We start from the raw sequence: 114627 nt of genomic DNA on the forward strand, positions 1-114627 counted from the left end.
AGTAGGGCCACGTTTATCACTCCGTTCTCCCGCTCGCTGTCTTGAGCAGGATTGTGGTCTAAACATGGGTCAACTTAGGATGCAAATTTCTGGCTTAAGTGGGTCAGTTTTCGATGCAATTCAACATGGGTCAATTTGCATGCAATTGACCCTAGACAAACATCTCCTTACCGCGTCGGCACGGCACCTTCTAACCGGGCACTGGGTCAGCCAAAAAGCAATTTTTCACTATTATCCTCTTCTCAATTTGACCCAGTCACAACAGCATAAAAATGCCACCTAGACTAATCATTGCCTGGGTCTATACCTAAGACCATCAAAATCTCGTCGATTTTCTTCAAGCAGTGATCAGATGATTTTTTACCATCTCGCTTCAAATGCAATCCACGCATGCCGTATCTAGTCGGCGCTACGCAGTCTGCTTCAAGAGCATCTCCAATCATGGCTACCTCACTAGGCTGACATTTCAGTAGGGCACATACGTGTTGGTAGATCTCCTTCTGTGGCTTGACAGCCCCCACCTCAAAACTCCAGGCATAGGCATCCAATTCGAACGGCATTAGCTTTTTTACTGCATGGGCGTAAGGAGCGGCCAAGTTAGAGCAAATTCCTATCTTTAGGCCATTCGACCGGAGCGATAACAAGGTTGCTGAGACATCGGGGTATAACTGAATAGTCGAGAGCTCGGATTGCAGATCTGCTTCTAACTCGTCAATATATGACGAGGGAAGATCCCAATTAAACATTCGTAGAGCACCGGCCAGGTCAACGTCATTTGACATGACTTGAACCGCATCGTGCGGTAGCGGCACTCGTCCAGCCGCACGGAGTCGCTTCAGCAAGCGCAGATAAGGTCGATATTGCTTCCTGATCTGGACCAGCGTACCGAAAGCGTCAAATACAACCGCCTTTATTTCTCCATTAAAACTTCCAGCCTTAATTACATCCTGCATATACGCCCTCCCGCCAACTGCCTTGCACTAGCTTGGCAAATAAATTCATCATCAGCCGTGTCGAAAATACTATTCATCTCAAAATCGAATAGTTTCCTGATGTAACCATTCTTATCGCGCGCCCGGTCAATGGCAATTTGTCCAAAGCACGAATCTTTGCCCTCAGATGCGGAAGAAATCTGTATAAATCGGGAAGAGAAATATCTCGCTTACATCCTCCGTCCAACAAGCTAGCGGCTGCATCCATAACCTGTTTCGCCAATCCCGAATCACGAACATCCCAATCAATACTGCTATGGTTATTCCGTGCCGGTTTTGCCATAGATACTGAATTCTCCACCATCCATGCTCGGTCATTTCGATAAAGCCACGCATAGACTCTAGAGCCCACAGCTCGCAGTTTTTTCGCTCCATAATCCGAATACATCCTCTGTAAATTAAGCCATTCGCTACGTGCGGTTGCACGCTCCTTATCAAAGCGGATCGAAAGCCAATCGTTATATAACCCGACCTCCGTTTTCAACGTCTTCATAACGGTAGATTCTGAAATCACATATTTTCTTGCAGCCGTTACTTTATCCATTCCAGACTTCAGGTCGGCGACTAACTTCTGCCTTATATCTTCCTTCAATTTTTTTGGCCGACGTTTGCTAGATATGCCTTCTTCTGCGAGCCATGCCATTGCCGTTGCTACGTCAACGCCGGCATTGGCCGCCGCGCGGCGGGCAGAAAGATTGTTCTCTTTAACTTCCGCAATTACAGCTTGGCGACGATCGATATCCTCATTCAGATATCCCTGATCCGAGTTTCCCTCCCTTTCAATCTCAAGTGCTTCTTGATTTAGATTCGCCCGAAGGTAGGCATCCCAGAAGCCACTCCATGTATCGAACAGCCAGCAAATTAGTAAGATATGCCGCAATGGATGTGTCCCAGAGCGTGGATTCCGCAACAGGCGGAGCACTAGCGCACCAGACGTGTTTTGATTTTCCGCAGCATTTGAGAAATCGGGGATATAAGATAAATGCCTGGCGAACCTCGAATATTCCGCGCCGATTTCCGCATTATTTAGCTTCCCGCTATTTCTTAAGAGCCCCTGTTTAGAAAGGGCAGAATGATAGGTTTTGACGAGAACCCTGGAATCAAAATGAAAACCTCGCGGCAATGATAGAAGCTGCTCAGCAACTTGAGAAATCCTAATAGCAGCCTCTAACTCACGGAAATGAAGTCGCCCATTATTAATCGGAGTCATAACCCGTTGATCTGGAAGAAGCCAAAGAAATCTTCCGATGCCATTCGATTTCTCACTAGCCACCATCAACGGCTGCTTATGCGCTAAGCAAATCCATACCCCTGGAAGTTGATGACTTAAATGCCAGTACGCCGTGCCGAAATTCTTCTGATCATCCTGCATGCATTCAGCGCAGGCTTTCAAGGGATGATTTGCACCAAACCGACTAGTGAGTATTCCCAATTGAAACTTCATCGATCCGATTCCATTCCCAGCCATAGACAAAAACGCGGCGCGCTCATCCTCTGCTGAGCGGAATGGAAGATAAAAGGGCAAGAGCGTTCGCTCTCGAATAATATCGTTCGTGGTGCCCAGAAGCCCGCGAGTATTCTGGACGAACACATCTACTCTGCTTGGAAGATCGTGCGCAGTTCCTTTCTGCCCATGACCGAATAGCTGTTTGCATGTCGTTGATGCGAGTATGTTCCCACTGAGCTTGTGGTACCGGCTACACATGCTGAACATGGTCTCGCTCGGGAGCCAGTCTGCAATTCCAGATGTTGGAAATAGATCTATCTGTGAGCGGTCAAAAGACATGGCATATGAATGGGCTGGAAAGACCATCACGGCGGCACGACTACGCACACCACCTAGGCCTCTGCAAAACTTCTCGCGCTGCTATGGGATTCTCCTCCAATCCCTTATCAGACTATAGGCAATGCAGGACGTTTATGCCCAATAAATTCCCCGTTATAATTGCGCTGATCGCAATCGGAATGGGTTGTCTCAGACTATATGAAGCTACGAATCTTGCGGCGGCCATATTGGCCCATTTGTCTCAGACTTTAACTTGTGAATTGGAGTGGGAAATGTCGGAAATACCGACATATTTGTCTCAGACTTTAATATTGCGGAACAAGTTTGTTGCAACGGAATGAAAGCTTTTCTCGGCAACGTTAAAAGCTTTTCTCGCTCTGGGTTAGACTCCTCGCAAGGTCAGGCCCAGAGCGACCGGAAAGCCTATTTTTCCACGAGGTCTTCCTCGCACATTTTCTGAGTCAAGCACCCCCTTCCCACTCAAGAAATTTCCCGTATAGTTCCCGGACTCACTTCTTGGTCATCACCTTCACGATAGAGGCATTAGCCTCTGTCAGCTGGCGCGGCTCTACCGTATAGCCATGCAGCATTCCCAGCGCGACAACTATCGCAGCCGAACGGGAATAGCCACCTTCGCAATGAACCACAATTGATGCAATTTCTGCGGGGAGCCTTTCGATGAACTCTGTCACCCTGCCCGCTTGCTCGGGAGTGAAAGCATATTTGAGCTTATCTTTCGCCCGGGAAGAAATGTTTCCATCAAGAAAATCAACATCAGCGAAAGAAAGCCGGAGAACGTGCTCGTGTCCCTCCAAATTCGCGAGGGGACGTCCCGGCTCAGTTATAGAAATGACGGCCATAGTGGCCAAATGCGGCAGCCTTTCGGCGTCCACCCTTGAAAGCGCAAATGCTTGGCGCTGGCCATCCTTAGGCGCCTTATAAAGGCGTGCGACGACATCCTTGAGTCTCATGGGCACCTCTCCACAATGTTATGGCAAATAATTTGCCAATTTCAATGTAGACAAGCCAAACGCGACTCACAAGGCCGGAATCTTAGCGGCTGGGACCCTCTGTGATTTGGCACAAGCCGCCATATCCTCAAAGTCGAGGTAAAGCTCCAGGCTCTCACTCCCCAGAACCACCAAGCACTGAAGAAATGAGGCGAGAGAAATTGTCCCAGAGGATATATGCGCCATGAGCGTATGCTCAGTCGGACCAGCATCAAGCTCAACAACCCGGCGAAGCATTTCAGCCATAGAAACCAGGGGCCGGCGGGCTAACTCAGCCTCAACAACTTTTACAGCTCGACACTCCCACGACTCATCACCACCATAAGCCGAAGCCCACTGCGGAGGCACCTTTGCACCACTGACCTTAAGAATTTGCAGAAACAGAGGCAAACTTATTCGGCCGCGCGACAACCTAGATGCAAGACCGCTCTTGGTCTCATGCACACCCAAATCAGCCAGCCGGAACGCAAGCAAATCGTAGGCGACATCCTTCCGAGCCATCACAACACGGACGATGCGGGACGCCAGGGCTGCCCATTTAGCATCAGCTGCCACAAATCTCCTTGCAATTGGAACCAAGTGAGCTAAGGTAAACGGCATATGATTTGCCGTTTTGTGCGGGGCGCATTGCGCAGCTCCGCAGGAGCACCCATTGTAGACCCCCATTCTATTTCAATAGGAGCGCGATATGCACTGGAGTCCCACAACCATCGAGAGAGAAGAAAACCACCGGCCCGAGAAGTATACCGACAGCACAAAACTAGGGTATTATCCGCCCCCAGTTTTCGTTTTTTAAATATTTTTAGCGAATTTACCGCATCATGATTTTTAGTATACCGTTAAATATCGAGTTTGCCAAGTTGGTTACGCCTGCTTTTTCGGAGGATTCCACTAGGGATTTTTCTTGATAGAAGGATTCGCTCAAAGGCACTCGAAAGAAAACAGGTTTTAGGCACATAAGAAATGAACAACAACGTCCCAGCTCTCGATACTCCGAGCGCACACGCAACGGAGGCCAGCGAATCTCGCGATTCGAAGAACCATAACGTGCCCACTACTTCTCGCTTCATCCAAGCGGAGGAGATGGCGTTCTTCAGAGTACCGCTTTTGGCCACTGAGCTGCCGGCGTTGCTGACCCATCGCGCCATACCTGCTGCCATCACTTCGGAGCTACTGAGTGCGTCGCTGGAAGAGCGTATCGATGCGATTGTGAAAAACTACGCCGTTGCGTATCGCCCCGTTGAAGAAGAAATTGATTTCGTACAGATACTGACGGCCAACATGCGTCTCAGCATGTCAGAGCGCGACTTCAGCAACCCGATATTCAAGCAGCATTGGTATAACCACGAGTACATAAAAAAAGGCGGTCACCTCAACCCGATACCAAATTGCGTTCAAGGCATGGGACGCAGCATGATTTTGCTTGGCCCCTCTCAGAATGGCACATCATCACTACTGAAGAGAATCAAAGCTTTGGCTGGCGAGACAATTCGGATACCTGGCGGGAAGTATGAACCGCCCATCGTGCACGTCGTTCCTCTTCTTATTCTCAACTATCCAGCATGCGGAACCGTTCGAGGCTTGTTGACTGAGATGCGCGAAAAGCTTCGGCTTGAGATTGCGAGTGCAGATAGTTCTCATCGAGCACTAGAGCAATTATCTGTATCTGATATCAACGTCGCCACGAACGCTGCGATTGGTTTCTGCATCCGCGCAATGGTCGGCGCTATTGTCATTGACGGCGCTTCATCGAAGTTCATCAATAAAGGAACAGGAGCAATACTCTCTTTCCTCGCTCGACTGAAGCAAGCCACTGGTATTCCGCTCGTATTGGCTGGAACCTGCGCCTTCATGCACATCACCGGCTTGGACGGCAGCACCAGTTCTAATCTTTTGGATGGAGACACTACATTTCTTCCTCCATTTGAAAAGCCTAAGCTGGATGCGAATAAGCGCATCGTGACCGGCGGATTGTGGTACCAGGCCAATGACTGGCATTGGTCATTGGGCGTGCTTCCGAAATCAGTGTCCATGCCACCCATGTTGCCATTCTGGACCCACGTCCATGCGCAGGGGCGGCGTGGCTGGCTGAAGGCAGGTTTCAAGAAACTACACCTTCATCTAGCGAGAAATCCAGATGTGGCAATAAACGGCTTGGTGACGAAGGAACTGGTGAAAGACTTGTTTGACAAGGCCTTGCTGCTACAAAAAACTGCACGCGACGCTGTCTTCCATTCGTCAACGAAAATGGGGGTAACGGAAGTGGACTTCGTCAGCCACATGGACCACTTCTTGCCGTCATTCTTTCATCTGCCCAAATACAAAGCGCTCATGCCGTCGTTGACACGAAGGGCCATCCAGTGAGTATCCATCCAGACATTCACGTTGTACTTGGCTTGCCGGACGGCGAGATTATTCCTGCATTTATCTGGCGGACGATGAACTATGGCGCGCACTATTCTCTGGATAACGCGTACAAGTCTCTCCTCAAGCAGAAGCGCGGACCGGACGGGATGCCTAGCGGCCTTAATACGTTCCAAGCAATCATCGGCCATATGTACAAGTCGATGGATGCCTGGATTCACGAGCATACGGAATACAACTTCTTCTGCTGCGGTCTTCCTCTTCCTAAGTTTGCAGAGCAATACAAGCGCTTGCAATTTAAATGCATGGGCCCCGTGAGGCTGTGCCGCTTACAGCCAATTTTTGGCGTCCTCGAAGGACGCTATCGAAAATGCCCTGAATGCGAAAAGCAACAATTGATTGACGAAGGATTTTCGTTTATCCACAGGCGGATGGGAGCTCCATTTGTCCAGTATTGCTCCAAACATCGCCTCTTGCTGACGGCAATCAATTCGCAGTTACTGCTCTTTGACAGTCGCTGCGAACGGGCGGCTACTCCAACGCAGATTGACCATGATGTTGAGCTAGGTAGACGTATATATCACTGTATTTGCATCACTGCGGAGCAGTCTGGATATCACAAGAGCCATGTCGTCGAGCTGCTTAGCGCGGCTGGCTGGTTTACCGAAACCGGCCGAATGCATCTAGCTGAGTTCATACAGCGCTTCTGCAACAGATTCCGTGGAGCGTTTGCGGACGCGCGCCTTGACTACCTCGTGCAGTCAGAGAAGTACATAAATGACGCAATTCGTTCACTCCTCCGTGCAGACCGGGGCATTCACCCTATCTGGTGCATATTGTTTGCATGGTTCACAGAGACCGAGCAACGGACTATTTCCACCTCGCAAAAGAAGATGGACCGAGTCACAGCGTCCCCATCACGGGCAGAGATTGCTGCGCAGATGGAACAGCACCGCACGTTGACCGCCACATCGAAGGCCATGGACATAGACATGGCCAAGCTGACTGGTCTATGCAAAAGCTACCAAATCCCATTTAGTGCTCGGCCAAAAAAATACGACGATGCGCTAGTGGCATCCATCAATGAGGCCTATGACAAAGGTCTCCGGCCGTTCGAGGTAGTTATTAAATTCCGAATTAGCCAGACGATGGCGTATCGCATTCTTCGTTGGCGCTCCGATGGCCTCAATCCTGAGAGCAAAGTAATAGCCCTGAGGACTGAGGATGCGAAATCCCAATGGCTGGCCGCGCTAGATAAACACCCCAGTATCACCTACACAGCTCTTCGCAAGTTAAAAACAGGGGTGTGGATGCAACTCTATCGCAAGGCTCCAGAATGGCTCAGCTGTCATCGACCGCAGAAAAGCATATCTGCTCGAAACGCTCGTCGCGAACCACCAAAAGAAATCTTGGCTCTCTTTAAGTCGGCAATTAAAGACGCCGCATCAGCATGTGGGGGGCGTGGAAAAAAGCCGGTACACAAGTCGCTTTATCGCATACGAGAACTCACTGGTACCCATGTATGACCCGCGTGGATACCCCAGTGTTGTCAACACGTCTGAATTTAAGTCATGGAATAAGGCGACGGAGAGCGTGTTCGGTATTCCAGGGAATAGCTTCAGTTTGAAGAGTGGCGGCTTCCTGGTCCCATGCCAGTCTTCACTTGAACGCAGATTCCTTCGCTTCGCAAATATGGAACCGAGCATAGTGGAGATTCGTGGGCAATACCCAATTTGGGACCGGGCTACTTATGCAAAAGATAAAGAGCTCAATTTGAATATGCTTGGCTCCGCCATCAAAGCAATCGACTTCTGCGTCACTCTGAAGAAACACTGTTCGGAGGAACTTCAATATATGGGCGTCTCATGCAAATACGAAAGCGACCTGGATACCCTTAAGGCGACTAGGCGTCACGAAGAAGAAATTCGCTTACTGAGAATTCCAAACTTCAAGCACATCATCTTCACGGAGAAATCCGTCAGCAGGCTACAGGACGATAACAATCTGAGACTGCAATCATATATGCACAAGGTGGAGAAGATTGAGCCCGTATATGTGGCAGCAGCACGTGAGCTGGCTCGACGCCTGCACGCCACTAAGGCGACAGGTTCACTCGACAGAGTGCTTGGCATCATCTGTACAAAGATGGATTTGAATCGCGATACCACGGGCTACAGACTTTTCTCTCTCGCACATTACTTGGGATTTTTACGTTGGGACCACCGTTTCCCACTAGACCCAATTTTGGAAATGAAGCTTGAGGACCCAGATATAGTTTTACGCAGAAAAAATAGCACTAGCAAGGAGCGGTGATGGAATACGTACCAGACCCAAACTTCAAGATTCCTCTGAACCGAGCATGGATTTGGTCCCTAAGTACGAGCGAACGAGAGCCAACCAAATACTATCGGGTGCTTGCCGAAGACAAGCGCTGGGTTCATGTTATCGAAATTGGCGAGTTTGTCGATGGCAATTACAAAATGCACCCCGCTCCTACAGACAAGAAGTTGCGCCGCGTTTGGCCTGCCGTGGATGCCTTACGCTGGGGCCGCACGGGTAAACTGAAAAGTAGAGACGTCGATACTTGGGCAATCCCGGAGGGGCTGAAAAATCCCAAGCCCAGAACTGAAAAGCTTGAATATTATTTCAGGCTAAAAAAGGTACTCGTCAAAAAACTTAAGCGGAAATTCGGCGAAGGGCTAGTGACCTGTAAAAAGACATTCTCTGACGCAGTTTCTTGGGCCACATCCAAGGTTCCGCTCAGCCGTCCCACGGTCCGCTCCGCCATTGAAGCGGACCTCTTTTATGGGAATCACAAGAACGCCCAAGTTAACCAAGACTGGGTGAAAGGTGCAAAGGGTGTCGAGCGTCGTGGAAGGAGGCGAGCGGATGGAACCCTCATTTCGTCCGGTCGCAGAACTGACGCTCAGCGGATTAATCCGAAGACAAAGGTTCCGAGAAAGCCCGTTTCTAAGCGATTTCTGACGCTCTTACGAGCAGAGATAGTGAAACGCCTCAAGGGCGGCGAAGAATCAGCGGCTGTCATCTATCGAGAATTTGTAGATAACTTTGTAGGCATTAATGGAAAAACAGACGCAGACAAATTCCCCGTACATCCGAAGCATTTGCCTAACGAAGACTATGGACTTGAACTAGCGCGCAAGATTGTCCGTGAAGAAAAGAACATTCTCCACCGCAAGCTTGACTATGTCCCACTAGACACAAGGGCACCCACAGGTGGTAGCGCTCGAGATATCGTTTACCAAGAGCTTTCGGTGTATGACATTGATGGCACCATAGCGGACAACTTCTTGCTCTATAAGGGTGAGAAGATTTCTATTGATGGAATTGGGCGGCCAACGGTATTGCTCGCGGTTGACCGTGCCAGCGCCGCTATTGTCGGCTGGTACGTTACGTTCGGGTTCGAAGATAGCGATTCATATCTTTCGTGTGTCTTCAGCTCATATATGCCAAAAGACAAAGAACTGGAACGATGGGGAGTCCCTAATCTAAAAGGCATGGTATTTGGCTGCGCAAGTGCAATCTTCATCGACCGCGGTCCAGGCGTATCCCTGAAAGTCCAGAAAGCAATCGTCGAACGCTTGAAAGCATGTACTCTAATTGCGGCTCCAAGAAATGCCAAGGGTAAAGGCCACGCAGAACAAGCCATGGGCTGGTTCCAGAAAGCACTATCCAAACTCCCTGGTTCTATCCATGGAACCGGAAATCCAGCAAAGGATAGGCAGCGACGCAAGAATATCAAGAAGGGAGATGCTGTCTCTTTGGAAGAGTTCATGGCGGCCTTACTCACAGCTATTAGTGAGAGGAACTTGCGCCCCGTCTCAAGAAGGAGGCTAAGCATACCCATGCTTCTCCGACGAGTTCCACCGACTCCCTATCATATCTTCGAATTTAATAAAGCGAACCGCAAGGGAGATTTCAGCTGGGATTGGCCAGAAGAGACCATCTACAAAAAGCTATGTGAGCCACACACGCGCGCAGTTCAGTCCGGAGGAATTGTTCGAGTCAACAGCATTTCCTATAGGAGCGATGTTCTGGAGCTTGATGCGGCGGACTATGCGCGGGAGCATCGCGGCAGGAAGTTAAAGGTCACCGCGCATTCCATCCCGAACGCACCCTTTGAACTTTGGTGGGAACGCACGCCGGGGACTGCAATTAGCCTGTATGCGACAGAGCACGTTAAGGTCGACTACGACGACCGTGCAGACTTTCTCAATAACTACCTGAATAAGTTAGAAAAGGCATCTAAGTCTCTTTATAAGTACAACCAGGCAGTATCGCGCTACAAGACGAACAAGCTTGGGCGCTTGTCGGAAGCCAAGCAAGAGACTATCGACGAAACTGAAGAACGCTCCTCTTCTGCCGCCAGCGCTCCAGAACCACAAGGAGAGGTCGAATCGAGTGCCGCCCGCAGAATGATGAAAAAAGATAAGCAGAAAAGTGACCATGCAGCTGTAAAGAAACAACTCGGTATGCCCCCCTCTCCTCCGGACGAGCCAACTTCACATGAAGCCACGGTGTCCATTGAGAGTTCTATTCTGAATGACGCACAGGTTCTCTATAAGGACTATTGATTGGCGTGGTTCGAAATTGTGCAGATAACGGCTCGGCCCGACCGTGGAACTGCCACTCCGTCATGAAAATTGCGTAAGATAACTGAAATTACCTTACACAATTTCCACTTCTAAACCAATGATTTTATTGAACTTTTTTATCGCCGACGCCCCTCCGCCAGCATGGCGCGTAAACTTAACTCCATAGCAAACTGTACCGGGAAGCTAACTAAGTAACCCCCAGTTCCTTCTTAAAGTCGATGGTTGGCTCTCTTGAGCCAAGGTCGAAACCGAATTCCAAGGGGTTGCCCCAAATCTGTTCAAGTGCAGAAAGTCCCGTTTGGATTATTTCTCTAAATTCGGTTCTGTAATCAGGCAAGTTGAACGGATTCGGGTAGTCCTCTCCGTTTCGATGCGCAATAAACTGATTTCGGTATTTCGTCTTAAAACCGTTTATTTGGGCCCTGTACTTTTTCAGAATGTCTGAACAATCTCTTGCGCGTTCAGCGAATTGCTTCGTCTTTCCCAAATCCTTAGTCATCGCTCGCATGGACCATGCACTACTGTCATCGTCCAGATTACAGATATGCAGAATCATCCCATTAGACAAATGACGTAACGCCGTAGCCTCCTCGAGTAGGAATTCTCGTGACTCGCTCTTCAAGCGTTCGCTTAGGTGCTCAACCTTTCTTTTGTAGCAGTAGGCAGAAAGAAGCAACTGGTACATCTCATCTTTTACGGGAGAAAATTTTCGTTTCAGTTGTTCATCCATACTTTGACGTCTAAACGAGTTCAATTTATTTTGAAACGCTGAGCCTGAAAAGATTTTGGCCCGGCGCCGGCGTTCACTGATGCATCAACCTTCTATAGCCACAGCGATTTCACTCGGTGCAGCAACGACAGCTTTCGGCAGCGCTTTAGAGAGCCGCTGCCCATCTCGAGTGAAGCCAACTGCCTCGTAAAAGCGGTGCGCACCTTCTCTCTGGTCGCCGCTCGTAACCTCGACCTTCACACAGCCGTTGGCCATAAACCATTCTTCCGCGGCGCCCATGAGCACCTTGCCTATGCCTATGCCTTGGCAACCGGCGTCAACCACCATACTGGTAATGCGACCAACGAAACCATCTGCGTGAAACATCGGCATGACGTGAAGACTGACGCATCCAACCAGGTGCTCGGCACTGGTAGCGACCAGAACCAGGTCTGTCGAACTTCCCTGCAATGCGGATAGGCGTCTTCCGACCTGTTCAGGCGTTGATTCATACCCCAGCTGCTGCATCAAGCCGGCGATTTCGACTGCGTCTTCATGGCAAGCATTACGGATATGTGGCGGCAAATCACTCATGGATTTCATCTCTGGCAAAACTGCTTCTGAATGCTGAAAGGTTTTGATTATACTGTGTTTTTGTACAGCATTATTTTGGCTATTCCCATGGCAACAACCGCTCTCTCCACGCCCTACACTCTCGGGTGCCAGCAGCTCCCAGTGCCGGCAGCCACGTTTTATGAGCAGTCGTTCGCCACGCACATCTAGCAGAAAATCTCGGCGGGATTTCCTATCCGGCCGAATTGATGAAGGCCTGGCCGGCGCCAAAGCCGAAAGCGGCCCCGAGGAACAAGCCGGCGGCGAAGAGAAAAGCAGACGCGAAAGCTGAAGAGAACTACCCGGAGACGGGGTCGCTGTTTTGAATTAAAGCACCTGAGTATTCAAGACGGCCGGAGGATAGACACCGGTAGGCCGCCAACCCGCCCTTAGATGAGAAGAACACCCGGATGCAGCACTGATTCAACATTGGAGTCCTTAGTCACTACAATAATGGAAAATTACGTAACCAAAGCTTGAGTACGACGCACACTCCAACAAAGAGAAGAAGATATGGCCAGCGATGTGAGAAGTGACAATCAGGGGGCACCAGCTTCAAATGCCGGCGACCGATTTCATGAGCTATGGGCGCTTAGGAAGGCACTCTCCCTGGTCAGCCCTGAACCACAATACCAGGCGATGACTGTAGAAGGTGTTCCGTTCGCAGACGCTATCGCAAAAGACGGAAGCTGGGATGCGGTGGACGTCTGCCTTCTGAGCGGAGGTGAAACCTTGACGGAAGCAGTTTCCGTCGTATTTTCTCAGTTGAAGTATTCCACCACAGCGCCAAACGACAACTGGACCGTTTCCAGACTATGCAAAAACGACTCCAAAAAAGGAAATAACTCTCCATTTCGAAAGCTGGCGGATTCATTCAGAGCGGCTGAAAAGGCCAAAAAAGACGGCAATACCAGTCTGCAATACAAAATTCAATTGGTAAGCAACCAGCCAATTAGTAAAGAGGTGCTGCTACTGTGCGGGAAAACTCCTCCCGCAGACTCTGTAGACGCCGCCGATACGGAAACAGAATCCGAAACGGAAGCGCAGAAAAAGCAAACGCTCCGGACAGCCACGGGCTTAACGAAAGCCGAATTTGCGAAGTTTTGTGAGCTCCTCGATTTCTCCGAATGTGGCTCTGCGCCTCTATTGGTGCAAGAAACCCAAGCCATTTTTGCCCTTGAGAAGCTCATTGCCGGCAATAGCGAATTTCCATACCTCAAGCTGCTGCACTACATCAGCAACGAGATGATGCCGGAGCGCTCAAGAAATCCCATCACCGAAACAACAATCTTGTCACGGTTGGGTATCTCATCCAAAGATGCAATTTATCCATGCCCTGCACGCATCACAGACACAACGTCTGCGGTTCAGCGTCAATCGGTGAAAGATACTGCACAAAAGCTTGCCGCTGGCACACAGTACCTTCTCGTGCATGGCGGCGCGGGGTGCGGAAAGACCACAACAGTGAGCCTGTTGGGAAGGTACCTTCCCTCTGGAAGTATCAGTATCGTCTACGACTGTTATGGTGGCGGCAGCTATCTCGATGCTAGCAATCCAAGGCATCGCCCCCAGGAGGCATTCACTCAGCTATCGAATGAAATTGCATCGCGAATCGGTGTGCCTCGCCTCTTGCGAGTGCTCGAAGAAGAAAATGCGATTAAGGCATTCCGTCAACGTCTTGTCGATGCTGCCGACATCCTTCATAAAAGTAACCCGGCAGCATTTCTGATGATTGTCGTTGATGCGGCCGACAACGCTGTCGCTGCAGCCAAGCGAAATGGCGAGCAGTGTTTCGTACACAGTTTCGTTACGCTGCAAGATTTACCAAACAACGTCCGAATCGTCGTCAGCGCTCGCACCGCAAGACGAGACCAATTGAAGTTGCCGCCAGACTTCGTTCAATCAGAAATATTGCCGTTCTCCCAACCCGAGACCAAAGAATATCTACGATTAAAAGGTATCAACGAAGAAGAAGCCTGGATAGATGAATTTCATAGGCTTACCGGCGGCGTTCCACGTATTCTCTCCTACGCCATTGAACTTCCAGGGGGACCGGCCTCGGCAATAAGCTATCTGCTACCGGAAGGAAAAAACCTCAGCCAGATTTTCGAGCTCACGGTAAGAAAAGCTTGGGAGCAAGGGGGGGGTGACGCTAACTCAATATCAGCGATGTGCGCAGCACTGATTGCACTTCCACGCCCTGTTCCCATGGAAGAGTTGGCCTACGCCATAGAGCTTTCTATAGGGCTGACGCAAGACTTATGCGCCGACTTGTCACCCACCCTGCGTGTAGATTCACAGCTTGTTTCGTTTGCCGACGAAGACTTTGAAGATTACGTAATCGCTCGTGGAGAAGAGAAACTATCCCAGGTTCGGACCAGGATAGCTACCAGGATGTTGGCCAACGCAGAGACCGACCCATATGCAGCGCGGCATGTAGTTTCTCTGCTTATTGACGCTCGCATGGAGAACGAAGCGCTCCAGGAGGCAATGAAAGAACCAAGCGACGTACTCTTCCCTGACCCAGTCGTGCGTCGTCTATGCCAATTGGAACGCATGCATAGTTCATTGCGATTATGCAGTCGGACAGGCAATGGTAGTGAGGCCCTCTCTATCTTACTGATAGGAGCGGAAGGACTTCGCACCAGTGAGGCAATTACCAGCATGTTGACCAAGAATTTGCTACTCGCGACCAGATTTTCCAGAAGCGCAGTAGAAAAGCTTGTTCTGTGGGACCCAAAAAATTTCTCTTCCCAGGGGCCTGCCTTATGTCACTACATGGCAGAAGACGCACGAACCGGACAGATTTCTCGTGTCACAGCATCTAGGAAAGCATTCTCTGCATGGCAAGATGATATGCGCGAGGGCCGCAACCACGGAGACACGTCGAATCAACTAACAGTTGCCGATGTAGCTGCGTATTGCTACGCGCAATTGAAAACTGGCGGCAATAGTGCGCTAGACAAAGTTCTCACAAAGCTCAAAGATAACCGCCACAAGGTATTCATCGCACTTGTTGACCATCTTCTCGACGAGCGCGCGCCCTCTCTACTGACCGAACTGCTTTCCCTCAACACCATCCGCATCGAGGAGAGGGTATGCGTCATTTCTCGCCTACTTAGACTTGGGAATGAAACCGACGTTAACACTGTTAGGTCACTTCTCCTGAACCTATCCTCAACGGGGCTACTTAGCATCCCCAAGGCAGAGGTAAGCTCCGAGTCAGGGGAGCTACAAAGTGACGCACTAGAGCTTTGTGAATATTTACTTCATCTTGGTTCATCAACGAACGACCTTTCGTCGCTGTTGAAGGCATGGGCCGAGTCATCTTCCCGGCAAGAGGAAAGTCAGAGCTATTACCAACGCCCTCACCCGCTCTCATTGAGGCTCGCGTGTCTATTAGCTGCGCTCCAAGGCAAAGAAATAAAGGCCCACGAGTTTCTTGGGCTCGAATCGCCGCCGGCGAGTCATTGGACAAATGAATCCAAAATATCCAAGGAAGAGCATTCACGCCAAGCGGAGTCACATAGCTATTATTCAGCCGTAATTCCCTTCTATATTTCTCGGGCGAAGTTCATTGCCACTGGAAATCTTGACGACTTTCTTGGCGAAGGAAGCTCTAGTTGGCAACAGAAATTGCGCTCCTATGTTCAAAACGAACGCAAACCTGAACTACGCGGAATCGCTGTAGATGTCGTTCGCGCGGCAGCTTCAACGGCTGCAATATCGGAGGACAAGGCGGCTCATGTATTCGACCATGTTCGAGCACTCTTAGACTCCAAACTCTACCCATTTTCAGCCGAAAATATCTGTTCCATACTTCAGCCCTTCACTTGGAAGACGCCAAGCCACGGGCCATTAACTGCATACGCAAACGGTTGGCTAGAGAAAATCAACGCCGAGAGGAATTCGTCTTCTTCCAAGGCTAGTTCTTACCTAGCGTTTGCGCAATTGCTAATGACAGTTTCGCCTCAAACGTCGGCATCTTTCTTTTCCAAAGCCTTTGTGGTGCTAGAGGAGATTGACTACCACGAGATGTTTTTGCTCAGCATTTTTGACAGACTAAGCAGCGTCGTCGAAAACACTATCACCGATGTAGAAGCTCGCTCTGCAGCATATGCGCTCGCCTCCTTTGGCTCCGACGTTGCAGTAAAGTTGGAGGGATACGACCACTTCCCCTGGGAAAAACTGTCTCGCGCGATTGCACGGTTAAACGTGCCCATAGGTTTTGCACTTGCATCGCGATGGGAAGACGAAGGTCGGGGCATTGACACGGAGACCCTTCAGGTGATGCTTAGCGAAGGCATCCGAAATTCTAAAATTCCGGCGACCTATGCGACAGCTGCGAGATACCTCTCTGAAATGGCCAACGATGATTTAGTTTCGGCAGTTGTCGCTGCGGCTCGAGAGGAAGAACCGGGGAATCAGGTCTTAATCCGCGAAATGTTGGCCGAATGCGAGGCGCAATTAATTACATCGGCCCCGCAACTTAAACGAGATGAAGCTCTGATAGCGATGTCGCCGACGGCGCCCCTGCAGCGCTGGACTCGCTACATCAAAGAGCGAGCAGAGTTTCTTTGCCACTTGCCTGACCCACTTCACGAAGACTCTTCCACAAGCGAATATGGTCGCGATAGGGAACGTCAACGACAAGACTTTATTGAAAGTCTGAGCTGGGGCACCTATGTTTTCGACTCTGCCAAAGCAATACTAAACTTCGTCAACGAAGCAACTGCAAAAAGTCGCGAAAAACAAATCTCTTTCTACTTCGACACGGAGATATATCTACGGATTCGAGGTCTAGTCGCGGCTAATCATCAAACGGAATTTCTGGATTATCTTGCGCAGGAAATTCTGGAATCTGACTCAAACCTCATTTTCGCTGAAATACTCGCTAACTCGGTAACCGAATGGCTAGGGTCGTCACCAATAGTTCAAGACTGGTGCCTCTCTAACATTCCGAATATTCTGTCCAAGAAACTGGCCATATTCGCGATAAGAATTTCAGGAAACACGCCCGTAGAAAAGCTAATTGATAGCGCGTGCGTGACAGACGAGAAATTTTACAAAGCACTTTTGGCGGGCCTCGCTGAAATCGAAAACCTCGACGCCCGACTTGCGTACGAGCTTATTCAAACAATCGCGAGAGTCATTCCACCAAACGAGGTTAACACTTCACTCAATAGCTATCTAGCACGTCTTCTTGCTAGAACGGAACCAAGCGACAGGCTCGAGTTAGACGACCTTCCCAAGGAAGTTCCAGATGCCTTCGCACGGCTGCTATATGCCAATCTTGGCGATGCTTTCTTGGCAGCGCGCTGGCGGGCAGCCCACGCAGTACGTGCATTGTTTGCACTGGAATGTGCGGACGTCGTTGACCAGCTCGTGGTTCGCTATGCGCAACATGACGAGGTGTCATTCCGAATTAAAGGCGCCGCCTTCTATTGGTCCGCCGCACGACTTTGGTTGCTTATCGCCATCTCCCGCGCTTGCGACGACAATCCTGCGTTTGCAGCTCGCTATAAAGACTTTCTTTTGTCGGTTCTGGCCGATGAAAATTACCCCCACCTGCTTGTGCGCAGATTCGCTCAAAAGGGACTTGAACGACTCTCCGCTGCAAGCGTTATCGAGCTCTCAGCGGCCCAATCCCTGAAGGTTCGTAACTCGTTTAAGTCTCCCTTTAAGAAGCAAAAGCGTAGCAAAAGGTCTGCACGTAGCGATATTAGAGAAAATGCCGGCGCTAAAGAACGGCATTTCCACTTTAACTCAATGGATACCATCAAAAACTGGTATGCCCCCCGCGCCGACCTCTTTGCCGACGTATCGACTGCTGAATTTACAGACGAAGCAGAAAAATGGATTGTCGAGAAATGGGGAATCATCAATGCTCCATGGCAGTGGCTCGATGAGCCGCGACGGCACAAGCTTGAACGACACGGGGGCCGTACCTACCATAGCCAAGGAGTGATTCCCTCTGCTGAGCGGTATTCAACACACCTTGAGTGGCACGCTATGTGGTGCGCTGTTGGGTCTTTAATGTCCACGCATCCACTAAACAAGGGGGATTGGGAAGAGGACCCACTTGAGGAGGAGCTCCTTAGCTCAACCGTTACCTGCACGCCAAATGTATGGCTTTCCGACTTGCGCTGCCCAAAGCCGCTTGAAGCGCGATTTTGGACATATCCAAAGCTTGATACGCCATGGCTACGAGGACCCACGTCTAGCGAAGTGCTCTCGATACTAGGCTTGAACAAAGAGACCGGGTGGATTTTGGCGAGCGGCAGCTATTATTGCTATTGGAAGACGTACGAAGAACGCATCGAAGTCTCCTCATGCCTGGTGAGCACAGATACATCCCGAGCGCTTCTTCGCGCCCTACAGACCTCAAATGATAGCCATGCTCACTATCTTCCAACCGGGGAAGGAAGAGATATTGACGAACCACCGTTCATCCTAGAGAGCTGGCTCGCAACGTCCAAAGGACACGAGGGGCTGGATGAATATGATAATGTCGGCGAACCCCTTTCTGCCCGGGCATCTCGCCCCAACGAAGCTGTCGTGAAACTTTTGGGCTTATCGCCCAGCCCCCTTTACGCTGCTGGCTGGCAGGTATCGTTATCCGCAGAATTGGCGTTCTACTCTGAAAAATGGACAGAGAAAATTCCAGAGCAAAGGGCGTACAGAACCTGGGATTGGACGCGCTCTGTTGGAGAACGCTTGCACTGCAAGCGCAATATCCTTGATACGGTGCTCAACACTTCACAGCGCAATCTTCTCGTAAAAATCAACACTCACAGGAAGCAAGATGAAGACCGATTCGAGAAAAGGGATGAAGAAAGCCAGTATTTCGACAACTATCTCCTCCTCACGCACGACGGAGTTATCGAATCTATTGAAGGACCCATTGGAACTTGGAAAGCTATTGGTTCGGGAAACAATGGTGGACAACTATGAGAACACGCTCGCTGTCTGGATGGCTCATTACTTGGCAGAACTCATAGCCAAAGCCGAACTCGAGGGCGATTCACATGTTGGTCAGCTGGCCAGGAGCGAAGCGTGCTCGCTGGTTTTCAAATTATGGGCAAATCGTGCTGAGCTCTCTGGCCGAGCCAATCCAATGGCTAAACTCGAAGACGCAGTAAATCAGCTCAGTGCTATGGACGCTGATGGGAACTTTTTGCGAGGAAGGCAGAAGGGAACACATTCTCCCCTGGCAGAATTTCAGGAATCAGCGAGCAAGCTCTTTGCTTCGATGTTTTTACTCACCCTCCCCTCGAAGATAGCAACCGGAGATATCGCCGAACAGAACCTCAATTCGGTAGAGCAGAAGCTAATCCAAAAGCTCGACGCTGAACGGCACCTTCGATTTATCATCCGATTCACTTCTGACGAAAAAATTGACCCGAAGGAAGAAAGGAAGAAGGAACTACGCGAAGAAATCGCCCGTGTGCGTGAGGCGCTAGTGAAACTTGAGGGAGAAGTCGACGCGATGGTAGAGGCATTTAACGACGACGATGACGTCCAGCATCAAACGGCCATCGTGAGAGTTTTGCGCGATGCGGTTTAAGCAGACATGTAGCGTTACCATTCGAGAAATGCAACGGAGCAGCCGGCCTGCACCTCCCCCCTCAAAACGTGGCCAGGAGCAACTCATGAAGAGAGACTGGGATTTAATCCGCCAGCAACTGACCGATATTGAAGAAGACCGCGACATCTTCGCTGGTATTCCACAGTCCCCCCGATGGTTGGATGATGAAACTGAGGAGCAGTACAAAAAGAAGATTGGCGAATACTTCGACACATCGAATCGGATATGCGGGCACGTAGAACTTTTGACCGAGGCCGGCTATGTCGAAGGCATCAAGATAATTCGGGACTCAACAGGGGAATGCCACTGGGCAGTTATGACGCCGAGGCTGACCATGGCCGGCCACGACCTGCTCGACACCATGCGCTCCAACACGGTATGGACTACAGTCAAGGATATGGCTAAGAAGAAAGGTATCGACCTCACGTTCGAGGTCATCAAGCAGCTAACTGGTGTAGCTCTAAAGCAGGTTCTGGGCGGCTGATTTTTAGGTCCGCCCTTTCTGCTCAATCAGCGACGTTGGTCGACCTATTTGCTGGAGCAGGTTGCCTTCTTCGCAAAGGTGCAAGCCACCAACGACAACCAGGGTCTTCCGCGAGGATTTGCAGAGCTCATTTACGCTGCTTGCCCAAGACGCATTGCGGCCGGTCAGCACTGCGTGAAGGAGGGATGGGATAGTTACGATGGCCTTCTTCTGAATGCGCCGGAACATCGTAGCGAGGTCGCGCTTAGCCCAATCAGCGTACAGCCCTTTGAAAGACTTGTCGTTCTCAGGGAAGTTTGCAATGGCTTCTCTTAGCGCGCGCTCGATGTCTACAGGCGGTATGGCCTTCATCATCGAGTCGAATTGTGTAGCCGTCTCCAGGAAGTGAAGCGGCTTCCCATCCCGCTCGGCGAAGGCCCGGATATGCAAGTCGAGACCGGCCTGCAGCTTCACACCAATTTGTGCGACCTGGGTGATGACGAACCAAGCCGGCTTACGCCCCAACTCACCATATGCAGGCGGCCAATGTGCCTCCAACCAAGTCCAGACATCGGCCGGCACCTGGTTATCGAGTGACTCCCCTTCGGGCAAGCTGAACAAATCACCGACATTGCTCCAATCAACCTCCAGGGCAATTTCCTCTGCCCAGTCGTACGCTTCAAGCGCCCACCGAGGCACCCCTGGCACATTCTCTGGGAAGAAGTGAATCGAGCCAAGCACGCGAACATTGGTGTTATCGATTTGAAAGTACATGACTACCCTCCTGGCACGCCAGTATGGCACGGCGAATTGGGTAAGCCCTCCCTCGCCGCACAGCTGCTCCAGTCGCCAAACGAGACGCCCCATATCGTCTCAAATTTATTTTCATATTATTTCTACAAGGAAAACATATCCATGCGGCAATTCGCTATTATTCTCTGGCCTGTTGCGCGTCGCCAGTATTTAAGAACTCCAAAGGACTCCCCCAGGCCGAGTCGTTTTCCTGTTCACAATTAAATATCAGAAGAGAAATATGGCTGAACCCGCACATTCATTAATATCCCTCGTCACCAGTCTGATTCGCTTAGTTGCAGCATTGATTGGCTTGAAGAAGAAGGAGGCCCCTCCCGAGCGGCTCCTAACGTCACGCATCGTCGAATCAGGCATCGTGGCGGAATTCCCCAAGCACTACCCCTTAAAAATCGTGGATAAGGATGGGAAGCAACACTCCGGCATCTACATCATGCGGCTCCTGATTTGGAATCGTGGGACGAAGACGATTTCGCCAACCGATTTCATGGATGGCGCCCCTTTGCGCATCGTCCTGAGTAAGGATGCTGAAATCGTCGATGCCACGGCAGTGTCGGATTCGAAGGAGCTCGAGTACGAAGTTTTGAAGCGCGGCGAGCGCTCTATCTACTTCGATTTTGATGGAATTGGGCCATCGGACTACCTTTCGATAGCTATCGTCTACAGCGGCAATCCGATGGCGCGGGTGCAAATCCGCGGACGGGTGCGTGACCAAGCATCGAGCCTGGACCACGAGGCCGAGGATTCGAAGGCGGGAATTGGCGAACGATTGAGCAACGGCTTCATTCTCTTCCTAATTCTCAACATGATTTTTGGCACGCCCATCTCAGCTGGAATCATCCACTATACGTACGGCTGGCAGGCGATGCTAAAGCAACATCCAGACATCCCCATCGGCCTCGTCATGTCGTTCTCGTTTGGCGTCATGCTCTTGATGATGACCATCATGACCAAAGTGATGGCATATTTCGAGCGACGCAAGTACCCGCCTGGCTTTCCGCTGCATCTGGATTTCGAACCCCCATTCTGGCAAGGCATCAAGTACATGTGCAGCGCATTCTTCTTGGGTGAAAAACATCGCTTCTCGACGTCGCTATTTGCGTGGGCCAAACCAGTTCACGGGCGTCTTATCAAGATGAAGCGCACTACAAAGGAGGACTGGGACGATTGAATTGAGAACTGCTCAATTCCAACATTAAGAAATGCAGAAGCCCCGACTAGCGGGGCTTCTGGTCCATCGGGTCCGATTCCTCTTACCTAGCGGTTGCTAGGCCAAGCAGAACTTGGCGGGCGACCTCTCGAGTCGGCTGAAGAGGTCCTTTAATACAGGTTACCAAGCTGGCGTTCTTACCGCAAACCTTAATGCAAATCGGGGGCAATACCGTCTACATGTTCCAACAGGTATCGGAGCGCAACCTCATTGGCGGCGCGGAGACTCAACCCTGAGTAGTTCTCGGCGAGGCGGAAGGAAGCTCCTACATGCAGGTCGACCAGATAGTTGCCGTTCAGCTGGCAACCAGGGCGAAAAGCCAAGTCCCTACGAATACGCACATGCACCGATTCGCCCAGGTGGATATCGGAAGGAACTGCGAACTCCTCGATTAACTGGTGAGTTCCTGGCATATCGTAAATCTGCTATTTGGACTCTAGTCCGACCGAGGGCATGTCATCCCAGCCGTCGACACGCGGCAGTCCATGCGGCATTTCTGCCAGCAGGTCGGCCAGCTTCTTCTTGAGGATTGCATCGGCGTTCTCTCCGCCCTGCTCAAGCTCTACCGAGTACAGCTCCGCGGTCGGTATGGCGGTCTTCACATCCGCAATAGCGCTGCGAATTGCCTGCTCCAACGAAGCAGCGCTGCGGGAGAAATCCAGAGCTATCCTCCCTGCAGCCCCTATACCCACCAAAGCGTCTAAGCAGCCAGCCTCCCCGAGCCGCTCAAGGATATCGTTCACATCGCCGACAGCATCGGCCGGGCCCAGCATAAATCGAAGGGTAAATTCGTGTTCCATATCACTTCCTCGTGGAGTGGATGGAATCAGTTTAGGCCGCCCCGCAACCGAAACAAGCTGCGCAGAAAGAAAGGCATCTCATGTCCGAAACAGGTGCCGATTTGTCTTGGCTTGTCCGAAAACCACTACGATTTATGGTGTTTTTGTCCGAAAAGTACGTAGATTTTCAGAATCGTGTCCGAAAAGACAGGTGATTTCAGCTCACATGTTCAAATAGTGTGCGATTCGGGATGCTGGTTGAATGAGACCCTCGGCGCCAAAACCAGAAGAACCCACCCCGCCTCACTCCCTGGTACGCCGCCAGTAGCCGTCACCCAAGTCCGTTCTCATGACAAAACCAACGACCGTCCTACGGAAGACCGGAGCCAGGTCGAAGTCTCGCGCGAAAGCGTACCTACGCGCTCGAGACAGATGAAATGCGTTGAGCTGCGCGACTCCTCTGAAATTTAGAGTGAGGCTCCTTTTCTCAGCCATCAGCCAAATCGATGGAGAAACCGGTATGCACATGTTCTCGCTGAAGTTATCCGGCACAATGAACTCTCCGCCTTGCGCACGCCAGATACCCCACAGCGGCACCTCTATCCGCCTACGGAACACGCGCCGGCCCATCATATGTATCCCTGCAATCGCTCGCCCCGACACCGTGCCCTCGGGACCAACGAAAAAGATGCCTTTGCTTTCCAGCACCTCCTGCTCGTCAACAGTTAGTTTGTTCGCAGAAACACCTGGGAACGCCTCATCCTCGTATGGGGTTATATGGGCCTTATACCGTTCGTCCATAAGGTCGTAGAAGTCTGCTGCAATCAGATTCATTGCCGCATCCAGCTCTCGTACCTCACCCGAAATTATTTTTTCTGCCAGCTCTGCAAAGCCCACCTCAATATCCCGGCTGTGCAATACCTCGCTTCTTTGGTCCCACGCACGATTTGCACAGAACAGCTTGTCGCCAGTTCTACAGGAGATTGGCTCCTGCTTTCCAATGAGCCTCACCCGAACGAAATCCTCCATAGCGAACCTTTGCAATCCCTTCCGAGGATAGATGTGCTGATTCACAATCAATTTGTGGGGGTTGTACTTCTGTACCGGCGCCGGCTTCTTGCGAACAGGAGTAGTCATGGTGTCGACGATAGTCATGGCAATCCCACCATTGAAACAGATTTCATCTCACGTCCGCGTTTTCGGTCAGAACCGGTGTCTGTCCTTAGACCGTTATCTACATTTATCCACGATGGGGATAATTATCCGATTCCGGTATAACGCGGTATAACGACGCTCCCAACTGGCTTTCACCGGCACGTCTCCTAAAATAATATTGAAAAAAGTGGGATGGTAGTTGAGCCTCGTGGCCTTTATTCCCACTTACGAGACTCAATTGCCCCAGCGCCGTCGAGCAGCGTCATTAATCACCAAAGGTGGGAATTATGGGAAGGACGATAAGGACTGTGGAAGAGGAAGTCCATCCGCACGCATCAAGCATGGAGGCGTTGGGCCGGATACTACGGCACCGTCGGACTAGCGGCGGCATCAAGCTGATGGACGCTGCGGACCAGCTAAACATCTCAAAGAGCGCGCTCTCACGGCTGGAGAACGGGAAGTCGACGAACATCGAATTGCTGTTCACCGTGCTCGCCGGTATGGGGCTGAATCTCCTCGTGACCGACAAGGCAGAAACCAGGGAAGCGCTCGAGGCCGTCGACAACTACCGCAGCATGCGAGAGGATGAAAGGCTTGCCTTCGAACACGGCAAAACATGGCCATCAAAGTAGGATATTTCGATTAAATCCTACTTTGCTGCGCATCCAGAATGAAGATTCAAGAGGCATCAATGCGAAATTTAGGAGACATCGCGACACTAATGCGCGACGCGATGAAGAAGCAGAAAGTAACGCAGCAGGACCTACGCGAGCGCGCCGGCATTGCCAGGCGGACGCTGACCGCGGTACTTAGCGGGGAGTCGGATTACAAGGTCACCACTCTGATGGCGGTGCTCGACCGATTGGGCTACGAAATGGTCATGGTGCCCAAAGCGGCCGTGCGTGCTTTCCCGGCGGAGTGGGAGGTTACCGAGCCGGCGGTGAAGACCAAGGTGCAGATTGCGCTTGAGAAGTTCGGCGAATAGCTAGTCTTTAAAGGTGTAGCCGCAGGCCTTCATTTCCTTACGAACTTCCTGTTTCCAAGCGCCAGGGCCATCCATTTGGACGTACACAACTCCGCTGATGTCGTTCGGTACTTCAATATCACCCTTTACCAGCGGGCAGACATTTTTTCGACCGAGCTTGGCCATTAAATAGCCGTGCTCAAACACGACATTCTGACGGGCACGCTGACGGGGATGCATATTTGATTCATGAAAACCCCGACCTTGGTCACAAGGCGTGTAGAGAACAAGTGCGAAATCCGCATCACTGGTGTAGTGCTCAATCTTCTCGATAATTGTCATTCCAGAGCTCGCCTGCTCATGCAGAATGATTGGCTCAAGACCCAAGTCGGAAACATAGCGTGCCACTTCCTGCTTAGCCTCATTGTCACGGCCGTGCACTATGAATACCTTGCGTTTATTACGTGCGTTCGCAGGTGTTTCAGCACTCTCACCAAAAAATGATGCGCTTGTCGGCCCAGATGCCGGCGTTGAAATCAACGGCTGCTGTTCCGCGGCCGCTGGCGGCCAAGAAGCGGTAGTCGCCGCACGAGCTGTGACCTTAGGCTGTTCGCCGAACTCTAAATAGTCCAGCAGCGGTGTGAATTCCCGAGCGATGAAGTCTCGACGCTCTTGGTAGGACTTGAATTTCGGCTGGATGAAATGCCAGAAAGAAACCAAATCACGATTGACGCGGACAAATGCCGGCACGTGGGCCTGAGCATCCGGCATCGACAACAAATCCTGTCTCAGAACACTATATTCGTTTCCATTAACCTTGCCGCCTGTCGCATGCGATGTGAGCAAATTCGAGAGGTAGTGAGCCCTTTCGAAAGGCGTACGGAGGAAGTCTAAGCTCATGTCTGTTTGCCTGATGGTTTATTCGAATTATTGCCAGTGTACTACCATCAAGTCTCACCAAATCCGCTTAACCGCTCCCATGTTCCACGGCTGGCCAGGGAAGGCGCTCGCGCAAGCATGGGCTTCCCATGTTCATAACGAGGCGGCTCCAAGTGACGAACCAACCACTGCACCAGACTGAAAAAATCCAATCACAAAAAATGAAAGTATAGTTATACGTAAACCACTTTAACGTATACATCTATATATGCCTCCGCGTCCCCGCGCCATCTGGCAGCTCCCTCCATCGACGCAAACCGCCCTCGAAAAACTTGGCGCAGACCTCGCCGTCGCACGCCTGCGCCGTAAAGAGTCCCTCAAGGTCTGGGCGGGTCGCATGGGCGTCTCTATCCCCACCCTCCAGCGCCTCGAGGCCGGCGACCCAACCGTAAGCGTCGGCATTCTCGCCACCGCACTGTGGCTCCTCCGGCGGGACCATGAACTGGCGCAATTGGCGGACCCTGAACAGGACCTGGACGCCATTGACCGGGACGTCCGTAAAGCGATGGAGTTGGGTAGGAAGAGGTCGAAAGCCTCGGCCGAAGCACGTCTTGGGCGACGGCAGAACGGAGAAACAGACGAAACTGGGGCCGACTAAGGGAAATAAGGCTGGGCAGGACTTGACGCACATCCGCTCCGGCGAAAATAGATTCGCTTCATGGTCAAAGATGGTGCCCCAAAGCTGTACCGTCGGCCTGCATAAGGCCGGCGGATATGTATGCCATCATGTCCCTCTGACGCGGTAAAGGTCAATACAGGCGGGGAGGTGAGTGGCTATTGGCCATTCACCTCCCACTGCTTCCATTTGGCGATGGGCAAGATATACATCATCAAATCTAGTGACTTAACGAAGTTCTGCTCCTGTCCTTGAAGGTTCTTAGTCCATTTCATCCCGTGGAAAAGATTGTTACGGTAGCGGAGAATCACCAGTAAGCACGCAGCCAGCTGTAACTCGTCGCTAGCCTCGTCATCTCGGAGAACTTGATGCACCAGCTCCTCGTATCTCCTTTCACGGTTACGGAAACGAAGGTCTCTGAATTCCGCATCCTGCTGTTCGCCACCGGTATAGCGATGTTTGAAATAGGCCAGCGTATTCTTCGTGAGGTCAGGCTTGTATTCGTCGTTTTCAATTACATATTGCGCGACCACCATCATCCGGGCTGGGCTCGCGGATGAGCCACACACCTGCCCCTCGAAAAAACCCCAGTAGATAGAGAAACTCCTGGCTGCTTCCTTCTCACTCTCCTGCAGCGGAAAATCTCCTCGCGACTGCTCGTAAATGGCGTCAAATATGTCCACCTGTTTCTCCATGTGAAGCACGGCCGCTCTAGCCGGTACCCCAGATTCGCAGTACCCGGAATATGTGCGTTGCCAACGTCGGCTCAACCAGTGCCAATATCACGCATATTGCGACGGACCTGACATCCCGGGATATCAGCGCGCACAGTCGATGTCGGTCGTCCTTAAACGCGCAATATGCGCTATCTCTGCTAACTTTCTTCAACGCATCTGAATTCATGCGGCACCTCCCTTGACGGCGAATCGAAGGAACAACGCATGACCATATGCCCAGGGTGACATGTTCACGCCTGGTACATCAACCACTATGCCCTTTGTCGCTGTCAGGTGAGGCATCACGGCCGCGTACATCACCAACCCGAGTGCCTCAACTGCATGCCACAGCTCTTCAGCTTCTGCGGCCCAGACTAAATGAGGCAGTTCGTCCTCCGGTGTGGCGGCTTTTCCTGCAGTCATTAGCTGCGCGTACAATCCATGCGCAAAGTCCTCCATGACCTCTTTCAGCTTCACTGAATCAACATCGTCCATCCCTTGCGGCTGTACATAACGAAGGTGCTGAATACGGGGGCGTATTGCGCGAATCCAAGCACTCTCCTCCACCAACTGCATCTCGGAAAGACTCAGCAACGAAAATATATCGTTCGGCCGCTCAAGTTTCAGGTTTTCAATCAACTGGTACACGAACCCTGTGGGTAACCTGGCGACCATAGGCGTCGGCTCAAGTCCGAATTTCTCTAAGTAGCTATCCCAGTTCAAGCCGAGCTTGTCCAATCGAAGAAGTACAAAATGCAGGTTGACGCGGCAATACTCCGATGGGCCGCCATCATATGCCATCTCCTTTGGGTAATCCCTGTGCATATACAGGTCTCCGCGAATCTTACGCGCCCCTTCATATCTCTTTCGCAACCGCTTGCAGTCATCAATTCCGATGTATCGAACTATCCGCCCCGGAACAATCTCGTTGGGCTTCAACGTCTCAAGAACCCATACATACCGCATCCCGTTGATAAGCCACGCGCCGCTTCCCTCTTCGTTAATGTCGATAGTCAGCGGCGTCTGGATGGCGGCGGTGGATTTACGGAGGGACAATTCCAGCTGGTGCCAGCAGTACAACTCATTTCCCCGCGCTATTTCATATGAACTGCTCGGGTCGTCTTCGTCCTGCTCAACTTGCAGTACAAGCTCAGTGTTAACGGCATCCGTCATTGATACAGACGTCGGGTGGCCGGGGACGGCATAGGGGTCATCGCAGAGTCGAAGAACAGCATATCCGTCAAGGACCGCGTGACCGTTCGACTCCAAATGCCTGCGTAATTTCTCCAAGGCGGCGGGTGCGCCGTCCAACCAAGGAGTGCCAGGAGAGACCGGTGACACGATTCCCAGCGGCCAAACAGCAGTGGCACCAGTCACACCCGCCTCCGTACGCACCATAGTTGTGAAGCTGAGAGCATGCGGACTCAGCGAAATCGACAAGACATCCAACGGCAGCTGTCCTCGGGTCCGCAATGAATCAACCCATTCGCGCAATTCCTTCGCCAGTTCGTCCCAAGAGGCGTAATCCGTCTCAATCGGAATATTCCGGTCTAGTCCCGTGAACGTCAGCAAAGCAACTTCTTTATGGGGGTGTGAATGCCAAGCATCCCATCCTTGCAACTTGGATGCTGCCTTCAGGGTATTGGAGTGAGAAGTTTTGATGCCGTGTACCGCAAGTTCAATTTTGAGTTGCTTGGCGAGCAGTTTAGGGTCGCCTTCAAGAAATCCCGCAAGTCGCGAAACAACTTGGCGAGCACCCGCAATCGTAAAACGTGGCGCCGATAGGCACACAAATTCCCACAAGGCTTCAGCCCGGGATTCAAAGGAGATGGGGGCGCTATTCGGCCGACGGCCGGTATCAGAGGCGTGCATTAATTGAGCTCCAGTGCGGAAAGCGACGACGAACGGCACGCGTTGTTCGGCTTTCCAGGAGTTCAATAAGAGCCGTGGGATGGGGTATTGCGAAGCTGGTTTTGCCAGGCCGGACAAGTCCGGTGCGTGCACTGACGGGAGCAACTCACCCGCGGTTCGGCGAACCGTGAATAAATAGTAAAGACAATCAGCTCATCGTGTCAAGCAAGTTGCAGACACCCCTTTTTGAACCCGGCGGCCCCGGGCGGGCGCCCGGGGTTCGGTCTCTATAGCAAGCCTCAACCCCCATCAAAACGGTACTCGGCGAATACTGTTTTGGCGGGGGTTCCGGGATTCGAGCCCCAATTATATGATTGGTCTTTTCAAAACTCAACAGGTAGGCAATGACATCAGTTATCGCGTGGATTGCTCAGGTGGACAAACGCCGCCCGGAGGACGACGAGCGCCCCAGCACTCGAGGTAGTGGCCTCTATTTCGCCACTGATAGCCGCCGAACTGTAGAGCAGACATTGCCAGGCGGGCAAATCAAGGAGGTTCTCACTGATGACTGCGTGAAGGCATTTGCTCCCGCCGGGACGCGGGACATCTTCGCTTTCGCCGGCGATGCCACCTTTCCACCAGCAGCTCTGGGAAAAATCGAGACCTTACTGTCAGGCGACACCGAACGGTTCAACGCAATGGACGCTTACGAAAGAAGCGCCGAAATCTTCAACATCCTTAAGACCGATTTCGACGCACTTCTCACGAAGCCAACATACGAATTCTGGATTCTGCATGGAACCAGAACCGGCGCCATGTCCGGTGCAGAGTTCCACCTCTTTCAATATTCGTACACGTTCGAGAATCCGCAACTTACATACGGCATCGTGCAATGCGATACCGAGCACTCCGTCGCCCTAGAACGTCTCGGCACAGGCAAAGCGGTCGTACTGTCCTCGGTAGAGGCAACAGTCAAGAAATCGGGGACGGTGAGCTCCTCGCAATTCTCCGCATTCTGCGATGCGGTCCAGGGAAGGACTGCAACCCAGGACAAATACTCCGGCGGCCCAATTCAGCTGGTCGGCTTGCTGAACATCAATGACGCGATTCACATGGGCGTAGTCACACCCATCGGAACATATTTCAGAGGCAGCACCTCCCCCCCATCCAATCCTAAAGAGTTCTATTGGCGGAACACCACATTCGAGAACGTCGATATCGACGGTTCCCCAAGGAAAAATCTCAAGTAGCTCAAAATGCCATCTAGTTCATCGTGAATGTCGGCTTGGCTTCCTCCTCTGAGAATATCTTTGGCATGATTGCGCAGTTCATAGAAAAGGCGTTATGGAGCATGTCAGCATGCGTCGGGGGCTCCGGAAGATTTCGCACAAATCCGCAAAGAATGCAGACAACTCGATTTTCTAGGAACGTCCTAGATATTTCATGACAAAGAAAACCAAGCGAACATGACCGTAACGGACGATATCTTGAACGAGCTTCGATATCGGAGCGAAAGCGTAGACCTGGACTTCAAGCAAGCCCAATATAGATTTATTGGTGCCGGCGAACAGGAGAAATCGGAGCTTCTTAAGGATATCCTTGCCATCGCCAACTCTTGGAGGGAAGGCACTGGATACATCCTTATCGGTTTCAAGGACTGCACGCCAAACCCAGCCGACGTTACTGGCATCAGTACGGACGACCACATTGACGATGCCCAACTGCAGCAATTCGTGAATGGGAAAGTCGAACCTCCCTTGCACTTTAAGTACGAAGAGAGAGTGTTCGAGGAAAAAATTGTCGCTATCATCTCCATCCCGAAGCAGCAGCGCCCGTTCTCTGTTTATGCAGGGTACGGCAAGGTCCGCTCCAACGTCGTGTATGTGCGCCGCGGAAGTGCTACCGTGGAAGCGTCGCCGGCCGAGATAATCAAGATGAGTCGCGCTGAAGGAAGACCCGCAGATAGCCAGATTTCGATTGAATTGCTCAATCACCAGAATGAATCATTGAGTCTGACGCAGAATCTACGATTCCTCCACTTCGATGAATTGCCGGAATTCTCTGTGCCATATACCGGTCGTGACATCACTTCGATTCTAGGGACCGACAGCACCACAAACTTCAACTATTACCGCGACCTTGCGAGCTATGCAGCTTTGGTCCTCAGCAGCATCCAGCTTCGCTTCAAAATCCGCAACCAATCGAACGTTTCCCTGCGAGACCTAAAGCTCGAACTCCACGTCACCACCCCAGATGTAAAGTACAAGTTCATCGAAAAGACTCGATTCCCTGACAGGCCATCCATGAAGAGAGAGCTTGGTCGACACTTCCGCACGCCACCGCCAGTTAACCCCCGTGCCTTCCACATAGAAAACCGAGGCAAGCACCAAGTATGCTTTGCGCGAGCCGAGAGCGTGCTGGCCGGTGAAGACTTCATTTCGGAGCCGGTATTGCTGCGCCTTCAGGCACAGTGTGAAGTGACGCTGGAGGTACGCATCTTGGCCGAACAGCTGCCCGCTCCAATCATCCAGACCTTTACGTTTACGGTCACAGGCGACCAAGAAAAACATGACACAGACACGCTACTCAAACTGGTCCAAAGAGGAGGCAGGTGACGGTTATTTCTGCAATTGAGGGAAACACACGATGTGAAAAGGGAAAAGCTAGGCAGAACGCAAACCCTTTTCAAGTAGGAACAGAAAAGCTTATTCACCCTGATATGAAAAAAAATATTCTATCGGGCCTCATGGGGTGAATTTCAACTTTTAGATGCTTTTCTAAAGTACGCTAAGTTCAATAAAATCAAATACCTAGCGTGCATGAAAAATTTCAGAGAAAAGCTTTTATTCCAGTTCATCAAGTTGTTGTCACTCAACAATAGAAGCACTTATTTGACGTAAAAATGGTGACCTGCGTTGGTAATTTGTAAGCAGTTAGGCAGTGAGCCAGTTGTCGGTCATATTCGATTCCGGCCAGGCGTGACGGACCGTAGCTGAAGGCTGGTAGGTATGTACGCTATGCGGTCTGCGCTCGCTGTAGAACTGACGCCATCTTTCGATCAGCACTTTTGCTTTCGGCCCGACTGCGGAACCACTCCCGGTTAAGCAGCTCGTCGCGCAGTTTGCCATTGAAGATTTCCACGAATCCGATCTGCCATGGACTGCCTGGCGCGATGAAGGCGGGACCAACGGAGGCATCTCGCAGCCATTGCATGACCTTGACCGCTATGAACTCCGCTCAGTTGTCCGACCTCACATAGGCTGGCTTCCCACGTAATCGCATCAATCGCGAGAGCGTCAGGATGACATTCTAGGAGCACAAACTGGCGGCAACTTCGATGTTCAGGGCGTTTCTAGGTGTGTTCATCAATCACGCACGGCATCTCCAACGAGCGCCCATCTACCATCTGGTCACGAACAAAGTCGTAGCTCCAGACCGAATTAGGCTTGGTTGCTTCAGGTTGCCGAATATCATTGCCGCATCGACGCCTCCGAAGCCGCTTTCGCGGAATGCCAAGTTTGAGCGCGCTCCAGAGCCGTCGCACTCGGGACTCGCTCAAGGCCAGCCAGGCAGGCATACGCTGATAGCGGAAGCAAGGGAGCTCTTGCGATGCCGCGAAGAACTGCTGCATCAGGCTCCGATCCTTTTCAGGTTGTAGCAACTGATAACCCGTTACCCGCCGGCTTAGTTGCAGATAACGACATGCCTTGCGTTGCGACAGCCCCCCCGAACGAGTAAGGGCTTCCAGCGCCTCATGCCAGCCCGCGGAGGTCATCACTTTTTCGGCTTAACCTATGCCGGTGCACGATTCATTCTGTCGACGCAACTTCTCCGACAAACATAGTTATTCACCAATAATTAATTTCTACGTTGTAGCTCAACGTAAGTCACAAAAAGAAACTGTTATCATAAGATCACGCATCACCTAAAAATTTGCACGCTGCGTCGGGGGGCCGACGTAAATCATTCACGCAATTAAAATTACAACGATGACAGCAATACCGTCAGAGCATCGACGTAGATCTATGCGGTCTGGGAGAGGGGAATATGAGGTTATTGAATATATCGGATATTCATTTTCGCGCACCGGAATGTCTAACTCCGGCATTGGATCCCGATGCTGCGTTCAGAAGTTGCTTGGAAGAGGACGTAGAAGCACTTTGTGTCGCCAGCGGCGCTGTTGACGCAATCTTGGTATGCGGTGATATAGCCTTCAAAGGTGATCCACAAGAATATGAAGTTGCAGAGCGTTGGTTGCTCCGACTTGCCGAGAAATGTGGATGCTCTCCAGATGAAATATATGTAGTGCCAGGAAATCATGATATTGATCGCGGTATCAGCGGCCGCATGCAATCAATTGGCAACGCACAACAAGCCATCGCTAGCGCCACAGAAAATCAGCGTGACTCGGTATTTCGCCGCCAATTGCAGGATCAGCAAACACGAAAAGACCTATTTCGGCCATTGGAGGCGTATAACGATTTCGCCGAGAAATTTGCATGCAATGTATATCCGGACCAACCATTCTGGACACATTGCCTGCAACTTGAACCAAACATAACTCTCAAGCTGTTTGGACTCACGTCGACATTTATCTCTGGCCTGGGTGACCGAGATATAGAGCCAGGTCGACTGTATTTAAGTTCAATTCAGACTGTATTTTCCCGTGAGCGGAACGTGTTGAATTTGGTGCTTTGCCACCATCCTCCATCGTGGTTTCTCGACGAACGAACTGTAGATGACAACATCAACAATCGCGTACAAATCCAATTTTTTGGTCACGAACATCGGCAGCGATGCATTCCGACAAATCAGTACATTCGCTTTTTAGCTGGCGCTGTGAATCCCGCGCGTGACGAGCCTGACTGGAAGCCTGGGTATAACCTCATCGATCTGTCGATCCAAGGAGAAGGTTCAAACCGATCAATCAAGATCGATGCACACGTTCGCGGCTTCCAAAATGCACCGGAAATGTTTACTGCTGTCCACACTCATCTCCGCGAAGAAGTATGGACCCATCATATAAGGTATCCAGAAACGCCAAGAGTTCTTCCGCGGACAGCAATAGCAACCCTTTCTCAAAATACACCTTCCAGCATTGCGACGCCTTTGAAAGCCCCCCCTTCAGCCTCCCATGATCTAACTACGGATGTACCTGAACAGGAGAGTATCGTGAGTACGCCAAGTACCAAAGGGCTCATGTATCGTTTCGGGAAGCTAACCTGGAGTCAGAAAAGGGGAATTGCTTTCAAGCTTGGACTCATCACTGACGAAGACATGAAAATTGACGGTCCAGAGCGTTATGCCCGTGCACTAAAGAGGGCTGTTGAAGAAAAAAAGCTAGAGGCTCTAATTCGAGAAATTGAGCTGATCGAAGATCAACAGTAAATCGCGGTTTAATGGAGGAGGGGAAAAATGGATTTTGCAAAGTGGTACGAAGCTGTTTCGATAAAACCAAATCCTCAAGCAATCGCTTTGAGGAATAGGAATATACAAACTATCGCTGGCAACTTAAACCGGCCCACAATCGAAGCATTGATTAGGCTTACGTTCCAGTCTAGCCAAAACGCCTCAGCTAGCGAGTTAGCAAACCTAAGAGCTACCTATGCACTGGATGGTGATGCGGTTGGAGATGCCGAGCTGTCGCTTCTGGCTGCAGCTACGCTTTTTCAAGCTCTAGGAAAAGAGAATGCAACGGCCGGACTCGCTGCAATGCTTGTACTAACAACCTCGTTTGGTGGACTTCGCTCGCTGGAGCAACCGATGGATATTGTCGGCATGGCAAAGAACACCGTTAAAACATTGTCGGACTCAAGCCGCCGACGCCCGGCATTTACAAATAACAAGCCAACAATATCAGTCGATGCTGCTGACGCAATAAGCAAGCTGCAGGCAATTGACACCGCTCAGATTAGTGCAGCATTTACTGCGTTAGCGACTGCCACAAGTAATGCAGTTGCCAATTTGTGGAGGCGGCAACTCCAGTTCGAAACTAGCGTTCAGAAGTATGTCCGAATGCAGGATGAGGAACTAGATATGTTGTGGTGGTTACAGGGCGGACGGAGCAATTACCAGAATCTGCTATTTTCTGAGATTCCCGAAAATCAACGACCACTTATTTTGGCCAATGAACTGGCACAAGTTACATCTACTCTCCCAGGCCCGCTTGCTGTCGAAGCTCTTCTCTCCAGAGCAAATATTAGCAATGACGTTTCGCTGACCATCAGTGCGGTTCTGCAAGACATACCTCTTGATTGGATCAAATCGATTTACGATGAGGGCCTTGCCACGCATATATCCTCTGTTACCACACCAATTCACGAAGCGTTTAAGCGAAGGCTCGAAGTCGATGGGAAATCAGCGTGGATTCCGGTATGGGCTGCAGTTTGCGGCCTTCAAGAGACTGCTACTTTGGGATCTTTGGATCTCTCCATGTTGCTCTATAGAGAAATCTTGGTCCTTCGAGGCGAGTGATGGCCGAATACGCAAATGAACTACTCAAGTGCGCCAATCCTGAATGTCGGATTTCCTCAGGCGGGCGATGCATAGAAGGTTTTGATGAAGCTTCAATTTGTCCGCAATTTGGAAGAACCCCCGCGAATTCTGAAGTACCACTGCAACAAGCTGCCTCCCCCAAAAAAACCACTATCGAACTCTCATCTGCGAAGGCACTTACGATTTTCGGGGCACAGAAAATTCTGTCAGATCGAATTTCTCGTGTGATTGCAATCATTGGTCCCCATGATGCGGGGAAGACGAGTCTGATCGCGGGGCTCTACGATCAATTTCAAGCAGGTGATGTAGACGGAATTGAATTTTCTCGTTCTCAAACCTTACATTCTTTTGAGCAGGTCTGTCACGATGCGCGAGCCGAATCTCAACGAGAACATCCTCATACGGAAAGAACTGCTCGAGGAGATGTACTCTTCTTCCACCTTGATGTAATCAATACGAATAACAAGCTCAAAGCGGCCGTTTTACTTGGAGATCGTGCTGGAGAAGAATATATCGAGACAAGAAATGATCCAGATGCAGCCAAGAAATTCTTCGAACTGAGCCGAGCAGACGTGATTGTTATGCTCGTGGATGGATCTAAGTTATTGGATAACGGGCTCAGACATAACATAAAAACAGATGTACGACTGATGCTCCAAGCGTTCCTAGAGGCTGAGGTCTTACGTAAGTGGCAGAGGCTTGCTGTTGTTCTCACGAAGATGGATGAAATCCGAGCTGGAGGCGATCTTGGTAATAGAGCACTTTCAGAATTTTCATCATTGGTCGAACGCTTAAAAGAAAACTACGCTGAATATTTTTCTCAGATAGAGGGGTTCCAAATTGCAGCCTCTCCGAAAACCGGCAGTGAAAAGCGCGGCGAAGGATTGAGCCATCTTTTAGCTTTCTGGATGAACTCGGCCTTACGCTACGATGCTCAAAAGTTGCCAGCTATAACTGTTACTCCAGAAAGATATTTTTCTCGAATCAGATCGATCAGTTAAGGGTGCCCTATATGGCTGAAAAATCAGTAGTCGTTATTGGCCTTCCTGAATCGGGAAAGACAACTTATCTCGCGGCATTCTGGCATGTACTCTTAGAAGCCGATATCAATAGCAAGTTGAAATTCTCTGTACTACGCTCCGGCAATACCGAACACTTAAATCAGATAGCCGATTTATGGCGTCAAGCTCACAAGCAAGAACGCACCTCGGTGTCCGGTGACCGAGTGGTTAATGTCATGGTTCGCGATGACGATGGGAACATAGATTCTGTTTCTTTTCCTGATGTCGCGGGGGAAGCGTTTAGACAAATGTGGGAAGAGCGGGAGTGCGATCAGGAAATTTCCAGAATGATTCTCAGCAATGGTGTGATGTTCTTTATCCATGCTGACACGATCAAAGCGCCTGGCTGGATTGTTGATGACCGCGTTCAAAGCGAAAATGCCGGAATCGCATATGAAACCGAGAATAACGGCATTCCTTTAGCATGGACACCAAGGATGGCTCCAACACAAGTCCAAGTTATTGACCTGCTGCAATCCTTACAGAATCCCCCATTCGATGTGGGGCCACGGAAGCTTGCCTTAGTGCTTTCTGCTTGGGACACCGTAGAAGCGGAAAAGCTATCCCCGAAAGATTATTTAGCAAAGCGAATGCCATTACTGCGTCAATATCTGACCAACGGACTTAACGATGGATGGACATTCCGAATTTACGGAATTAGTGCTCAAGGTGGTGATTATGACAAAAAGTCACAGCCTACTGTTGCTGCCGACAATCTGCGGGAACTGTCCTCACCTACGGAAAGAATTAAGGTCGAATATGATGGGAACATATCTCACGATCTTACTGAACCGTTACATTGGCTGTTAAGGTAGGACCGTGATTACAATTGTTCAACAAACGCTTCATGGATATTCGGACGGACATCGCCTACTGAATTCGTCAACTAGCTTCTCTTCGCCCGAAGCAAAGCTTGTTCTTGTTATGAGCGACGTTTCAGGACCTGGCGTCGCCTCTGAGGGCATCGCTTACCTTACGGGATATCCGTTAAGTGATGCTGGCGTATATGCGCTTGCAAAGACATGGCCTGCTCCCGAGATGAGTAGGCCGGGTTGCGTGTGGACTCACACACTCTATATTGATTTCGCAGATCTTGGCCGCATCACTTGCCCCTCTCAAATCGCCGAACACTTTATCCGTCCCGATGCTCATAACTTCCGTCAGTACTCCCAAACCTTGTCTGTTGAGTTAGATGACTTTTCTACTCCATTTGGGATGGAGGCCTCGCAGAAGGCATGGCTGAGCGAAGTATTGGCGGGTTTATACGAAAAACCGTTGGATAAGGTCTTGATTCGGCGAGAAAGCAATGTCGACGTTGACGCTTCCGTTTTGCGAGTGTGGGATCAGCAATGGCCAAGGCTTCGCCGCTCATTTAGATTCTGTACGCTTACAAGTAGAGATCGTTCAAACGAATACGGAGAGTTTGATCTGCAAGTTTTGCAAGCTCATTCCACCAATAGTAGAACCAATACATATTTGCCTCCCGTGCAAACGGAATGGCTATCCACTCTCGTCCGAGACATTGCTCAACCAAGTAACACTGGCTTGAGACAGACACTGCGTGTTTTAGGTGCAGAGACGCAAGGTGGAAGAGAAGCAATGGCCACGCTATGCAACTTTCATGCATTGCTTGAGAATGACGAGAAGCATCTAAGCATTGATGCAACCGTCGCATCACTTGAAAGTATTTCGCTACTGAATCAGTCGAAATATGCGCGTGCAGAAGTTGCAAAACTGGCGCTGCATAACATTGCAAATGCAAACAAAAACTCACTGACATTTGTCATAGATAACCTGAGCAGCCTAGAACCTTCATTAGTACAAGAGAAGTGTCAATCTCTAGCCAATATCTTATGGCGCCATTTCCCCGAAAAGTTATGGGAGCTCATTTCCAGTAATGAGTCAGTCTCCAAGATAATGCTATCTGCAGTTAAAGAAATACCTGTCGAATCAATTCTCTCTGGGTTCAGAGAGATGGAACTTTCCTATAGCCAGCTTCTTAAAATCAGACCTGATCTTCTATCGTCGGAAGCATTTTGGAAGCTAGCTCAAATTGATCCAGCACTGATCATCTCTGAAGACAGTGAAATCGATATGGAGGTAGTGATCGTAGCCATGCTACGGGGACTAAAACAGGAAAATCCAATCGCGTCCGCGGTCCGGCTTTTCGGATCTACTAAGATACTGTTCTGCATGTTAATGGCTAAGCATAGTCATGTTCGCATTGCACGCGAATCCTATTGGCTCCGGTTCTCATGCCTCAACACGAGTGCAGTAGCATCGTTTTTAACCGATGCGCATATCCATGATGAGAGGATGCTGGAGGCATTGTCGTTTGAGTTGTCTCCAGAATCGATACCAAATGAATATGGTCATGATCCGTGGTTCATCGCGCTCTCTAACTTAAAAAACAACACCGGAACTCTTTCAATACGGCTTGTCGCATACGCGTTTAGGCGTGCTTTGGGCTGGCGATCGCGCAGCGTAGGGGAGCTATTAAGCCTCTCCTTTGAATCATTGCACGCATCTCTTGAGAGGTCGGAACTAGATGACGAGAACTGGAATTTGATTGAGGACCGGTTGCCGTGGGTTCCATCTTATCGGAGATGGGACCGGTGTCTTCGTATTCGGCAAATCGTTGTAGAAACGTTTGTATCTAAGGATCTGCACATACAAACATTTTTAGATATCACTATAGACCAAGATTTATTTTTGAAGATGTTGGAAACAACTCTTGACACACTAGGTGGCTACCGTTATTTGAAGAAAATTGAGGCGTTTGTAGATCAAGATAATTTCATAGACGGAAATGTGCAAAAAATACTTCGCAACTTCATGAAGAAAAATCGCCGGATATGGTGATGCAGCCGCACATGCTGAAATGATAAACGCTAGATTTCCTTTAGCCGGCAGCCGATCGGTCCATCGATTTTCATTCAAAATTCCAAAGAATAATTTATGCCTCCACTACTGCTATTAAACGAAATCGCCAGGCGGCGCTACCTTTGCGAAGACACCCTGGACGGCTAAAAGCTGACCAGTGTAGTTTCAGGCGGAAGAGCTACTGAAATTGTTGGCTCTTGGATACAAGGTAAGGTTTCCTATTCAAGTTATCTGAGACGAATTTTATAGCCACTGTATACGTGAATTCTTTATAACCCACGTATGGCCAAGCCAGAATCAGTACCGGAGAAAACTACCCTTCAAACGGAAGCGGCCCGTCTCCATGGCACACCTGAAAAACATTCAACGTCATGGCGACCAACGCGTAGTAACCCAGCAGCCCAACAAGATTCACCAACACCTCGACACCAAAGTACTGCTCTGCCTCTTTGTAGAGCGGCTCTGAAACTCGCTTCGTTTCATAGAGTTCCTCCACCAGCTCCCAAATCAACTGTTCTTCACGAAGCGTGAATTCCGGCTCCTTGCCCAGGCGAACCAGTTCGATATTCCGTTCATCCAGTCCGGCATCGATGCCAATAGGATAGTGAATCTGCCACTCTGCCTGAGCTCGCCACTTCGAAGCCGTACAAAGGATCGCCAGCTCAGACAGCCGTAACGACAACTTCGTGTGATAGCGGCAGAATGCGCCAAGCTTCTGTGCATGCTGTGCCAGCTCAGGGCTGTGAATCCACGAGAGGAACGGACCGGCCAGGTTACCGCGCGGCCCGTTCAGGATGTCATCCAGGACGCGCTTCTGTTCTGGCGAGGCTGTTGCAACATCGACGACTGGCAGCCGAGGTTCGCCTGCGTTTTGTTCCATAGACTTCCTTGTCAAATACTCGAATGATGGGGATGTGCTTGAGCTTGCCCGACACGACCGCAAAGGTGGAGCATTACGAGCAGCAATGCGCACACTAAGGTGGCGGCTGAAAAGGCCAGTAGACCAGAGCGATAACTTCCGGAGGCTTGGCGCATGATGGGAAGAAATGCGGCGCCGGCACCAGCGCCGAACTGGAATACAGCGAAAATCACGCCATAGAGCTTGCCGAACGAGCGCATACCGAAATAGCGCTTCAAAAGGTAGCTGAGCACATCGAACTCTGCCCCCAGCACCATTCCCAGCAATGCGGCACATAGGAAAACAACGTCACCGGTGACGCCATACGCGTACAGCACACAGGCAATCGTGCCTCCCAGTACGAGGACACACATGACCAACGCGGCAGAGATGTAGTCAATAAGCAGGCCGGTAAGCAGGCGTCCCACAATGACGAAGATGCCGAAGGTCGCCTGTACCACCGCAGCGCGCTGTGGGGTCACGCCTGCATCAATCAACATTGGAATCTGGTGAACAATCAATGCGGTATTGATGACACCCAGCAGCATGAAGATGCCGACCAGCAGTTTGAATTGCTTACTACGTACGGCCACCTTGAAATCAACACCAGGAACGCTCTCCGCTTTCCCTTTTTTGGGCTCGGTACCGGGCTTTTCTCGGACGAAGAAGAACGCAATGGGAAGCGTCAGCGCGACCAACACGGCCAACTCCACGAATCCAGCACGCCAGCCCTGTTGAACAATCACCGTTCCGATAACGAGCGGAATCACGGCGCCACCGATGCCGATACCAGCGTTGGCGATGCCGATAGCCAGGCCCAGGCGCTTATCAAACCAGGAACTGACTACTCGGAGATACGAGAGCGGGAAGATACCAATCCCGATAGCTGGCAGAGCAACCCATGCGGCGTAGTAGATCCACGGCACTGGCGGCATGAAGTACATCAGCGCTACGGCGACGCAGAACAAGGGAATGCAAGGGACGATGACAGCCCGCGCGCCAAAGCGGTCAGTCAGGTAGCCCTGAATCGGGGAAATGAACATCACCGTATAAGACACGATAGAGCTGGCGAGCGCGATCTGGGTACGACTCCAGCCAAAATCGGCTTCGAGGGGCTTGATGAAAAGCCCCAGACTGAGGACCGCCACGGTACTGGGCCCGAACATCAATGCAATCATCGACGCCAAGACCACCACCCATCCGCGATACCGCCAGGACTCTTCTCCAACCACTGCGGCAGCAGTCCCACTGGACAACATATTCATACTATCTCCGTTCTGTTCTTTTAATTCAGGGCTTACGCTGCTCAGAAGCGGGTTGCCATGCCGATCCGGAAGATGGCTTGGCTACCTGTGCTGGAAGCAGACCCCGGGCCGTACAGGCCGTTGATCCAGGCCTGGGTAGTGGCGTTGTCGCCGCCTGCCTTCTGATACACGGTCTGCAGGTAGATATCGGTCCGCTTCGAGAGCCAATACTGCAGCGTCGCATTTCCCTGATGGGCGTAATTGTGCGCCAATTGCGCGTTCCCCTTCATGTACTCATAGGAGACGCCCAGGTTCCAGGCAACATCCATCTGCCAGTTGACGCCGGCTTGATAGACGTTCACCTCGCCCTTGGTCAGGGTATTGCGGGTGTTGGTGTAGAGCAGATTGAGCTTGTAGTCGCCGATCCGGTATCGCGCACCCAAACCCCAGTTGCGGATACCGTCGTGGCCGTTGCTCATGGTGGAATAGCGCGCATCGGTATATGCGGCTGCCAGGCCGAATGCACCACTGGCATAGTTGGTGCCGAGGCTGATGGTGCGCGATGCAGAGGTGTCTCCCGCTACCTCGCCGAGGCCATACATCCCACCGAACGTCACACCATTGAAATCCGGACTCAGATACTTGACGGAATTGGCGACGCGAGCCAGGCCGGCCAGGCGGTCGAAGTCCGAGGCGCCGGTTGGGTTGTTCGGCACCGCCAGGGCATTGAACGGTCCCTGGCGGAATGTGTAGTACCCGCCATAGGTCAGCGCGGAATCAAAGCCGCCGAATAACAGCGAGTCGTGCATGAATTCGTACTGGTTACCGGCGGTGAGTGTGCCCCATTTGTTATCCCTCAGACCAACCAGCGATTGGCGGCCGAAGATGAGATTGTTTCCGGGCAAGGATGCGCCGGTGCTGAGATTGAACTGGCTCTCAAGCTGGAAGATGGCCGCAGTGCCTCCACCCAGGTCTTCTTGTCCCTTGATGAACAGGATGTTCGGGACGCCGATGCCGTTATCGGCCCGCAGATTGCTTTTCCCGGATTGATTGCTGACGTATGAAACCCCTGCATCCATGATGCCCGAGATGGTGACACTGCTTTGAGCCCAGGAGGCGACGGGCAGCGTAGCAAGGGCAGCAATTGCACCGAATTTCCATTTGTTGTTTTGCATGTCTCTCTTTCCTCTTTCAGAAGGACGCACGACGCCCTATCGGCCAAGTGCGACATTCCATTTCGTTGTTATGGTTGTAGCTCGCCGTCAAAGACGACGATGCATCTGGCGCTGAGCGCCGCGTGGTGAAGTGGGCAAGGTCTCCGATGAACTGCGTTTAGGAGCTGCATTAATGAGCTACATTTATGAGCAGCTTTTTGTGTTGATGCGAGCAAACTATTTCTGTCTCCCATTTCCCGGTGGGAGTAGCGTTAATCTATTCCTTTACGATTCCCCATCTTGCTTCAGTCCGCGCTAGAATTTGACTAATAAGGCGACATCAGCGGCGGACTCATTTCGCCCACCAGCTGAAAACAAAAACAGCGCCGCGACGACCAAGGAGACAGCCATTTTTATCCGCACCTTCTCTACCGCTGAGAGTCCGTCCCGTGAGGGAGCTCGACTGTTCGAAAGGCAGATGGCCAGCCTTTTTTCGATCGGCCTGTCACTAGACTCCGGAAAAGACGAGCCCTTGAGCACCCAGATGCAAGCCTATTGCGGCAGAAGCCTGCAATTTGCGTCCATCCGCTTTTCTCCCCATGAGACGTCCGCACCGGCGACACATAAAGACACCCGCCGGTGGCTGGTGACTGTCCAGAAGGAAGGCGAGGCGCATGTTTCCCAAGGCGGGCGCAGCGCCCGTGTACGGCCTGGAGACATGGTGCTTATCGACCTGGCATCCCCCTTCCACATCGAAACCGGGCATATGGTGACGCACTCGACCTATGTGGATTCGGAGCTGTTGCGCAGGGTGGTTCCCGATGCGCATCTACGCACGGCCAGGCGAATCGAGACGGCCGGTGGCCCGGGGGCAATCTTCCGGGCAATGAATGACGAGATGTTCGGCATGGCATCGGATCTCGATGAAAATACGGCCGCTCGTATTGCGCAAGCCCTTCCGTACACACTTGCGGTTGCGCTTTCCCTCTGCGACAAGGAAATGACGGCCCTACCCTCCAAGCTGCACGTTTTTCACCTTGAGCGCATCCGTGCGTTTGTTCGTGACAACCTGCACGATTCGTCGCTGGATGCGGAGATGATTTCGCAGGCGGTCAACCTGTCGACGCGGCACATCTATCAGCTCTTTACCGCGGAACAGACATCGCTGATGAAGTGGGTGTGGTCCGAGCGTCTCGAGCGATGCCGTGAAGACCTGGTATCGCGCCAACTCTCGAACCGGCCCATCGGGGAGGTGGCTTATGGGTGGGGCTTCAGCGATGTTGCCCACTTCAGCCGTGCCTTCAAGGAGAAGTTCGACATGACTCCTCGGGAGTACAGGAAGGTGCACGGCTAAGCCCTGCATGGATGCGGCAGGGCCATGTGGCGAGGCCCCAATCCGCAGCCAACGGATTGGGGCCTCGGCCGTCAGGAGCTGCCTGACTCTTGACTCCTGATTCAGCTCAGCAGGAATTGCCCGACAACTTCCGTGAATTCGGCAGCGGCTTCAACATTGCTGATATGACCCGCCGGCAGCGCCACAAATCTGGCGCCCGCAATGCCTTCGGCGACCTTTGCACAAATCTCCGGCTTCACGGCGGCATCCCTCTCACCGGCCACGACCAGCGTGGGTACTGATATCTCCTGCAGTCTCGCTACGTGGTTCATTCCCTTGATGGCATCGACTGCCTCAAAGTACCCCGCCTGAGTGGTACCTCGTACAAGGGATTCAATCCACTTCACGGTCAGCGGCGCACGGGCGCGATAGTCATCATCGAACCAGCGCTCTATCGTCGAACGTACATGCTGCTCGGCGCCGACCTCGCGGTAACTCCTTTGACGCTCATTCCATAGCGCCACCAGGGGTTCAGGAGTGACCGCGCCGGCGTTGGCAAGGACGAGCTTTCGGATTCGCTCCGGAAATTCCAGTGCAAAAGCCTGTGCAAGCATTGCGCCAAGCGACACGCCGACCAGTGAGACCTGGTCAACACCCGCCCTCGTCAGAGTGACAGCCAGTTGCCGCGCGAAGTCCGTGAGTGTTGGCGCCCCCCCGAGTGGCTTACTGAAGCCGTGTCCAGGCAGGTCAACCAGAACCAGCCGGAACGACTTTGACCAGACTGGCACTTGCAGGCGCCAGATATCGCGATTCGCACAAATGGGATGCAGCAAGACGACCGCGTGACGTTCATCCTTGCCGAGTGACTCGGCTGCAAGTGGGACAATTTCAGCGTTCATCTCAGCCTTTCACTTTCCACTGGGCCAGACCAATCCCTGTGTACCATTTTGAGACTGCCTTGTAGTAGAGCGACTCGAACTGGGCGCCGGCTGCCGCACCATGGCCAATCAACCAGTTGCGGATTTCTTCCGCACCATTTCCTGCAGCAGCGACATGGCTTGTCGCGTGCTCAACAATCGTATCCGTATTACCGCTGCCCAGGTTGGCCAGGAACTGACGGTCAAATTCCTCGTTGACCATGCCCATTCGCGGCGTGGCGATATCGTGGCTGATGCCACCGGTTGCAAGAATCGCGATGCGCTTGCTGGCGTCAAAGCGGGTGATCGCCTTGCGAAGGAACTTGCCCCAGTCGACGCATCGGCGCATCGTGGGTAAGGGTGGCTGGACACAGTTCACCAGTAAGGGAACGATTTGCACATGAGGTACCAAACCGGCCAACAGCAGCGGGGTCAGCGCGCCGTGGTCAAGCACCAGCTCGATCGAGAAGGACGGGTCAAATCCGTTTTGTAGCGCTTCACCCAGGAGGTGCGCGCCCAACGCCGCATTCCCCGGCAGGACTTGCTTCTCGGCCTTCAGCCAGTGTTCCACAGGCGTCTGGTAGCTTTCGGCGGCACCGATGCAAAACGCAGGGAAGTTGTTGAAAAAGAAGTTGTGGACATGGTCATCGGAGATGACGATGACTGTATCGGGCCGCGACTCGGCGATACGCCGCCCCATATCCTTGAACGCCGCGAAAATCGCGTCCCGGTCTTCACCGGGGATGGCATCCGGAAAATTCAGCATGACGGGCGTGTGGCTCGCCGCATAGATTCCTACGAGTTCAGCCATTCTTTTGCCCTCCAGCGACGGCCTTCAGTGAGGCAAGGAATTCCTGTTCTGAAATGCGCAATCCCAGGCAGTGCGCCCTTAACAGATAGGGATTGGCTCCAGCCAGATACATGCTGCCAATATCATTGTCTCGAACTGCTACCCGAAGATTTTCCGGCATGGGAACCGTCGACAGATACTCGTTCGGAGATGCCAGATAGCGCTTGAGCTGCCCATCGTTGTGATGGACCTCGAACAGCACCTTGTTCAACCAGTAGGCAGATTGCGATGGGATCTGCTGGACCCAGTTTCCGCTCATGCGGCCCCCACCTGGTTTTTGACGTGGGTGGACAGCCACTGGACGATCGTTGGCAGCGTCTGCGGCGTATTTCCCATGTGTCCGCCCGGGAACAGGCGAACGGCCTTGGGAGTGCCACGCTCGATCAGGAGATGCAGGTCAGCGATGGGACACTGCTTGTCTTCTTTGCCGTTCACCAGCAGCATCGGCGCGCTGGGTTGGTCGAGCAGCCCCTGGTCGACCAGAGAAAGGCGCTTGAAGCCGTCAATGTATTCCTGGTCGGTAGACACGCCCAGCATGCGCTGACGCGTTTCGACAAGCTCCATCAGGTAGCTGTCGGGGTAACGGGAGGATTCGACCCACTCTGGCTGGAACATATAGTGGGCACCACCGCCCCAGTTCACAGCGGCCGCAATGCGTTCCGGGTGCACGTGTGCCAGTTTAGTGGCCCAGTAGCCGCCGAACGAGCGCCCCAGGATACCGACCTTTGCGCCGTCCAGGTCACTCTGACGACTGGCCCACTCGAATACGGGCAGGAACTGGCGCTCTGCATCCTGAACACCCTTCACTGGTGACTCGCCAGTGCCTGCATTGTCCATGGCGATGGTCGCCACGCCAGCAGCCAGGAAGGCATTGCATGCGGCGGTCATCTGTTCTTTCCACGCATCCACCCCGCCCCACATGACAACGACAGGCGGGCGCTCCACACCTTTGGGACGACGGATCAGGAACACAATTTCCTTGCCTTCACCGCTGCGGCCTTCGAAGGGAATGGTGACGCGCTGCACCGGATTATCCCAATACGAACCCGCCAGGACATAGGTCTCGCGCTCTGCGCGTGCACAACGCTCCTTGTCAGGATGATTCGGGCAAGGGAATCGACCCATGAAATAGAAGCCGCTTGCCTTCATGTAGAGCGCGGCGGCTTCGGCGTCGTTGGCGCTTTCACGGGCGCGGTCCGCCAGAGCGCGTGTTTCGTCACCGGCCTTGCCCCAGACTGCCGCCCACGATGCGCCATCCAGACCCTGAAGGGAGTCAATGAGACGCTCACCGTCTTCCTTCGACACCAGATTCATCGGGTGCACCTTGGCGGCCAGCTTACCCAGCATCCATTGCCTGGCTTCGGCCAGGGTCTTGGGGCGGCCCTGCACGGCGCCGGCATTCTCTACGTTCTCGCTCAATTCGTCACCTTTGTCAGTTGCAAGCCCTTATCGGTGTGGGCCCGGGACTGATATCGTAGGCGCGCGCAAGCCCGCCACTTTGCCCCCTGTGCTGCGCCTTTTGACCCTCAGCGCAGCATCGCTATCTGCCTCCTTCGCTCCGAGACAAATTGCACGGCCAGTTCAGGCAAATTTCATCCATGCATACCGCTACGCTGCCAGGGTGGATAACATTCTGGCCTTTCGTATCGACTGCGGTCGTGCTGGGTCCGGTAACTGGAGACTCGTGTAGATGCAACAGAAGAAGATTCTTATCGTGGGTGGCGGGGTTGGCGGGATGTCTGCCGCCATATCACTGGCCAGGTTCGGTCACCAAGTGGAGCTCATTGATCTTGACCCGGAATGGCGTGTCTACGGCGCCGGCATCACGATTACCGGCCCTACACTGCGGGCATTCAAAGCGCTAGGCGTGCTACCCGACATTGAAGCGCAGGCCTACACCGGCACCGGCATTCAGGTGTGCTCTACCGACGGTGCGCGTCTGGCAGTATTGCCCACCCCCGTACGACCAGAAGATGGCATTCCCGGCTGTGGCGGCATCATGCGGCCGGTACTGCACAAGATTCTGTCGGCCAGAGTCCTGGCGGCTGGCGTGAATGTGCGTCTTGGCCTGTCGGTTGAGAAGTTCGACCAAGGCCCAGACCAGGTCGATGTAGAACTGACCGACGGCACCAGGTCTGGCTATGACCTGGTGATCGGCGCGGACGGACTTTTCTCACGTGTCCGGAGCCTGCTCTTCCTCGACTCGCCCACTCCTGAGTACACCGGTCAAAGCGCCTGGCGCGCCCAACTGCCGCGCCCTCCTGAAATTGACCGGCGCCATTTCTTCCTGGGCGGCCCGTATAAGGTCGGTTTGACCCCCGTATCCAACGAGCGGATGTACATGTTTCTCCTGGAAAACGCCAAGGAAAAACGTCGGCTCCCGGAAGAGTCCCTTCCTGAAGAACTGGAACGTCTGACTCGCTCCTATGGCGGCATCATCCGCGAAATCGGCAAATCTCTGAGCGCGGAGAACACCATCGTCCATCGGCCGTTGGAAGCCTTTTTACTGCCGGGCCCATGGTTCAAGGGGCGAGTTCTTCTCATCGGCGATGCCGCCCATCCGACGACGCCTCAATTGGCGTCCGGTGCGGGTCTGGCGGCGGAAGATGCCTTGGTACTGGCTGAAGAATTTGGCGACGGCCAGGATATCGACCGCGCGTTGATGCGCTACATGTCCCGGCGCTATGAGCGCTGCCTGCTGGTGGTGCAGAACTCACTGGAGATTGGGCGACGCGAACAGGCCGGTCGGCCGATCGCCGAGCAAACCGTGCTTGTCGAACAATCCCTGAAGGTCCTGGCAGAGCCGATCTGACGCCGCCTCTTGGAGCAGCATAGCGTTTCCGTGCACGGCAAAATCGGGCAAGTCCTGCTTCGCATAGAGACAAAATCTTGCAGGCAAGAAGACTAATATCGGAATTTGCACCTAGCAATTACTACAAAGTGGAGACCAGCATGACACAGCCATCTCACGACATCATCCGCGGCGCACAAGTCGCCATGAGCCGCCTCGCCGACCGCAACACCCCGTTCATCTTCAACGAATGGTATGTCGCAGCCTTCAGCGATGAAGTAGGTCGTTTTCTGCTCAAACGCACCCTGCTCGGCAAACGCGTGATCCTGTACCGCACCGAAGCTGGCAATCCGGTCGTCATGGACGACCGTTGCGTGCACCGTTCCTATCCTCTGTCAGCGGGCCAGTTGGACGGTGATACCGTCGTCTGCGGCTACCATGGCCTGCGCTATGACCCATCCGGTGACTGCATCGAAGCCCCTGCAGTTGCAAAATGCCCGAAGAACATCGGCGTGCGTACCTATCCGCTTGCGGAGCGTGGCCCGGTCATCTGGATCTGGATGGGTGACCCTGCTCTGGCTGATGAATCCAAGGTTCCGGCGCTGCCCTGGATGGTGGATAGTGAATGGGCAGGCGCCAAGGGCTACTACGACCTGAAGTCCAGTTACGTCTATTTGCACGAGAATCTGCTGGATACCTCGCACCTGAGCTACATGCATGCGAACACCATCGGTTCACCCGACTATGTGAAAGCACCGACCACATCCGAGATGGGTGAAGGCAGGTTTTCCTTGGTACGCACGGTGTCGCCGACCAAACTGCCACCGGTCTGGGGAAAGCCGACAGGACTGGACGGCGTTCCAACCGCATCGCGCATCGTTCGCAATGAATTCCTGACGCCTGCGCTCTACGAGGTGACAACACGCTTGTACGATTCGGCACTTGCGGAAGGAGAACGTCCGGAATTCCTCATCAAGGTCGCTCACATGGCCACACCTGCCACGCACAACACCACCCACTACTTCATCTATTTGGGCCGTGACTTTGCCCAGACCGATGAGGCAGCGACGCAATTCATGGCCACGAATTTCTTCAAGGCATTCGATGAAGACGTGGTCGGCCTGAGCTTGCTCGAAGAAGTGATCGCAGAACAGGGGGACGACCTCTACGAGATTTCCATCGCCAGCGATGCGCTCGGCGTGGCCATGCGGCGCTATCTCAAAGGACGTGCCGACCAGGAAGCCAAGGATAAGGAAAACGCTCCGCCATCGACCGGTTCCGGCTTCCCCCAGACGGTGATGATGCAGCAGTCCTGAATCCAGAAGTCAGCAGGAATGAGAATATGAAGCTCGATGTAGGCAGTAACTTGTGGATGACCATGACCGTATCGGCCAAGGTCCTGGAAGCTGATGGAATCTATTCGTTCAAGTTCAGAGTGGCCAGTGGTGAGGCGTTGCCCCGCTTCACTGCCGGTTCGCACATTGATGTCGAAGTCGCTCCCAACCTGATCCGCCAATATTCGCTGTGTAACGTGGCAGGACAAGAGAGCGAGTACGAAATTGCCGTGCTTCTGACAGAACCGTCCCGTGGCGGCTCCAGGGGCATGCATGCGATTGAAGTCGGCCAATCGATCCGTATCAGTGCGCCCCGAAACAACTTCAACCTGGTACCCAGCACCGGTCGGTCGATTTTGGTGGCCGGTGGCGTGGGCATCACGCCCATATTGTCCATGGCAGAGGAGTTACACGCCCAATCCAGAGCATTCGAACTTCATTTCAGCGCCCGGTCACCCACTCGCGCAGCGTTTCGCCAGCGTCTTGCCGAACGCTCCTTTGCCAAAGACGTGCGGTTCTACTTCGATAACGAAGGTCAGAAGCTCGACCTGGCTGACATCGCCAGGTCTCGTCAACCCGATGACCACCTTTACGTGTGCGGGCCGACCGGGTTCATGGATTTCGTCTTGGGCGAATCGGAACGGCTGGGCTGGAAAAAAGAACAGCTCCACAAGGAGTATTTTTCCCCACCGTCGGTCGAGGAAAAGAGCGGCGCTAGCTTTGACGTCAAGATTGCAAGCACCGGCGATGTCTTCCACATCCCTGAAGACAAGTCAGTCGTTCAGGTATTGGCAGAAAATGGCATCGAAATTCCTACTTCCTGCGAGCAAGGGATATGCGGGACATGCATCACCCGCGTCCTGAGCGGCAGCATCGACCACCGCGATTTCATTCTCAGCGACGAAGAAAAGCGCCGCATGGACCAATTCACGCCATGCTGTTCCAGAGCGGCTTGCCAGGTGATTGAACTGGATTTGTAGTTACCCGTCATGGGCGCCGTGGCCTGCCACGGTTGCTGATGGGGGAATGCAATCAGCCCCTTCTCTCCGGCTCGGCAGCATGAATGAACACGTTGTAGGTATCGGCCGGACGATGACCACCTGCCAGATCAAGAGCGTGACCCATTGCCCCTCGATGGTAGGTTCCATGATTGATGAGGTGGAATAGGGCTTCTTCGCGGCTGAGTCTTCCCCGCTTCCCATCGACAAACGTGAAAGAAATGCTCTCCTTCCAACTGCTGGACGTCAGGCTCCTGGCATAGGCCAACGACCATTGGTTTGCCGCCGTCAGCCTGGAATCCAGCTCGGCCAATTCCGGCAGATGCTCGGTATTGGTGGAGTCATGGGGGTCATCAACTCCTCGCAATCTGGCTTGAAATAACTCCTCAACACGAACCATGTGGTTCAGCTGTTGCCGAGCGAAATCCAGCGCAGGCTTGTGTTCCGCTTGAGTGAGTTGCGCTACCGCATCAAGAATGCGCCGGTCCGACCAATTCTTGTATTCCAGGATTTTAATAAAGTCCATTTTAAAACTCCTCCTTGGCGCTGAACGATACCTCAGGTAGAGGCCGTGCGGGCGAGGCCAGTCATTTTGGAGGTGGCATTTCCGAACAGAGAAACGAGATGATCAACTGGCAATGGCACGCGCAGCAGACATCACCAGATCGGCGTGCCGGCGCTCGTCGGCGTCACCGCCCCAACGTGCAGTGACAATGGCCAGGTTGACTGCCCCGACCGGGCGGCCACGACGGTTATCCATCACCACCGCCGCCGTCGAGATATCGCCCAGGAAATATTCTTCGCGACTGTGCGCATAGCCCTGCTCGCGGAAACGGATCAGACGCTGCTTGATCGCATCCTTGTCGGCCACGGTATAGGGGGTGTACATGCGCAAGTCGCTGCGCGCGAGAATGTCGTCGACCTCATGTGGATCGAGCGCCGCCATCATGGCAAGACCGCTGGCGGTGCAAAATGCCGGTAAGCGCGTGCCGGTCACCACCGTCGGATTGAGCACATTGCTGCTGACGATACGCTGGACGAAAACAATCTCGCTGCCATCGAGGATGGTGAGATTGGTGGTCTCCTCGGTTTCCCGGCTCAGTTGTTGCAAGTAGGGCGTCGCGCGCAGCACAAGGTCGCTCGATGACAGATAGTGGTAGGCGAAGTTGAGTACCTGTGGCGCCAGCTCGTACTTGCGCACGGCCTCATCCTTGCTCAGGTAACCCAGCGTCATCAGCGTGTAGGTGAAACGTTGCGTCGTACTGAGATCGAAGCCGGTGAGGGCGGCGATCTGCGTCAGCGACAACTGCCGCTGCTGGCCGTCGAAGGCCATGAGTACCTTCATCGCCTTCTCGACCGAGTTCACGTACAGCGGTGAGTCTGCGCCCGTCAGTTCGTTGCCTGTGCGGGCGGTGTCTTTTTTTGTGGCCATGCGTTCGCTCATTGGCCCCGCATTGCGGCGGGGCATCTGTCAAAAAACACTATTATCGCCGCTTCCCACGTCACTTCAGCACATTGCTGACACGATCCCAGGCCAACGACAGATCACGGCTCAGCAAATGCTTGCGGATGCGTTCTGACAGCGTGGTTTCGAATCCTTGCGCCTGCTGGTAGTAACGCGGCAGCTGATAACTCGCCAGGCGCGAGCTGGCCCAGGCAGCCAATTCATCAAATGGGAGCTTCATCTCTTCCTTGAATTGCACGAACAGCATGATTTCCTGTTCGCCGACATCGCTGGCCACGCCGATGGCAGCGACGGCGGCGATGGCCGGGTGCATGACGAAGATGCGTTCGATTTCCCAGGCCGACACATTTTCTCCACGTACCCGCATACTGTCCGTCTTGCGGCCGACGAAGAACAGATCGCCTTCGTCATCCGAGCGTGCCATGTCACCGGTGTAGAGCTTGCCGTGGCGGCGCGCTTCGCTGGTGGCCTTCGGATTGTCCAGATAGGTGGGCAGGAAGCATCCCTCGACATCGGTGGACACCACAATCTGGCCGAGCTCGCCGGTGGGTACGGGTTGGTCGTTCTCATCGAGCAGCTCGACACGCAGCCAGGGCAAGGCGCGGCCGATCGATCCTGGTTTGCCGCTGTAGTTCACGGTGGTGAAACTCGACACCTCGGTCATGCCATAACATTCACGCAAGGCAATCCCCAGGCGTTGCACGATGCTGTCCCACGATTTGGCCGATACGCCAGCGCCCCAGGCGACCTGCAGCGTGTGCTGCGCTGGCTGGGTCTCGGGTGGCAACTGGCAGACGATATCGAGAATGCCGCCCAGGTAATGCAAATGGGTCGAGCGGGCCTGATCCACCTGCTGCCAAAAGCGACTGGCCGAGAAACGTTCGACCACCTGCAGGCTGACATCGGCCAGGAAGGGAACCAGCAGCAGCTGTGCACCACCGATGTGGCACAACGGCTCCCAGACGAACATGCGGGCGCCCGGCTTCACACCGGATACCAACACCGTGCCCTCGCTGGCGATGCGCATCATACGATGGGTAAATACGACGCCCTTGGGTGCTCCGGTGGTGCCGGAGGTGTAGATCAGGCACAGCGTGTCGTCCGATGCGATGGAGATGGGCGGCAGCGCTTCAGCAGCCGGCAGTTCCAGCTCATTGAGCCAGACCAGTTTTTTGGGTTCCTGTTCCAGGCCGGCGAGAGCCTGGGCAAAGCTGGGTTGCGTAATGAAGAGATCGGGCTTGCAGTGGCCGAGCAGATAGTCGATACCGGGCGCTTTGAGGCGCGTATTGACTGGCACCCAGACTGCCCCGCTCAGCATCAGCGCATAGATCAACGCCATGTGTTCGAGGCCATTTTCAAGCATCAAGGCAACCCGGTCGCCGTGGCCGATACCTTGGTGCGTCAGCCAGGTTCGCATGCGCGCGACACGCTGTGCCATCTCGCCATAGGAGGTGGGTACACCGTTGAACTCGATGAGCGTCTTTTCCGCACGCTCTGCATGGGCGGCAAAGCCGGATTGCAGTAGCGGCACAACATCGAGGTTATCAGCGGCGTCGCGAACGGGAAAGTAATGTGGATAGACGTGCATGTCGATTCTTATTCAAAAGGGGTGGAGTCAGGTACGGGCCATGCGTAATCTCTTGACCAGCGATGGGAGGGCGACCAGCAGTGCAATGATCACCACCATCACCAGCGATACGGCTGCCAGCGTCGGGTTCACTTGCAGGATCATGTCGTCCCACATCTGCTTGGGCAGCGTGTTCTTGAGGCCACCACTGACGAAGATTGCGATGGTCAGTTCGTCAAACGAAATGATGAATGCCATCTGTAACGCCGCTGCGATGCTGCCGATCATGATCGGCAAGTGGATGGTGCGCAGTCGCGTCATGGCCGACGCGCCGAGGATGCGCGCGGCGTCGTCCAGGCGCCAGTCGAAGCGCTTGAGTGCCGCCGCCATCGTCACCACGACATAGGGGATGGCCAGTACGGTGTGACCGATGACCAGGCCGATATCGGTGCCGACCAGGCTCAACCGGGAAAAAAGATAGAACAGACCGACCGCCACTACGATGCGTGGCACGATGAGGGGTGCCAGCAAGAAGGCAAAGAACGGCTTGGTCAGGCGCGAAGGCAAGCGGGTCAGCGCCAACGCTGCGCCGATGCCAAATGCGGTAGAGGCCAGCGCGGTGACCGTGGCGACGCCGAATGAACGCAGGAACGACGTCTGCCAGACTTCCGAGAACAGGAAACTGTTGAACCAGCGCAAGCTGAGTCCCTTGGGAGGGAAGCTCAGGAAGGCCGAATCGGTGAACGCAATGGGCAGCACCACGATGATCGGCAGGGACAGCAATGCCACAATGCCGAAGCCATAGACCTTCATCATCGGACGACGCCCATCGGTGGCACGGCGGAGCCCACTGAACAGGCGCCCGATGGCGATCAGCAGGGTATTGCTCCAGGTACCGCCACTGGACGACCGGGACCGCGTTTCGCCACTTAACGATGATAGACCGACCAGCTTGTCGTACAGCATGAAAATCAGGATGGCCGCCACCAGCAGTACCGCCGAAAGGGCCGCAGCGTAGGGCAGGTTGAATAGTTCGTTGATGGCCTGGATCACCAGTTGCGCCACCATGGTCTCGCTGGGCGCGCCGAGTAGGGCCGGCAGGATGAAGAAGCCGAGGCTGGTGATGAAGACCAGCAAGCCGGCAGCTGCCACGCCCGGCCCCGCCATAGGGAGGAAGATCGAGAAGAATGACACCGAAGGGCTGGCCCCCAGCGTTTCGGCCGCATGCATCAATTGCATGTTGACGCTGCGCATGATGGGCAGCATGTTGATGACGGCCAGCGGCAGCATGGCGTGCACCATGCCGATCATGACACCGAACATGGACGGCACCAGAGCACGCGCGTCGTCGACCATGCCCAGCGCGTGCGCCAGGGAAAGCAGTACCCCGGTCTTGGACAGCACCAGGATCCAGGCAAAGGTCTTGACCAGATAGCTCGTCCAGAATGGGATCATGATCCACATGATCCAGCGCTCGCGTATCCGATCGTCCAGCTGGCTAAGGAAATAGGCGACCGGAAAACCAAGCAAGACGGAGAACAGTGCGGTCATCCCGGAGATCGAGAAGGTCGTCCACAGCACCTTGAAGAACACGAAGTCACTACCCAGGCGCGCATATTGCGCGGTGGTGAAATGGCCATCGGCATCCAGCACGCTGGTTTGCAAGATCTCCACCACCGGCAGACAGAAAAAGATCGCCAGGAACAACAGACAAGGTACGGCTGGCAGCAGTGCGCGCAGGGTCTTCACGAATGAGGCAGGCATGATGTGCTCCGCTTATAGATTGACCACTGCAGCGTGGGCCGGGTTCCAGCGCAGGCCGATGTTGGCGCCGACCTCCGGCGCATCACGACGACTGCAGCGCAAGAGGAAAGGCTCGTCACCGCCCACGTCGACCAGCACGCGATAATCCGATCCGGCAAACACCACTTCAGTGACCTGGCCGTTGAGCAGCGCTTCAGTCGCACCGCACGGCGTGGCCTGCTCGGGTCGCACCACCAATGCTTGCGCCCTGCCTTCGCGCGCGGCCGCCGCGTCGAGGGGAAGTATGTGGCGGCCGTGATGCAATACGCTGACGCCGCCGGCGCCGCGTTGTGCCGTTCCCCGCAACAGGTTGGAATAACCAATGAACTGCGCCGAGAAGGCGGTGGCCGGGCGATCATAGAGATCTTCTGGCGTACCCAGTTGCTCGATCTTTGAATTGTTCATCAGGCAGATACGGTCGGAGAGGTTGAGTGCTTCTTCCTGATCGTGTGTGACATAGATGAAGGTGGCACCGAGCTCCTTGTGCAGCTTGCGGATCTCGGCCTGCATGTGTTCGCGCAGTTTTTTGTCCAGCGCACCCAACGGCTCGTCGAGCAGGATCACCGAAGGTTTGTAGACGAAACAGCGCGCCAGCGCGATGCGCTGTTGCTGTCCGCCCGATAGCTCGCGCGGCAGGCGGTGCACATAGGCCCCCATTTGCACCATATCCAGCGCATCCTGGACGGCGGCAGTGATCGCGGCCTTGTCCATCTTGCGCATGCGCAGCGGATAGGCGATGTTCTCCCACACTGACAAATGCGGAAACAGGGCATAACTCTGAAACACCATGCCAATGCCGCGTTCACCGGCCGGCTTGTGAGTGGCTTCCTTGCCGCTGATAATAAGTTGGCCTGCGCTGGGCTCGACCAGACCAGCGATGATCTGAAGCAGTGTCGTCTTGCCCGAGCCAGAGGGGCCGAGCAAGGTGAGGAACTCGCCATCTTGCACCGTCAGGTCGGTCGGCGAAAGCGCGGTCACGCTGTCGTAGTGTTTGCAGATACCCAGTGTTTGCAATCGTGCAGTCATGATGTGTCATTCAGTTCATGCACCCGCGCGGCGCATTTGACAAGCGCGTGGATGACGGTGCGAAAGAGGCAGGGATGGCTGCGCCGCATGACGCCCTGTGGCGTTGGCGCTGCGGCGCGGCTGTGCGGCTGTGCGGTCTTAGCTGAGCAGCCAGGCGTTGAAGCGGTCCGACACGGCGAGACGGTTCTTGTGCCACCAGGGGCCGTTTGGCGGGCGCATCTGACCGATGTTTTCCGGTGAGGTCGGCAGGATCGCCGCACGCTTGGGTGGGATGTCCTTGTACGCCTCCAGCGCCGTCGGACCATAGGCCAAGGTATCGGTGAATGCGCTTTGCAGCTTGGCGTCGGCACAGAACTTGACGAAGTCCCTGGCGATGGCAGCCTTCGGCGTACCCTTCGGTACGCCCCAGCCTTCCACCGAATACAAGCCCTGGTTCCAGTTGATGGCCACCGGTGCGCCGCCTTCGATGGCGGTTTGAGCGCGCGCATTCCAGATCGAGATCATGTCAACCTCACCGGATTGGATCAGCTGCATCGATTGCGCACCGCTGGTCCACCACACCGAGATGTGTTTCTTGATACGGTCCAGACTCTTGAAGGCGCGGTCAAGATCCAGCGGATAGAGTTTGTCGGGGCTGACGCCGTCAGCCATCAGGGCTTGTTCCAGGGTATCGATGGCATTGCGGCGCAACGCGCGGCGGCCAGGGAATTTCTCGACGTTCCAGAAATCGGCCCAGGTCTTGGGGGTATTGTTGGCGTACTTGTCGGTGCGGTAGGCCAGGATGGTGGCGTAGACATCTACCCCCAGGAAATTGGAAGTGACGGTACCGGCCAGCATGTTCTTGAAGTCGGTTGGCACCAGGCCCAGCGGTTCCAGCAGTCCGCCTTCTTCAAGGATGGGAATATCTTGTTGCAGGGTGAGCGTTGTGACGTCCCAGACAAAGTTCTTGGCCTTCACCATCGCGGTAAACTGGGCCACCGGTTGTGACTCGCGCGCGACGTTGACGATCTTGACGCCGGTTTCCTTCTCGAACGGATCGTAGAACGCCTTCCGATACGCTGTCGTATAAGGGCCGCCCGGATCGGACACCACCAGTGTCTTGTTCTGTGCGATAACCATCGGTGCTGCGACTGCCAATGCCGTGCCGCCTGCTGCCTTGAGCACTCCACGACGCTTGTTATTGACGGGCTGTTTCATACCATGCTCCCTCTGTAGAGTAGTTGATCCAAAACCTGCATTCCCTGCTGCTGTTACCGACGATGTAGCGCTTTACTTCGCGATGCTGTGGCCTCGCTTCTTGAAGAACTCTTCCATCATGCGTGCCGGCTCTCCAGTGGCGTAGGCTTCCATCTGGATACGACGCCCTGCAGCGATGGTCTTGACGAAGCCTTCTTCGGACACTTCGCAAAAGCGCTGCTTGTTCAGGCGCATTGCCACCGACGGTTTGGCGGCCAGTTCGCGTGCGATTTCCAGCGCCTTGGGCAGCACCTGTGCTGGCTCCACCAGATGGTGAATCAGGCCCAGGGCATGCGCTTCAGCGGCTTCCATCATGCGGCCGGTCAGCGTCAGTTCGATCGTGCGGGAAATGCCCAGCATCTGTTTCATGATCCAGGGACCGGTGACGCTAGGGATACCCGAATTGATCTCTGGTTGCCCCATCCGTGAGCCGGCGTGGCCAACACGAATGTCTGCCAACAGCGCCACCTGGAAGGCCGAGCCGGCCGCCGTTCCGTTGAGCGCGATGATCAATGGCTTTTGCAGCGTACGGATGGTGCGGTAGTAGTTTTCCCACTCGCTCATCCATTCATCGACGCGCGCCTGGTCGAAACCATGGGCTTCTTCCAGATCCTGGCCCGCGCAGAAGGCCCGGTCACCAGCACCGGTCATGACGATGGCGCCGATCGCCGTATCGGCATTGAAAGCGGCAAGTGCGGCGATGATCTCGTTGCGCATGGCGGTGTGCCACGCATTGAGTTTCTCGGGCCGGTTCAGCGTGATGATGGCGACATTGCCGTCCCGTGAAGTCTTGATGTATTTTTCCATAACTATTCCTATGTAATAACTAATGTTTTAATGTGCCATAAAATGATATAGCAACAAATGTGCCTGTCTATATGCAATGCAATAAGCGCCAAATGCACCATTAACTATCTTTGGGAGCGAGGCGAATCCCTGAAATTTGGCGCTACGCACAATGAATGAGCGAAGGTGCAGGGTTGGCCTGAGGGAAGAGAATGGTGGGAACGCGGCTGGCAGTCGGCTTGGTGGCCAGTGCTGTGTGCGTAGTTTGCTGCGCAACGGAGGGGGCGTGTTTCAGTGAGGGTGGACACCTGGTCCGGCGACGCGGGCGTTTCCAGGTGGATTTACTGGCGTACCGGATGGCTGCCTGAAACGGTAGGACGGCCGAGCGCTACGGCGTTGATACCGCGAGAAATCCGGGGCCTTTCAGCGCCAGCCGGATACCCTCAGCATAGGAAGTCTTTTCTATCGGCCCGATCAACTGCTGCAGCGCCGAATCGTCCATGATCACCGGCTGCGTCTGCAGATAATGCATCTCCACCAGTTCGCGCATGAACGGATTGAACATTCCGATGATGCGCAGCATGGTCTTGCCCGCCACGCGGATCTTCAATTTACGCCCGGTCTGGCGCTCCATTTCCGCAACCAGCGCTTTTTGCGTGGTCACGCCCGCGCCCGCCAGATGCCAGATCTTGCCGAATGCCGCAGGTGTGCCGACCAGCTTGGCCACGACCGGACCGACGTCAGGCACGAACACGAACTCGTGTGGCCGATCCAGCGGGCCGATCATGTCCGCCCTGCCGCCTTGCGCCGCTGCCTTGATCGCACCGTGCAACAAGCTGGCTTCGACGCCGGGGCCGTAGAAGTCCGGCAGGCGCAGTACCGCCGCCTGGACGCGCCCTTCGGCATGCGCCTGCATCAACAGATCTTCCTGCGCCTTGCGCATGCGCCCCTTGAAGGTATGCGGCTGGCGCGGATGGTCTTCACGCACCGGTGTGGTCTGCGGGACACCATACGGGTACACCGTGCCGATCAGGAGAATACGCTTGACCCCGGCGCGGATGGCGCCGGCCAGGGTCTTGCGCATCAGTTCTGGATGCAGCTCGAACTGCGTGTAGTTGACGCCGACCAGGTAGATCAGAGTATCGATGCCATGCGCGGCCGATTCCACCGATGCCGGTGAATCGGGGTTCCAGCTGACGATCTCGGCGAGCGGATCTGATCCGAAGGTCTTGCGCAGGCTTGCCTCGCTGCGGCCGACAACGCGGTAATTCTGGCCTTGGGCGCTGATGGCGGACGCGATGCTGCGACCGATGGCGCCGGCAGCACCAAACAGGGCAATCTTGGACATGGACTTCTCCTTGGGTAGCGTGTGATGGAAGAAGCTCCAGTATGCAAAATTGACGCATCAATGAAAATTGCATAAATTAGCCTAGCGTCTATACATAAATTAATATCATGGCCGACATCGAACCCAATTGGGAGTGGTACCGAACCTTCCTCAAGGTCTTGGAGACGGGCTCGCTGTCAGCGGCCGGACGCGAGATGGGCCTGACGCAGCCGACCGTGGGCCGCCATATCGACCAGCTGGAATCGACGCTGGGACTGAAACTCTTCGTTCGCTCCTTCGACGGCTTTTCGCCCACTGACGCAGCGCTGGAACTGAAACCCTATGCAGCCGGGATTGCCGCCACCTCCGCTGCATTGCGCCGGGTCGCCAGCAGCCAGGGCAGGGAAGTGCGCGGAACCGTCAGGCTGACCGCCAGCGAAATCATCAGCGTGGAAGTGCTGCCGCCCATCCTGACCGAACTCAGACGTCAGCATCCGGAGTTGCGCGTCGAACTGGTCATGTCAAACAAGCCCGATGACTTGCTGCAGCGAGAGGCGGATATCGCCGTGCGCATGTTCAAGCCGTCGCAGGATGCACTGATTGCCAAACGGCTGGGCAGCATCGAATTGGGGCTACATGCCCACCAGCGCTATCTTGCGGCCCACGGCACCCCTCGCTCGCTCGATGCGCTGGCCGATCATGCGCTCATCGGCTTCGACCAGGAAAGCGCCTATGTGCGCAAGGTATTGAAAGAGCTTCCCTGGCTTTCGCGTGCCATCCTGGCGTTCCGCACCGATAGCGACCTCGCACAACTGGCCGCCATCCGCGCTGGCTTCGGCATCGGCATCTGCCAGGTGGCGCTGGCCGCGAGGGACGATGCACTGGTGCGTCTGCTGCCCAGGCAATTCTCGCTCAAGATGGAAACATGGGTCGCCATGCATGAGGACTTGCGAGCAAGTCCGCGCTGCGCTGTGACATTTGCCGCCCTGGCAAAGGGCCTGAGCGCCTATATACGTAATTGACGTCCGCGTCGGGCGTTCAGGCAGCTTCTGCCGATTCTTCTCGAACGCCGAGTTTTTCCCTCCCTCTGTCCAGACAGCGATCAATTGCGCATTCGCAATTGATCAACAACCACAAGGTCCGTTGTTTCTTTCTCCCCATCGCAACGAAAGTTGTTGACCACTTAGAATGATCGTTCTACTATACATAGAACGATCATTCTCACCTGGTTCACATGGATACTACTGACGACTCCCCTCTCACCGCCCGGCTGCTGGCCGCGACCGAGAAACTCATCTATTCGGGGGGCATTCACGCCACCGGCATGGATGCCATCGTGAAGGCGTCCGGTGTGGCGCGGCGCAGTATCTACCAGCTTTATTCAAACAAGGAAGCCCTGGTCGCGGCCGCGCTGCTGGCGAGAGACCAACGGTGGATGGCGTGGTTTATCGATGCGACTTCGCAAACCAGTGCTCCGCTTGAGCGACTTGCGTCGATCTTTCCTGCGCTGCGCCAATGGTTTGAAACCGAGGATTTCCACGGCTGCGCATTTATCAATGCCGCCGGTGAGCTTGGAGGGGTCAATCCCGAGATTGGCGCGGTAGCAGCGCTGCACAAGCAACGCTTGCTCTCCTATCTCCGTGAGCTGACCAATGCGTCAGGCTTGAACAATCCGGACGAAATCGCGAACTATTTTCTGATTCTTATCGACGGCGCAACTGCAGTGGCCATGGTCACTGGCGATACAGGTGCCGCCGATAGCGCTGGTAGAGCGGCCGCTCTGCTTTTATCCACCCTGCAGCAGCAGGCGGGGTCCGTTTCACCTAAACATTCACGTCACCATTGAGGTCATATCATGTCATCCAATACTGAAGTTCGTCCGCCCCTTCCGCCGTTCACCCACGAGTCCGCCATTCAGAAGGTGCGCCTGGCCGAAGATGGGTGGAACACCCGCGATGCAGCAAAAGTCTCTCTTGCCTACAGCCTGGATACGCGCTGGCGTAATCGTGCCGAGTTCGCCAACGGCCGGGACGAAGCACGCGCCTTCCTCGAGCGCAAGTGGGCCAAGGAGTTGGAATATCGCCTCATCAAGGAACTGTGGGCATTCAACGGAAACCGCATTGGCGTGCGCTATGCCTATGAATGGCGCGACGATTCCGGCAACTGGTTCCGCTCCTACGGCAACGAGAACTGGGAATTCAATGAAGACGGGCTGATGCAGAACCGTTACGCCTGCATCAACGACCGGCCCATCACTGAAAGCGAAAGGCTGTTCCGCTGGCCGCTCGGACGTCGCCCCGACGATCACCCCGGCCTGTCCGACCTGGGACTCTGAGCTGGTCTCGCCGTCGCGCCTACTTCGGCCCGGCCGTACGCAAGTCCGGCGCGACGACACCTCTGTCTTCCTTGATGCGGATGAACACGGTCATCAGGAATGCGATGAGCAGCAGACCTGAGAGGAACATCAGCCCGGTGCCTGCCGAGTGACCTTGCGCCTTTACATAGCCAATCAGCGATGGGCCCATGCTGTCCTATCGCTCCATGCGACAGCGCGACCGCTACCCGGAGCATTGCCGGCAACATCTGCATGTACTCGACCTGCTGGTCAAGGAGCGCAATGATGAAGCCTCGGAGTTCATGAAAGAGCAGCTGCAATACACCCTGTCGTCGATTTCGAAGATCGGGGACATTCTGAAACCCTAGCCGACCACTGACACCATGAATCCGACTCCCGCCGTCCGCTCCGCATTGACCCCGACTGGCAAGCTGCTTGCCTCCATCAACCTGGGTAACCCCATCCTCGCAGGACGTGATGCGGAAGGCCATCCCTGCGGTGTATCGGTCGACCTGGCGGGAGCGCTGGCACGTGCGCTGGACGCAGAACTGGAATTGGTCGTGTTTGATGCTGCCGGCAAGTCGGTTGAAGCGGTCGCGGCAGAACAGGCCGATTTCGGCTTCTTCGCCATCGACCCTGTGCGGGGTCAGCAAATCGCCTTCACGGCGCCCTATGTGCTGATTGAAGGCTACTACCTGGTCAAGAATGAATCGCCGCTGAAGACCAACGACGAAGTCGACCGTGCCGAACATCGCGTCGTCGTCGGCAAAGGCAGTGCCTATGACCTTTACCTGACGCGCGAACTGAAGAACGCCACCATTCTGCGCTCGCCGACCTCCCCCACTGTGGTCCAGCATTTCCTCCAGGAAGCTGCCGAAGTGGCTGCCGGCGTGAAGCAACAACTGGAGCATGACGCCGCTCGAATCGGCGGACTGCGCCTGCTCAACGAACGCTTCATGGTGATTCAGCAGGCCATGGGTACACCGAAGAGCCGCGGCACGGAAGCAGCTGACTTCCTGGCCGCGTTTGTGGAGAAGATGAAGGCCTCAGGCTTTGTCGCCGAGGCCTTGAATCGTCACAACATCAACGGTGCATCCGTTGCTCCCGCAGCATAGCTCATTCCCCAGGGTCACCAGCGGCGCCGGTGACCGTAAGGCCGCGACTGTCGTTCGCCAGCTTCGGGCAGCACTCACCTTCCTATACACAGCCCCTATTGCGCTGGTCAGTAGCACGTGTACTCACCGCTCGGCATCTGCAATCACGACAACCACTGCGACTTTATCTGATGAGCTGAGAAGGCAACCATAAGGCAATTTGCGGAAAGACCATCACCAGCGCCAGCATGAACAACATCAAAAAAGCGTACGGGATGGCGCCCCTTGTAATCTCGCTCAAGGACGCGGATGTAATGCTCTTGATCGTGAACAGGTTCATCCCCATTGGCGGCATGATCAGCGCCAGTTCCAGCTTGATGACCAACAACACGCCGTACCAGATCGGATCGATATGCAAGTACTGCAACACAGGCAGAACCACCGGGGTCGTCACCAGGATGAGCGCTACGCTTTCCAGAAAGACCCCGAGGAGAAAGAGAACCACCATCAACAGGATCAGGAAACCATAGACGCCAATATCCATCCGCGTAATCCAATCTACCAATTGCTGTGGAATATGCAGCTTGGTCAGCACGTAAGCAAAAATGGCTGCACCACCCACTACCATGAACAGCATTCCCGAGGTCTTGGCGGCATCAGCAGCTGATTCGAAAATGGTTTTCAGACTCACGTTACGGTAGACCACGATGCCCACCAACGTGGCCAACATTGCGCCTATCGCAGCGGCTTCGGTCGCCGTAAAGACACCACAATACATGCCTATCAAGACCACCATCGGAAGAGCAAAGGCCCATGCCGCCTTCCTCAGCGCAGCAAGCGTTTCCGATACACTGGCCCTGGGCTCCCGGCGCACCGGCGTTGCGCCGCGAACATTGCTCCACATGCTCCACCCGATGAACACAAGACCCATCAGCAGTCCCGGGATAATTCCCGCCATGAAAAGGCCTGCGATCGAGGTGTTGGTGATGACGCCGAAAAGCACCATCGGGCCTGACGGAGGAATCAGGATACCCAGGGTCCCGCCAGCGGCCACCAATCCATAGGCCAGTCTTGGTGCATAGCCGAAACGGATCATCTGTGGAATCGCCACCGCACCGACCGTCAGTGCGGTAGCCACGCTGGAACCCGAAATGGCAGCAAACAAGGTACAGGCACCCACGGTGGCAATGGCCAGCCCCCCTGGCAGATGCCTGGTGAGCACGTACGCCGTCTCATATAGATCGTCCACGATGCGGGAACGGATCATGATGTGCGCCATGTAGGCAAACAGGGGAATGGTGACGAGCACGTACCGACTGATGTCGTGAAAAACGAATTCGCTTACCGGACCCAGTTCTCCTTGCAAATACAGGAGCGCGCTACCGCCTACCAAAGCCAGACATGCGAAAACGGGAATTCCGAGAAACAGCAGCAGCAGTAGCGAAATACCTATCATGGATGCGATCATGATTTCTCTCCTGCTGCCGAAAAATGGCCGCCCAGATCCGGGAGTCCGCAGAGCAGGCGCAGTATGGCTTCCACGGATACCAGCAACATCAACGACGCACCCAAGGGAATCAGAAGCTGCACCTGGTAGAGAGGTATCTGGACGTTTCCGCTGGTATAGATACCGAGCATTCTCGAAAACTCTGCCGTCTCCCAGCCGTTGATCATCAGACCAATGGACACGACCCCGACCATGAAGAAGCCGAGCAGGCTGAGTTTCTTTCTCGTTGCGTCATTCACCTTTGCACTCAGGGTATCGGCCGAAATATGCTTGTCTTCTCGCAAGGTCGCGCCTGTTGCAAGCATCACGATTGCCGCCAGCAGAAAACCCGCGACGTCATCGACCCACGTCGGCGCTGCGTTCAGGCAGTAACGCATGAAGACCGCGTAGCATACGAGCGCCATGGAAAGTATCACTCCCAAGGCAGCCAATCCCAGCGCCGCATTGACGATGACGGAAACGATACGCTCCATCCTCAGCAGCCATGTTGCAGCCGCCCGCGCCGACAGCGGTGGAGCCGCGGGTAGCGCTTTTTCTTGCTTGATAGGCATTTTTTGTCAGTCCATTGAGCCGTCACAACTGGTTGATCAATTCGATTATTTTTTCGCCATCGCTGGCAGACGCCTTGAATGCCTTGACCACGGCAGGCTGCATGACATCTGACAAGGCCTTTTGCTGGGCCGGGTCGAGAACCGTGATTTGCATGCCCTTTTCTCTCAGTTCGGAAATGAGTGCTGGCGAAATCTGATCATTCTTTGGAAGCAGTCTGACCTCTGCGGTGCGTGCCGCTGTCTCGATGGATTTCCGGATATCCTCAGGCAGGGAGGACCACCAGCGCGGATTCACGACGAGATTGGCATAGACGGTCGTGATCGGAGCTACCGTGCCGAATTTCTGCGCTTCGTAGTAGCGGCGCGAATAGGCTGCGGCGACACCGGTGTAACCGGCGTCGATCACTCCCGCAAGCAATGCCTGATAGACCTCCGACCCTGGCATGGAAGAAGGCGACGCACCCATCGCGATCAGGCCTTCATCTGTCAACTTGCTCTGTCCGCGTATCTTGATCCCCCTGAAGTCGGCAGGTTGAATCAAAGGCTTCTTCGCCGAAGTGAAGATCGCCCAGTTATCATCCAGCAGCCATCCAATATTCACGACCCCTTTTGATTTCAGCTTGGTATTCAGGTACTGCGCTGCGGACGATTGCGGAAATCTCTGCAACTGCTGCGCGCGCGACAACATGAATGGAATGCTGGTAACCGCCATCTCCGGAATGGTCGCGCCCCAGGAGATACTGAGAATAACGGCGGCCTCTATATCGCCTTTGGCTACAGCGGCGTGATTCTGAGTCGCCTTGAAGAGTTGTTCCGCACCGAATAACTGCACGTCGACGCGGCCTGCGCTGGCAGCCCTGACGTCCTGGGCGAATTGGTCCAGTGCCTTTGCCACCTGGTGCTGCGGCGGATATTGATGACTAAGTCGCATCGTATAGGGCGCGGCAAAGGACAGGGAGGCGATGATGGACAGCAAACTGCCGGCTGCCAGGTTTCGGATTAGCGCATACATAGTCGTTTCACCTTTGAAGTACCTGATTTTTCGGTTGATGGTCATGTGTAACTTAGTGGCCTGGGATACCGTTCAAGGTGTTCAGAATCTCCTCCGAATGTTCTCCGACAGATGGAATCGGTCGTTGCACACCCAGGCGACGCCCTTTCATCATCAAGGGAAGCAGAACTGCCTTGGACACGGAGCCATCCTCGACCTGCATATCGACCAGTCCGCCACTTTCGATCAGGTGCGGATCGTCCAGGAGCTGATCCGGCCGTTGGATCGGTGCATAGGGAAGTTCCGCTTTATCCAGTTTTCGAATCAACACGTCGTAGTCCTGCTCTCGCAGGATCGCCCCCAGTCGCTCCAATAACTGCGGACGGCAGCCCACACGCTGAGCGTTGGTACGCAATCCCGGGTCATCCCGCAAGTCCGGACGCTCCAATAGTTCACAGAGCGTCAGCCACTGCTTGTCGCTCACCGCAGCAACAAACAATTGCCTGCCTCCGGCCAGCGTGAAGACGTCATACACGCCCCAAGCCGAAGCGCGCGAGGGCATCGGGTCAAGTGGTACGCCGCTCATCTGGAATTGCTGCATATGTTGAGAACTCAGCAATGCACAGTTCTCGTAGAGCGCGCTCTGGATTTCCTGGCCCCGCCCGGTACGCGCCCGTTCGTGCAGCGCAGCGAGCACGCCCATGGCACCGAACATTCCACCCATGATGTCGTTCACGGATGCACCGGCGCGCAAGGGCCGGCCAGGCAATCCCGTCATATACGCCAGCCCTCCCATCATCTGGACCACCTCATCCAGTGCCAGACGATGTTCGTAGGGACCGTTCAAGAAGCCTTTATGCGCGGCGTAGATCAAGCGCGGATTTTCTTCGTTCAGGGATTCATAACCCAGACCCATCCTTGCCATCTGCCCAGGGCGGAAATTTTCCAGCATCACATCCGCGGTGGAGATCAGCTTCCTGGCAGCAGCCAGATCGGACTCCTTGCCCAAGTCGAGTACCAGGCTTTTCTTGTTTCGATTGAAGGTCCGGAAAAAGCCCATCCCCAGTCCTGGAAGGCGCCGTGTCTTGTCGCCGCCCGGCGGTTCGACCTTGATGACCTCGGCGCCAAGATCAGCCAGGATCATCCCGCACGTCGGCCCCATCACCATGTGACTGAATTCGATGACGCGGATACCCGCGAGCGGGAGAGTGTCGGTCGAGTTCATTGCAGGCGCCCTCCCTGATTGCTGCCATTCCCATCCGACCAGCGCGGCAGGCCGGCCTGCGCCACGAACCCGAATAGTTTTTCCTCTGGAAGAATGCGGGCCAGCAGCTCCCTGAGCTTGAGGAGACTGGCGATATCAATGGAGGTAGCGTAGTGCATGCTATCGAGCATGAAGACCAGATCCTCAATGACGATATTGCCGGATGCCCCGGGTGCATAGGGGCAGCCACCCAAGCCGGCCAGGGAGGCATCGTGTCTCCCAAGGCCTCGCTTGAGCGCGACCAGGGCATTGGCCAGCCCCAGGCCCCGGGTATTGTGCAGATGTGCGCCGATCAGGCGCTCGCCGATCACGGCTTGCAGACGACCGATCAACTGATCCACCTGGTCCGGACTGGCGTATCCCACGGTATCCCCCACACTGCAGGCATCCGCGCCTGCCTCGATGGCGCGGGATGCAATCTGGCAAACCAGATCGGGCTCAACGCTACCTTGCAAGGTACAACCGAATGCCGTCGTCAGTCCGATGAGTATCTTTGCCGGCGATGCCATCTCCAGGCGCAATTCATGGATGGCGAAAATGGTGTCCACCATTTCCTCCGGACTCTTGTTGACGTTTGCCTTGCTGTGCAACCGGCTCGCGGAGATCGGCATGACGATCTCGCTCACCCCCGCTTCAAAGGCCAGTCTGGCGCCTTTCAGGTTGGGAATGACCGCGCTCACGTTGAGATCGAGGTAGCGCCGTGCGTGACGTACGACCTCGGCCGTATCCGCCATGGCGGGTACCAGTTTCGGATTGACGAAGGAGCCCGCCTCGATGCTGCGGATTCCGGCGCCATACATCGCGTCGAGAAGCTCCAGCTTGTCCTTGGTAGGAACCACTTGTGCAATGGATTGCAGGCCGTCACGCAGCGTGACGTCGTGAACTTGTATCTGTCGAGGGAGGCTCATATGTGTTTTGCGTTTAAGAATGCTGACACATATTCAACGACCGCCTCACCTCCTACAAGCAACGCTTTGCAATGACTGGCATCGCGAAAAAAGATGGATGGATCGACTGCTACGGTTGATACGCTTTCGAAGCAAAGAAAGCGATTTTCAGGACAAAAAATACCACCGCCCCAGATTGATGCACCCAACCACGCGCGCGCACCAAAAATAGTGCATCAGGATGGTACGTGAAAGTCAGGCTGGCTTGTCCATCGGCGCAGAGCGATCCTGATCACCTTGCTCATTGAGAAGATGATGCAAGAGCGCTTTGGCGCCATGGGACATGTTGTCGCGATTTTTTACGCAGATCACCATATTGCGCTGCGCCCACGAATCGGAGAGCGGGATGACGGACAATCCCAATGCGTCGACATCGCCATTGATCGCCTCAACCGGCAGGATGCCGACGCCAACGTTTTGCTGGATGGCCCCGCGCGCTGCATCAAAATGGGGAACCTGCAATCTGAAATTCAGCTTTTTCCCATCGCTGGCTGCCATCAACTCCAGAAAGCGATTCAGAGAACCATTGCGCACCAATCCAACTTGCGGGAGATTAATCGTCTGACGAAAGCTTATTTCCTTGAGCCCGGCAAGGAAATGTGACTTCGAAACAACAAGCGCGAGGTGATCTTTGCGAAACGGGATCATCTCGAGATCGCCACCATCGACCAAGTCCCGACAGACGCCAAAGTCGGCGGTCGAATCATTGACAGCCCGGACGATTTCTTCGGACAGTCGCTCCTCGATCTTGATCTGCATGGATGGATGATCTTTCAGAAACGAAACAACCGCCCCCGGCAGGAACTCGTGAATCGACGACACATTGGCGTAGATCGTCACCTGCGCACGGCTTCCGTCGCCATAGCGGCTCAGCTCCGCGTACAAGGATTCCCAGCCGTCGATCAATATCTTGGCGTGCCGCAACAGCACAGTCCCCGCCTCCGTGGTTTCTACGCCGCGTGGCAGCCGCTTGATCAGGGCTGTCCCGACCAGTTGCTCGATCTCGGCCAGGCGCTTGCTGATGGCGGAGGCGGCAATGAATTCACGGCGGGCAGCCTTGGCAATACTTCCCTCCTCGCACACCGCAATAAACAGGCGAAGTGACACCGGATCAATCTGCCATTTGTGCGACACCTTGTCCTTCAGCGTCGATTTTCCGCGATTCAAGAGATTCAATTCATTCATCGTCCGTCCCTTTCCTTCCATCAAACCTGTCGATCCTGGCGATCTTTCAGAATCGAGGCTTCATGCAATTTGTGTACCGGCCCGGAACGACGGTCAAGACAATGGACGACTCTGGTCAGCATGGCGCAATACGGAAACACAGAAGCGATCCGCCCCCTGGCCGAGCAAAAGGCACGCGGTCGCTAGGGCCATGTCTGCGTGCAGGTTAGCGGACGACGATATATCCCAGCCGCGCCACGGTGACCCCGGGCCCGAGCTGGCGCAGGGACGGCATAACGATGACGCAGTTGTCATAGGGCGTGACGAATTCCCGCTCACCTTCGCGGGCGATGACGGTCCCGGCCCTGGCGATGATCTCCATGCCACGATAGTCTTCGGTAAATTCCAGGTCATAGGACGTGGCCACCACCGGCTCGGTCACCTTGATAACACGCTGCGCTACCGTTTCGCCGGCTGACATGAAGGCCATCAGAGCGGCCTTCTCCATCACGCCGGTCGCGATCAGGAAGCGGCAGGCCGAGTCCATCGCGACATCCCGGCTGCGCGCGGAGAAGTGCTGGCCGGTCTCGATGAGCAGCGCATTCTTCGCGCTGGCAGGATCGCCGAAGCCGCCGTAGTCGCGCATGCGCACACCATTCGGGTGCCCGACGTCGACGATCACATGTTCCGGCGCTCCGACCTCCGCGGCGAAGCGGATGCCCTTGTCCAGGGGACCACTCACAATCAGCGGCACCGCCTCTTCATGCATGGAATGCAGATCGAGCATGTAGTCGACCGGGTCGATGACGGGGCGCAGCTGGCGTGCACGACGCAATTCCACGCTGTCGTCGGCGCCATCCAGGCGCGCAGGCGACCAGACCCGGTTCATGTCTTCATCGATGTAGCGCGTCGCATCCGGGTCGCGGGCGTCGAAGCGGCGATAGGCGTCGACGTTGGCAAAGCCCAATGTGATACGTCCCTTTACCGGCTTCAGGCCGGCTTGCAGCAAGCGGTCGACGGTGATCGCGCCGCTGACCTCGTTGCCATGCATCAGCGCCAGGATCATCACGTGCGGGCCGGCGACGCCGCTGTCGATGCTGTGCACGTAGTCGACACCGGTGTTGCCGTGCTGCCACTTGGTGATGTCGGGAAAGGCCACTTCGACCGGATATTGCTTCAGTGCGGCGCGTACTTGTTCCAGGGTTTTCATTCAACAGGTTCCAGCTTGATTGATCGGGTGCGTTCGGTCCGGCGACCCAGCACGATGACTGCCGTGAGGCTGATCAGTGCGGTCGCCATGACGTAGAAGCTCGGTGCCATGTTGTTGGCGCTGGCCGCGATCATCCAGGTCACGATGAGCGGGGAGAAGCCGCCGAACAGGGTCACGGAAAAGTTGTAGCTCAACGCAAGACCCGTGCCACGGGTCTGGGTCGGGAAGATATCCGACAGCAGGGCCGGGATCGGACCCAGGCAGGCCGCGATCAACACGCCGACGATGCCCTGTACCGCAATCAGCGTGGAAATGGTCGGCCAGGTGTTGAGCAACATGAACAAGGGATAGGAACTCAGCCCGATCGCCGCCATGGCGATGGTCAGCACGCGGAAGCGCCCATAGCGGTCCGACAGGGTGCCGAACACGGGTGCCGTCAGCATCAGTACCAGTCCGGTGATGAGGGCACCGATGAAGGAGGAGGTCGCAGGAATGTGCAGTTGCTTCAATGCATAGGTCGGCATGTAGAGCTTGTGCACGTAGTTGAACGCAGTGGCACCGGCGACCACGCCAATGGCCAGCAGCAGCTTGGCGCGATCACGTACCAGCACTAGTACCAGCGGTGATTTTTCGGCCTGGGTCGCTGCTGCCGCGACCTTCTTGAATTCCGGTGTTTCATCGATCTGGCTGCGGATATAGAGACCCACCGGACCGACCAGCAGACCGAAGCAGAACGCGACGCGCCAGCCCCATTCATTGAGTTGCGTCTCGGTGAGCAGATAGCTGAGCAGCGCACTGACGCCGGCGGCCAGTACCGTGGCCAAGCCTTGCGTAGACAATTGCCAGCTGGCGAAGAAGCCGCGTCGTTTGGCGTCGGCATGCTCGACCATGAAGGCCGTTGCCGCACCGAATTCACCGCCGGTGGAGAAACCCTGCAGCAGGCGCGCCACGATGATGATCAGCGGCGATGCGATGCCGATCTGTGCATAGGTCGGCGCGAAGGCGATCATCGCCGTGCCGACCATCATGATCAGGATCGATGCCGTAAGAGAGGCCTTGCGACCGGCGCGGTCGGCGTAGGAACCAAGCACGATGGCACCGAGCGGACGGATGACGAATGAAATCCCGAAGGTGCCCACGCTGAGAAGCAAGGAGGTCGTGTCATCCTGGGCCGGAAAGAACAGCTTGCCGATCACCACCGCAAAGTAGCCGTAGATCAGTAGATCGTAGAACTCCAATGCGTTGCCGATGCTGGCGGCACAGATTTCCTTCCACGGATTCCTGCGTTTGGCTGCGTGCGGTGCGGTGGGGCTGGTGACACTGGTGACACTGGTGGCGGATGATTCCAGTTCGGCTGACATGCGATGGCTCCCTTTTTTATCTCGGAGCGGCGCATCGCTGCTGCACTGGCAATCGTGGCTGCGCCGCTGGTTCTATTTGCCTCGCACGCCTGATCTGTCTGGAGCAGAGCACGCAAATAGTGCGTATCGCACACTGTTTGCGCACACTTTCCAGACACATCGGAAGGCATGCCGAGAACGTCGAGGGAGTATAGGGAGCCGCTTTTTCTGCTGATTGCCGTTTCGGCACAAGCCTGTGCTTTTTGCTACAGGATGCGTCGGCGGCGAACCGAAATCACTCACGCCTGGTCGATGGCGTCGGAGGAAACACCCTCCCAGATGGCATTGACCAGTGCATTGTCGTTGCCACGCATGCGATAGAGGGAAATGTCGAAGTTCACGCGCATGTCCGGCTCGCCGATGATCTTCAGGCGGTGCTCGCTGAGGTCTTCCTGTACCAGCCGTTGGGGCAGCCAGGCCACGCCGGCGCCGCGACGCGCCATCTCGTGGATGGATTCGTAGGAGTCGGCTTCATACACCTTCCGCAAGGGAATCTTCCTGGACAGGCCCGCCAGATGCTTGGCCAGTACACCGCGTAAGGTCAGCGACTGCGAGAAGCCCAGCCAGGGAATCGGCGCCAACGTACCGGCAGCAGGCAGCTTGAAGCGTGCACGCCCCTTGGCATCGACGGCGGCCACGGGCAACAGGATCTCGCGTGCCAGTGTCAAGGACTCGTAGCGCATCGGATCAATCAGCAGACGCGTCGTCGGACTGGAATAGATCACCAGCAGATCGGCATCCCCTGTACCCAGCCGCAGGATCACTTCCTGTGCGCCACCGGTGCTGAGCGACACCGGAAAAGGCCCGAAGCGCTGGTTGATGCTCTCGTACCAATCCGGGAAAAAAGTCCGGGCCAGGGTGCGCCCGGTGGCCACGCGCAAGGTCTTTTCCACTGGACTGGAGGCGTCCTGCAACTGTGCCCTGGCAGCATGGAGCACGTCGGTCGAATGCGTGGCCGCATCCAGGAACAGCCTGCCCGCTGCGGTCAACGACACCGGATGCGTGCGCGCCACCAGCTCGGCGCCGACCCATTGCTCCAATGCCTTGATGCGACGACCGAAGGCGGGGTGCGTAACGAAGCGATTCTCGGCGGCACGCGAAAAACTGCGCGTGCGTGCCAGCTCGATGAAGTCTTCCAGCCATATCAAATGCACATTGCCACCTCTGGAATTTGGCGTTGACGATACTCGACCATCCTGCTTTTCCGGCGCCCTTCCCTCTCAGGGAATGACCTTGGCCCGGCCCTTGGCCGCCAGCAGTTGCACCAGCAACTGATCGCGCTCGGCGGCGATGGCGGCCGAGGTCTTGCCTGCCATCTGCTCTTCCACGCCGGCGCGGATCTGGGCCTTGAGGGCATCGGTGATGGCGGGTGTGCCGAGATCGGCCCACCAGCTCTCGATGGGGGGCCCCAGGTGGTCCAGCATGTGCTGGATACCGCCCTCGCCGCCTGACATGTGCAGGTTCAGATAGGGCCCCATCAAGGCCCAGCGTAGGCCGGGACCGTAGGCGATGGCCGTGTCGATGTCCTCGGTGCTGGCCACACCCTGCTCGACCAGGTGGAAAGCCTCGCGCCACAGGGCCGCCTGGAGCCGGTTGGCGATATGCCCCTTGACCTCCTTGCGCACATGGATGGACTTCTTGCCGATGGCGGTGTAGAAGTCCAGCGCGGCCTGCACCGCCTCGGGCGAACTCAGTTCACCGCCGATCACTTCCACCAGCGGGATCAGATGCGGCGGATTGAACGGGTGACCCAGCACCACCCGGCCGGGATGATGGCAGGCCGCCTGCACCTTGCTCATCAACAGGCCCGAGGAACTGGACGCCAGCACCACGTCCGCCGGCAGCAGCGCATCCATGTGACGGAACAGGTCGATCTTGAGGTCCTCGCGCTCGGGGCCGTTCTCCTGGACGAAATCGACATCGGCCAGCGCCTCTTCCAACTGTACCGAAAACTGCAGTCGCTCCTGCGAGGCGCCGGGTGCCAGGCCCAGCATTTCCAGGCTGGGCCAGTGGCGCGCTACCGCCTGACGCAGCTTCTCTTCGGCACCTGGCATGGGATCGGTGGCCGATACGTCCAGACCTTGCGCCAGGAAATAGGCCACCCAGCTGGCACCGATGACGCCGGTGCCTACCACGGCAACGCGCCGCACGCCGTGCTTGCCACGGATGGCACCGGATGTTGATTCTTGCATGTGTGTATCTCCTCTTCTTGCCCTGATGGGAAGCAACGTTAACTCTAATAAAGTAATGAATTCTCGATTTTATTCGAGGGATTTTAGCGAGATTCTTTCTGGCCTTCAGCTACGATGCCGTACAAACCATACAAAACAATAAATCGGACACGAATCCGAACCAACCCCAGGCGCTTTCATGTTCTTGTACATCCCCTTCCTGCTGGCATTTCTGACCGTCCTGGTGATCGCACTGGGTTGGAGGTCTTTAAGCAATAAGCTATGGTTGGCAAGCGTGGGCGTTACCCTGTGGTGGTTCAGCCAGCATACGCAAGGCAACCTGGGCCTCGTGCTCTGAGCACAGGCGACCACCATGGACCGTTCCATCGTCTTCAAGCCACGTGAGCCGGTCATGCCGGGAGGCGTCTTCCTCAACTGTTTGTGCCTGCTGGCCGTCAGCGGCTGCCTGGGCCTGCTACTGTACTTCCAATGGGTGCGGCAGGAACCGCCCTGTCCACTCTGCCTGCTGCAACGCACGGGCATCATCCTGACCGGCATCGGCTTCATGCGCAACCTGCGCTTCGGCGTCAAGAGTTCACACTATGGGATGTCGCTGATCGGCGCCCTGCTGACCGGCGTCAGCGCCCTGCTGCAACTGGCACTGGAGGGTATGCCGGGCGGGCATGCGCACGGCGCGATGCTCCTGGGACTGCATTTCTATACCCTGTCGGCGCTGTTCTCGCTGGCGGCGCTGGTCACTATCGCGGGCCTGCTCGGATTCAAGAGTGCTGAGTACCCTGGCACGCTGCTGCTATTGCAAACGGTGGAAAAACCGTACGAGCAGCGTCGCATTCCCTGGTGGCGCATCACAATGTGCGCAGCCTTCATCGTGCTGGTCGGCGCGCATCTGGCGTCCAGCATGGCCGACTGCGACCCCAACATCTGCGATGAAAACCTGATCGATCGCCTGCAGTTGCAGACCATCGGGTCCACGATCATGCAGTAAAAAAAACGGCGCAGCCCGCTGACAAGCAGGATGCGCCGCTCAAAGAACGACTCAAGACTATCCGGGCCAGCGGCTTTCGCAACCGGCCCTTGCCACACGTTTCAATGCATCAGAAGCGGTGCTGCATGCCCAGCGACATGCCGAACTGGCTATTGGCGAAACCGACGTCGTCACGCGAAAGTCCGACCAGCTGGTTGTTCTTGGCCTTGGCGTAGGCCGTGCTCAGGTACAGGTCGGTGCGCTTGGACATCGCGTACTTCAGGCGCAGCGAGTACATGATCGGATCGGCATCGTTGGCCACGTTCTTGATGTTCTGGTAATAGATGGCACCGATCACGCTCATGGCCGGGGTGAACTTGTAGGTCACGCCACCCCAGATGAAATCACTGCGCAGGTCGGTGGCACCGGTGGCCAGGCTCTTCTTGTAGTAGCGGTAGCCCAGGTTGAACTTCCAGGCATCCGACAACTGGTAGCCGGCCGCCAGGTGGGCGCTGGTGGCGCGGTCATAGGCGACGCTGCTGGCGGTGGTGCTGTTGACGCGGTCGTAGGTCGCGGCCAGGCTGAACGGACCCGAACCCCAGCCCAGGCCGACACCATACTTGGCACCGTTGCTGGTGTCGCCGGCCACTTCGCCGAAGCCATACATGGCACCGACCTTCACGCCCGAGAATTCACCCTGGTACTTGACCAGGTTGGACACACCGGTAGGCATGCCATCCTTGCGGCCACCGGTGGCGCCGGCCGAGGTCACCCACGAATAGTTGGCCGAATAGCCCATCGGGTCGAAGGGCAGGATGAAGTCATAGGTGGTCGAGAAGGAGCGGCCCATGACCACGCGACCGAAGCCGCCTTCCAGGCCCACGGTGGACTGGCGATTGAAGAGCTGGTTGGTGTCGCCGTCGAAGCTGCCGGTGTCGAGCTTGAAGCCGTTTTCCAGCTGGAATACGGCCTTGAGGCCACCGCCCAGGTCTTCCGTGCCACGGAAGCCGATGCGGGAGGTGTTCATCATGCCCGAGCTCAGGCGCACGACGTTGTTGCCGGCGGCGTTGGCGTGGTTGACGAATTCCACGCCCGAATCGATCAGGCCATAGACGGTGACCGACGATTGCGCCTGGGCGCCGGTCGTGGCCATGGTGGCGAGGGTGGCGAATGCAGCCAGCATGCTGGCGGCGAGGTGATTCCTTTGCACTGAGGTCTCCTTGGTTGAAAGCTTGGATGGTTTGCGTCGGCGCGGACAGGCCGTGCGACGTCTTCTGGTATTGCGCCCGGCCGTGCCGACGAGCCGGCCGGACGAGCGGAAGCAACGGCGGGTAGCCGTCCACTCCCTTGCTTCATCGATGGGATGAACCGTTGATAGCCTGGGTGAGCTGCCGCTGCATCAGCGCGTCAGAACGCCCACAGCGCCTGTTCCGGCAACGACAGCCAGTACTCGCCCTGCTCCAGACGTTGCGGCGCGTACGCGCGTAGTCCGACCGCACCGGCTGGACCGCCTTCGACCTTGAACAGGCATTCCCAGCGGTCGCCGAGATACATGCAGGTCGACAGCGGCAGGCGGATGGCATTGCCGGTCTGCTCGCCGGCGATGCGTACCTGTTCGACGCGGATGATGCCGGTCAGCTGCTGTCCCGGCTGGGCATCGTTGCGTCCGCGCAGGGTCGCGACGGCGGTGCCGCCATCGAGCTTGAGGGTCACGCGCTCGCCATCCCGGCTGACCACCTCGGCGGCCAGCTTGTTGTTGCTGCCCATGAATTCAGCGGTGAACAGGGTATCGGGGGTCTGGTACATGCTCTGCGGCGTACCCTGCTGTTCGATGCGGCCATTGTTGAGCAGCAGGATGCGGTCGGAGATCGCCATGGCCTCGCCCTGGTCGTGGGTCACCATCAGGGCCGACAGGCCCAGGCGCACGATCAGTTCGCGCAGGAAGGCGCGGGCTTCCTCGCGCAGCTTGGCGTCGAGGTTGGAGAGCGGTTCGTCCAGCAGGATCACCTGCGGGTTGTAGACCAGGGCACGGGCAATGGCCACGCGCTGCTGCTGACCACCGGAGAGCTGGTGCGGATAGCGTTCGCCCAGATGGCCCAGGCCCAGTTGCGAGAGCACCGCCTTGACGCGGGTGGCGATCTCGGCCGAGGGCGTCTTGCGCAGCTTCAGGCCATAGGCCACGTTGTCGGCCACGGTCTTGTGCGGCCACAGCGCATAGGACTGGAACACCAGCCCCAGGTTGCGCTCTTCGGCCGGCATCTCGAAGTTGCGTGCACCATCGAAGACGCGGCGGGTGCCGATGTCGATGCTGCCGGCCTTGGGCGATTCCAGCCCGGCCACGGCGCGCAGCAGCGTGGTCTTGCCGCTGCCGGAGGGGCCCAGCAGGGCCACCACTTCACCGCGTTGCAGTTCCATGGAGACGCCCTTGAGAATGGGGTTGGCGTGTGCGCCGCTACCGTAGTCCAGGTGCAGGTCGTTGACGGAAAGTTCGGTCATGATGATTCCTTTGGAGACGCTTGCTTAAGGGGCGTCGGGCAACCAGGCGCCCGACGCGTGCAATGGGTTGATTCGGCCAGCGGGATCAGTCGTGCAGCTTGACGCCGAAGCGCAGCGCAATGCCCAGGCCCACGGCGACCAGCGTGATGTTGATGAAGGACAGCGCCGCCACCAGTTCCACTGCACCGGCTGCCCACATGGAGACGATCATGGAACCGATCACCTCGGTGCCGGGCGAGAGCAGGTAGACGCCGGTCGAGTATTCGCGCTCGAAGATCAGGAACACCATCAGCCAGGCGCCGATCAGGCCATAGCGCACCAGCGGGAGGGTGACGTCACGCGTGACCCGGGAGCGTGAGGCGCCGACCGCGCGGGCCGCCTCTTCCAGTTCCGGCCCGACCTGCAGCAGGGCGGTGTTGATCAGACGCAGACCATAGGCCATCCACACCACCGAGTACGCCAGCCAGACCGAGAAGATGGTCGAGCGCAGGCCGCGCAGCGCCGGGATGAAGCTGTCCACCAGCCACAGGGCGATGGGGTTGTCGATGCCCTTCAGGGCCGAATCCAGCAGCGAAGGCACGAACAGGAACACCCACAGGAAGGACAGGCCGGCCAGCAGGCCCGGCACCGCACGCGGCACCAGCACGCTGTAGTCGAGGAAACGGGTGATGCCATCCTGCTTGCGGTGCATGGCCAGGGCAATGGCGGTGTAGCAGGCTACGGCCAGGGCGCCGCCGATGACACCGATGAGCACCGTGTTGATGATGCCGCGCACCAGCGAGGGCTGGTCCCAGACGTTGAGGAGGTTGTCCAGGGTCAGCACTTCCAGCAGGTTCACGCCGTCACCCCAGTGCGAGACGAAGGTCCGCAGGGCGATGCCTGACAGCGGGATCACCACGGTGAAGAGCAGCCAGCCGGCGATCAGCGCGAACGCCACCCAGCGCCACTTGCCCAGCGGCAGGGCCTTCTGGCGCGCGCCCTTGCCCTTGATGGCGACATACTTGTTGGCCGAACGCAGCAGCCAGCGCTGCATCATCACCAGCGGCATGGTCACTGCCACCAGGCACACGGCCACCGCCGCCATCAGGTGATAGGAAGGCGTCCCCAGCTTGTTGGTGAGCTTGTAGAGATAGGTCGGCAGGACCAGGTGGCCTTCCGGATCGCCCAGCACCAGCACCAGGCCGAACACCTCGAAACCGAGGAAGAACACCAGCACGCCCGAATAGGCCAGGGCCGGGGTGATCATCGGCAGCGACACGTTCAGCGCCACCTGCAGCGGCGAGGCGCCGGCCACGCGGGCCGCCTCTTCCACGTCCGAGCCCAGGCTCTTGAGCGCGGACGATGCATACAGGTAGACGTGCGGTACGTGGGTCAGGCCGGCGATGATGACGATGCTGGTGAAGGAATAGATATTCCAGGGATCGCCCTCGAAACCGAATACCGACAGCAGGTTCTTGACCCACACGGTATAGAAGCCGACCGGCCCCATCGAGACCACGTAGCCGAAACCGATCACCATGGGCGAGACGAAGATCGGCACCATCAGCGCCGGGGCGATCAGGCCGCGACCGGGCAGATCGGTACGTACCATCAGGAAGGCCAGCATGCCGCCCAGCGGCACGGCGATCACCGTCAGCCCGGCGGCCAGGGTGAAGCCATTGATGAAGGCCTGGCGGAAGTCCGGATCATCGAAGATGAAACGGTAGGAATCGAAGGTCAGGGTCTTCACCGGCGCAAAGAACGGCGCCGACAGGAAGCTCTGGTAGAAGATCAGCAGCAGCGGCACGAAGATGGCCAGGGCTGCCACCAGCACGACCAGGCCGCGTGGCCAGTTCAGCCGGAAACGGCGGGCTGGCAGGGCTTGCTCGCTGCGCGGTAGCGTTGTGGAGGTTTGCATGGTGCGCCTCATGAATAGGCAAATCGGGACAAAAGGATCAGGGCCGGCAAAACGACGGCAACACCGCCCCACGGAGCCACGCAAAGGCGCTCCGGGAGAGCAATGATTCAGACGGATGGAACCTGGCTGCTTCGATGGCCCCGTCCGGACCTCCCCGGACCGGACGGGACAGTTGACTTACTTCTTGGTGGCTTCCTTCCACTGCTTCAGGAAGTCCAGGCGCTTCTTCTGATCCAGGTATTCCAGCAGTTCGGTGGAAACCGGCATGGGCTTCAGGGCCGCGCCCAGTTGCTTGGTCAGTTCGGCCGAGGTGGTGGCGCCGGTCACGTCGCCACGGATGGCGAACAACTGCGCGTCATTGGCGATAATGGTCTGGCCGCGCTTGGAGAGGATGTAGTCCACCCACAGCTTGGCGGCATTGGTGTTCTTGCCGGCCTTGTTGACGAAGATCACCCGCGAGAGCACCAGGTTGTAATCCTTGGTGAAGGCCACGCCGATGGACGGGTCCTTCTTGGCGCGCACCAGGGCGTAGGGGCCGAGGATGTTGTAGCCGATCAGGTTTTCACCGGAAGAGATGCGCTCGAGCATGGTACCGGTGGAGGATTGCACGCGTGCCGCCACGCCGCCCATGGCGCGGGCGAAGTCCCAGAACTGCGGATTGTGCTTGAGGTCGTAGGTCATCAGGCTGAAGCCGACACCGGACTTCTCGATATCGTAGGTGGTGACCTTGTTCTTGAACTTGTCCTGCCTGGTGGTCAGCAGCTTGGTGAACTCGGCGTGGGTGGTCGGCACTTCGGCCTCGGTCACCAGACGCTTGTTGTAGACGATGGCCGTCGGCTCGAAGGTGGTGCCGTAGGCAGTGTCCTTCCAGTTGGCCCAGGCGGGGACGGCGGCGGCCTCCGGCGACTTGTAGGGCAATGCATAGCCTTCGGCGGCCAGCTTGACCTGCAGGTCCATCGAGGACGACCACATCACGTCGGCGGTGGCACCACCGGCGGCGGCCTCGGAGATGAAGCGGTTGTAGGCTTCGGTGGAATTCATGTCGTTGTACTCGACCTTGACGGCCGGATAGAGCGCGCTGAAATCCTTGATCAGCGATTCGGCGGCCTTGGAATCGGTGGTGCTGTAGATCACGACCTTGCCTTCCTTCTTGGCGCCTTCGATGATCTTGGCGTAGTCGGCCGGATAGCCGGCAGGGGTATCGGCGTGAGCGATTCCACTCAAGGCGACGGGCAAAGCGAGGGCCAGGCCGAGCGCGATGCTCAGGCGACGTTTGTGCAACATGGATTCTCCTTGATGATGAAAATGGCCCGCGCCGGCAAGTCAGCAGAGAGCGCCTGACGGCGCCTGCCCACCCGCACTGTCAACGCACCAGGCCTAACTCCTGGGACAGCTTGCGATATCGCGCCACGGTCTGCGCGATGTAATCCGAAAGCGGCTTGCCGGTCATGGCAAAGGGCTGCAAGCCGCCGATGCTGCGCTGGCGATCGAATGCAGGATCGGCCATCGCCTTGTCGAAATAGCGCACCCAGCGCTGGTAATCGTCCTCGCTGGCATACGGGCTCATGTAGAAGCCGCGAATGATGGGCCACACCACGTCGTAACCTTGTTCGCGTGCGGTCGGCACCTCCTGCAGCGGCCCCGGCAGGCGCTGCTCGGACAGTACCGCCAGGATGCGCACCTTGCCTTCGGCGATGAAATGGGCGGCCTCCGAGGCGTCGCCGGAAATCACCTGCACATGACCGGCCTGCAAGGCCGCGAACGAGTCGCCACCCCCTTCCAGCGCCACGAAATGGAACTGGCGCGCTGCCATGCCGGCACGCTGGACCAGCATGGCCACCTTCAGCCAGTCCTGGCTGCCGGCCGTGCCGGACAGGCCGATGGTGGTGGCCGAGGGGTCCTTGCGGATGGCCTCCAGCAACTGCTTCAGGCTGTGCCAGGGCGCATCGCTGCGAACTGCAATCATGCCGTGGTCGATACCGACTCCAGCCACCCAGCGTACATCGCCGGCATCGGCGCGACCGTACTTGCCTTGCGCCAGTCCCAGCAGGGAACCCCCTGAAAATGCCACCAGCGAATCCGCGCCACCACGACGGTGCGACACCACCGAACCCCAGGCCACAGCACCGATGCCGCCGGGCAGGTAGGCGACCTTCACATTACCCTTGTCACCCTGTCCATCCGGACCGCCCTGCGCCTGCATCACCCGGCGCAACAGCTTGCACGAGGCATCCATGCCCCCGCCGGGCTTGGCCGGTACGATGCATTCCACTGCCAGGGCGCACGGCGCCGCGCACGCCAGCAGGCATGCGGCCAGGAAGCGGTGCCAGCCGATCGCCTTCATGGCGCTCAGCAGCTCGCGGGATGCAATACGGGACGGACGGTGTCGGCAAGGCCGACGGACGGGGCAGTCATGATGTGTCTCCTGCATGATCTTTTTTGATATGGGCGCATCGTACAAGAAAAGCCTTTCAGCCGGCTTTCAGTAAAGCTTGCAATGCGGCTTTCTCTCCACAATGGTGGCTACGCGTTTTCCGCAATTGCTGCGGCGGGCATTTCAAAGGGCGATGCCCTTCTGTTAGCATCCGCGCTGGAGACAAGCCGCACCCGACCTACATCAATAAAAAGGCAGCATCATGCGCATCCTGCTGGTCGAAGACCATATCGAACTTTCCCGCTGGCTGGCCAAGGCCATGCGCGACGCCCACCTGACCGTGGAATGCGCCCATAACGGCGCCGATGCCGACAGCCTGCTGTTGACGCAAGACTACGCGCTGGTGATCCTGGACCTGACCCTGCCGCGCATGGACGGGCTGGAAGTCCTGAAGCGCATGCGCGCCCGTGGCAGTCGCACGCCGGTGCTGATCCTGACCGCGCGCGGCGGCCTGGCCGACCGCGTCAGCGGCCTCAACATGGGCGCCGACGACTACCTGGCCAAACCCTTCGAACTGGAAGAACTGGAAGCGCGCGTGAAGGCCCTGCTGCGCCGCTCGCAGAGCCACGAAGCGGTCACCGTCACCTGTGGCGCGCTCAGCTTCGACACGGTCTCGCGCACCTTTACCTATGGCGGCGAACTGCTGGCGCTCACGCCGCGTGAGCATGCCGTGCTGGAAGCGCTGATCGTGCGCCATGGGCATACCGTCCCCAAGGAAAAACTGTTCCAGCAGGTGTTTTCGCTGGACGACAATGCCAGCGTGGATGCCATCGAGATCTATATCCACCGCCTGCGCAAGAAGCTCGAACGCGATGGCGCCGGCAAGGTCGGCATCACCACCCTGCGCGGCCTGGGCTATCTGTTGCAGGCAGTGTGATGTCAACCGCGATCCGGCGCCTGGGCAACCTGCGCAGCCAGCTGGTGCGCTGGCTGCTGATCCCGTTGACGCTGCTGGTGGCGGTGGATGCGGTCTCGGTCTACTACAACGCGCTGGAAGTGGCCGACCTGGCCTACGACCGCTCGCTGCTGGCCTCGACCCGGGCACTGGCCGAGCGGGTCTCCATCGTCGACGGCCACGTCACGGCCGATGTGCCCTATGTGGCACTGGACAGTTTCGAGACCGACAACCTGGGACGCATCTACTACAAGGTCACCGGGCTCAAGGGCGAGCTGGTGTCGGGCTACGACGACCTGCCGCCGGTACCGGCCAACGTCAAGCGCTCGGAAGTCTATCCGGCCCTGGTGCGCTTCTACCAGGCGGACTATCACGAGCAACCGATCCGCATCGCCGCCCTGCTGCAACCGGTGTATGACGACAGCATGCGCGGCATCGCCCTGATCCAGGTCGGCGAGACCATGGAGGGGCGCAACGGCATGACGCGCAAGATCCTGTTCGACACGCTCTGGCGGCAAGGCACGCTGGTGACGGTGGCTGCGCTGCTGGTGTGGTTCGCGGTGCGCTTCGTGCTGCGGCCGGTGATGCAGTTGAAGGGCGAGGTGGAGTCGCGCGCGCCGACCGACCTGTCCGGTTTCGACCCGGCGCTGGTGCACAAGGAAATGCGTCCGCTGGTGCAGGCCATGAATGGCTACATGGGCCGGCTGCAGGCGCTCATCAGCGCGCAACGGCGCTTCATCGCCGATGCCTCGCATCAGCTGCGCACGCCCTTGACGGTCTTGAAGACGCAATCCGAACTGACCCTGCGCGAACTGCGTCGTGACCGCCTCGATGCCGGCGAACTGCGCGACCTGGTCGAGGGTATGGCGCGTACCACCGATTCGGCCGTGCATCTGGCCAATCGCCTGCTGACCCTGGCGCGTGCCGAACACGGCGCGGCCGAAGGTGGCACCATGCGCGTCTCGCTCACCGATGCGGCGCGCCAGGTAGCGCTGGAACTGTCGCAGCAGGCGGTGCTGCGCGACATTGCGCTGGCCTTCGAGGAAGAGGGGGACATCGGCATCGAGGCCAATGCCTTGCTGTTGCATGAACTGATGGTGAACCTGCTGGACAATGCGATCCGCTATACCCCGCCTGGCGGTCACGTCATCCTGCGGGTACGCGCGGCCAGTGCGCCGGGGCAGGCCACCGGCGCGCTGCTGGAAGTGGAAGACGACGGCCCGGGTATTGCCGAGGCCGAGCGCGAGCGCGTGTTCGAGCCCTTCTACCGCGCCGGTACGACACAGCATGTCAATCCCGGCGGTACCGGACTGGGACTGTCCATCGTGCGCGAGATCGCCGCCATGCACCGTGCCAGCGTAACGCTGGACAGTCCGCTGCGAGGCAACGGACTGGTGGTGCGGATTGCGTTTCCGGGCGTGGTGGAATTGCGGACCTGAGACGCGGCTCCTGGCCACACAGGCGCAGGAGCCGTTGGCATAGCGATGCCTCTCAGAACTGTTCCCAATCCCCGTCGCCGGCTGTCATGGCCTTGCTGCCGGTCTTGGCACTGGCCTTGGTGCTGGCCACCGGCAAGGCAGGGGGTGCCGCAGTTGCCGCGGCTGGCGATGTCGCAGCCGGTGCTGCTGCCTGCCCTGTTTTGGCCGCCGGGCGGGTGGTCGTCGCAGGCCGCGGGGCAAGCGGCTTGCGTGTGGCTTGCGCACGCGGCGCCTCGTTGCTGCTGAGCTTGAAGACACTCACCGTCTCACTCAAGCGGACCGATTGCTCCTGCAAGGATTGCGCGGCGGCGGCGGCCTGTTCCACCAGGGCCGCGTTCTGCTGGGTCACTTCATCCATCTGCACGATGGCCAGGTTGATCTGCTCGATACCGTCACTCTGCTCATGGCTGGCCGCCGAGATCTCGGCCACCACATCGGTCACGCGCCTGACGCTGGCCACCACCTCGCTCATGGTACTGCCGGCCTGTTCCACCAGCCGGCTGCCGTTGTCCACGCGGGCCACCGAGTCGTCGATGAGGGCTTTGATCTCCTTGGCCGCCGACGCGCTGCGCTGCGCCAGCGTGCGCACTTCAGAAGCCACCACCGCAAAGCCGCGCCCCTGCTCGCCGGCACGGGCCGCTTCCACGGCCGCGTTCAAGGCCAGGATATTGGTCTGGAAGGCGATGCCATCGATCACGCTGATGATGTCCACGATCTTGCGCGAGGCATCGTTGATTTCGCCCATGGTCTGCACCACCTGGCCGACCACGCTGCCGCCCTGCACCGCGACCTCCGAGGCCGTCGCGGCCAGTTGGTTGGCCTGGCGCGCATTGTCGGCGTTCTGCTTGACGGTGGAGGTCAGCTCTTCCATGGCCGAGGCGGTCTCTTCCAGCGCACCGGCCTGTTCTTCGGTACGCGAGGACAGATCCAGGTTGCCGGTGGCGATCTCGGAAGAGGCGGTATTGATGGTATCGGTGCCGGTGCGAACTTCGCTGACGATGCGATGCAGGTTCTGGTTCATGGTCTTGAGCGAGGCCAGCAGCATCCCGGTTTCATCCTTGCTGGTATCGGCAATCTGCACGGTCAGGTCGCCCTGGGCCACGGCACTGGCGACGCTGACCGCCTCGTTGAGGGGCCGGGTGATCGAACGCGTCACCAGCCAGGCGGCAATCACGCACAGGATGATGGCGGCGCCGGACAGCTCCAGCATCAGGGCGATGGCAGCATTGGTGGTGTTCTGGCCTTCCGTGACACTGTCGTCCATCAAGCTTTTCTGGAACACGACAAAATCGTTGAGCACCTGGAAATAGCGGTCCTGGGCCGGAATCACTTCCTTGAAGAGAACCTCGGTCGCCTCGTCCCTCTTCTGCTGGCGAATCAGCTCGCGCAGCTTGTCGCGCGGAGTGTTGTAGGCGGCGCGGGCGGCCTGGATGGCCTTCATCAACTCGATGCCGCGCGGTGTACTGATCAACTTCTCGACCTGGGCCAGCGCCTCGGTGGTCTTGGCGCTATTGGCCGCGCCGCGATCGAGGTAGCCGGTGGCTTCCTCGATATTGCGCGCCAGCAAGGCATTACGCAGGTTGCGGGCGGCCGAATTGACGTTCTCGCGAATTTCCATCACCAGCGAAATCTTCACGTAGCGGTCCTCCACCACCATCTTGGACGCCTTGCTGATGCTGTTCAGGCTTTGCATGCCCACGCCGGTGATCAGGCACATGACGCCGATCAGTACGGCAAAGCATGCGGCCAGGCGCACGCTGATCTTGATATTCTTGAAGTTCATTGGTCGACCCCCATTCGTCGCATTGAAGAGATGCAAGAGAAGCCCGGACCATGCTGCTGTCCGGACCAGCGTCTGCAGTCGCGGTCCTGTGGATGTCGCCTTCGAGCAACCGGCTGGGGTCGCGGGCAATCTGTTACCTGAGGACAATCGATCGCCCGCCATTGGCGAGAGCGGAGACCGGTCATGTGCGATGCAATCGGTATAAATTGCGGCGTGTTGCTTGTCAACGGCAGTTTCTCCTGCAACTTGAGCGTTGCTCACCTGCCCCGGCCGCCGGCCTCCAGCCGGCTGGCGCTTTGGGTTAGAATGAGCGCTGCCGTCAGCCTTCTCCGCCCTACCAGGCCGGGTCCGCCAGCCACTCCTCCCTGTGCCGCGCCTGACCAGTCCTGACCATCGATGAATCCAGTCACTCCTCACCCTGTACCGCTCTCGGTGCGCCTGAAGTCCGAGACCGCCGACCTGCACCAGCAGATGCACGCGCTCATGGAAAGGGCACAGCCATTTTCCGATCGCCTGCGCTACAGCCGCTTCGTAGCGGCGCAATATCATTTCCAGCGCGACGTCGAGCACCTCTTCGATGATGCCGAACTGCAGGCCGCCCTGCCAGACCTGCAGGTGCGCGGCCGCGAGGCGGCGACGCTGGCCGACCTGGCCGATCTGCAGGCCGTACCGGGGGAAGTGGCCATCGCCACCGCCTCGGTACGGCTGCCGGAAGCCTGGGGCTGGCTCTACGTGTCGGAAGGGTCGACCCTGGGAGCGGCCTTCCTGTTGAAGGAAGTCCAGGACAAGCTGGGCCTGTCCGAACGATTCGGTGCCCGGCACCTGGCGGCCTATCCGGAAGGCCGGGCGCTGGCCTGGCGTCGCTTCGTGGGCTTTCTCGATGCCAGCGACCTGACAGCGGCGGAGCAGGATGCGGTGGTGGCCGGCGCGACGGTGGCCTTCGAGCGCTTCGGCCTGTTGCTCAGGCGCCATTTCGCGCTGGATTGAGGCAACGTGGACCATCCGGCTCCGGATCCGCGGCAGGACGCCGCGCCTGAAGAACGCTCCCCCACCGCCAGCCCGCTGGCGCCACCTCGCACGCGCTGGCTATGGCTGCTGCTGGCCTATGCCAGCCTGGGTATCGGGATCATCGCCATCTTCATCCCGGGCATCCCCACCACCGAGTTCGTGCTGCTCTCGGCCTGGGCCGCCGGCCGTGGTTCGCCGCGCCTGCAGCGCTGGCTGGAGCGGCACCGCCTGTTCGGCCCGATGATCCACAACTGGCGCCATGGCCGCGTGGTGGCGCGGCGCGCCAAGATCAGTGCCTCGCTGATGATGAGCCTGTGCCTGGTGATCATGCTCTTTACGGTCAAGCGCCACTGGGTGATTGTGCTGGCCACGCTGGGCATGGCCCTGGGCGCAGCCTGGATGTGGTCGCGCCCGGAACGCACAGAAGACGCCGAGCCCGGCGAGCGCTCATGAAAAAAGCCTGTGCCGTGATGACGGCACAGGCTTCCTGGACCATACCCTTGCAGGCCGGGCTCAGGTAATGGACGACGACACCTTCCACAGATCGACATCGCCATCGGTGGCATGACTGTCGATGCGGGCCAGTTCATCGGCGCTGAAATCCAGCTTCTTCACGGCATCCAGCGAATCATCCAGTTGCTCCACGGTGCGCGCACCGATCAGCGCCGAGGTCACGCGGGCATCGCGCAGCACCCATGCGATGGCCATCTGCGCCAGGGTCTGGCCGCGCTGGCTGGCGATCTCGTTCAAGGCACGGATGCGCGCCAGGTTGTCTTGCGACAGCATGCGCTGCGGCAGCGAAGGCGCACGCGTGACGCGCGCCCCTTCCGGCACGCCGGCCAGGTACTTGGAGGTCAACAGACCCTGGGCCAGCGGCGAGAAACCAATGCAACCCACGCCCAGTTCCTCCAGCGCTGGCAACAGCCCCTGTTCAATGCTGCGATTGAGCATGGAATAGTTGGGCTGGTGAATCAGCAGCGGCACGCCCTCGCTCTTGAGGATGGCGGCAGCCTTGCGGGTCAGCTCGGGCGAATAGGACGAGATGCCCACATACAGTGCCTTGCCCTGGCGATGCAGGTGGGCCAGCGCGCCCATGGTCTCTTCCAGCGGCGTATCGGCATCGACCCGGTGCGAATAGAAGATGTCCACGTACTCCAGGCCCATGCGCTTGAGGCTCTGTTCGCAACTGGCGATCAGGTGCTTGCGCGCGCCGCTGGGGCCCCCATACGGGCCGGGCCACATCTGCCAGCCGGCCTTGCTGGAGATGACCAGCTCGTCGCGATAGGGGACGAAATCCTTGGCCATGTAGCGGCCGAAGTTCTCTTCGGCGGAACCGGCCGGCGGGCCGTAGTTGTTGGCCAGGTCGAAGTGGGTGACGCCGCGGTCGAAGGCGCGACGCAATACGGCGCGGCCGGTCTCGAAGTTGTCGACGCCACCGAAGTTCTGCCACAGGCCCAGCGACACGGCGGGCAGCAGCAGGCCGCTGCGGCCGGTGCGGCGATAGGGCATGCGGCCATCGTAGCGGGAGGATTCGGCGATATAGCTCATGAGTCTCCTTGGGGAAGTTCTGCTTTAAGGATGGAGGGGGTGACCACTTCCTGGGTGGTGTTGCGACTGCAGTCTACGCTGCTGACGCTTATTCATTAAATGCAATATTTCGATGCCATTGATCTGTCTGACTGATCAATCGGCCGGGCCGCTCCTGTTGACCCGCGGTCCCTGATCAACGATCAGCGGGTCGGCAGGATGATGGTGGCGCTCAGGCCACCCTCCGGGTGGTTGCGCAGCAGCAGCTCACCGCCATGCGCCTGCACGATGTTGCGCGAGATGCCCAGCCCCAGTCCCATGCCACCGCTGTTCTGGGCGCGTCCGTGCTCCAGTCGCACATAGGGCTGGAACAGGGTGCGCATGGCGTCTTCCGGCACGCCGGGACCGTGGTCGCGGATCTCGATTTCCACCAGATCGCCGTCGGCACCGGCCGAGGGACGAATGCTGATCTCGACCTTCTGGCCGTAGTACAAGGCATTGTCGAACAGGTTGCCGATGGCGCGCTTCAAGGCCAGCGGCTTGGCCATGACATTGATGCCGGAGGGCGTGAAGGCGATCTCGTGGCCGGCCAGGCGGGCGTCGCGGATCATGCGCAGCACCAGCGCATCGAGGCGGACTTCGGTGCGGTTCTCGTGGATGTCGCTGTCCTTCACCGATTGCAGGGCGCCCTTGACCATCATGTCCAGCTCATCGAGGTCATCATGGAAATCGGTGCGCATGGCGTCGTCGTCCATGAGCTCGGTGCGCAGTTTCAGTCGCGTGATGGGGGTGCGCAGGTCATGCGAGATGGAGACGAACAGGCGCTCGCGATCTTCGAGATAGCGCTTGATGCGTTCGCGCATGCCGGAGAAGGCACGCGCGGTCTTGACGTATTCGCGGCTGCCGGTGCCGGGCAGGCTGGGCACGGTCTCGCCCTTGCCGAAGGCTTCGGCGGCGTCGGCCAGCGCCGCCAGCGGGCGCGTGGTCCAGCGCACCACCAGGATGGTCAGCAGCAGGATCGCCGCCAGCGACATGCCCTGCAGCACCAGCCGGTCCAGCCAGAGCGGATTGTCGCTGTCGAGGAAGTAGGGGTTGGGCATCAGCGCGGCCAGGTAGATCCAGCGCCCGCTTTCCACCTGCATCTGGATCACCAGCACCGGCGCCGAGTTGGGCTTGGTCAGCAGGATGTGCTGCACCCAGTTGTCGGGCAGGTCATTGACGGTGAGGCCATCGCTGGCCACCGGCAGGCCGTCCGGCCAGGCAAAGGCCAGCCGGGCTTCGGGCAGGAAGGGCAGGTCTTCGCGCAGGGTCTGCGCAGTGACCTCGAGAGCCAGGCTCGCCAGGCGGCTCTCGCCGATGGGCTTGACCGGCACCGCGCTGCTATTGGCATTGATGAAGAAGCGGGTGCCGCCCATTTCGCGCAATTGCTGGATCATCAGCGGGCGATAGTTGGGCGGCAGCGTCATGAAGTAGCGGATCGCCGAGGCTGCGCTATGGGCCAGGTGCTGCGCGGCCACGCGGGTTTCCGCCTCGGACTTGCTGCGCAGCTGGATGTCCCAGATCAGGCCGCCGGCCACCTGCGTGACCAGCACACCGAAGATCATCACCACCGACAGCCGGCCCAGCAGGGAATCCGGCAGCATCCAGTCCAGCAGCGCGGCCAGGCGACCGCGCAGGCTGGGCGAGCGGGTCTCCTCTGCTGCATCCGGAGGCGTCAGCGCCGTCTCCGGCGCCGCGCTCTCAGGCGGCTGCGGCACTGACGTCGGCCGAGAAGACATAGCCGGCACCGCGCACGGTCTTGATCAGGTGCGGCTGGCGGCCACCATCGTTCAGGCGCAGGCGCAGCTTGCTGATCTGCACGTCCAGCGAACGGTCCAGCGGGCCGGCATCGCGTCCGCGCGTTTCTTCGCACAGCACATTGCGGTCCAGCACGTCCCCGGGATGTTCGACGAAATACTTCAGCAACTGGTAGTCCATGCCGGTCAGGGCCACGATGGCGCCGGCACTGTCGGTGAGGGTGCGCTCCACCGTGTCGAGCGTGAAGCCCGAGAAGCGGTAGTAGCGCGGCGCGGCACTGCTGTCGATGCCGATGCGGCGGTGGATGGCCTTGATGCGCGCCAGCAGCTCGCGTGGACTGTAGGGCTTGGCGATGTAGTCATCAGCGCCCAGTTCCAGTCCGACCACGCGGTCGGTCTCGTCCGAACTGGCGGTGAGCATGATGACCGGCACATTGGACTTGCGACGCACCGCCTTGCACAGGGCAAAGCCGTCGGTATCCGGCAGCATCACATCCAGGATCACCAGCGAGAGCTCGTCGGCGAAGCGCTGGAATTCGGTCATGAAGGCGGCACCGTCATGGGCCAGGCGGACCTCGTACTGGTTCTTTTCCAGATAGGCCTTCAAGAGGGTGCGGGTCTTCTGGTCATCGTCGACGATCAATATCTTGCGCGTCATGTTGCTGCTCCATCTCCGTGTTTCCTGGAACTCATTTCACATCCGTGGATGCATTGAGCCTAATCATTGCGATTGCGCGACAGGGTGCGCGCAATCGCTGCAAGTCGTTTCTGTGTCTGCTCTTCGCTGATGCTGCGGTCCAGGAAGAAGCGCTGCACCTCGGCCACGATGGCATCCTTGGTGGTGTCGTCGGTGGCCATGCGGTGCACCAGGCTGGGTGCCTGCCAGGCCGGGCCTTTGCTGAAGGCGCGCCAGGAATCGCGGGCGCAGCGGTCCATGTGCGGATCGGCCGCGCGCAGCACGGGGATCGAACCCTTGATCCTATTGTATTCGGACTGCACCGCCGGCGACATGGTCAGCCGCGCCAGGGTCTCCTGCATGGACTGGTGGGCATAGTTGCCGGCGAACATGGCCAGGGTATCGGTACTGTAGAGGTGGAACTCACCCGTGCCGGGGACCGGCGCACAGCCGAACTGCTGGTCCACTTCCATGCCCCAGGCGTTGAGCTCGCCCTTGGCCCAGTCACCCATGATGAGCATGGCCGCCTCGCCGCTGACCATGCTGCGGGCGACCTCGGTCCAGGGTCGCTCGCGCACCGGCTGTGCCATCGCCGCCGACAGTCCGCGCAGGCGCTTGAGGATATGCAGCATGCGCGCATCCAGATAGGCCGCCGGGTTCATCTCCACGAACAGCCGCCGGTAGTAGACCGGGCCGCTCTCGGCCAGCGCCAGGTTCTCGAACAGGGTGGCCAGCTGCCAGGCCTCGGCGCTCTGCGCCAGCGGGGTGATGCCGCTGCCCTGCAGCTTCCTGACGATCTGGTCGAAGTCGTCCCAGGTCTTGGGCGGGCTCAGGTTGAAGCGCTTGAAGATGGCAGTGTTGTAGAACAGCGAATTGATGCGGTGGATACCGAGCGGCGCCGCCACCACATGCCCGTGGTTGTTGAGCAGTGACCAGACGGTGGGGAACATCTGCCGTTCCCAGTTGCCCTGCACGGCCACATTGTCCAGCTCCAGCAGCAGACCGAGGTCGGCCCATTCGCCGAAGACCACGCCATTGAGTTGCGTCACTTCAGGGGCGCGGTTGGCCAGCACCATGCTCTTCAGGACCTTGGCCGCGCCCATGCCGGCGCCACCGGGAATGGCGACGTCGCGCCACTGGATATCCTGTTTCGCCAGCTGGTTGACCACGACGTTGATGGCCTGGCGCTCGCTGGCCGAGGTCCACCAGTGCAGCACCTGCAGCGAGCCGCCGCCGGAGGACGGCGGGACCGGCGAAGATGAGGATGACGATGCACCGGAAGCCGGCCCGGAGCTCGACATTGGCAACGACTGTGCATGCGCCCCGCCCCACCCCCAGCTCAGCCACAGCGCGAGCAGACACAGCAGGGCCGGCCAGCAGTTGGCCGGGCCGATGCGTGCATTCGCGGGCCGTTTCGTTTTTATCATGGGGGTACGTGTCTCCAAACCGGAAGAGACTATAGCCGGGTGCATGCCAATGCGCAATTTGCATGCTCCCGCGTGCGAGGCCCGGGCCTGTCTTGCGAAGCATGAACCCGGTTTATCTCTTGTTAAGAAACGTAAGACTTGCTCTGCTTATCTTATCCACAGGGCAGCGCCAATGCTGCGCATCACCGTCCCTTGCGCCGACGTCCAGACCGCCTGCAGATGCTGCAGGCCATGTAAGGATATGTAATGGCAGGAAGCCCATCCATAATTAATTTATCTTTTTAAATCAACAACTTGCAAACATCCTGCGGGTCCTGGCACCGTTGCTGGCATCACATGATCGGCGCTGCTACTGTCACGGCGTTTCGTCGCGGCTGGCGTGCGGCGATCCCCACAACACCAAGGAGACCCAAGATGCAGACCGAAAAAAAGCCTGGTCGTTTTTCCCTCATCCCGCGCCGTCCACTGCTGGCCGCCTGCGCCCTCGCCATGGGCCTGGCCGGCGGCCTCGGTGCCGCGCACACCCAGGCCGGCACGCTGACCATCGAAAGCTGGCGCGTGGACGACCTGCCGCTGTGGCAGGAAGTGCTGATCCCCGCCTTCCAGCGCAGCAATCCCGGCATCACCGTGAAGTTCTCACCCACCGCCCCGACCGAATACGATTCCAGCCTGGCCGCGCGTCTGGCCGGCGGCACGGCCGGCGACCTGGTGGCCTGCCGCCCCTTCGATGTCTCGCTCTCGCTCTACAACAAGGGCCACCTGGAAAAGCTGGACGGCAAACCCGGCATGGAATACTTCGCACCGGCCGCCAAGGCGGCGTGGCAGACCGATGACGGCCGCGATACCTTCTGCATGCCGATGGCCTCGGTGATCCACGGCTTCTTCTACAACACCAAGATCTTCAAGGAACTGAACCTGGAACCGCCCAAGACCGAGGCCGAGTTCTTCAAGCTGCTCGATACCGTCAAGGCCAACGGCAAGTACGCGCCGCTGGTGATGGGCACGGCCGAACAGTGGGAATCGCACCAGGTGCTGTTCACCGGCATCGGCCCCAACTACTGGAAGGGCGAGGAAGGTCGCAAGGCGCTCATCGCCGGCCGTGCCAAGTTCACCGATCCGCAGTTCGTGGCCGCCTGGGAGTATGAAGCCAAGCTCGGCAAGTACCTGCCCAAGGGGGCCTCGGCCCAGACCTACAGCGACAGCCAGAACATGTTCGCGCTCGGCAAGGGCGCGGTGTATCCGGCCGGCTCCTGGGATATCGCCTACTTCAACGGCAAGATGGACTTCGCCGCCTTCCCGCCACCGGTGCCCAAGAACGGCGATGCCTGCTACATCTCCGACCACAACGACATCGGCATGGGCATCAACAGGAAGTCCAAGAACAAGGAAGACGCCTACAAGTTCCTGGCCTGGCTGGGTTCGCAGGAATTCGCCGACCTCTATACCAACAAGGTCACCGGCTTCTTCTCGCTGTCGAACCACCTGATCTCGGTGAAGGACCCGATTGCCAAGCAGATGATGGGCTGGCGCAAGAACTGCGCGTCCACCATCCGGGTCAATTCGCAGATCCTCAACCGTGGCACGCCGAGCATGGAAAACGAGATGTGGAACGTCAACGCCCAGGTGCTCAACGGCAAGCTCGCGCCGCAGGATGCGGCCGCCAAGATCCAGGCCGGCTTTGCCAAGTGGTACAAGCCGCAGCAGTGATGCTGGTGACATGACGCCGTAAGACTGCAACACAGAGCGAAGGGCACGCCAAGATGTCCGCTCTCCCCCTTCAGGAGACCTCGTGAAAACCATCCGCGCCTGGCAACTGGCGGTACTGCTCGCACCAGCCGTGCTGATCTACGCGCTCTTCAGCGCCCTGCCCCTGCTGGACACCCTGCGCCTGGGCTTCTATACCGCCAATGATGCGGGCGTGCACAGCTTCGTGGGGCTGGACAACTACCGCACCATCCTGTTCGACCCCGACTGGTCGGCCGCCTTCTGGAATGCCATGGGGAACAACGTCAAGTTCTTCTGCCTGCACATGCTGCTGCAGAACCCCATCGGCCTGCTGCTGGCCACGCTGTTCAGTCTCAAGGGCCTGCGCGGGGCACGCACCTATCGCACGCTGATCTTCCTGCCCACGCTGCTGTCGGTGGTCATCATCGGCTTCATCTGGCAATTGATCCTCTCGCCGCTGTGGGGCGTGGGCGAAAAGCTGCTCGGCCTGGTCGGTCTGGCCGACTGGTTCGCCCCCTGGCTGGGACAGGAATCCACCGCCCTGGTGACCCTGTCGCTGATCTCGGTATGGCAGTACGTGGGCATTCCCATGATGCTGATCTACGCCGCCCTGCTGGCGGTGCCCGAAGAAGTGCTGGAAGCCGCCCACGCCGAGGGCGCCAGCGCCATGCGCATCTTCTGGCAGATCAAGCTGCCGCTGATCTATCCGACCCTCGGGCTGGTGACCATCCTCACCTTCGTGGCCAACTTCAACGCCTTCGACCTGATCTACTCGGTCAAGGGCGCATTGGCCGGCCCCAACTACGCCTCCGACCTGCTGGGGACCTACTTCTATCGCACCTTCTTCGGCTACCAGGCGCAGATCGGCAGCCCGACCATGGGCGCGGCGGTGGCTACGCTGATGTTCCTGGTGATCCTGGCCGGCGTGGGCGCGTATTTCGTGATGGTGCAGCGGCGCCTGACGCGCTATGCGATGTGACGGGATGGATGACGACATGCTGGCTTCTTCCTCACCTACCCCACTTTCCACCTCTCCCGACACCATGCGCAAACCCTCGCTGATCCAACGCAGCTTCGGCACCGCCGGTCATCTCTGGGTACATGCGGTGCTGTGCCTGTATGCGGTGATCGCGCTGTTTCCGATCGCGCTGATCCTGATCAACTCGGTCAAGACCCGCAACGCCATCTTCGAAGGCCCGATGACCTTGCCCACGGCCGAGACGCTGACCTTCGCGGGCTTCCAGAAGGTGCTGGCTGGCACCCACTTCCTGCTCTACTTCGGCAACAGCCTGGTGGTGACGATAGCGGCGCTGGTGCTGATCGTGCTGTTCGGCGCAATGGCAGCCTGGGCACTGACCGAGTACCGTTTCTTCGGCAACCGTGCGCTGAACTTCTTCATCGCCGTCGGCATCATGATCCCGATCCGGCTGGGTACGGTCTCCATCCTGCAACTGGTGGTGGCACTGGACCTGATCAACACCCGGACCGCCCTGGTGCTGGTCTATACCGCGCAGGGATTGCCGCTGGCGGTGATGATCCTGTCCGAGTTCATGCGCCAGATTCCGGGCGAGCTCAAGGATGCGGCGCGCTGCGATGGCGTGGGCGAACTGGGCATCTTCTTCGGCGTGATCCTGCCGCTGCTGCGCCCGGCCATTGCGACCGTGGCGGTGTTCACCATGATCCCGGCCTGGAACGACCTCTGGTTCCCGCTCATCCTCGCCCCCGGGGAAGACACCCGCACCGTCACGCTGGGGGTGCAACAGTTCATCGGGCAATACGCCACCGACTGGAATTCGGTACTGGCCGCGCTGTCGATGGCGGTCATCCCGGTACTGTTGCTGTACATGGCCTTCTCGCGCCAGCTGATCCGTGGCCTGACCTCGGGCGCCGTCAAATAATCCAAAGGAGACCTCATGGCACACGTCAACATCAAGCAGTTGCGCAAGACCTATGACGGCCGCGCCGATGTGCTGGCCGGGCTGAACCTCGATATCCGCGATGGTGAATTCTGCGTACTGGTCGGCCCGTCCGGCTGCGGCAAATCGACCCTGCTGCGCATGCTGTGCGGGCTGGAAGAGATCAGCGGCGGCGAACTGGCCATCGGCGGCCAGGTGGTCAATCACCTGCCACCGGCCGAGCGCGGCATCGCCATGGTATTCCAGAGCTATGCGCTGTATCCGCACATGAACGTCTACAAGAACATGGCCTTCGGCCTGAAGGTGGCCGGCAGCAGCAAGAGCGAGATCGACCGCCGCATCCGCCATGCGGCCTCGATACTGAAGATCGACCACCTGCTGCAGCGTCTGCCGCGCGAACTCTCGGGCGGGCAGCGCCAGCGCGTGGCCATCGGCCGCGCCATCGTGCGCCAGCCGCGCCTGTTCCTGTTCGACGAGCCGCTGTCAAACCTGGACGCGGCCCTGCGGGTGCAGACCCGGCTGGAAATCACCAAGCTGCACCGCCAACTGGCGGCCACCATCGTCTACGTGACCCACGACCAGGTGGAAGCCATGACCCTGGGCGACAAGATCGTGGTCATGCACGAGGGCCGCATCCAGCAGGCCGGCACGCCGCTGGAGCTGTACCAGCAGCCGCAGAACCTGTTCGTGGCCGGCTTCATCGGTTCACCGAAGATGAACTTCTTCCCGGGCGTGGTCACTCGCTGCGACGATAGCGGCGTACAGGTGGAAATCGCTGGCGGACTGCGACTGCTGGCCGATGTCGACCCCACCGGCGTACAGCTCGGCGCGGCGGTCACGCTGGGCCTGCGCGCCGAACAGATCCGCGAGGGCCTGGGCGACGGCCAGCCCTTGCACGGCGTGGTCAATCTGGTGGAACACCTGGGCGAAGCCAACTTCCTCTACGTCAGCCTGGACGGCGGCCATGACATCGTGGTGCGCGGCGACGGCAACCGCAGCGTGCGCATCGGCGAGCAGGTGGCGCTGTCGGTCCAGAGCCAGGCCTTCCATCTCTTCGATGCCCAGGGCCAGGCCCTGCGGCGGCGCCAGCCGGGCAACCTGCAATCGGCGCGTAGCCTGGACGAGGCCTGAACCATGGACGGCATTGCCTACCTGATCGGGGTGGATGGCGGCGGCAGCAAGACCCTGGTGCGGCTGGCCACGGCCGAGGGCCGCGTGCTGCAGGAAGCCAGCGGCGCCGGCTCGGCGCTGCGCAACGGCGCGGCCAAGGCATGGCAGGTGATCGGCCAGACCATCGAACGCGTCTTTGTGCAAGCCGCCCTGGCGCGCCCGGACGATGCGGCGCTGGCGGTCGGCATCGGCATCGCCGGCGAGAACGTGGCACAGTGGTCGGCCGACTTTCGCGCCATGGCGCCGGCCTTCGGCGCGCTGGAGATCGTCAATGATGGCGTGGCCACACTGCTGGGTGCGCATGGCGGAGCGCCTGGCGCCATCGTCGCGGTCGGCACCGGTACCATCGGTCTGGCATTGGACACCGACGGCAGTCGCCGCATCGTCGATGGCTGGGGATTTCCCAGTGGCGATGACGGCAGTGGCGCCTGGATGGGCTTGCGCGCCCTGCATCATGCCCAGCTCGCACTGGATGGCCGCGCTGCCCGTGGCCCCCTGGCCGAGGCGGTACTGGCACTGTGTCGCGCCGAACTCCCCGCCGCCACGGCCAACGAGGAACGCGCCACCTTGCTGGACTGGCTGGCCCAGGCCGATCAGGCGGCCTTTGCCCGCGCCGCCCGGCCGGCGGTCCTGCATGCTGCGCAGGACGCTGCCGCCCGCGACATCCTGCAAACGGCAGCGGCCGAGATCGGCCTGATGATCGCCACCCTGGACCCGGCACAGCGCCTGCCACTGGCCCTGTGCGGCGGACTGGCGGCGGCCTTGCAACCCTACCTCGATCAACGCCTGCAGGCGCGCATCGTCCCGGCGCAAGCCGATGCCGCCGGCGGCGCGCTGTTGCTGGCACAGCGCGCCCGGCAACAACAGGAAACCCCCGAGGAAAACCCAAAGGAAACCCCGGCATGAACGCACCGACCCAACTGCACGGCAACGTGCTGACCCCGCAGGGCTGGATCCAGGGCAACATGGTCTTCGACCAGCGCATCCGCGCCATCGACGGCCGGCCGCTGCGCCGCGAACCACGCGTCATCGACGAGGGCGACTACATCCTGCCCGGCTTCATCGACCTGCACGTGCACGGTGGTGGCGGGCGTGACGTGATGGAAGGCGGCGATGCCGTGCAGGTGCTGTCGCGCCTGCATGCGCGGCACGGCACCACCAGCCTGCTGGCCACCACCATGACGGCGCCGCTGGAAGAACTGGAAGTGGCCCTGCGCGCCATCGCCGACGCCTGCGGCAGCCGCCAGCCGGGGCGGGCGCGGGTGCTGGGGGTGCATCTGGAAGGGCCGTACATCAATCCCGGCAAGCTGGGCGCGCAGCCCGACTTTGCCATCGAGGCCTCGCTGGAACAGGTCGATTACCTCAACAGCCTGGCGCCGCTCAAGCTCATCACCATCGCCCCCGAAGTGGATGGCCACCTGAAGCTGGTCTGCAAGCTGGCCCATCGCGGCATGAAGGTACAGATCGGCCATACCGCCGGCAGCTATGACGATGGCGTGGCCGCACTGGCGCACGGTGCCTCGGGCTTCACCCACCTGTTCAATGCCATGAGCGGCTTCCATCACCGCGCTCCCGGCATGGTGGGCGCGGCGCTGGCACATGCCACCTATGCCGAACTGATCCCCGATCTGCTGCACGTCCACCCGGGTGCCATCCGCGCCGCCCTGCGTGCCATCCCGCGCCTGTTCTGCGTGACCGATTCCACGGCCGCCGCCGGCATGCCCGATGGCGACTATGCGCTGGGCCGGCAGGTGGTGCACAAGTGCGCCGGTGGTGTGCGGCTGGACGACGGCACCCTGGCCGGCAGCGTGCTGACCATGGACCAGGCACTGCGCAACCTGATCACGCTGGGCATGGACGTGGCCGAAGCCTCGCTACGCACCTCGACCTATGCCGCCGATTATCTGGGTCTGTCCGACCGCGGCCGCCTGGCCACCGGTTGCCATGCCGACGTGGTGGTGCTGGACCGGCATTTCGCCATCAAGGCCGTCTATGTGGAAGGAGAAGAGATTGACCTCGCTGATGCTTGAAGAAGCCCGCTCGGCCGCCCGCTACGTCGCGGTGCAACTGACCCACGACCAGCAGCGCTATGCCGAACTGGGCGCCCGCCTGCGGGCCAGGCCGCCCACCAATGTGGTCACGGTGGCGCGTGGCAGCTCGGACCACGCGGCCGCCTATTGCGCCTATCTCATCATGGCGCGCCTGGGCCACATCGTGGCCTCGCTGCCGATGTCGCTGGTGACCCTGAACCAGGCGCCACTGCAGGTGCGCGACGCGCTGGCCATCGCTGTTTCGCAATCGGGACAGAGCCCGGATGTGGTGGAACCGCTGCGCTATTTCCGCGCCCATGGCGCCACCACGGTGGCGCTGGTCAACCATGCCGATTCGCCGCTGGCGACGGCGGCCGAGTGGAGCTTGCCACTGCATGCCGGCGTGGAGTCGAGCGTGGCCGCCACCAAGAGCTTCATCGCCAGCCTGGTGGCGGGCGCCCTGCTGACGGCGCACTGGCAGGACGATGCCGCGCTGCTGGACGCCCTGGGGCAGTTGCCACAAGCCCTGGAGACGGCCACCCGATGCGACTGGTCAGAAGCGATCGAGGCGCTGACGCCGGCCAGCAGGATCATGGTGGTCGGCCGTGGCACCGGCTTCCCGCTGGCGCTGGAGGCCGCGCTCAAGTGTAAGGAGACCTGCGCCATCCAGGCCGAAGCCTTCAGCGGCGCCGAGATCAAGCACGGGCCGATGGCGCTCATCGAGGAGGGGTATCCGCTGCTGATGTTCGCCCCTCGTGGTCCGGCCCAGGCCGGCATGCTGGCGCTGGCGGCCGAGATGCGCGTGCGCGGTGCCAGGGTGCTGCTGGCCGCGCCGCAGGACGTGGTGGAGCGTGACCTCACCCTGCCGGTGGCGGCCACGCCGGACCTGGACCCGATCGTCGCCATCCAGGCCTTCTACGTGATGGCGGCGCAATTGTCGGCAGCACGGGGCATGGATGCGGACCGGCCGCGCCACCTCAACAAGGTGACCCGGACCAGCTGAGGTCGCTGTCAGGCCTGTGCCTGGCGCGCTTCTTCGATGAAGGCGCGCAGGTAGTCGATGTCGACGTCGCTCTCGCGCGCGCCCAGGTAGATGTGCTTGGCGATGCCCTGCTTGCCCAGGCGCACCGGCACCACCGCCATCTGCTCGGCATACTCCAGCACCAGCCAGCGCGGCAGAGCCGCCACGCCGCGCCCGCTGGCCACCATCTGCAGCATGATGTCGGTGGTCTCGATGGTCTTGTGCCGGCGCGGCACGATTCCGGCCGGCGCCAGGAAGTGGGTATAGATATCGAGCCGGTCCACCGGCACCGGGTAGGTCACCAGCACTTCATTGCTCAACTGACGGGGCTTGACGTAGTCGGCGTCGGCGAGGGGATGGTCGGCCGCCACCACCAGCACCTGCTCGTAGTCGAACACCGGCTCGAACACCAGACCCGGCTTGTCCAGCGGATCGGGCGTGACCAGCAGGTCGATCTCGTAGCCGAACAGGGCGCCGATGCCACCGAACTGGAATTTCTGCTTGACGTCCACATCCACGTCCGGCCAGGCCGCCAGATAGGGTGAAACCACCTTCAACAGCCATTGGTAACAGGGATGGCATTCCATGCCGATACGCAAGGCGCCACGCTCGCCCTGGGCGAACTGGCGCAGCCTTTCCTCGGCCAGGCTCAATTGCGGCAGTACGCGGTTGGCGACCGCCAGCAGGTACTGGCCCGCCTGGGTCAGGCGCAGATGACGCCCTTCGCGTAGCCAGATGTCGGTACCGAGCTGCTGCTCCAGCTTCTTCATGCTGTGGCTCAGGGCCGACTGGGTCACGTGCAGGACCCCGGCCGCTGCGGTGAGCGAGCCCTGGCGTTCGACTTCCTGGACGATGGAGAGGTGGATGCGATCCAGCATGATGATGAATGAAACTCATGGATGATTTGGATAGACGGATTTTACTTCATGTATCCGGCACACCATCATTGCACGGACCGGCAGCTGGGCAACACGACTTCAGGCACTGACATTTCAATTGAAATATTGGAGGCCGCTACTGACATCCTGGGTCAACCGGGCGCACGCAGACTACGTCCATGCCAGCCCAACGCCAGACAGGCAAGGGGCAAGCAGACCAAGTCCCCCACCCTGACCGAGGAAACCATCATGCGCCCATCCTTCCGTACCCTGTCCACGCTGTGCAGCATCGCCGCCATCGGCACCCTGGCCGTGTTCGCCTCGGCCTTCAGCAACACCGCCTACGCCGCCTCCGACAGCGCGCTGGAGCAGGCACTGTCGCCGCACCGCGCCATGGTGCGCACGGCACTGCAATCGACCAGTGGCAACGGGATGGGCGCGGCCAGTGGCAACGGTGGTGGCGCCATGATGCAAGTCACCGCCAGCAGCGAATCCTCGTCCTGTCGCACCCTGCGCATGCAAGCCGAGCGCGCCCGCACCAATGAGCCGAGCAGTGTGCAACGCGACCCCACCCCCGGCACCCTGCGCGATGGCCGCTTCACCATGACCGGTCCCGGTTCCATCGAATATGGCGAACGCGCCCGGCTGGAATCGCGCTACATGACCGAGTGCCGGTGAGAGTGGATTCCAGGAATTTTTCCAGCTCCTGAAACTAAGTTTTTTATCTCCTTGTAGTGCTTCCAGGCAGGCCGAACCGGTCTGCCTTTTTTTATTTATCTGACAAAGCACTGACATCACCATTTTCCTGTAACCCAATACCAGCGGGCATATGGCGTCAGCACTTTGTAAGGCTTTTGCGCAATTCTCACCAATGATCGTCTTTGATTCTTGCACGAACCTTTCTTTGCAACGGCTCTCAAAACTTAACAATCAACGACATCTTGCGCCGTTACATCCCATCACAATTTCATCGTCAACTGCGTGGTACGGCGTGTCGTTATCCACATCATTCACCCGCCGTTTCCATCATCCGTACCGGATCGAGGACAAGAACATGACAACAAGAAACAGCCATCGCGCCATCATCGTTTCCGCTTCGCTCCTGAGTGCCATCCTGGCACTCTCGGCCTGCGAGAAAAAGGACAATACCGACACCCCGCCGCCCAATGCGGCAGCGTCGGCCACGCCCACCGCCACGAGCGCACCGGCCTACGTGCCGCCGACGGCGGCACAGCTGTCGCAGATGGTGGCACCCATTGCACTGTTTCCGGACAAGCTGGTGGCACAGGTACTGGCCAGCGCCACCTATCCCGACCAGATCGTCTCGGCCAACCAGTGGCTGGGCCAGAACACTGCGCTCAAGGGCGACATCCTGCAGGCTGCTGAAGACCGGGAGCCTTGGGATGTCAGCGTGAAGTCGCTGACGATGTTCCCGGCAGTGCTGTCGCAGATGGCCGCCAACCCCGACTGGACGCGGGCGCTGGGGGATGCCTTCGTCAATGATCCGAACGACGTCATGAACGCCATCCAGGCCTTGCGACTGCGCGCCCAGCAGGCCGGCAACCTGAAGAATTCCTCGCAGCTGCGGGTCTCCACCACGGTGCGCAGCAGCCAGGGTCAGTCGCTCCCGCAAGCTGCGGAGCCGGTTCCTGTCTATGCCGGAGCGCCGGTGATCGCACCGCCGCCACAGACCATCGTGATCGAATCCAGTCAGCCCGATACCGTCTACGTGCCTGCCTACAACCCGACGGTGGTCTACGGCCCGCCGGTTCCGACCTATCCGGGTTACGTCTATCGTCCGCCCAGCCATGTGGAAAACGACGTGGTGATCGGCGCGCTGTCATTCGGGGTCGGTGTCTTCGTCGGCGAAGCCATCAACCATCACGCCGACTGGGGCTGGCATGACTGGGGCATGCACTGGGGCGGTGCGCCCGGCGGCGGGCAGGCTGGCCCGGGTTGGCAGCGTCCGGCGGTGGTGTACAAGAATACGACTTATGTGTCGCACTCGACCACGGTCATCAACCGCGTGACCAACAATAACGTGACCATCAACAACAACCGGGTGGTGAACAACAATATCGATAACGTCCATAACGTTAGCAATGTCAGCAACGTCAACAATGTCAGGAACCTGAACAATGTGAGTAATGTGGACGAGCGCAACATCACCCGTAACGAGACGCGCATCGACCATCGTCCAGAAGCTGCCGCAACCAAGCCGGCCGCCATGAGCATGCCGCACTTCGCCGCCAGCGATGCGCGCGTCGGCGCCATGCCGGCGAGCCACCCGCAAACGCAACAGGCACAGCAACAGACACAGCAACATCCGCGGCAGGCACCGGAGACCGCCAACAACCAGCACCAGGAAGCAGTGGAAAAGCAGGCCGCCCAGGCCAATGCCGCACGTCAGCACGAGGAGATGGAGCAGCAGGCCAACCGCGAACGCCAGCAGGCACAGCAGAATGCGGCCCAGCAAGCCCGGCAACAGGCCGAGCAACACCAATCAGCGGCCCAGAGGCAGGAAGCCGCCCATGAACCAGCCCGGCCGGCCGAACGCAGGGAAGTGGCGACCGCGCCTCAGCCTGCGCATCCCGCAGCGGCCGCCCGACCGGAACCCCGCCAGGAAGGCCGGCCGGTTCATACCCAGCAGCTACCGGCAGAAAAGCATGAGAGCGCCACGCGCGAACATGCTTCTGAGCAGCATGCCGCCCAGAAGCACGAGCCGGCCAAACATGAGGAAGAAAAACGCGGCGATGAGCGGCGCGAAGCCGAGAAGCACAGCGGCTGAACGCTGATCGTCCCGGCGCTGCGCTAGACAACAGGGCCGCTCTTGGGCGGCCCTGGTTTGGGATGCTTCGTTGCCGCGCCGCGTGGACGCTCAGCCGGTGATGCGATCAGGATCGCTGCGCTGGTCCAGCGTCAGCTGCAGTAGCGCCAGGTCCAGCCACTTGCCGAACTTGGTGCCGACCTGGGGTAGATGACCGACCTGCTCGAAGCCCAGCTTCTTGTGCAGGGCGATGGAGCCGACATTGCTGGCGTCGATGGCGGCCACCATTACATGCTTGCCCACGGCGCGTGCGCGCGGAATGAGCGCTTGCATCAGCGCCACGCCCAGCCCTGCGCCACGATGCTCCTTGTGGACGTAGACCGAGTGTTCCACCGAATGGCGGAAGCCGTCGAACGGGCGCCAGTCACCGAAGCTGGCATAGCCCAGCACCTTGTCGCCATCTACCGCCACCAGCACCGGATAGCCGAGCTGACGACGTGCGGCCAGCCAGTCATGGCGGTTCTTTTCATCGACCTGGGTATCGCTCCAGATGGCGGTGGTATTGACCACGGCGTCATTGAAGATCAGGGTGATGGCGGGGATATCGGCGGAGGTGGCGTCGCGGATCTGCATGATGTGGGCGGCTGGCTTGCCGTAATGAGAAATGGGGAATGGGGAATGGATGAGCCCATAGTGTAGCCCAAGACGGGCAGTGCTTCGGCAGCCGCCCGGCGGGCGGGGCGACAGCGACCGGGCAAAGGGCTTATAGTCCTGTCTTGGCCACTCATCAGCGCCCTTTCGACATCCTCAACCATGAATCAACCCTACGGCGCCACCTATCGCGGCAAGCACATCAGCGTGGAGAGCACGCAGCAAAGGAACGGTGACGTGATCTGTTCGGTCCGCATCGACGGCGAACCGGCACCCGGCCTGCGCGGCAATCCCTTCGCTTCGCTGGCGGCAGCGCAGGTAGCCGGGGTCGCCTATGCGCGGGCGCTGATCGATACCCAGCTCGACAACGATGTGGCCGAACATCATGGCTACTTCATCCGCGTGAACAGCACCGAGCAGATCGACGGCAGCTGGGTCGGCAACTATCAGCTGCATCGCAATGACAATCCGGTCGCCTTCCGCCGCGTGACGTGCGACGACTTCCGTGGCAATACCATGGTGGAGGCGGAGCTGCACGCCATGGCCAGCGCCTTTCGGGCGGTGGATGCCGATATTGCGGCGGGTCGGCTGTAGCGAGCTAGGGCCTGTTCACATTTAATCTACGAGTGCAGATTAAATGTGAACAGGCCCTAGGCCGCCTTGCGGCGGCGCGCCGGCAGCTTGTCGGATTGCGCCAGGATGGCACTGAGCAGGCCGGGGAAACGCTGTTCGATATCGGCGCTGCGCAGGGTGTTGATGTGGGTGGTGCCGTTGCTTTCGGTACGCACCAGCCCGGCCTCGCGCAAGACCTTGAAGTGATGCGAGACGGTGGACTTGGGGCGCCCGCCATCGAGTTCGCCGCAGGTCGCGCATTCCACGCGGTCGAGATGGCGCACGATCTCCAGGCGGATCGAATCGCTCAGCGCGTAGAGCACGCGTTCCAGCACGAACTCGGCAATCTCGGGATGTTTGTAGGGACGCATCTGCAGGATGATACACCGTGGGTTATACTCCTTCCATAGTTCGAATATTTTCGAACCAACGAAACAGGCAACCGCAGTCGCGACGCCTGGCGCCCCATCATTCAACCCTGACAAGAAAATACTCCATGTCCGCCCTCTTTACCCCCTTCAAGCTCAAGGACCTGAGCCTGCGCAACCGCATCGCCGTCCCGCCCATGTGCCAGTACATGGCGGTGGACGGCAAGGCCAACGAATGGCACCTGTCGCACTACGCCGGCATCGCCCGCGGTGGTGCCGGCCTGGTGATCGTGGAAGCCACCGCCGTGGCCCCCGAGGGTCGCATCACCCCGGGTTGCACCGGCATCTGGTCGGACGAACTGGCGCAGGCCTTCGTGCCGGTGGTGCAAGCCATCAAGGCCGCCGGTGCGGTCCCCGGCATCCAGATCGCCCATGCCGGCCGCAAGGCCAGCGCCAACCGTCCATGGGAAGGTGACGACCACATCGCCGCCGACGACGCCCGTGGCTGGGACACCCTGGCCCCGTCCGCCATCGCCTATGGCAAGGGCTTGCCCAAGGTCCCCAAGGCCATGAGCCTGGACGACATCGCACGGGTGCGCCAGAACTTCGTGGACGCGGCCATCCGCGCCCGCGATGCCGGCTTCGAATGGCTGGAACTGCACTTTGCCCACGGTTACCTGGCGCAGAGTTTCTTCTCGGCACATTCCAACCAGCGTGACGACATCTATGGCGGCAGCGTCGAGAATCGCGCCCGTTTCCTGCTGGAAACCCTGCGTGCGGTGCGCGAGGTATGGCCGGAAAAGCTGGCCCTGACCGTGCGTTTCGGCGTGCTGGAATACGACGGCCGGGATGAACAGACGCTGCTGGAATCGATCGCCCTGGTACGTCAATTCAAGGCCAGCGGCATGGACATGATCAGCGTAACCATGGGCTTTACCATCCCCGAGGTCCAGATCCCCTGGGGTCCGGCCTTCCTCGGCCCGATCGCCAAGCGCGTGCGCGAAGAAGCCGGCGTGCCGGTCTCGTCGGCCTGGGGCTTCGGCACGCCCGAGCTGGCCGAACGTGCGGTCAAGGAAGAGCAGCTGGACCTGGTGATGGTCGGCCGTTCGCACCTGGTCAATCCGCACTGGCCCTACCAGGCGGCGCGGGAACTGGGCGTGGATCGTCCCTCGTGGACGCTGCCAGCGCCCTATGCGCACTGGCTGGAACGTTATTGAGGTGCCTGCCGCTCGGGATTTCCCTGAGCGGTCTGGTGGTTTTCTAGGGAAAATCACTAAAGCCAACGGACGGGGGATTTCCTAAGATGACATCGTCTTGAGGAGATCACCATGTTCACCACCTACCTGCTGACCGCCGTTCTTTCCGCATTGGCGACCGTCGCCTTTTCGTCCCTGGGCATCTATCTGTTTGCCGAGGCGAAATGGCAGCATCACCCGCTGGCGCGCAATATCCGCCTGCCGGGACAGCGTCTGCCGGTCTGACGTCGGTTTGCAATCAGGTGGAAGTGGATCTGGTGTTGCCCCTTGGTCTTTGACCAAGGGGCGTTTTTTTTGGTGAGGATGAAAAGCTGCGGGTCAGGAACTGTGTTCAGTAGAACAACAGACTCAGCAGCGGCACGCTGGCCAGCAGCAGGCAGCCCAGGAAGGCGGCGAGGAAGAGCAGTTTTTTCTTTCGGGTGGCCATGGTGGTCCTGCAAAGGGCAATGGGGGACGCGGTAAAAAAGCGCAAGGCCGCAGTGTACCGCGCCCGCCGCCTTCAGGCCATGCCGTTGCGGCCGTAGAGACGGAAGCCAGGGCGCTCGGTCAGACGCTCGAAATAGGCCGCCACAGCCGGTAGCGGCGCATGCTCGAAGGGCGTGCCGAACCAGCGGTTCACCGACAGGCCGACTGCAATGTCGGCCAGGGAGAAGTCCGGCCCGGCGACGTAGCCGCCGCTGTGCTGCAGCTGCTGTTCCAGCACCTGCATGAAACGGGTCCAGCCGGCGATGGAGGCCGCCACCTGTTGTGCGTCGCCATGGTCGGGCGACTTGCGGGCCAGGGCCATGAAGGCGTAGCTCCAGCTGCGGTTGAGGTCGCTGGCCTGCCAGTCCAGCCATTGGTCCACGCGGGCGCGCTCGCGTGGCGTACCCGGATAGAGTGCACTGCCGCCGTGTTGCGCGGCGAGGTAGCGCAGGATGCTATTGGATTCCCACAGCACGAAGCCATCATCGTCGATCACCGGCACCATGGCATTGGGATTCATGGCCACGAAGCCGGCTTCGCTGGTGGGGCGAAAGCCGGCGCCCCAGTCCTCCCGCTCGAAGGCAATGCCCAGTTCGGCACAGACCCACAGCACCTTGCGTACGTTGATGGAATTGTCGCGTCCGTAGATCCTCAGCATTGCTACTCTCCCTGTTGTCAATCTGTCCAAGCTTATCAGCATGGTGCGCGGGGCGACATGTACAGTTGCCCGGCCGTATCGCGGGCCACTGTTGCGGCATGCCAAGTGGCACGGTGCAAAGCACGCAACTGTACCGGGACGGACAAGGGCCGCTGGCCGTACAATCATCGTCCGACCGGTCCTTCATGGCGCTGCTCTCGCGGCGCAATGCCTTATTTCCATGTCCTCCTCCAATATCGCCAAATTGCTGTTGCTGGCCGCCATCTGGGGCACCAGCTTCATGCTCATGCGCATTGCCGCGCCCGTCTTCGGCCCCATGCTCACCACCTTTGGCCGCGCTTCGCTGGCCACGCTGTCGCTGCTGGCCTTTGCCCGCGTGCGCGGCGTGCCGCTGCAGTGGCGCCAGAACTGGCTGCCCTACCTGGTAATCGGCGTCTTCAATACCGCCCTGCCCTTCGCGCTGTTTGCCTGGTCGGCACTGCACATTCCCTCCTCCTACATGGCGACGATGAATTCGCTGGCGCCGGTGTTTACGGCCATGTTCGGTTTCCTGCTGATGGGTGAGCGACTGAGCCTGGTACGCAGCGCCGCCTTCGTGCTGGGCCTGGTGGGCGTGGCGGTGCTGGTGGGTATCGGTCCGGCGCCGGCCGATTTCCTGGTCATCGCCGGGGTGCTGGCGGCCATGGGTGCGGCGGTCAGCTATGGTTTCGCCGCCACCTTCACGCGCATGCGCGCCGGTGGCATCTCTCCCATCGCCATGGCGACCGGCAGCCAGTTCGCCGCCGCCCTGTGCCTGCTGCCGCTGGCCGCACCGTCGGTGCCGCATGCGCTGGAGGCCGGCACCGTGCCGGCGCTGCTGGCTGTACTGGTGCTGGGCGTGGTCTGTACCGGGATTGCCTATGCGCTGTTCTTCCAGCTGATCGCCGCCGAGGGCGCGACCAAGGCCATCACCGTCACCTTCCTGGTGCCGATGACGGCGTCGCTGTGGGCCTGGCTGCTGCTGGATGAACCCGTGACGCTGGGCACCGTGGCAGGGATCGCCATCGTGCTGGTGGCAACCGCCACGGCGCTGCGCGCCAAGCCGGCGGCCAGCGTCAAGCCGCCGCAGGCCAAGGCCACCGTCTGAGGACAGGCCGACGGCTGTGGACAAGACAAAGGCGCTGCAGATTCTGCAGCGCCTTTTTTCTGGTGCTTATTTTGCAAAAGTTAGTTTTCGGCAGTCGCCTGCCAGCCCCGGCTTACCAGCCGTAGCGGGCGCAGGCCTTGCGATAGGCCAGGCCGGCCAGGGCCACGTCTTCCAGGCCGATGCCAATGGCCTTGTAGATGACGATGTCCTCGGGCTTGCGCTGATAGGCCATGCTGCCGTCGACCGCCTGCGCCAGTTCCATCACCTCGGCCCAGTCGAACACGCCCGGCGCGCATTGCACCAGGTCGCCGGCTTCCTGCTGGGCCTGTGGTTTCCATTCGACGAACAGGGCGGCGGCGCGGCCGATGGCCACGTCATCCAGTTCACGTACATTGGCCTTGGAGGCACCCACCGCCGCCACAAAGGTGCCGGGGCGCAACAGCTGGCCGTCGAACAGGGGCGTGGCGGCGCGGGTCACCGTCACCAGCACGTCCGTCTGGGCGGCAGCCTCGTCGATGCCGACCGCACGCGCCGGCACGCCCAGGGTGCGGGTGACTTCCTCGGCCAGTTCCTGCTGGCCCGACTGGCCAGCGATCAGGACTTCCTTGAATGGACGGACCTGCAGCAGCGCCGGGATGTGCGAGCGCGCCTGCACGCCGGTGCCGATGACGGCCAGCACCTGGGCATCCGGCCGCGCCAGTGCATCACAGGCCACGGCGGTAGCCGCAGCGGTACGCAGGCCGGTCATGGTGTCACCCTCGATGGTGCACAACGGTGCCCCGGTCTCGGTGGAGAACAGCTGGATGACGAACTTGAACTGGCCCTTGATGGTGGTGTACACCTTGGCACCGGCGATGCCGGCCGCCGGAATGACGGCGCCCATCATCGACAGCATCACACCGTTGGAGGCGCTGGTGCGCACGCGCCCCTGGTGGGCGCCCTCGGCGGCATGGGCGAAGGCTTCGCGCATGGAGGCGATGGCGTCTTCGGTGGTCAGCAGTTCGCTGATCTGCTGGTTGGTGAGAAATTTCATCGGTAGATCCTTGTGATGTTCAGGCGTGGGAGGTTCGGGCAGGGCAGGCTCACTGCCCGCCGTGCTCGGACTTGAGGTAATTCCAGATGCGGTCGATGTCGGGGTTGGCGCCATCCAGGCGGCGGTAGGCGCGGATATCCATCTCTTCACACCACAGCCCCTGTTCCAGCGCCTCGCTGTCATTGGGCGCGATGGCCAGGGTCAGTTTGCCCTCGGCGATCTCGCGGGCCACTGCGCTGGCCGGCAGCCAGGCGATGCCGTGGCCTTCCACGGCCATGCTCTTCAAACCCTCGGCCAGGTCGGTCTCGAAGCGGCGGAACAGATGCACGCGGCGCGGGCTGGAATGCAGGGCCTTCTCGACGATGCGCGACAGCGACGAATACGGCGAATAGCTGAGGAAGGGTTGTGGATCATTGGGCGTGCCAGGCAGGACATATTTGGGCAGGCCGCTGGGCAGGGTTTTCACATAGGGGCGCAGTGGCTCCTTGCCCAGCGAGAGCACGGCGTAGCGCTCGGTATCGAGGGCGATGCCCTGCTGCCGGTGGTCGTAGCAGATCAGCAGGTCGCAGTTGCGCTCCACCAGCGCCATCACGGCGTCGTGGACGTTGCCGGCCATTACGGTAGTGGAGATGGCGCCGATCTTCTTTTCGATCTCGGAGAGCAGCTTGGGGAAGACCGTCAGCAGCAGCGTATGCGGCATGGCGAAACGCACCGCCGATTGCGCACCGGCCAACTGGCCGCGCAGCACCAGCCTGGCCTGCATGGACTGGTTCAGCATTTCCTTGGCGATGGGCACGAAGGACTCGCCTGCCGGGGTCAGGGTACAGGGGTAGGAAGAACGATCGAACAGTTCGGCGCCCAGCCAGGTTTCCAGCGAGCGGATGCGGCGTCCGAAGGCCGGTTGCGTGACATTGCGCAACTTGGCCGAACGGCTGAAGTTGAGCGTGTCGACCACCGACAGAAAGTCTTCCACCCATTTGATTTCCATGCTTGCCACCCCGTTGGCATGCCGCGCCGGATGGGCGGCATGGTGTTTGCGCGCGCGTGGCGCGGTGTGCGCCGCAAGCCATCGGCATTGCAAGCACCCTCTCCCTGGCGGCAACTATACCGAAACGGCACCATCGACGTCCCATGCCATTTTGGCATAAGTCGCGCCGGGCGTTCAGTTGCGGCCGATTGCAATCGATTGAGATCGATTGCGGTCGACTACGGAAGACGAGTCGCAGGCATGGACGGCGATTGCCGCTCAGGCGTTGGCTTGCAGTTCGGACAAGACCTGCTCGGCGCGGGCCAGACGTACGCCGGCCGTAGACATGGCCTGCAGGAATTGCTGGTAGTGCGCCTCGAAGCCGGTCACGGGACTCATGCAATCGGTGACCAGCACCAGGCGCATGCGAGCGGCCTCATCGAGCTGGGCCACGATGTGTTCGGTGGTGGCGCGCACGCAATGGCTGCCGGCCTCGCCGGTGATGTAGACGCGGTCAGCCTCGGCCAGGCGGGCGATGAAGCCATGGTTGAGCTGGGTGGCGGGATCGTCGGCATCGGGGACTTCGGCCATCACCGCCGAATAATGCTCGGTCCAGGGATTGCTGCCCTTGCCCAGCTTGGTGACCTGGCCCAGGTGCGCATCTTCCCAGCGGTTGTAGGCGGCCCGCACATCGGCATGCACGGCGGCGCCCCAACTGCCGATCTCGCAGTGGACCGGCCATATCATGAGACGGTAGCGGCCGGCTGCTTCCAGCGTATCCAGGTAGGCCAGGCTGCGTGCCAGTGCCTGCGGGTCGCGCGGTCGGTAGAGGCCGGCGCGCACCTGGGTCGCCTCGATCTGGGTGAAGGGTGCGACCGGCGCGCCGTCGCCGCTCTGCCAGAATGTGGGGTGGGCGATGTCGAGGCGGTGATGAGCGTCGAGGGTGATGCTGATGGCAGAGAGCCCGGCCCCGCCTTGGTCGATCAGCCCGGCCACGCGCTGCAGGTCGGCATGGCTGCCGGCCACGGGCAGCGCCGGACGTAGCACGTCGCCGTTGACCGGGTCAGCCGGCAGGTAGCTGGCGGGGAGATCGCAGAAATCGTTTTGCGGATCGATGACAAGCAGGTGGAAGTTGCGCTTCATGGGGGCTCCGGAGGGCGGCGGGCGGTTATTGTCCCCAGAGTGTAGAACACTGCGCGCCAGGCGGCAGCAGCAACGAAAACGGCGCGCCGTTTGAAGGCGCGCCGCTTTCGTCAATGGCGGGGTTGTGTGGGCCCCTCAGGCACAACAGTTACCGTCGATATGTTCACAGCGCTCCTGGCGCCGGGCTTCACGACGGTGGCGCACGCGTTGCGAGACGCGGTACACGGCGCGCTGGGTCAACATCATGGAGAGCGTGCTCAGGCTGAACTCTGCTGCAATCAGCAAACCGACCAGAGCGGCAAACTGCAGATAGATCCGTGGATAGAAGGACAGGCCACGCGAGAACACTTGCTGCAACATGATGATTTCCTCTTTGTTGTTGTACTTGCTCTAACTTGCTTTGGCGTCTTGCTTCAATCAGCCTGGCAGGCCAGCGAGGCGGGATGCACGGTCATCGGATGAATCAGGATGACCTTGCATCCGCATGCCCTGCATCAGGCACCAGCGTAGGTCGAAGCAGTGGCACGACCGGCGGTCTGCACTTCGCTCTTGGCGGGACCGTTGCTGATCACCGGGAAGACCGAGTCAGGCTGGTTGGCCAGGCCTTGTTGCTGGGCACGTGCCAGGTCGGCCTTGACTTCGGCACGGGTGGTGTGGGGAACGAAGGCTTGGTCAACCGGATACTGGGCTTCAGCGAAAGCGACGGACGAAGCGGACAGGGCCAGGACTGCTGCGATGATGGTCTTTGCGGACATGATGTTCTCCTTGGGTACAGTTAAGTTCAATCGGGTTAAATACAGTTTGGTGATGCACAGGCAATGTTGGGTACATGTTTCGGTGGAGCGAATGGGACACATGTGCCGCTCTCTAGAACTCCGTCGCCACCGCCTCGTTTGCGGCGTTGCGATGTCGTTCATCGATGGACTGAAGTCTACGCATGAGCGGCGCGGAGAAAAACCACGCCAGAGAGAATTGAGTGTTCCGTGATCTGGAACAATCGTCAGAGACTATCGAAGCGATAGGTAATAGTCGCAACAGTTTCCGCAGTCACGATAGTAGCGAGGGCCGCGCAGAGGACAGCGCCAGACCGCTGCATAGCACAGGCGGACTGGCACATGGCAGGCCAGGGGCCTGCAGGCAGGTGGAAGATATCGGGGAGAGGCGTCCGGACTAACGCCCGGAGCGATCCAGCTTCTGCTGTTCCAGCAGTTGTTCGGCCTCGGACAGGCCACCGGGCTTGAGCACCGTACGTCCCTTCCCAGGCGCGCCATCCAGTGGTGCAGGAACAGTTTCCTGCTCAGGGGTATGGCGCGGATCGGGATGATCCTCGAGGGCGTTATCGGGCTTGGTCGGATCGGCGGGATGCATGCTCATGATGGTCTCCTCATCGTTCAGGTCCACTGACGCTGGCTGGCGCGCAGCGGGCGGGTGTATTCCTCGTGCTGGCGTTGGGCCGG

General features: G+C 57.9%; 103 protein-coding genes and 2 pseudogenes (1 of these 105 only partly in view). 45 read left to right on the forward strand and 60 right to left on the reverse strand.

The features are described from left to right. Window positions 1-284: 284 nt before the first annotated feature. From I5R65_RS21640 to I5R65_RS21655, 4 genes are all read right to left on the reverse strand, one after another. A complete protein-coding gene (locus I5R65_RS21640) occupies window positions 285-953 on the reverse strand; it encodes an HAD family hydrolase (RefSeq protein WP_180669383.1) in 669 nt (222 codons plus the stop codon). 73 nt (window positions 954-1026) lie between these two features. Further along, window positions 1027-2805, reverse strand: coding sequence for a TnsD family Tn7-like transposition protein (locus tag I5R65_RS21645; protein WP_370460974.1), 1779 nt, complete (start codon window positions 2803-2805; stop codon window positions 1027-1029). 482 nt (window positions 2806-3287) lie between these two features. Continuing rightward, the gene (locus tag I5R65_RS21650) at window positions 3288-3749 is read right to left on the reverse strand and encodes a hypothetical protein (protein WP_219341858.1); all 462 of its coding nucleotides are present in this window, start codon (window positions 3747-3749) and stop codon (window positions 3288-3290) included. Window positions 3750-3815: 66 nt separating this feature from the next. Then, window positions 3816-4343 (reverse strand): DUF6471 domain-containing protein, encoded by a 528-nt coding sequence (locus I5R65_RS21655; protein WP_180669390.1) that lies wholly within the window; start codon window positions 4341-4343, stop codon window positions 3816-3818. Between the two features lie 408 nt (window positions 4344-4751). On the opposite strand from I5R65_RS21655, the gene I5R65_RS21660 reads away from it, so the two are divergent. From I5R65_RS21660 to I5R65_RS21675, 4 genes are all read left to right on the forward strand, one after another. After that, the gene (locus tag I5R65_RS21660) at window positions 4752-6152 is read left to right on the forward strand and encodes a hypothetical protein (protein WP_180669391.1); all 1401 of its coding nucleotides are present in this window, start codon (window positions 4752-4754) and stop codon (window positions 6150-6152) included. Further along, complete coding sequence (locus I5R65_RS24350) at window positions 6149-7678, forward strand: TnsD family Tn7-like transposition protein (protein ID WP_180669393.1); 1530 nt, start codon at window positions 6149-6151, stop codon at window positions 7676-7678. Before I5R65_RS21660 ends, I5R65_RS24350 begins: the two co-directional genes overlap by 4 nt. Before the next feature lie 67 nt (window positions 7679-7745). After that, a complete protein-coding gene (locus I5R65_RS21670) occupies window positions 7746-8465 on the forward strand; it encodes a TnsA endonuclease N-terminal domain-containing protein (protein ID WP_196872324.1) in 720 nt (239 codons plus the stop codon). Next, window positions 8465-10747: a hypothetical protein gene (locus I5R65_RS21675; RefSeq protein WP_180669397.1), complete on the forward strand. Its 2283-nt coding sequence runs from the start codon at window positions 8465-8467 to the stop codon at window positions 10745-10747. The genes I5R65_RS21670 and I5R65_RS21675 overlap by 1 nt, the downstream gene beginning before the upstream one ends. Window positions 10748-10955: 208 nt before the next feature. Here the strand turns inward: I5R65_RS21675 and I5R65_RS21680 are convergent, their stop codons facing one another. Then, on the reverse strand, window positions 10956-11498 hold the full coding sequence (locus I5R65_RS21680; protein WP_180669399.1) for a hypothetical protein: 543 nt from the start codon (window positions 11496-11498) through the stop codon (window positions 10956-10958). An 84-nt stretch (window positions 11499-11582) separates the two neighbouring features. Beyond that, window positions 11583-12080: a GNAT family N-acetyltransferase gene (locus tag I5R65_RS21685; RefSeq protein WP_231395290.1), complete on the reverse strand. Its 498-nt coding sequence runs from the start codon at window positions 12078-12080 to the stop codon at window positions 11583-11585. A gap of 522 nt (window positions 12081-12602) precedes the next feature. Here I5R65_RS21685 and I5R65_RS21690 point away from each other — a divergent pair. The 3 genes from I5R65_RS21690 to I5R65_RS21700 all read left to right on the forward strand — a co-directional run bounded on the left by I5R65_RS21690 (window position 12603) and on the right by I5R65_RS21700 (window position 20161). Then, window positions 12603-19043 carry an ATP-binding protein gene (locus I5R65_RS21690; protein ID WP_180669400.1) on the forward strand — a complete coding sequence of 2147 codons (6441 nt, stop codon included), beginning with the start codon at window positions 12603-12605 and terminating at the stop codon, window positions 19041-19043. Next, window positions 19027-19656, forward strand: a complete 630-nt coding sequence (locus I5R65_RS21695; RefSeq protein ID WP_180669403.1) for a hypothetical protein — start codon at window positions 19027-19029, stop codon at window positions 19654-19656. Before I5R65_RS21690 ends, I5R65_RS21695 begins: the two co-directional genes overlap by 17 nt. A gap of 85 nt (window positions 19657-19741) precedes the next feature. Continuing rightward, window positions 19742-20161: a DUF2513 domain-containing protein gene (locus I5R65_RS21700; protein ID WP_180669405.1), complete on the forward strand. Its 420-nt coding sequence runs from the start codon at window positions 19742-19744 to the stop codon at window positions 20159-20161. A gap of 3 nt (window positions 20162-20164) precedes the next feature. On the opposite strand, the gene I5R65_RS21705 is transcribed toward I5R65_RS21700, so the two are convergent. After that, window positions 20165-20914 carry a TraB/GumN family protein gene (locus I5R65_RS21705; protein WP_180669407.1) on the reverse strand — a complete coding sequence of 250 codons (750 nt, stop codon included), beginning with the start codon at window positions 20912-20914 and terminating at the stop codon, window positions 20165-20167. Window positions 20915-21173: 259 nt separating this feature from the next. Here I5R65_RS21705 and I5R65_RS21710 point away from each other — a divergent pair, with 259 nt between their 5' ends. Beyond that, a complete protein-coding gene (locus tag I5R65_RS21710) occupies window positions 21174-22121 on the forward strand; it encodes a hypothetical protein (RefSeq protein WP_180669409.1) in 948 nt (315 codons plus the stop codon). A 464-nt stretch (window positions 22122-22585) separates the two neighbouring features. Here I5R65_RS21710 and I5R65_RS24355 read toward each other — a convergent pair whose 3' ends face one another. Together I5R65_RS24355 and I5R65_RS21720 are read right to left on the reverse strand one after the other, a co-directional pair. Beyond that, window positions 22586-22960: a hypothetical protein gene (locus tag I5R65_RS24355; protein ID WP_180669411.1), complete on the reverse strand. Its 375-nt coding sequence runs from the start codon at window positions 22958-22960 to the stop codon at window positions 22586-22588. A gap of 282 nt (window positions 22961-23242) precedes the next feature. Continuing rightward, complete coding sequence (locus I5R65_RS21720) at window positions 23243-24094, reverse strand: hypothetical protein (protein WP_180669413.1); 852 nt, start codon at window positions 24092-24094, stop codon at window positions 23243-23245. Window positions 24095-24402: 308 nt separating this feature from the next. On the opposite strand from I5R65_RS21720, the gene I5R65_RS21725 reads away from it, so the two are divergent. Together I5R65_RS21725 and I5R65_RS21730 are read left to right on the forward strand one after the other, a co-directional pair. Then, on the forward strand, window positions 24403-24726 hold the full coding sequence (locus I5R65_RS21725; RefSeq protein WP_370460970.1) for a helix-turn-helix domain-containing protein: 324 nt from the start codon (window positions 24403-24405) through the stop codon (window positions 24724-24726). A gap of 38 nt (window positions 24727-24764) precedes the next feature. Continuing rightward, window positions 24765-25079: a helix-turn-helix domain-containing protein gene (locus tag I5R65_RS21730; protein WP_180669415.1), complete on the forward strand. Its 315-nt coding sequence runs from the start codon at window positions 24765-24767 to the stop codon at window positions 25077-25079. On the opposite strand, the gene I5R65_RS21735 is transcribed toward I5R65_RS21730, so the two are convergent. The 3 genes from I5R65_RS21735 to I5R65_RS21745 form a co-directional block, all read right to left on the reverse strand. Beyond that, window positions 25080-25958 carry a TIR domain-containing protein gene (locus tag I5R65_RS21735; RefSeq protein ID WP_180669416.1) on the reverse strand — a complete coding sequence of 293 codons (879 nt, stop codon included), beginning with the start codon at window positions 25956-25958 and terminating at the stop codon, window positions 25080-25082. It lies immediately after the preceding gene. Between the two features lie 813 nt (window positions 25959-26771). Beyond that, window positions 26772-27296, reverse strand: coding sequence for a hypothetical protein (locus I5R65_RS21740; protein ID WP_180669418.1), 525 nt, complete (start codon window positions 27294-27296; stop codon window positions 26772-26774). Window positions 27297-27512: 216 nt separating this feature from the next. Beyond that, window positions 27513-29318, reverse strand: coding sequence for a hypothetical protein (locus I5R65_RS21745; RefSeq protein ID WP_180669420.1), 1806 nt, complete (start codon window positions 29316-29318; stop codon window positions 27513-27515). Window positions 29319-29584: 266 nt separating this feature from the next. On the opposite strand from I5R65_RS21745, the gene I5R65_RS21750 reads away from it, so the two are divergent. After that, window positions 29585-30430 (forward strand): hypothetical protein, encoded by an 846-nt coding sequence (locus tag I5R65_RS21750; RefSeq protein WP_180669422.1) that lies wholly within the window; start codon window positions 29585-29587, stop codon window positions 30428-30430. A 216-nt stretch (window positions 30431-30646) separates the two neighbouring features. Then, window positions 30647-31795, forward strand: coding sequence for a helix-turn-helix domain-containing protein (locus tag I5R65_RS21755; RefSeq protein WP_180669424.1), 1149 nt, complete (start codon window positions 30647-30649; stop codon window positions 31793-31795). 318 nt (window positions 31796-32113) lie between these two features. On the opposite strand, the pseudogene I5R65_RS21760 reads toward I5R65_RS21755, so the two are convergent. Next, a pseudogene (locus I5R65_RS21760) lies at window positions 32114-32964 on the reverse strand (integrase core domain-containing protein); the annotation flags it as partial. Window positions 32965-33227: 263 nt separating this feature from the next. On the opposite strand from I5R65_RS21760, the gene I5R65_RS21765 reads away from it, so the two are divergent. The 5 genes and pseudogenes from I5R65_RS21765 to I5R65_RS24500 form a co-directional block, all read left to right on the forward strand. Further along, the gene (locus I5R65_RS21765; protein ID WP_180669426.1) at window positions 33228-34568 is read left to right on the forward strand and encodes a metallophosphoesterase; all 1341 of its coding nucleotides are present in this window, start codon (window positions 33228-33230) and stop codon (window positions 34566-34568) included. Between the two features lie 27 nt (window positions 34569-34595). Continuing rightward, the gene (locus I5R65_RS21770; protein ID WP_180669428.1) at window positions 34596-35654 is read left to right on the forward strand and encodes a GTPase-associated system all-helical protein GASH; all 1059 of its coding nucleotides are present in this window, start codon (window positions 34596-34598) and stop codon (window positions 35652-35654) included. Then, window positions 35654-36676, forward strand: a complete 1023-nt coding sequence (locus I5R65_RS21775; RefSeq protein WP_180669430.1) for a GTPase domain-containing protein — start codon at window positions 35654-35656, stop codon at window positions 36674-36676. Before I5R65_RS21770 ends, I5R65_RS21775 begins: the two co-directional genes overlap by 1 nt. 11 nt (window positions 36677-36687) lie before the next feature. Then, complete coding sequence (locus I5R65_RS21780) at window positions 36688-37551, forward strand: hypothetical protein (protein ID WP_180669432.1); 864 nt, start codon at window positions 36688-36690, stop codon at window positions 37549-37551. A 4-nt stretch (window positions 37552-37555) separates the two neighbouring features. Then, a pseudogene (locus I5R65_RS24500) lies at window positions 37556-37855 on the forward strand (hypothetical protein); the annotation flags it as partial. 2077 nt (window positions 37856-39932) lie between these two features. Here I5R65_RS24500 and I5R65_RS21790 read toward each other — a convergent pair. Genes I5R65_RS21790 through I5R65_RS21800 form a run of 3 tightly spaced genes read right to left on the reverse strand, consistent with a single transcriptional unit; the run spans window position 39933 to window position 42936 of the window. Beyond that, window positions 39933-40499, reverse strand: a complete 567-nt coding sequence (locus I5R65_RS21790) for a carboxymuconolactone decarboxylase family protein (protein ID WP_180669436.1) — start codon at window positions 40497-40499, stop codon at window positions 39933-39935. Between the two features lie 11 nt (window positions 40500-40510). Further along, window positions 40511-41782 (reverse strand): MFS transporter, encoded by a 1272-nt coding sequence (locus I5R65_RS21795; RefSeq protein ID WP_180669438.1) that lies wholly within the window; start codon window positions 41780-41782, stop codon window positions 40511-40513. 41 nt (window positions 41783-41823) lie between these two features. After that, entirely contained in the window at window positions 41824-42936 is a 1113-nt protein-coding gene (locus I5R65_RS21800) for a porin (protein ID WP_180669441.1), read from the reverse strand. 457 nt (window positions 42937-43393) lie between these two features. On the opposite strand from I5R65_RS21800, the gene I5R65_RS21805 reads away from it, so the two are divergent. After that, on the forward strand, window positions 43394-44269 hold the full coding sequence (locus I5R65_RS21805; protein WP_180669443.1) for a helix-turn-helix domain-containing protein: 876 nt from the start codon (window positions 43394-43396) through the stop codon (window positions 44267-44269). Between the two features lie 101 nt (window positions 44270-44370). Here the strand turns inward: I5R65_RS21805 and I5R65_RS21810 are convergent, their stop codons facing one another. The 4 genes from I5R65_RS21810 to I5R65_RS21825 are packed head-to-tail and all read right to left on the reverse strand — an operon-like array spanning window position 44371 to window position 47434. Next, entirely contained in the window at window positions 44371-45147 is a 777-nt protein-coding gene (locus tag I5R65_RS21810; protein WP_180669445.1) for an alpha/beta fold hydrolase, read from the reverse strand. Between the two features lies 1 nt (window position 45148). Then, window positions 45149-45976, reverse strand: coding sequence for a 2,3-dihydroxyphenylpropionate 1,2-dioxygenase (locus I5R65_RS21815; RefSeq protein ID WP_180669447.1), 828 nt, complete (start codon window positions 45974-45976; stop codon window positions 45149-45151). Next, a complete protein-coding gene (locus I5R65_RS21820) occupies window positions 45969-46274 on the reverse strand; it encodes a subunit of meta cleavage enzyme (RefSeq protein WP_180669449.1) in 306 nt (101 codons plus the stop codon). The genes I5R65_RS21815 and I5R65_RS21820 overlap by 8 nt, the downstream gene beginning before the upstream one ends. Continuing rightward, the gene (locus tag I5R65_RS21825) at window positions 46271-47434 is read right to left on the reverse strand and encodes a S9 family peptidase (protein ID WP_180669451.1); all 1164 of its coding nucleotides are present in this window, start codon (window positions 47432-47434) and stop codon (window positions 46271-46273) included. The genes I5R65_RS21820 and I5R65_RS21825 overlap by 4 nt, the downstream gene beginning before the upstream one ends. A gap of 271 nt (window positions 47435-47705) precedes the next feature. On the opposite strand from I5R65_RS21825, the gene I5R65_RS21830 reads away from it, so the two are divergent. From I5R65_RS21830 to I5R65_RS21840, 3 genes are all read left to right on the forward strand, one after another. Continuing rightward, window positions 47706-48827 (forward strand): FAD-dependent monooxygenase, encoded by a 1122-nt coding sequence (locus tag I5R65_RS21830; RefSeq protein WP_180669453.1) that lies wholly within the window; start codon window positions 47706-47708, stop codon window positions 48825-48827. Window positions 48828-48967: 140 nt separating this feature from the next. After that, window positions 48968-50122 carry an aromatic ring-hydroxylating dioxygenase subunit alpha gene (locus tag I5R65_RS21835; protein ID WP_180669455.1) on the forward strand — a complete coding sequence of 385 codons (1155 nt, stop codon included), beginning with the start codon at window positions 48968-48970 and terminating at the stop codon, window positions 50120-50122. 26 nt (window positions 50123-50148) lie between these two features. Beyond that, window positions 50149-51120, forward strand: coding sequence for a PDR/VanB family oxidoreductase (locus I5R65_RS21840; RefSeq protein WP_180669457.1), 972 nt, complete (start codon window positions 50149-50151; stop codon window positions 51118-51120). Window positions 51121-51172: 52 nt separating this feature from the next. On the opposite strand, the gene I5R65_RS21845 is transcribed toward I5R65_RS21840, so the two are convergent. From I5R65_RS21845 to I5R65_RS21880, 8 genes are all read right to left on the reverse strand, one after another. Continuing rightward, window positions 51173-51664, reverse strand: a complete 492-nt coding sequence (locus I5R65_RS21845) for a DinB family protein (RefSeq protein ID WP_180669459.1) — start codon at window positions 51662-51664, stop codon at window positions 51173-51175. 102 nt (window positions 51665-51766) lie between these two features. After that, window positions 51767-52570 carry an IclR family transcriptional regulator gene (locus I5R65_RS21850; protein WP_370460971.1) on the reverse strand — a complete coding sequence of 268 codons (804 nt, stop codon included), beginning with the start codon at window positions 52568-52570 and terminating at the stop codon, window positions 51767-51769. Window positions 52571-52640: 70 nt separating this feature from the next. Beyond that, entirely contained in the window at window positions 52641-54191 is a 1551-nt protein-coding gene (locus tag I5R65_RS21855; RefSeq protein WP_180669464.1) for an AMP-binding protein, read from the reverse strand. Window positions 54192-54218: 27 nt separating this feature from the next. Then, the gene (locus I5R65_RS21860; RefSeq protein WP_180669466.1) at window positions 54219-55934 is read right to left on the reverse strand and encodes an ABC transporter permease subunit; all 1716 of its coding nucleotides are present in this window, start codon (window positions 55932-55934) and stop codon (window positions 54219-54221) included. A gap of 12 nt (window positions 55935-55946) precedes the next feature. Beyond that, a complete protein-coding gene (locus I5R65_RS21865) occupies window positions 55947-56999 on the reverse strand; it encodes an ABC transporter ATP-binding protein (RefSeq protein WP_180669468.1) in 1053 nt (350 codons plus the stop codon). A 138-nt stretch (window positions 57000-57137) separates the two neighbouring features. After that, window positions 57138-58196 (reverse strand): ABC transporter substrate-binding protein, encoded by a 1059-nt coding sequence (locus I5R65_RS21870; protein ID WP_180669470.1) that lies wholly within the window; start codon window positions 58194-58196, stop codon window positions 57138-57140. A gap of 72 nt (window positions 58197-58268) precedes the next feature. Further along, on the reverse strand, window positions 58269-59042 hold the full coding sequence (locus I5R65_RS21875; RefSeq protein ID WP_180669473.1) for an enoyl-CoA hydratase/isomerase family protein: 774 nt from the start codon (window positions 59040-59042) through the stop codon (window positions 58269-58271). 367 nt (window positions 59043-59409) lie between these two features. After that, window positions 59410-60369: an NAD-dependent epimerase/dehydratase family protein gene (locus I5R65_RS21880; RefSeq protein WP_180669475.1), complete on the reverse strand. Its 960-nt coding sequence runs from the start codon at window positions 60367-60369 to the stop codon at window positions 59410-59412. Between the two features lie 107 nt (window positions 60370-60476). Here I5R65_RS21880 and I5R65_RS21885 point away from each other — a divergent pair, with 107 nt between their 5' ends. The 3 genes from I5R65_RS21885 (at window position 60477) to I5R65_RS21895 (ending at window position 62683) form a co-directional block, all read left to right on the forward strand. Continuing rightward, window positions 60477-61370, forward strand: a complete 894-nt coding sequence (locus I5R65_RS21885; RefSeq protein ID WP_180669477.1) for a LysR family transcriptional regulator — start codon at window positions 60477-60479, stop codon at window positions 61368-61370. 212 nt (window positions 61371-61582) lie between these two features. Continuing rightward, a complete protein-coding gene (locus tag I5R65_RS21890; RefSeq protein WP_102662688.1) occupies window positions 61583-62194 on the forward strand; it encodes a TetR/AcrR family transcriptional regulator in 612 nt (203 codons plus the stop codon). A 9-nt stretch (window positions 62195-62203) separates the two neighbouring features. Further along, the gene (locus I5R65_RS21895; protein WP_180669479.1) at window positions 62204-62683 is read left to right on the forward strand and encodes a nuclear transport factor 2 family protein; all 480 of its coding nucleotides are present in this window, start codon (window positions 62204-62206) and stop codon (window positions 62681-62683) included. Window positions 62684-62702: 19 nt separating this feature from the next. Here the strand turns inward: I5R65_RS21895 and I5R65_RS21900 are convergent, their stop codons facing one another. After that, window positions 62703-62873, reverse strand: coding sequence for a hypothetical protein (locus I5R65_RS21900; protein ID WP_180669481.1), 171 nt, complete (start codon window positions 62871-62873; stop codon window positions 62703-62705). Here I5R65_RS21900 and I5R65_RS21905 point away from each other — a divergent pair. Then, complete coding sequence (locus I5R65_RS21905) at window positions 62872-63051, forward strand: hypothetical protein (RefSeq protein WP_180669484.1); 180 nt, start codon at window positions 62872-62874, stop codon at window positions 63049-63051. The genes I5R65_RS21900 and I5R65_RS21905 overlap by 2 nt on opposite strands. Window positions 63052-63066: 15 nt before the next feature. Continuing rightward, complete coding sequence (locus tag I5R65_RS21910) at window positions 63067-63798, forward strand: ABC transporter substrate-binding protein (protein WP_180669486.1); 732 nt, start codon at window positions 63067-63069, stop codon at window positions 63796-63798. Window positions 63799-63961: 163 nt separating this feature from the next. Here the strand turns inward: I5R65_RS21910 and I5R65_RS21915 are convergent, their stop codons facing one another. The 10 genes from I5R65_RS21915 to I5R65_RS21960 all read right to left on the reverse strand — a co-directional run bounded on the left by I5R65_RS21915 (window position 63962) and on the right by I5R65_RS21960 (window position 75003). Next, window positions 63962-65245, reverse strand: coding sequence for a TRAP transporter large permease (locus I5R65_RS21915; protein ID WP_180669488.1), 1284 nt, complete (start codon window positions 65243-65245; stop codon window positions 63962-63964). Then, window positions 65242-65835, reverse strand: a complete 594-nt coding sequence (locus I5R65_RS21920) for a TRAP transporter small permease (protein WP_180669490.1) — start codon at window positions 65833-65835, stop codon at window positions 65242-65244. Before I5R65_RS21920 ends, I5R65_RS21915 begins: the two co-directional genes overlap by 4 nt. A gap of 22 nt (window positions 65836-65857) precedes the next feature. Next, the gene (gene dctP / locus I5R65_RS21925) at window positions 65858-66892 is read right to left on the reverse strand and encodes a TRAP transporter substrate-binding protein DctP (RefSeq protein WP_180669492.1); all 1035 of its coding nucleotides are present in this window, start codon (window positions 66890-66892) and stop codon (window positions 65858-65860) included. A 7-nt stretch (window positions 66893-66899) separates the two neighbouring features. Then, window positions 66900-68051, reverse strand: a complete 1152-nt coding sequence (locus I5R65_RS21930; RefSeq protein ID WP_180669494.1) for a CaiB/BaiF CoA-transferase family protein — start codon at window positions 68049-68051, stop codon at window positions 66900-66902. Then, entirely contained in the window at window positions 68048-68998 is a 951-nt protein-coding gene (locus I5R65_RS21935; protein WP_180669496.1) for a hydroxymethylglutaryl-CoA lyase, read from the reverse strand. Before I5R65_RS21935 ends, I5R65_RS21930 begins: the two co-directional genes overlap by 4 nt. A 234-nt stretch (window positions 68999-69232) precedes the next feature. Next, the gene (locus I5R65_RS21940; protein ID WP_180669497.1) at window positions 69233-70222 is read right to left on the reverse strand and encodes a LysR family transcriptional regulator; all 990 of its coding nucleotides are present in this window, start codon (window positions 70220-70222) and stop codon (window positions 69233-69235) included. Window positions 70223-70427: 205 nt separating this feature from the next. Further along, window positions 70428-71411: a M14 family metallopeptidase gene (locus I5R65_RS21945; RefSeq protein WP_180669499.1), complete on the reverse strand. Its 984-nt coding sequence runs from the start codon at window positions 71409-71411 to the stop codon at window positions 70428-70430. Next, window positions 71408-72772, reverse strand: coding sequence for an MFS transporter (locus I5R65_RS21950; protein WP_180669501.1), 1365 nt, complete (start codon window positions 72770-72772; stop codon window positions 71408-71410). Before I5R65_RS21950 ends, I5R65_RS21945 begins: the two co-directional genes overlap by 4 nt. Before the next feature lie 278 nt (window positions 72773-73050). Next, complete coding sequence (locus I5R65_RS21955; RefSeq protein ID WP_180669503.1) at window positions 73051-73965, reverse strand: LysR family transcriptional regulator; 915 nt, start codon at window positions 73963-73965, stop codon at window positions 73051-73053. Between the two features lie 66 nt (window positions 73966-74031). After that, window positions 74032-75003 (reverse strand): 3-hydroxyacyl-CoA dehydrogenase NAD-binding domain-containing protein, encoded by a 972-nt coding sequence (locus tag I5R65_RS21960; RefSeq protein ID WP_180669504.1) that lies wholly within the window; start codon window positions 75001-75003, stop codon window positions 74032-74034. 178 nt (window positions 75004-75181) lie between these two features. Between I5R65_RS21960 and I5R65_RS21965 the strand changes: the two genes are divergently transcribed. After that, complete coding sequence (locus I5R65_RS21965; protein ID WP_180669506.1) at window positions 75182-75340, forward strand: DUF5993 family protein; 159 nt, start codon at window positions 75182-75184, stop codon at window positions 75338-75340. A 15-nt stretch (window positions 75341-75355) separates the two neighbouring features. After that, window positions 75356-75988, forward strand: coding sequence for a disulfide bond formation protein B (locus I5R65_RS21970; protein ID WP_180669508.1), 633 nt, complete (start codon window positions 75356-75358; stop codon window positions 75986-75988). Between the two features lie 109 nt (window positions 75989-76097). On the opposite strand, the gene I5R65_RS21975 is transcribed toward I5R65_RS21970, so the two are convergent. The 5 genes from I5R65_RS21975 to I5R65_RS21995 form a co-directional block, all read right to left on the reverse strand. Next, window positions 76098-77177 (reverse strand): porin, encoded by a 1080-nt coding sequence (locus I5R65_RS21975; RefSeq protein WP_180669510.1) that lies wholly within the window; start codon window positions 77175-77177, stop codon window positions 76098-76100. Between the two features lie 197 nt (window positions 77178-77374). Then, window positions 77375-78463: an ABC transporter ATP-binding protein gene (locus I5R65_RS21980; protein WP_180669512.1), complete on the reverse strand. Its 1089-nt coding sequence runs from the start codon at window positions 78461-78463 to the stop codon at window positions 77375-77377. A gap of 85 nt (window positions 78464-78548) precedes the next feature. Then, window positions 78549-80360, reverse strand: a complete 1812-nt coding sequence (locus I5R65_RS21985) for an iron ABC transporter permease (RefSeq protein WP_180669514.1) — start codon at window positions 80358-80360, stop codon at window positions 78549-78551. A gap of 177 nt (window positions 80361-80537) precedes the next feature. After that, window positions 80538-81644: an ABC transporter substrate-binding protein gene (locus tag I5R65_RS21990; RefSeq protein WP_180669516.1), complete on the reverse strand. Its 1107-nt coding sequence runs from the start codon at window positions 81642-81644 to the stop codon at window positions 80538-80540. A 79-nt stretch (window positions 81645-81723) separates the two neighbouring features. Beyond that, complete coding sequence (locus I5R65_RS21995; protein WP_180669518.1) at window positions 81724-82704, reverse strand: tripartite tricarboxylate transporter substrate binding protein; 981 nt, start codon at window positions 82702-82704, stop codon at window positions 81724-81726. Between the two features lie 292 nt (window positions 82705-82996). Here I5R65_RS21995 and I5R65_RS22000 point away from each other — a divergent pair, with 292 nt between their 5' ends. Then, a complete protein-coding gene (locus I5R65_RS22000; RefSeq protein WP_180669520.1) occupies window positions 82997-83671 on the forward strand; it encodes a response regulator in 675 nt (224 codons plus the stop codon). Beyond that, window positions 83671-85128, forward strand: coding sequence for a sensor histidine kinase (locus I5R65_RS22005; RefSeq protein WP_180669522.1), 1458 nt, complete (start codon window positions 83671-83673; stop codon window positions 85126-85128). The genes I5R65_RS22000 and I5R65_RS22005 overlap by 1 nt, the downstream gene beginning before the upstream one ends. Before the next feature lie 52 nt (window positions 85129-85180). On the opposite strand, the gene I5R65_RS22010 is transcribed toward I5R65_RS22005, so the two are convergent. After that, on the reverse strand, window positions 85181-86950 hold the full coding sequence (locus I5R65_RS22010) for a methyl-accepting chemotaxis protein (RefSeq protein WP_180669524.1): 1770 nt from the start codon (window positions 86948-86950) through the stop codon (window positions 85181-85183). Window positions 86951-87346: 396 nt separating this feature from the next. Between I5R65_RS22010 and I5R65_RS22015 the strand changes: the two genes are divergently transcribed. Together I5R65_RS22015 and I5R65_RS22020 are read left to right on the forward strand one after the other, a co-directional pair. Next, window positions 87347-87937 (forward strand): biliverdin-producing heme oxygenase, encoded by a 591-nt coding sequence (locus I5R65_RS22015; protein WP_180669526.1) that lies wholly within the window; start codon window positions 87347-87349, stop codon window positions 87935-87937. Window positions 87938-87943: 6 nt separating this feature from the next. Beyond that, a complete protein-coding gene (locus I5R65_RS22020; protein ID WP_180669528.1) occupies window positions 87944-88411 on the forward strand; it encodes a YbaN family protein in 468 nt (155 codons plus the stop codon). Between the two features lie 60 nt (window positions 88412-88471). On the opposite strand, the gene mgrA is transcribed toward I5R65_RS22020, so the two are convergent. The 4 genes from mgrA to I5R65_RS22040 all read right to left on the reverse strand — a co-directional run bounded on the left by mgrA (window position 88472) and on the right by I5R65_RS22040 (window position 93384). Beyond that, window positions 88472-89506: an L-glyceraldehyde 3-phosphate reductase gene (mgrA, locus tag I5R65_RS22025; RefSeq protein ID WP_180669530.1), complete on the reverse strand. Its 1035-nt coding sequence runs from the start codon at window positions 89504-89506 to the stop codon at window positions 88472-88474. Between the two features lie 182 nt (window positions 89507-89688). Then, entirely contained in the window at window positions 89689-91242 is a 1554-nt protein-coding gene (locus I5R65_RS22030) for an ATP-binding protein (RefSeq protein ID WP_180669532.1), read from the reverse strand. After that, window positions 91226-91939, reverse strand: a complete 714-nt coding sequence (locus tag I5R65_RS22035; protein ID WP_006461231.1) for a response regulator — start codon at window positions 91937-91939, stop codon at window positions 91226-91228. Before I5R65_RS22035 ends, I5R65_RS22030 begins: the two co-directional genes overlap by 17 nt. Before the next feature lie 59 nt (window positions 91940-91998). Further along, the gene (locus I5R65_RS22040; protein ID WP_180669534.1) at window positions 91999-93384 is read right to left on the reverse strand and encodes an ABC transporter substrate-binding protein; all 1386 of its coding nucleotides are present in this window, start codon (window positions 93382-93384) and stop codon (window positions 91999-92001) included. A gap of 414 nt (window positions 93385-93798) precedes the next feature. Between I5R65_RS22040 and I5R65_RS22045 the strand changes: the two genes are divergently transcribed. From I5R65_RS22045 to I5R65_RS22075, 7 genes are all read left to right on the forward strand, one after another. After that, window positions 93799-95091 (forward strand): ABC transporter substrate-binding protein, encoded by a 1293-nt coding sequence (locus tag I5R65_RS22045; protein WP_180669536.1) that lies wholly within the window; start codon window positions 93799-93801, stop codon window positions 95089-95091. 82 nt (window positions 95092-95173) lie between these two features. Beyond that, window positions 95174-96088 carry a carbohydrate ABC transporter permease gene (locus tag I5R65_RS22050; protein WP_180669538.1) on the forward strand — a complete coding sequence of 305 codons (915 nt, stop codon included), beginning with the start codon at window positions 95174-95176 and terminating at the stop codon, window positions 96086-96088. A 64-nt stretch (window positions 96089-96152) separates the two neighbouring features. Further along, window positions 96153-97007: a carbohydrate ABC transporter permease gene (locus I5R65_RS22055; RefSeq protein WP_180669615.1), complete on the forward strand. Its 855-nt coding sequence runs from the start codon at window positions 96153-96155 to the stop codon at window positions 97005-97007. Between the two features lie 15 nt (window positions 97008-97022). Continuing rightward, window positions 97023-98156, forward strand: a complete 1134-nt coding sequence (locus tag I5R65_RS22060; RefSeq protein WP_180669540.1) for an ABC transporter ATP-binding protein — start codon at window positions 97023-97025, stop codon at window positions 98154-98156. A 3-nt stretch (window positions 98157-98159) separates the two neighbouring features. Beyond that, entirely contained in the window at window positions 98160-99101 is a 942-nt protein-coding gene (locus I5R65_RS22065) for a BadF/BadG/BcrA/BcrD ATPase family protein (RefSeq protein WP_180669542.1), read from the forward strand. Continuing rightward, on the forward strand, window positions 99098-100225 hold the full coding sequence (gene nagA, locus I5R65_RS22070) for an N-acetylglucosamine-6-phosphate deacetylase (RefSeq protein WP_180669544.1): 1128 nt from the start codon (window positions 99098-99100) through the stop codon (window positions 100223-100225). Before I5R65_RS22065 ends, nagA begins: the two co-directional genes overlap by 4 nt. Further along, window positions 100218-101228, forward strand: a complete 1011-nt coding sequence (locus I5R65_RS22075) for an SIS domain-containing protein (RefSeq protein WP_180669546.1) — start codon at window positions 100218-100220, stop codon at window positions 101226-101228. The genes nagA and I5R65_RS22075 overlap by 8 nt, the downstream gene beginning before the upstream one ends. An 8-nt stretch (window positions 101229-101236) precedes the next feature. Here I5R65_RS22075 and I5R65_RS22080 read toward each other — a convergent pair whose 3' ends face one another. Beyond that, window positions 101237-102124, reverse strand: a complete 888-nt coding sequence (locus I5R65_RS22080) for a LysR family transcriptional regulator (protein WP_180669547.1) — start codon at window positions 102122-102124, stop codon at window positions 101237-101239. Window positions 102125-102373: 249 nt separating this feature from the next. On the opposite strand from I5R65_RS22080, the gene I5R65_RS22085 reads away from it, so the two are divergent. Together I5R65_RS22085 and I5R65_RS22090 are read left to right on the forward strand one after the other, a co-directional pair. Continuing rightward, the gene (locus tag I5R65_RS22085) at window positions 102374-102802 is read left to right on the forward strand and encodes a hypothetical protein (RefSeq protein ID WP_180669549.1); all 429 of its coding nucleotides are present in this window, start codon (window positions 102374-102376) and stop codon (window positions 102800-102802) included. A gap of 376 nt (window positions 102803-103178) precedes the next feature. Next, window positions 103179-104912, forward strand: a complete 1734-nt coding sequence (locus I5R65_RS22090; protein WP_180669551.1) for a DUF3300 domain-containing protein — start codon at window positions 103179-103181, stop codon at window positions 104910-104912. 90 nt (window positions 104913-105002) lie between these two features. Here I5R65_RS22090 and I5R65_RS22095 read toward each other — a convergent pair whose 3' ends face one another. Then, window positions 105003-105524 (reverse strand): GNAT family N-acetyltransferase, encoded by a 522-nt coding sequence (locus I5R65_RS22095; protein ID WP_180669553.1) that lies wholly within the window; start codon window positions 105522-105524, stop codon window positions 105003-105005. Window positions 105525-105704: 180 nt separating this feature from the next. Between I5R65_RS22095 and I5R65_RS22100 the strand changes: the two genes are divergently transcribed. Continuing rightward, window positions 105705-106136: a hypothetical protein gene (locus I5R65_RS22100; RefSeq protein WP_180669555.1), complete on the forward strand. Its 432-nt coding sequence runs from the start codon at window positions 105705-105707 to the stop codon at window positions 106134-106136. Between the two features lie 56 nt (window positions 106137-106192). On the opposite strand, the gene I5R65_RS22105 is transcribed toward I5R65_RS22100, so the two are convergent. Continuing rightward, window positions 106193-106525 (reverse strand): helix-turn-helix transcriptional regulator, encoded by a 333-nt coding sequence (locus I5R65_RS22105; protein ID WP_006461216.1) that lies wholly within the window; start codon window positions 106523-106525, stop codon window positions 106193-106195. Window positions 106526-106650: 125 nt separating this feature from the next. Between I5R65_RS22105 and I5R65_RS22110 the strand changes: the two genes are divergently transcribed. After that, on the forward strand, window positions 106651-107739 hold the full coding sequence (locus I5R65_RS22110; RefSeq protein ID WP_180669557.1) for an NADH:flavin oxidoreductase/NADH oxidase: 1089 nt from the start codon (window positions 106651-106653) through the stop codon (window positions 107737-107739). 111 nt (window positions 107740-107850) lie between these two features. Beyond that, the gene (locus I5R65_RS22115) at window positions 107851-108003 is read left to right on the forward strand and encodes a hypothetical protein (RefSeq protein ID WP_180669559.1); all 153 of its coding nucleotides are present in this window, start codon (window positions 107851-107853) and stop codon (window positions 108001-108003) included. A gap of 274 nt (window positions 108004-108277) precedes the next feature. Here the strand turns inward: I5R65_RS22115 and I5R65_RS22120 are convergent, their stop codons facing one another. After that, window positions 108278-108901 carry a glutathione S-transferase family protein gene (locus tag I5R65_RS22120; protein ID WP_180669561.1) on the reverse strand — a complete coding sequence of 208 codons (624 nt, stop codon included), beginning with the start codon at window positions 108899-108901 and terminating at the stop codon, window positions 108278-108280. Window positions 108902-109121: 220 nt separating this feature from the next. Between I5R65_RS22120 and I5R65_RS22125 the strand changes: the two genes are divergently transcribed. Further along, a complete protein-coding gene (locus tag I5R65_RS22125) occupies window positions 109122-110027 on the forward strand; it encodes a DMT family transporter (RefSeq protein WP_180669563.1) in 906 nt (301 codons plus the stop codon). Between the two features lie 112 nt (window positions 110028-110139). Here the strand turns inward: I5R65_RS22125 and I5R65_RS22130 are convergent, their stop codons facing one another. The 7 genes from I5R65_RS22130 to I5R65_RS22160 form a co-directional block, all read right to left on the reverse strand. Continuing rightward, window positions 110140-111060 (reverse strand): ornithine cyclodeaminase family protein, encoded by a 921-nt coding sequence (locus tag I5R65_RS22130; protein WP_180669565.1) that lies wholly within the window; start codon window positions 111058-111060, stop codon window positions 110140-110142. 49 nt (window positions 111061-111109) lie between these two features. After that, window positions 111110-112048: a LysR family transcriptional regulator gene (locus I5R65_RS22135; protein ID WP_102662657.1), complete on the reverse strand. Its 939-nt coding sequence runs from the start codon at window positions 112046-112048 to the stop codon at window positions 111110-111112. 258 nt (window positions 112049-112306) lie between these two features. Beyond that, on the reverse strand, window positions 112307-113170 hold the full coding sequence (locus I5R65_RS22140; protein ID WP_180669568.1) for a cysteine hydrolase: 864 nt from the start codon (window positions 113168-113170) through the stop codon (window positions 112307-112309). 135 nt (window positions 113171-113305) lie between these two features. Beyond that, on the reverse strand, window positions 113306-113530 hold the full coding sequence (locus I5R65_RS22145) for a hypothetical protein (RefSeq protein WP_006461205.1): 225 nt from the start codon (window positions 113528-113530) through the stop codon (window positions 113306-113308). 134 nt (window positions 113531-113664) lie between these two features. Then, complete coding sequence (locus I5R65_RS22150; RefSeq protein WP_180669570.1) at window positions 113665-113925, reverse strand: DUF4148 domain-containing protein; 261 nt, start codon at window positions 113923-113925, stop codon at window positions 113665-113667. Between the two features lie 415 nt (window positions 113926-114340). Then, on the reverse strand, window positions 114341-114544 hold the full coding sequence (locus I5R65_RS22155) for a hypothetical protein (RefSeq protein ID WP_180669572.1): 204 nt from the start codon (window positions 114542-114544) through the stop codon (window positions 114341-114343). Between the two features lie 17 nt (window positions 114545-114561). Then, on the reverse strand, window positions 114562-114627 hold the end of the coding sequence (locus tag I5R65_RS22160) for a low affinity iron permease family protein (protein WP_180669574.1). Its footprint extends 528 nt past the window's final position; only the last 66 of its 594 coding nucleotides appear in the window; the start codon falls outside the window, past its right edge; it ends in the stop codon at window positions 114562-114564.

It is taken from the genome of Herbaspirillum sp. AP02 (assembly GCF_015767275.1).
Lineage (GTDB): Bacteria > Pseudomonadota > Gammaproteobacteria > Burkholderiales > Burkholderiaceae_D > Herbaspirillum.

What these genes read in the sequence shown, in the direction of transcription:
- I5R65_RS21640 (WP_180669383.1), bottom strand. Translation starts at nt 953, where the DNA reads ATGCAGGATGTAATTAAGGCTGGAAGTTTTAATGGAGAAATAAAGGCG.
- I5R65_RS21645 (WP_370460974.1), bottom strand. Translation starts at nt 2,805, where the DNA reads ATGGTCTTTCCAGCCCATTCATATGCCATGTCTTTTGACCGCTCACAG.
- I5R65_RS21650 (WP_219341858.1), bottom strand. Translation starts at nt 3,749, where the DNA reads ATGAGACTCAAGGATGTCGTCGCACGCCTTTATAAGGCGCCTAAGGAT.
- I5R65_RS21660 (WP_180669391.1), top strand. Translation starts at nt 4,752, where the DNA reads ATGAACAACAACGTCCCAGCTCTCGATACTCCGAGCGCACACGCAACG.
- I5R65_RS21675 (WP_180669397.1), top strand. Translation starts at nt 8,465, where the DNA reads ATGGAATACGTACCAGACCCAAACTTCAAGATTCCTCTGAACCGAGCA.
- I5R65_RS21680 (WP_180669399.1), bottom strand. Translation starts at nt 11,498, where the DNA reads ATGGATGAACAACTGAAACGAAAATTTTCTCCCGTAAAAGATGAGATG.
- I5R65_RS21685 (WP_231395290.1), bottom strand. Translation starts at nt 12,080, where the DNA reads ATGAAATCCATGAGTGATTTGCCGCCACATATCCGTAATGCTTGCCAT.
- I5R65_RS21690 (WP_180669400.1), top strand. Translation starts at nt 12,603, where the DNA reads ATGGCCAGCGATGTGAGAAGTGACAATCAGGGGGCACCAGCTTCAAAT.
- I5R65_RS21695 (WP_180669403.1), top strand. Translation starts at nt 19,027, where the DNA reads ATGGTGGACAACTATGAGAACACGCTCGCTGTCTGGATGGCTCATTAC.
- I5R65_RS21700 (WP_180669405.1), top strand. Translation starts at nt 19,742, where the DNA reads ATGAAGAGAGACTGGGATTTAATCCGCCAGCAACTGACCGATATTGAA.
- I5R65_RS21705 (WP_180669407.1), bottom strand. Translation starts at nt 20,914, where the DNA reads ATGTACTTTCAAATCGATAACACCAATGTTCGCGTGCTTGGCTCGATT.
- I5R65_RS21710 (WP_180669409.1), top strand. Translation starts at nt 21,174, where the DNA reads ATGGCTGAACCCGCACATTCATTAATATCCCTCGTCACCAGTCTGATT.
- I5R65_RS24355 (WP_180669411.1), bottom strand. Translation starts at nt 22,960, where the DNA reads ATGGAACACGAATTTACCCTTCGATTTATGCTGGGCCCGGCCGATGCT.
- I5R65_RS21720 (WP_180669413.1), bottom strand. Translation starts at nt 24,094, where the DNA reads ATGACTATCGTCGACACCATGACTACTCCTGTTCGCAAGAAGCCGGCG.
- I5R65_RS21730 (WP_180669415.1), top strand. Translation starts at nt 24,765, where the DNA reads ATGAAGATTCAAGAGGCATCAATGCGAAATTTAGGAGACATCGCGACA.
- I5R65_RS21735 (WP_180669416.1), bottom strand. Translation starts at nt 25,958, where the DNA reads ATGAGCTTAGACTTCCTCCGTACGCCTTTCGAAAGGGCTCACTACCTC.
- I5R65_RS21750 (WP_180669422.1), top strand. Translation starts at nt 29,585, where the DNA reads ATGACATCAGTTATCGCGTGGATTGCTCAGGTGGACAAACGCCGCCCG.
- I5R65_RS21755 (WP_180669424.1), top strand. Translation starts at nt 30,647, where the DNA reads ATGACCGTAACGGACGATATCTTGAACGAGCTTCGATATCGGAGCGAA.
- I5R65_RS21765 (WP_180669426.1), top strand. Translation starts at nt 33,228, where the DNA reads ATGAGGTTATTGAATATATCGGATATTCATTTTCGCGCACCGGAATGT.
- I5R65_RS21770 (WP_180669428.1), top strand. Translation starts at nt 34,596, where the DNA reads ATGGATTTTGCAAAGTGGTACGAAGCTGTTTCGATAAAACCAAATCCT.
- I5R65_RS21775 (WP_180669430.1), top strand. Translation starts at nt 35,654, where the DNA reads ATGGCCGAATACGCAAATGAACTACTCAAGTGCGCCAATCCTGAATGT.
- I5R65_RS21780 (WP_180669432.1), top strand. Translation starts at nt 36,688, where the DNA reads ATGGCTGAAAAATCAGTAGTCGTTATTGGCCTTCCTGAATCGGGAAAG.
- I5R65_RS21790 (WP_180669436.1), bottom strand. Translation starts at nt 40,499, where the DNA reads ATGGAACAAAACGCAGGCGAACCTCGGCTGCCAGTCGTCGATGTTGCA.
- I5R65_RS21795 (WP_180669438.1), bottom strand. Translation starts at nt 41,782, where the DNA reads ATGAATATGTTGTCCAGTGGGACTGCTGCCGCAGTGGTTGGAGAAGAG.
- I5R65_RS21800 (WP_180669441.1), bottom strand. Translation starts at nt 42,936, where the DNA reads ATGCAAAACAACAAATGGAAATTCGGTGCAATTGCTGCCCTTGCTACG.
- I5R65_RS21805 (WP_180669443.1), top strand. Translation starts at nt 43,394, where the DNA reads ATGGCCAGCCTTTTTTCGATCGGCCTGTCACTAGACTCCGGAAAAGAC.
- I5R65_RS21810 (WP_180669445.1), bottom strand. Translation starts at nt 45,147, where the DNA reads ATGAACGCTGAAATTGTCCCACTTGCAGCCGAGTCACTCGGCAAGGAT.
- I5R65_RS21815 (WP_180669447.1), bottom strand. Translation starts at nt 45,976, where the DNA reads ATGGCTGAACTCGTAGGAATCTATGCGGCGAGCCACACGCCCGTCATG.
- I5R65_RS21820 (WP_180669449.1), bottom strand. Translation starts at nt 46,274, where the DNA reads ATGAGCGGAAACTGGGTCCAGCAGATCCCATCGCAATCTGCCTACTGG.
- I5R65_RS21830 (WP_180669453.1), top strand. Translation starts at nt 47,706, where the DNA reads ATGCAACAGAAGAAGATTCTTATCGTGGGTGGCGGGGTTGGCGGGATG.
- I5R65_RS21835 (WP_180669455.1), top strand. Translation starts at nt 48,968, where the DNA reads ATGACACAGCCATCTCACGACATCATCCGCGGCGCACAAGTCGCCATG.
- I5R65_RS21840 (WP_180669457.1), top strand. Translation starts at nt 50,149, where the DNA reads ATGAAGCTCGATGTAGGCAGTAACTTGTGGATGACCATGACCGTATCG.
- I5R65_RS21845 (WP_180669459.1), bottom strand. Translation starts at nt 51,664, where the DNA reads ATGGACTTTATTAAAATCCTGGAATACAAGAATTGGTCGGACCGGCGC.
- I5R65_RS21850 (WP_370460971.1), bottom strand. Translation starts at nt 52,570, where the DNA reads ATGGCCACAAAAAAAGACACCGCCCGCACAGGCAACGAACTGACGGGC.
- I5R65_RS21855 (WP_180669464.1), bottom strand. Translation starts at nt 54,191, where the DNA reads ATGCACGTCTATCCACATTACTTTCCCGTTCGCGACGCCGCTGATAAC.
- I5R65_RS21860 (WP_180669466.1), bottom strand. Translation starts at nt 55,934, where the DNA reads ATGCCTGCCTCATTCGTGAAGACCCTGCGCGCACTGCTGCCAGCCGTA.
- I5R65_RS21865 (WP_180669468.1), bottom strand. Translation starts at nt 56,999, where the DNA reads ATGACTGCACGATTGCAAACACTGGGTATCTGCAAACACTACGACAGC.
- I5R65_RS21870 (WP_180669470.1), bottom strand. Translation starts at nt 58,196, where the DNA reads ATGAAACAGCCCGTCAATAACAAGCGTCGTGGAGTGCTCAAGGCAGCA.
- I5R65_RS21875 (WP_180669473.1), bottom strand. Translation starts at nt 59,042, where the DNA reads ATGGAAAAATACATCAAGACTTCACGGGACGGCAATGTCGCCATCATC.
- I5R65_RS21880 (WP_180669475.1), bottom strand. Translation starts at nt 60,369, where the DNA reads ATGTCCAAGATTGCCCTGTTTGGTGCTGCCGGCGCCATCGGTCGCAGC.
- I5R65_RS21885 (WP_180669477.1), top strand. Translation starts at nt 60,477, where the DNA reads ATGGCCGACATCGAACCCAATTGGGAGTGGTACCGAACCTTCCTCAAG.
- I5R65_RS21890 (WP_102662688.1), top strand. Translation starts at nt 61,583, where the DNA reads ATGGATACTACTGACGACTCCCCTCTCACCGCCCGGCTGCTGGCCGCG.
- I5R65_RS21895 (WP_180669479.1), top strand. Translation starts at nt 62,204, where the DNA reads ATGTCATCCAATACTGAAGTTCGTCCGCCCCTTCCGCCGTTCACCCAC.
- I5R65_RS21905 (WP_180669484.1), top strand. Translation starts at nt 62,872, where the DNA reads ATGCTGTCCTATCGCTCCATGCGACAGCGCGACCGCTACCCGGAGCAT.
- I5R65_RS21900 (WP_180669481.1), bottom strand. Translation starts at nt 62,873, where the DNA reads ATGGGCCCATCGCTGATTGGCTATGTAAAGGCGCAAGGTCACTCGGCA.
- I5R65_RS21910 (WP_180669486.1), top strand. Translation starts at nt 63,067, where the DNA reads ATGAATCCGACTCCCGCCGTCCGCTCCGCATTGACCCCGACTGGCAAG.
- I5R65_RS21915 (WP_180669488.1), bottom strand. Translation starts at nt 65,245, where the DNA reads ATGATCGCATCCATGATAGGTATTTCGCTACTGCTGCTGCTGTTTCTC.
- I5R65_RS21920 (WP_180669490.1), bottom strand. Translation starts at nt 65,835, where the DNA reads ATGCCTATCAAGCAAGAAAAAGCGCTACCCGCGGCTCCACCGCTGTCG.
- dctP (WP_180669492.1), bottom strand. Translation starts at nt 66,892, where the DNA reads ATGACCATCAACCGAAAAATCAGGTACTTCAAAGGTGAAACGACTATG.
- I5R65_RS21930 (WP_180669494.1), bottom strand. Translation starts at nt 68,051, where the DNA reads ATGAACTCGACCGACACTCTCCCGCTCGCGGGTATCCGCGTCATCGAA.
- I5R65_RS21935 (WP_180669496.1), bottom strand. Translation starts at nt 68,998, where the DNA reads ATGAGCCTCCCTCGACAGATACAAGTTCACGACGTCACGCTGCGTGAC.
- I5R65_RS21940 (WP_180669497.1), bottom strand. Translation starts at nt 70,222, where the DNA reads ATGAATGAATTGAATCTCTTGAATCGCGGAAAATCGACGCTGAAGGAC.
- I5R65_RS21945 (WP_180669499.1), bottom strand. Translation starts at nt 71,411, where the DNA reads ATGAAAACCCTGGAACAAGTACGCGCCGCACTGAAGCAATATCCGGTC.
- I5R65_RS21950 (WP_180669501.1), bottom strand. Translation starts at nt 72,772, where the DNA reads ATGTCAGCCGAACTGGAATCATCCGCCACCAGTGTCACCAGTGTCACC.
- I5R65_RS21960 (WP_180669504.1), bottom strand. Translation starts at nt 75,003, where the DNA reads ATGCAAGAATCAACATCCGGTGCCATCCGTGGCAAGCACGGCGTGCGG.
- I5R65_RS21965 (WP_180669506.1), top strand. Translation starts at nt 75,182, where the DNA reads ATGTTCTTGTACATCCCCTTCCTGCTGGCATTTCTGACCGTCCTGGTG.
- I5R65_RS21970 (WP_180669508.1), top strand. Translation starts at nt 75,356, where the DNA reads ATGGACCGTTCCATCGTCTTCAAGCCACGTGAGCCGGTCATGCCGGGA.
- I5R65_RS21980 (WP_180669512.1), bottom strand. Translation starts at nt 78,463, where the DNA reads ATGACCGAACTTTCCGTCAACGACCTGCACCTGGACTACGGTAGCGGC.
- I5R65_RS21985 (WP_180669514.1), bottom strand. Translation starts at nt 80,360, where the DNA reads ATGCAAACCTCCACAACGCTACCGCGCAGCGAGCAAGCCCTGCCAGCC.
- I5R65_RS21990 (WP_180669516.1), bottom strand. Translation starts at nt 81,644, where the DNA reads ATGTTGCACAAACGTCGCCTGAGCATCGCGCTCGGCCTGGCCCTCGCT.
- I5R65_RS21995 (WP_180669518.1), bottom strand. Translation starts at nt 82,704, where the DNA reads ATGAAGGCGATCGGCTGGCACCGCTTCCTGGCCGCATGCCTGCTGGCG.
- I5R65_RS22000 (WP_180669520.1), top strand. Translation starts at nt 82,997, where the DNA reads ATGCGCATCCTGCTGGTCGAAGACCATATCGAACTTTCCCGCTGGCTG.
- I5R65_RS22005 (WP_180669522.1), top strand. Translation starts at nt 83,671, where the DNA reads ATGTCAACCGCGATCCGGCGCCTGGGCAACCTGCGCAGCCAGCTGGTG.
- I5R65_RS22010 (WP_180669524.1), bottom strand. Translation starts at nt 86,950, where the DNA reads ATGAACTTCAAGAATATCAAGATCAGCGTGCGCCTGGCCGCATGCTTT.
- I5R65_RS22015 (WP_180669526.1), top strand. Translation starts at nt 87,347, where the DNA reads ATGAATCCAGTCACTCCTCACCCTGTACCGCTCTCGGTGCGCCTGAAG.
- mgrA (WP_180669530.1), bottom strand. Translation starts at nt 89,506, where the DNA reads ATGAGCTATATCGCCGAATCCTCCCGCTACGATGGCCGCATGCCCTAT.
- I5R65_RS22035 (WP_006461231.1), bottom strand. Translation starts at nt 91,939, where the DNA reads ATGACGCGCAAGATATTGATCGTCGACGATGACCAGAAGACCCGCACC.
- I5R65_RS22040 (WP_180669534.1), bottom strand. Translation starts at nt 93,384, where the DNA reads ATGATAAAAACGAAACGGCCCGCGAATGCACGCATCGGCCCGGCCAAC.
- I5R65_RS22045 (WP_180669536.1), top strand. Translation starts at nt 93,799, where the DNA reads ATGCAGACCGAAAAAAAGCCTGGTCGTTTTTCCCTCATCCCGCGCCGT.
- I5R65_RS22055 (WP_180669615.1), top strand. Translation starts at nt 96,153, where the DNA reads ATGCGCAAACCCTCGCTGATCCAACGCAGCTTCGGCACCGCCGGTCAT.
- I5R65_RS22060 (WP_180669540.1), top strand. Translation starts at nt 97,023, where the DNA reads ATGGCACACGTCAACATCAAGCAGTTGCGCAAGACCTATGACGGCCGC.
- I5R65_RS22065 (WP_180669542.1), top strand. Translation starts at nt 98,160, where the DNA reads ATGGACGGCATTGCCTACCTGATCGGGGTGGATGGCGGCGGCAGCAAG.
- nagA (WP_180669544.1), top strand. Translation starts at nt 99,098, where the DNA reads ATGAACGCACCGACCCAACTGCACGGCAACGTGCTGACCCCGCAGGGC.
- I5R65_RS22075 (WP_180669546.1), top strand. Translation starts at nt 100,218, where the DNA reads ATGCTTGAAGAAGCCCGCTCGGCCGCCCGCTACGTCGCGGTGCAACTG.
- I5R65_RS22080 (WP_180669547.1), bottom strand. Translation starts at nt 102,124, where the DNA reads ATGCTGGATCGCATCCACCTCTCCATCGTCCAGGAAGTCGAACGCCAG.
- I5R65_RS22085 (WP_180669549.1), top strand. Translation starts at nt 102,374, where the DNA reads ATGCGCCCATCCTTCCGTACCCTGTCCACGCTGTGCAGCATCGCCGCC.
- I5R65_RS22090 (WP_180669551.1), top strand. Translation starts at nt 103,179, where the DNA reads ATGACAACAAGAAACAGCCATCGCGCCATCATCGTTTCCGCTTCGCTC.
- I5R65_RS22095 (WP_180669553.1), bottom strand. Translation starts at nt 105,524, where the DNA reads ATGCAGATCCGCGACGCCACCTCCGCCGATATCCCCGCCATCACCCTG.
- I5R65_RS22100 (WP_180669555.1), top strand. Translation starts at nt 105,705, where the DNA reads ATGAATCAACCCTACGGCGCCACCTATCGCGGCAAGCACATCAGCGTG.
- I5R65_RS22105 (WP_006461216.1), bottom strand. Translation starts at nt 106,525, where the DNA reads ATGCGTCCCTACAAACATCCCGAGATTGCCGAGTTCGTGCTGGAACGC.
- I5R65_RS22110 (WP_180669557.1), top strand. Translation starts at nt 106,651, where the DNA reads ATGTCCGCCCTCTTTACCCCCTTCAAGCTCAAGGACCTGAGCCTGCGC.
- I5R65_RS22115 (WP_180669559.1), top strand. Translation starts at nt 107,851, where the DNA reads ATGTTCACCACCTACCTGCTGACCGCCGTTCTTTCCGCATTGGCGACC.
- I5R65_RS22120 (WP_180669561.1), bottom strand. Translation starts at nt 108,901, where the DNA reads ATGCTGAGGATCTACGGACGCGACAATTCCATCAACGTACGCAAGGTG.
- I5R65_RS22125 (WP_180669563.1), top strand. Translation starts at nt 109,122, where the DNA reads ATGTCCTCCTCCAATATCGCCAAATTGCTGTTGCTGGCCGCCATCTGG.
- I5R65_RS22130 (WP_180669565.1), bottom strand. Translation starts at nt 111,060, where the DNA reads ATGAAATTTCTCACCAACCAGCAGATCAGCGAACTGCTGACCACCGAA.
- I5R65_RS22135 (WP_102662657.1), bottom strand. Translation starts at nt 112,048, where the DNA reads ATGGAAATCAAATGGGTGGAAGACTTTCTGTCGGTGGTCGACACGCTC.
- I5R65_RS22140 (WP_180669568.1), bottom strand. Translation starts at nt 113,170, where the DNA reads ATGAAGCGCAACTTCCACCTGCTTGTCATCGATCCGCAAAACGATTTC.
- I5R65_RS22145 (WP_006461205.1), bottom strand. Translation starts at nt 113,530, where the DNA reads ATGTTGCAGCAAGTGTTCTCGCGTGGCCTGTCCTTCTATCCACGGATC.
- I5R65_RS22150 (WP_180669570.1), bottom strand. Translation starts at nt 113,925, where the DNA reads ATGTCCGCAAAGACCATCATCGCAGCAGTCCTGGCCCTGTCCGCTTCG.
- I5R65_RS22155 (WP_180669572.1), bottom strand. Translation starts at nt 114,544, where the DNA reads ATGAGCATGCATCCCGCCGATCCGACCAAGCCCGATAACGCCCTCGAG.